The sequence below is a fragment of the Janthinobacterium sp. BJB401 genome, assembly GCF_013372745.1.
Classification (GTDB): domain Bacteria; phylum Pseudomonadota; class Gammaproteobacteria; order Burkholderiales; family Burkholderiaceae_D; genus Janthinobacterium; species Janthinobacterium rivuli.
In genome coordinates this window covers 1-105,695 of sequence record NZ_JABXFH010000019.1, presented here as the reverse complement: position 1 = coordinate 105,695, position 105,695 = coordinate 1, and the positions used below count along the sequence as shown (strand labels likewise).

87 protein-coding genes, 1 tRNA gene and 3 pseudogenes are annotated in these 105,695 nt (G+C 62.8%); 42 read left to right on the top strand and 49 right to left on the bottom strand.

Going from position 1 to position 105,695, the window contains the following annotated elements; genetic code table 11:
- Positions 1-1,779, bottom strand: a 1,779-nt coding sequence (locus HWE17_RS14555; protein ID WP_176389219.1) for a fatty acyl-AMP ligase, incomplete at its 3' end; no start/stop codon positions are given.
- 102 nt (positions 1,780-1,881) lie between these two features.
- On the opposite strand from HWE17_RS14555, the gene HWE17_RS14550 reads away from it, so the two are divergent.
- Together HWE17_RS14550 and HWE17_RS14545 are read left to right on the top strand one after the other, a co-directional pair.
- A complete protein-coding gene (locus HWE17_RS14550; RefSeq protein ID WP_176389218.1) occupies positions 1,882-3,141 on the top strand; it encodes a cytochrome P450 in 1,260 nt (419 codons plus the stop codon).
- 14 nt (positions 3,142-3,155) lie between these two features.
- Positions 3,156-4,073, top strand: a complete 918-nt coding sequence (locus HWE17_RS14545) for a cupin-like domain-containing protein (RefSeq protein WP_176389217.1) — start codon at positions 3,156-3,158, stop codon at positions 4,071-4,073.
- 105 nt (positions 4,074-4,178) lie between these two features.
- On the opposite strand, the pseudogene HWE17_RS28675 reads toward HWE17_RS14545, so the two are convergent.
- The 5 genes and pseudogenes from HWE17_RS28675 to HWE17_RS14525 form a co-directional block, all read right to left on the bottom strand.
- Positions 4,179-4,352 (bottom strand): annotated as a pseudogene (locus HWE17_RS28675) (group II intron reverse transcriptase/maturase); the annotation flags it as partial.
- Positions 4,353-4,455: 103 nt separating this feature from the next.
- On the bottom strand, positions 4,456-6,366 hold the full coding sequence (locus tag HWE17_RS14540) for a serine hydrolase (protein WP_176389216.1): 1,911 nt from the start codon (positions 6,364-6,366) through the stop codon (positions 4,456-4,458).
- Positions 6,363-8,825, bottom strand: a complete 2,463-nt coding sequence (locus HWE17_RS14535; RefSeq protein ID WP_176389215.1) for an FtsX-like permease family protein — start codon at positions 8,823-8,825, stop codon at positions 6,363-6,365. Before HWE17_RS14535 ends, HWE17_RS14540 begins: the two co-directional genes overlap by 4 nt.
- A gap of 13 nt (positions 8,826-8,838) precedes the next feature.
- Positions 8,839-9,525 (bottom strand): ABC transporter ATP-binding protein, encoded by a 687-nt coding sequence (locus HWE17_RS14530; protein ID WP_176389214.1) that lies wholly within the window; start codon positions 9,523-9,525, stop codon positions 8,839-8,841.
- 66 nt (positions 9,526-9,591) lie between these two features.
- Positions 9,592-10,884, bottom strand: coding sequence for an efflux RND transporter periplasmic adaptor subunit (locus HWE17_RS14525; protein WP_255206246.1), 1,293 nt, complete (start codon positions 10,882-10,884; stop codon positions 9,592-9,594).
- A 216-nt stretch (positions 10,885-11,100) separates the two neighbouring features.
- Here HWE17_RS14525 and HWE17_RS14520 point away from each other — a divergent pair, with 216 nt between their 5' ends.
- On the top strand, positions 11,101-11,895 hold the full coding sequence (locus HWE17_RS14520) for a thioesterase II family protein (RefSeq protein WP_176389213.1): 795 nt from the start codon (positions 11,101-11,103) through the stop codon (positions 11,893-11,895).
- Positions 11,896-12,056: 161 nt separating this feature from the next.
- Here HWE17_RS14520 and HWE17_RS14515 read toward each other — a convergent pair.
- Positions 12,057-12,673, bottom strand: a pseudogene (locus HWE17_RS14515) (transposase).
- A gap of 153 nt (positions 12,674-12,826) precedes the next feature.
- Here HWE17_RS14515 and HWE17_RS14510 point away from each other — a divergent pair.
- The 4 genes and pseudogenes from HWE17_RS14510 to HWE17_RS14495 all read left to right on the top strand — a co-directional run bounded on the left by HWE17_RS14510 (position 12,827) and on the right by HWE17_RS14495 (position 15,449).
- Positions 12,827-13,960, top strand: a complete 1,134-nt coding sequence (locus HWE17_RS14510) for an HAF repeat-containing protein (RefSeq protein ID WP_176389212.1) — start codon at positions 12,827-12,829, stop codon at positions 13,958-13,960.
- A 35-nt stretch (positions 13,961-13,995) separates the two neighbouring features.
- Positions 13,996-14,575, top strand: a pseudogene (locus tag HWE17_RS14505) (IS6 family transposase); the annotation flags it as partial.
- A gap of 56 nt (positions 14,576-14,631) precedes the next feature.
- Positions 14,632-14,940 (top strand): helix-turn-helix domain-containing protein, encoded by a 309-nt coding sequence (locus HWE17_RS14500; RefSeq protein WP_176389211.1) that lies wholly within the window; start codon positions 14,632-14,634, stop codon positions 14,938-14,940.
- A gap of 173 nt (positions 14,941-15,113) precedes the next feature.
- Positions 15,114-15,449: a transposase gene (locus HWE17_RS14495; RefSeq protein ID WP_176389210.1), complete on the top strand. Its 336-nt coding sequence runs from the start codon at positions 15,114-15,116 to the stop codon at positions 15,447-15,449.
- A 469-nt stretch (positions 15,450-15,918) separates the two neighbouring features.
- Here the strand turns inward: HWE17_RS14495 and HWE17_RS14490 are convergent.
- The 4 genes from HWE17_RS14490 to HWE17_RS14475 all read right to left on the bottom strand — a co-directional run bounded on the left by HWE17_RS14490 (position 15,919) and on the right by HWE17_RS14475 (position 18,097).
- Positions 15,919-15,993 (bottom strand) — tRNA-Val (locus HWE17_RS14490).
- 81 nt (positions 15,994-16,074) lie between these two features.
- Positions 16,075-16,791 (bottom strand): DNA polymerase III subunit epsilon, encoded by a 717-nt coding sequence (dnaQ, locus tag HWE17_RS14485; RefSeq protein WP_035819444.1) that lies wholly within the window; start codon positions 16,789-16,791, stop codon positions 16,075-16,077.
- Between the two features lie 87 nt (positions 16,792-16,878).
- Positions 16,879-17,328 (bottom strand): ribonuclease HI, encoded by a 450-nt coding sequence (gene rnhA / locus HWE17_RS14480; RefSeq protein ID WP_046682922.1) that lies wholly within the window; start codon positions 17,326-17,328, stop codon positions 16,879-16,881.
- Positions 17,321-18,097 carry a class I SAM-dependent methyltransferase gene (locus HWE17_RS14475; RefSeq protein WP_176389209.1) on the bottom strand — a complete coding sequence of 259 codons (777 nt, stop codon included), beginning with the start codon at positions 18,095-18,097 and terminating at the stop codon, positions 17,321-17,323. Before HWE17_RS14475 ends, rnhA begins: the two co-directional genes overlap by 8 nt.
- Before the next feature lie 19 nt (positions 18,098-18,116).
- Here HWE17_RS14475 and gloB point away from each other — a divergent pair, with 19 nt between their 5' ends.
- Positions 18,117-18,926 carry a hydroxyacylglutathione hydrolase gene (gene gloB / locus HWE17_RS14470; protein WP_176389208.1) on the top strand — a complete coding sequence of 270 codons (810 nt, stop codon included), beginning with the start codon at positions 18,117-18,119 and terminating at the stop codon, positions 18,924-18,926.
- A 79-nt stretch (positions 18,927-19,005) separates the two neighbouring features.
- Here the strand turns inward: gloB and aceB are convergent, their stop codons facing one another.
- On the bottom strand, positions 19,006-20,604 hold the full coding sequence (gene aceB / locus HWE17_RS14465; RefSeq protein ID WP_176389207.1) for a malate synthase A: 1,599 nt from the start codon (positions 20,602-20,604) through the stop codon (positions 19,006-19,008).
- A gap of 216 nt (positions 20,605-20,820) precedes the next feature.
- Here aceB and HWE17_RS14460 point away from each other — a divergent pair, with 216 nt between their 5' ends.
- Positions 20,821-21,732 (top strand): LysR family transcriptional regulator, encoded by a 912-nt coding sequence (locus HWE17_RS14460; protein ID WP_176389206.1) that lies wholly within the window; start codon positions 20,821-20,823, stop codon positions 21,730-21,732.
- A gap of 270 nt (positions 21,733-22,002) precedes the next feature.
- Here HWE17_RS14460 and HWE17_RS14455 read toward each other — a convergent pair whose 3' ends face one another.
- The 4 genes from HWE17_RS14455 to HWE17_RS14440 form a co-directional block, all read right to left on the bottom strand.
- Positions 22,003-22,206 (bottom strand): cold-shock protein, encoded by a 204-nt coding sequence (locus HWE17_RS14455; protein ID WP_010398811.1) that lies wholly within the window; start codon positions 22,204-22,206, stop codon positions 22,003-22,005.
- A 298-nt stretch (positions 22,207-22,504) separates the two neighbouring features.
- Positions 22,505-22,867, bottom strand: coding sequence for an Hpt domain-containing protein (locus HWE17_RS14450; protein WP_099403202.1), 363 nt, complete (start codon positions 22,865-22,867; stop codon positions 22,505-22,507).
- 22 nt (positions 22,868-22,889) lie between these two features.
- Complete coding sequence (gene upp / locus HWE17_RS14445) at positions 22,890-23,540, bottom strand: uracil phosphoribosyltransferase (protein ID WP_176389205.1); 651 nt, start codon at positions 23,538-23,540, stop codon at positions 22,890-22,892.
- A 145-nt stretch (positions 23,541-23,685) separates the two neighbouring features.
- Entirely contained in the window at positions 23,686-25,368 is a 1,683-nt protein-coding gene (locus HWE17_RS14440) for an isovaleryl-CoA dehydrogenase (protein ID WP_176389204.1), read from the bottom strand.
- Between the two features lie 396 nt (positions 25,369-25,764).
- On the opposite strand from HWE17_RS14440, the gene HWE17_RS14435 reads away from it, so the two are divergent.
- The gene (locus HWE17_RS14435) at positions 25,765-27,504 is read left to right on the top strand and encodes a bifunctional diguanylate cyclase/phosphodiesterase (RefSeq protein ID WP_035827482.1); all 1,740 of its coding nucleotides are present in this window, start codon (positions 25,765-25,767) and stop codon (positions 27,502-27,504) included.
- Entirely contained in the window at positions 27,501-28,997 is a 1,497-nt protein-coding gene (locus HWE17_RS14430) for an HDOD domain-containing protein (protein ID WP_035819462.1), read from the top strand. Before HWE17_RS14435 ends, HWE17_RS14430 begins: the two co-directional genes overlap by 4 nt.
- Positions 28,998-29,160: 163 nt before the next feature.
- On the opposite strand, the gene aroC is transcribed toward HWE17_RS14430, so the two are convergent.
- Positions 29,161-30,255, bottom strand: a complete 1,095-nt coding sequence (gene aroC / locus HWE17_RS14425; protein WP_035819465.1) for a chorismate synthase — start codon at positions 30,253-30,255, stop codon at positions 29,161-29,163.
- Between the two features lie 433 nt (positions 30,256-30,688).
- Here aroC and HWE17_RS14420 point away from each other — a divergent pair, with 433 nt between their 5' ends.
- Positions 30,689-32,950 (top strand): bifunctional diguanylate cyclase/phosphodiesterase, encoded by a 2,262-nt coding sequence (locus tag HWE17_RS14420; protein WP_099403198.1) that lies wholly within the window; start codon positions 30,689-30,691, stop codon positions 32,948-32,950.
- 69 nt (positions 32,951-33,019) lie between these two features.
- Here HWE17_RS14420 and HWE17_RS14415 read toward each other — a convergent pair whose 3' ends face one another.
- Positions 33,020-33,466, bottom strand: coding sequence for a CBS domain-containing protein (locus HWE17_RS14415; RefSeq protein ID WP_010398828.1), 447 nt, complete (start codon positions 33,464-33,466; stop codon positions 33,020-33,022).
- A gap of 128 nt (positions 33,467-33,594) precedes the next feature.
- Positions 33,595-34,137 carry a 2OG-Fe(II) oxygenase gene (locus HWE17_RS14410; RefSeq protein WP_255206245.1) on the bottom strand — a complete coding sequence of 181 codons (543 nt, stop codon included), beginning with the start codon at positions 34,135-34,137 and terminating at the stop codon, positions 33,595-33,597.
- 377 nt (positions 34,138-34,514) lie between these two features.
- Here HWE17_RS14410 and HWE17_RS14405 point away from each other — a divergent pair, with 377 nt between their 5' ends.
- Genes HWE17_RS14405 through HWE17_RS14385 form a run of 5 tightly spaced genes read left to right on the top strand, consistent with a single transcriptional unit; the run spans position 34,515 to position 40,446 of the window.
- On the top strand, positions 34,515-35,825 hold the full coding sequence (locus HWE17_RS14405; protein WP_176389203.1) for an O-acetylhomoserine aminocarboxypropyltransferase: 1,311 nt from the start codon (positions 34,515-34,517) through the stop codon (positions 35,823-35,825).
- Position 35,826: 1 nt separating this feature from the next.
- Positions 35,827-36,639 carry an alpha/beta fold hydrolase gene (locus HWE17_RS14400; protein ID WP_176389202.1) on the top strand — a complete coding sequence of 271 codons (813 nt, stop codon included), beginning with the start codon at positions 35,827-35,829 and terminating at the stop codon, positions 36,637-36,639.
- Between the two features lie 34 nt (positions 36,640-36,673).
- Positions 36,674-38,080: a PoNe immunity protein domain-containing protein gene (locus HWE17_RS14395; protein ID WP_176389201.1), complete on the top strand. Its 1,407-nt coding sequence runs from the start codon at positions 36,674-36,676 to the stop codon at positions 38,078-38,080.
- Between the two features lie 29 nt (positions 38,081-38,109).
- On the top strand, positions 38,110-40,110 hold the full coding sequence (locus HWE17_RS14390) for a WG repeat-containing protein (RefSeq protein WP_176389200.1): 2,001 nt from the start codon (positions 38,110-38,112) through the stop codon (positions 40,108-40,110).
- A gap of 21 nt (positions 40,111-40,131) precedes the next feature.
- The gene (locus HWE17_RS14385) at positions 40,132-40,446 is read left to right on the top strand and encodes a hypothetical protein (RefSeq protein ID WP_176389199.1); all 315 of its coding nucleotides are present in this window, start codon (positions 40,132-40,134) and stop codon (positions 40,444-40,446) included.
- A 7-nt stretch (positions 40,447-40,453) separates the two neighbouring features.
- Here HWE17_RS14385 and HWE17_RS14380 read toward each other — a convergent pair whose 3' ends face one another.
- On the bottom strand, positions 40,454-41,830 hold the full coding sequence (locus HWE17_RS14380) for a YihY family inner membrane protein (RefSeq protein WP_176389198.1): 1,377 nt from the start codon (positions 41,828-41,830) through the stop codon (positions 40,454-40,456).
- 67 nt (positions 41,831-41,897) lie between these two features.
- Here HWE17_RS14380 and wrbA point away from each other — a divergent pair, with 67 nt between their 5' ends.
- The 9 genes from wrbA to HWE17_RS14335 are packed head-to-tail and all read left to right on the top strand — an operon-like array spanning position 41,898 to position 52,088.
- Positions 41,898-42,506, top strand: coding sequence for an NAD(P)H:quinone oxidoreductase (gene wrbA / locus HWE17_RS14375; protein WP_176389221.1), 609 nt, complete (start codon positions 41,898-41,900; stop codon positions 42,504-42,506).
- Positions 42,503-42,916, top strand: a complete 414-nt coding sequence (locus HWE17_RS14370; RefSeq protein WP_176389197.1) for a DUF2069 domain-containing protein — start codon at positions 42,503-42,505, stop codon at positions 42,914-42,916. The genes wrbA and HWE17_RS14370 overlap by 4 nt, the downstream gene beginning before the upstream one ends.
- A complete protein-coding gene (locus HWE17_RS14365; RefSeq protein ID WP_176389196.1) occupies positions 42,913-44,328 on the top strand; it encodes an FAD-binding oxidoreductase in 1,416 nt (471 codons plus the stop codon). The genes HWE17_RS14370 and HWE17_RS14365 overlap by 4 nt, the downstream gene beginning before the upstream one ends.
- Positions 44,325-44,753 carry a DUF4124 domain-containing protein gene (locus tag HWE17_RS14360; protein WP_176389195.1) on the top strand — a complete coding sequence of 143 codons (429 nt, stop codon included), beginning with the start codon at positions 44,325-44,327 and terminating at the stop codon, positions 44,751-44,753. The genes HWE17_RS14365 and HWE17_RS14360 overlap by 4 nt, the downstream gene beginning before the upstream one ends.
- Complete coding sequence (locus HWE17_RS14355; protein WP_176389194.1) at positions 44,741-47,332, top strand: FtsX-like permease family protein; 2,592 nt, start codon at positions 44,741-44,743, stop codon at positions 47,330-47,332. The genes HWE17_RS14360 and HWE17_RS14355 overlap by 13 nt, the downstream gene beginning before the upstream one ends.
- Positions 47,332-48,408, top strand: coding sequence for a lipocalin-like domain-containing protein (locus HWE17_RS14350; protein ID WP_176389193.1), 1,077 nt, complete (start codon positions 47,332-47,334; stop codon positions 48,406-48,408). The genes HWE17_RS14355 and HWE17_RS14350 overlap by 1 nt, the downstream gene beginning before the upstream one ends.
- A 39-nt stretch (positions 48,409-48,447) precedes the next feature.
- A complete protein-coding gene (locus HWE17_RS14345) occupies positions 48,448-50,301 on the top strand; it encodes an ABC transporter transmembrane domain-containing protein (RefSeq protein ID WP_176389192.1) in 1,854 nt (617 codons plus the stop codon).
- A gap of 11 nt (positions 50,302-50,312) precedes the next feature.
- A complete protein-coding gene (gene leuE, locus HWE17_RS14340; RefSeq protein ID WP_176389191.1) occupies positions 50,313-50,987 on the top strand; it encodes a leucine efflux protein LeuE in 675 nt (224 codons plus the stop codon).
- Positions 50,988-50,996: 9 nt separating this feature from the next.
- The gene (locus tag HWE17_RS14335; RefSeq protein WP_176389190.1) at positions 50,997-52,088 is read left to right on the top strand and encodes a beta-eliminating lyase-related protein; all 1,092 of its coding nucleotides are present in this window, start codon (positions 50,997-50,999) and stop codon (positions 52,086-52,088) included.
- A 124-nt stretch (positions 52,089-52,212) separates the two neighbouring features.
- Here HWE17_RS14335 and HWE17_RS14330 read toward each other — a convergent pair whose 3' ends face one another.
- Together HWE17_RS14330 and HWE17_RS14325 are read right to left on the bottom strand one after the other, a co-directional pair.
- Positions 52,213-53,655, bottom strand: coding sequence for an OmpP1/FadL family transporter (locus HWE17_RS14330; RefSeq protein ID WP_176389189.1), 1,443 nt, complete (start codon positions 53,653-53,655; stop codon positions 52,213-52,215).
- Between the two features lie 197 nt (positions 53,656-53,852).
- Positions 53,853-56,564 carry an EAL domain-containing protein gene (locus HWE17_RS14325; RefSeq protein ID WP_255206244.1) on the bottom strand — a complete coding sequence of 904 codons (2,712 nt, stop codon included), beginning with the start codon at positions 56,562-56,564 and terminating at the stop codon, positions 53,853-53,855.
- Positions 56,565-56,769: 205 nt separating this feature from the next.
- On the opposite strand from HWE17_RS14325, the gene HWE17_RS14320 reads away from it, so the two are divergent.
- Complete coding sequence (locus HWE17_RS14320; protein ID WP_176389188.1) at positions 56,770-57,744, top strand: thymidylate synthase; 975 nt, start codon at positions 56,770-56,772, stop codon at positions 57,742-57,744.
- Between the two features lie 32 nt (positions 57,745-57,776).
- Here HWE17_RS14320 and HWE17_RS14315 read toward each other — a convergent pair whose 3' ends face one another.
- Complete coding sequence (locus tag HWE17_RS14315) at positions 57,777-58,757, bottom strand: ankyrin repeat domain-containing protein (protein WP_176389187.1); 981 nt, start codon at positions 58,755-58,757, stop codon at positions 57,777-57,779.
- Between the two features lie 149 nt (positions 58,758-58,906).
- Between HWE17_RS14315 and HWE17_RS14310 the strand changes: the two genes are divergently transcribed.
- A complete protein-coding gene (locus HWE17_RS14310) occupies positions 58,907-59,947 on the top strand; it encodes an SMI1/KNR4 family protein (RefSeq protein ID WP_176389186.1) in 1,041 nt (346 codons plus the stop codon).
- On the opposite strand, the gene HWE17_RS14305 is transcribed toward HWE17_RS14310, so the two are convergent.
- From HWE17_RS14305 to HWE17_RS14290, 4 genes are all read right to left on the bottom strand, one after another.
- Positions 59,944-62,202 (bottom strand): outer membrane beta-barrel family protein, encoded by a 2,259-nt coding sequence (locus tag HWE17_RS14305; protein ID WP_176389185.1) that lies wholly within the window; start codon positions 62,200-62,202, stop codon positions 59,944-59,946. The two genes, HWE17_RS14310 and HWE17_RS14305, sit on opposite strands and share 4 nt — an antisense overlap.
- A 181-nt stretch (positions 62,203-62,383) precedes the next feature.
- A complete protein-coding gene (locus HWE17_RS14300; protein WP_176389184.1) occupies positions 62,384-63,727 on the bottom strand; it encodes a VWA domain-containing protein in 1,344 nt (447 codons plus the stop codon).
- 9 nt (positions 63,728-63,736) lie between these two features.
- Positions 63,737-64,996 (bottom strand): TerD family protein, encoded by a 1,260-nt coding sequence (locus tag HWE17_RS14295; protein WP_176389183.1) that lies wholly within the window; start codon positions 64,994-64,996, stop codon positions 63,737-63,739.
- A gap of 211 nt (positions 64,997-65,207) precedes the next feature.
- Positions 65,208-65,783: a TerD family protein gene (locus HWE17_RS14290; RefSeq protein ID WP_034784423.1), complete on the bottom strand. Its 576-nt coding sequence runs from the start codon at positions 65,781-65,783 to the stop codon at positions 65,208-65,210.
- A gap of 238 nt (positions 65,784-66,021) precedes the next feature.
- Between HWE17_RS14290 and HWE17_RS14285 the strand changes: the two genes are divergently transcribed.
- The 5 genes from HWE17_RS14285 (at position 66,022) to HWE17_RS14265 (ending at position 72,530) form a co-directional block, all read left to right on the top strand.
- Entirely contained in the window at positions 66,022-66,807 is a 786-nt protein-coding gene (locus HWE17_RS14285; protein WP_255206243.1) for an alpha/beta fold hydrolase, read from the top strand.
- Entirely contained in the window at positions 66,804-67,289 is a 486-nt protein-coding gene (locus HWE17_RS14280) for a dihydrofolate reductase (protein WP_176389181.1), read from the top strand. Before HWE17_RS14285 ends, HWE17_RS14280 begins: the two co-directional genes overlap by 4 nt.
- Positions 67,290-67,528: 239 nt before the next feature.
- Entirely contained in the window at positions 67,529-69,793 is a 2,265-nt protein-coding gene (locus HWE17_RS14275; RefSeq protein WP_099403173.1) for an arginine/lysine/ornithine decarboxylase, read from the top strand.
- Positions 69,794-69,950: 157 nt separating this feature from the next.
- The gene (locus tag HWE17_RS14270; RefSeq protein ID WP_255206242.1) at positions 69,951-71,324 is read left to right on the top strand and encodes a sigma-54 dependent transcriptional regulator; all 1,374 of its coding nucleotides are present in this window, start codon (positions 69,951-69,953) and stop codon (positions 71,322-71,324) included.
- A gap of 33 nt (positions 71,325-71,357) precedes the next feature.
- Positions 71,358-72,530, top strand: a complete 1,173-nt coding sequence (locus HWE17_RS14265) for an acyltransferase (protein WP_176389179.1) — start codon at positions 71,358-71,360, stop codon at positions 72,528-72,530.
- Here HWE17_RS14265 and HWE17_RS14260 read toward each other — a convergent pair.
- The 8 genes from HWE17_RS14260 to HWE17_RS14225 all read right to left on the bottom strand — a co-directional run bounded on the left by HWE17_RS14260 (position 72,487) and on the right by HWE17_RS14225 (position 80,713).
- Entirely contained in the window at positions 72,487-73,215 is a 729-nt protein-coding gene (locus HWE17_RS14260) for an amidohydrolase family protein (protein WP_176389178.1), read from the bottom strand. The two genes, HWE17_RS14265 and HWE17_RS14260, sit on opposite strands and share 44 nt — an antisense overlap.
- A gap of 9 nt (positions 73,216-73,224) precedes the next feature.
- Complete coding sequence (locus HWE17_RS14255) at positions 73,225-73,875, bottom strand: hypothetical protein (protein WP_176389177.1); 651 nt, start codon at positions 73,873-73,875, stop codon at positions 73,225-73,227.
- Positions 73,876-73,908: 33 nt separating this feature from the next.
- On the bottom strand, positions 73,909-74,790 hold the full coding sequence (locus HWE17_RS14250; RefSeq protein ID WP_176389176.1) for a GIY-YIG nuclease family protein: 882 nt from the start codon (positions 74,788-74,790) through the stop codon (positions 73,909-73,911).
- Positions 74,774-75,802, bottom strand: a complete 1,029-nt coding sequence (locus tag HWE17_RS14245; protein ID WP_099403169.1) for an aminotransferase class I/II-fold pyridoxal phosphate-dependent enzyme — start codon at positions 75,800-75,802, stop codon at positions 74,774-74,776. The genes HWE17_RS14250 and HWE17_RS14245 overlap by 17 nt, the downstream gene beginning before the upstream one ends.
- A gap of 19 nt (positions 75,803-75,821) precedes the next feature.
- Positions 75,822-77,984: a hypothetical protein gene (locus HWE17_RS14240; RefSeq protein WP_176389175.1), complete on the bottom strand. Its 2,163-nt coding sequence runs from the start codon at positions 77,982-77,984 to the stop codon at positions 75,822-75,824.
- A gap of 10 nt (positions 77,985-77,994) precedes the next feature.
- A complete protein-coding gene (locus HWE17_RS14235; RefSeq protein WP_176389174.1) occupies positions 77,995-79,350 on the bottom strand; it encodes a hypothetical protein in 1,356 nt (451 codons plus the stop codon).
- A 4-nt stretch (positions 79,351-79,354) separates the two neighbouring features.
- Positions 79,355-80,083: a hypothetical protein gene (locus tag HWE17_RS14230; RefSeq protein ID WP_176389173.1), complete on the bottom strand. Its 729-nt coding sequence runs from the start codon at positions 80,081-80,083 to the stop codon at positions 79,355-79,357.
- A gap of 63 nt (positions 80,084-80,146) precedes the next feature.
- Positions 80,147-80,713 carry a hypothetical protein gene (locus tag HWE17_RS14225; RefSeq protein ID WP_176389172.1) on the bottom strand — a complete coding sequence of 189 codons (567 nt, stop codon included), beginning with the start codon at positions 80,711-80,713 and terminating at the stop codon, positions 80,147-80,149.
- A gap of 412 nt (positions 80,714-81,125) precedes the next feature.
- Here HWE17_RS14225 and HWE17_RS14220 point away from each other — a divergent pair, with 412 nt between their 5' ends.
- Together HWE17_RS14220 and HWE17_RS14215 are read left to right on the top strand one after the other, a co-directional pair.
- The gene (locus HWE17_RS14220; protein WP_176389171.1) at positions 81,126-82,928 is read left to right on the top strand and encodes a DUF1800 family protein; all 1,803 of its coding nucleotides are present in this window, start codon (positions 81,126-81,128) and stop codon (positions 82,926-82,928) included.
- A 9-nt stretch (positions 82,929-82,937) separates the two neighbouring features.
- Entirely contained in the window at positions 82,938-84,383 is a 1,446-nt protein-coding gene (locus tag HWE17_RS14215) for a DUF1501 domain-containing protein (protein WP_176389170.1), read from the top strand.
- Here the strand turns inward: HWE17_RS14215 and HWE17_RS14210 are convergent.
- Positions 84,380-85,216 (bottom strand): intradiol ring-cleavage dioxygenase, encoded by an 837-nt coding sequence (locus HWE17_RS14210; protein ID WP_176389169.1) that lies wholly within the window; start codon positions 85,214-85,216, stop codon positions 84,380-84,382. The genes HWE17_RS14215 and HWE17_RS14210 overlap by 4 nt on opposite strands.
- Positions 85,217-85,347: 131 nt before the next feature.
- Positions 85,348-85,776 (bottom strand): Spy/CpxP family protein refolding chaperone, encoded by a 429-nt coding sequence (locus HWE17_RS14205; protein WP_051958667.1) that lies wholly within the window; start codon positions 85,774-85,776, stop codon positions 85,348-85,350.
- 193 nt (positions 85,777-85,969) lie between these two features.
- Between HWE17_RS14205 and HWE17_RS14200 the strand changes: the two genes are divergently transcribed.
- Positions 85,970-86,659 (top strand): response regulator transcription factor, encoded by a 690-nt coding sequence (locus HWE17_RS14200; protein WP_176389168.1) that lies wholly within the window; start codon positions 85,970-85,972, stop codon positions 86,657-86,659.
- 2 nt (positions 86,660-86,661) lie between these two features.
- Positions 86,662-88,161 carry an ATP-binding protein gene (locus HWE17_RS14195; protein WP_176389167.1) on the top strand — a complete coding sequence of 500 codons (1,500 nt, stop codon included), beginning with the start codon at positions 86,662-86,664 and terminating at the stop codon, positions 88,159-88,161.
- Positions 88,162-88,202: 41 nt separating this feature from the next.
- Here the strand turns inward: HWE17_RS14195 and HWE17_RS14190 are convergent, their stop codons facing one another.
- The 5 genes from HWE17_RS14190 to HWE17_RS14170 form a co-directional block, all read right to left on the bottom strand.
- Positions 88,203-88,547 carry a FlxA-like family protein gene (locus tag HWE17_RS14190; RefSeq protein WP_176389166.1) on the bottom strand — a complete coding sequence of 115 codons (345 nt, stop codon included), beginning with the start codon at positions 88,545-88,547 and terminating at the stop codon, positions 88,203-88,205.
- A 121-nt stretch (positions 88,548-88,668) separates the two neighbouring features.
- A complete protein-coding gene (gene dcd, locus HWE17_RS14185; RefSeq protein WP_035819543.1) occupies positions 88,669-89,238 on the bottom strand; it encodes a dCTP deaminase in 570 nt (189 codons plus the stop codon).
- A 133-nt stretch (positions 89,239-89,371) separates the two neighbouring features.
- A complete protein-coding gene (locus tag HWE17_RS14180) occupies positions 89,372-90,172 on the bottom strand; it encodes an alpha/beta fold hydrolase (protein ID WP_176389165.1) in 801 nt (266 codons plus the stop codon).
- A 58-nt stretch (positions 90,173-90,230) separates the two neighbouring features.
- Positions 90,231-90,926, bottom strand: a complete 696-nt coding sequence (locus HWE17_RS14175; protein WP_176389164.1) for an HAD family phosphatase — start codon at positions 90,924-90,926, stop codon at positions 90,231-90,233.
- Positions 90,927-90,958: 32 nt separating this feature from the next.
- Complete coding sequence (locus HWE17_RS14170) at positions 90,959-91,720, bottom strand: TSUP family transporter (protein WP_034756294.1); 762 nt, start codon at positions 91,718-91,720, stop codon at positions 90,959-90,961.
- A 150-nt stretch (positions 91,721-91,870) separates the two neighbouring features.
- Between HWE17_RS14170 and HWE17_RS14165 the strand changes: the two genes are divergently transcribed.
- The 3 genes from HWE17_RS14165 to HWE17_RS14155 all read left to right on the top strand — a co-directional run bounded on the left by HWE17_RS14165 (position 91,871) and on the right by HWE17_RS14155 (position 94,865).
- Complete coding sequence (locus HWE17_RS14165) at positions 91,871-92,818, top strand: LysR family transcriptional regulator (RefSeq protein ID WP_176389163.1); 948 nt, start codon at positions 91,871-91,873, stop codon at positions 92,816-92,818.
- A gap of 234 nt (positions 92,819-93,052) precedes the next feature.
- Complete coding sequence (locus HWE17_RS14160) at positions 93,053-93,736, top strand: hypothetical protein (RefSeq protein ID WP_176389162.1); 684 nt, start codon at positions 93,053-93,055, stop codon at positions 93,734-93,736.
- Positions 93,729-94,865, top strand: a complete 1,137-nt coding sequence (locus HWE17_RS14155) for a DUF262 domain-containing protein (protein WP_176389161.1) — start codon at positions 93,729-93,731, stop codon at positions 94,863-94,865. The genes HWE17_RS14160 and HWE17_RS14155 overlap by 8 nt, the downstream gene beginning before the upstream one ends.
- Positions 94,866-95,006: 141 nt before the next feature.
- Here HWE17_RS14155 and HWE17_RS14150 read toward each other — a convergent pair whose 3' ends face one another.
- Positions 95,007-97,442 (bottom strand): DNA internalization-related competence protein ComEC/Rec2, encoded by a 2,436-nt coding sequence (locus HWE17_RS14150; RefSeq protein ID WP_176389160.1) that lies wholly within the window; start codon positions 97,440-97,442, stop codon positions 95,007-95,009.
- Positions 97,443-97,646: 204 nt separating this feature from the next.
- Between HWE17_RS14150 and HWE17_RS14145 the strand changes: the two genes are divergently transcribed.
- Both HWE17_RS14145 and HWE17_RS14140 read left to right on the top strand, forming a co-directional pair.
- On the top strand, positions 97,647-98,480 hold the full coding sequence (locus tag HWE17_RS14145) for a class I SAM-dependent methyltransferase (RefSeq protein ID WP_035819551.1): 834 nt from the start codon (positions 97,647-97,649) through the stop codon (positions 98,478-98,480).
- Between the two features lie 85 nt (positions 98,481-98,565).
- Positions 98,566-100,554: a helicase-related protein gene (locus HWE17_RS14140; protein ID WP_176389159.1), complete on the top strand. Its 1,989-nt coding sequence runs from the start codon at positions 98,566-98,568 to the stop codon at positions 100,552-100,554.
- Between the two features lie 3 nt (positions 100,555-100,557).
- Here the strand turns inward: HWE17_RS14140 and HWE17_RS14135 are convergent, their stop codons facing one another.
- From HWE17_RS14135 to HWE17_RS14110, 6 genes are all read right to left on the bottom strand, one after another.
- A complete protein-coding gene (locus HWE17_RS14135) occupies positions 100,558-101,031 on the bottom strand; it encodes a T6SS effector amidase Tae4 family protein (RefSeq protein ID WP_035819555.1) in 474 nt (157 codons plus the stop codon).
- A 1-nt stretch (position 101,032) separates the two neighbouring features.
- The gene (locus HWE17_RS14130) at positions 101,033-101,419 is read right to left on the bottom strand and encodes a Rap1a/Tai family immunity protein (protein ID WP_176389158.1); all 387 of its coding nucleotides are present in this window, start codon (positions 101,417-101,419) and stop codon (positions 101,033-101,035) included.
- A gap of 198 nt (positions 101,420-101,617) precedes the next feature.
- Positions 101,618-102,850, bottom strand: a complete 1,233-nt coding sequence (locus HWE17_RS14125; RefSeq protein ID WP_176389157.1) for a sorbosone dehydrogenase family protein — start codon at positions 102,848-102,850, stop codon at positions 101,618-101,620.
- A gap of 7 nt (positions 102,851-102,857) precedes the next feature.
- Positions 102,858-103,655 carry a TatD family hydrolase gene (locus tag HWE17_RS14120; protein WP_176389220.1) on the bottom strand — a complete coding sequence of 266 codons (798 nt, stop codon included), beginning with the start codon at positions 103,653-103,655 and terminating at the stop codon, positions 102,858-102,860.
- A 12-nt stretch (positions 103,656-103,667) separates the two neighbouring features.
- The gene (gene lolD, locus HWE17_RS14115; RefSeq protein WP_076571574.1) at positions 103,668-104,393 is read right to left on the bottom strand and encodes a lipoprotein-releasing ABC transporter ATP-binding protein LolD; all 726 of its coding nucleotides are present in this window, start codon (positions 104,391-104,393) and stop codon (positions 103,668-103,670) included.
- 16 nt (positions 104,394-104,409) lie between these two features.
- A complete protein-coding gene (locus tag HWE17_RS14110; protein WP_176389156.1) occupies positions 104,410-105,669 on the bottom strand; it encodes a lipoprotein-releasing ABC transporter permease subunit in 1,260 nt (419 codons plus the stop codon).
- Between the last annotated feature and the right edge of the window lie 26 nt (positions 105,670-105,695).

Genomic DNA, 105,695 nt, shown 5'->3' with positions numbered 1-105,695 from the left:
AGCGAGCGCCTGTTCGGTCGCAGTCCCGCGCACGGCGGGCTGGTCCGGCATGGCATCGGCGACGGCAAGATCGAGCTGGCTGATCTGCAGCGCGGTCAGCTCGCCACGGGCATGCCGCTGCTTCATGGCCGATCGCATCACCTTGCCGCTGGTCGTCTTCATGATGGCGCCGGAAGCCAGGAACACGATTTCGCTGAGCAGCACGCCAAAAGATTCAAAGGTACTGGCACGGATGTCGACCGCGATGTCGTCATACTGCCGGTCCAGGAAACGCGGGCGCACCTCCAGCAGCAGGACGATGTGCTCGGTACCCTCGGCTTCCATGCCGAAGACGGCCGCATCGCCGACGGCATCGGCCGCCAGCTGCGCGCGCGCGCAGGCTTCCAAGTCATACGGGTAGAGATTTCGGCCCTGGACGATCAGCACATCCTTGCTGCGCCCCAGGACGAACAGCTCGCCGTCGCGCACAAAACCCAGATCGCCGGTGCGCAGATAGGGGCCGGCGCCGTCTTTCGTGTAGGCCTTGAACACCTGTTCCGACAGCTCCGGTTTACCCCAGTATCCAGACGAAATGCTTTCGCCCTTAACCCAGATCTCGCCGACGCTGTCTTCTTCGGCCACGGCCGCATCCTGCACGACAATCATGTCGTGCGCCGCCGGCGACGGGCCGCAGCTGACCATTGCCTGCGACTTTTCCAATGCGGTCTCGGGCGGAGACGCCCTGCCCTGCTGCAGCCGACCCAGGCTGACCTGGATCACCCGCGGCGGCTCTGACAATGTGCCAGCACACAAGAACACGGTCGCTTCCGCCATGCCATAGGCTGGCGTCATGGTGGCCTCATGGAAGCCAAGCGCCGAATAGGCGCGCTGAAAATCGGCAATAGTGTCGGCCCGGACCGGTTCCGCGCCATTCAGGGCCATGCGCCAGCTCGACAGATCGACATCCTTCAGCGCATCGGGCGCGAACTTGCGGGCACAGATATCGTAGGCAAAATTGGGTGCGCCGGAAATAGTGCCCCGGTAATGCGAGATGGCCTGCAACCAGAACAGCGGGCTCTTGGCAAACTTCAACGGCGAGAACAGCACCGACCTGGCGCCGGCATAGACCGGCATCAGGACCATCATCACCATACCCATGTCGTGGAACAGCGGCAGCCAGCCGACAAAGGTGTCAGCGGCGCAGGTGCGGGTGGTCGTTTCCAGCACGGCCAGGTTGGCTATCATGCCGCGATGGGAGATCATCACGCCCTTGGGGTTGCCGGTGGAGCCGGAACTGTATTGCAGGAAGGCGATGGCATCGGGTTCCGGTTCAGGCAGTGCAACAGCATGCGGCGGCGCGCCTGTCTGCCCGGCCACGGTATCGGTCACCATATCGGCAAAGCACAGGCAGCAAAGCGCCTGCGCGTGAAGGGCTGCGATCTGCTCCGGTGGCAGCGGATCGGACACGATCGCTAGCCGAGGACCGCAGTCTTCGATGATGTTAAGGATCTTTCCGCTGCGGTCGTTCGACTTGGGCGGATACAGCGGCACCGCGATCATTCCCGCGTACAGGCAGCCCCAGAAGGCGCGCAAAAACGCGGTGCCCGACGGCATCAACAGCAGCACCCGATCCCCGGCAGCGCCGTGCCGCAGCAGCTCGCGGGCAATCGTCTGCGCGGCGGCATCAAGCTCACGGTAGCTCAGATCGGCCGCCGCATGCAGGCTGTCAAGATAGGTATAGCAAACTTCATCAGGCGATACCGACGCGCGGAACCGCAGTCTATCCAATATCGTTTTCACCTTGCTGGTCGTACTTTCTCATGAGGAAAAAAATAGGTAAATCAGCAACTAAAACAGCGTTACGTAGTATACTCGTATTGTCTTTTATGAATCAATGAAATAATGCAAAATTTCAATTTTTTCGACCTTGATCAGTTTGCCCAAGGCACCCCGCACGAGGCCTTCGCGCGCTTCCGCCGGGAGCAGCCGATCTCATGGCATTCCATCCCGCACGCGCCGGCCGGCGAAGGCTTCTGGCTGGTCGCCCGACACAAAGATATTTGCGAGGTGGCGCGCCAGCCGAAGATCTTCTTTTCCCACGGCAGTTCCGTGCTGAGCGATTCGGTCGACATTCCCCACCCGGCCTGGAAGATGATCCGCGACGGCTTGTGCCACCTCGACGCGCCCCAGCACGGCGAACTGCGCCGGATGGTGATGCCGCAGTTCGGCGCCGAGGCCATGTCGGCGCTGCAGACCGTCATCCGAAAACGAGCGGTCGAAGTCCTCGACCGCGCCCAGGAAAAAGGCGAGATCGACCTGGTGAGCGACATCGCTGCACGCTTTCCCGTGCGCGTGGTGTACGGCGACGTGCTCGGCTTCGCCGACGAGGATCTGCCGTCCGCCGCCTTCTGGGGCGACCTGTTCAACCGGGTTCACGCCATCCCGACCGGCGACCGCGAGTTCGCCGACGTCATGCACGCTTCGGGCGTGGCGCTGGACAAGCTGTATCGCTACGGTGTTGCCGCGTATCAGTCCCGGCGCGCGTCGCCGCGCAACGATGTGCTGTCGGTCCTGGCCAATATCGGCTACGACGACGGCAGCGCGATTTCACAGGAAGACTTCCTCAGCTACTTCTGGTCGCTGGCGATCGGCGCCTACGACACGACCGCCAGCACCATCGCCAGCGGCTTTGCCACCCTAGCCGCGCATCCAAAGCAGCAGGAGGCGCTGTACGCCGATCCCTCGCTGATCGAATCGGCGGTGGAAGAGATGCTGCGCTGGGAAACGCCAGTGATTTATTTCCGCCGGACCGCATCGGAAGACTATGTGCTGAACGGCCAGGCGATCCGCAAGGGCCAGCGCGTCGTCATGTGCTTCTCCTCGGGCAACCGCGACGGCGACGTGTTCGAGTCGCCCGAGGTGTTCGACATCCGGCGCCGACACAATCCCCACCTGTCGTTCGGGCACGGCGCCCACTTCTGCCTGGGCGCCCGCCTGGCTCGCATCGAGCTGCGCATGCTGTTCGAGGAAGTCGTCGCGCGGCAGTTGCGCTTCCGGCCGACAGGCCCGACGGCGCGTGCGCGCTCCAACTTCATCAATCGCATTGTCCGCATGCCGGTAGTGCTGGAATCGGCGGATCTCGTTACCATGTCGTTCAACTAGTAGGGGAAATAACCATGCCTGAAACCATCACCAAAGTCATTGATCTGGTCCCCGGCGACGTCCAGTCATTGGCTACCATTGAAGCCGCATCGCTAACCGAACAGGCGTTCTGGGAACAGTATGTCAGCCAGCACGTTCCCGTGCTGATCAAGGGCGCCGCCGCAGCATGGCCGGCGCTGCAGCAATGGCACCGCCCAGGCTACCTGGAAAGCCGCTGCGGCGACGCCGTGGTGTTCGTCGCCCGCACCTTCAATCCCAATCCGTCGCTCGAACACGCGGCGGAACGGCGCCAGCGCCTGGCCGAGTGCATCGCCGACATGCGCGGCGCGGCCGATCACGAGACCTTTTCGATCCCGGCCATGGATGTGCCCCAGCAGTGGATGGACGACCTCGGCGACTACCACTTCCTGCGGCAGCATGAGCGCAAACCGCTCGGCTATCCTGGCAAACGCATCTTCTTCTACAAGAACGCTTCCACCGAATGGCATTATCACCAACTCGACGAGACCTTGACCTGCCAGCTGGCCGGCACCAAGCGCATCTCGTTGTTCAGGCTGACGCCGGCCAACTGGTGGAGTTTCGCCCCGCTGATCAAGGCCAATTACCATCACATGTCCTGCGCCGACCGATTTTTTCCCACCGACAGCGGCCTTACCAAGTACGAAGGTGTCCTTGAGGCGGGCGACGCCGTCTATATCCCGCCGTTCTGGTGGCACGGTATCGACGCGGCCACGAGCGAACCTGGCATCACCCTGGCGCAGTGCTTTCGCTCGCCGGTAAAGCGCTTCGGCGACTGGAAGGAACCGATTACGCGCGAGCTGGTGGGCGACGCGCTCAGGATGAACAAGCTGCGCCTGCTCCCCTTGCTGGCGCTCATTTGGATCAGCTCGATTTCCCGCGCACTGAAGAAGGAAGCCTGGACCAGCGCCTGAGCCCCGGCTCACGGCAATCGGCATAGGGGCGGCCAGTATAACTGGCCGGTCCCTGCCACACCTACCGGCATACGGGTCCGCACCGGGCGGTTCGAGCAGTTGAGGTTATGAGAGTCGCGGCACGCCGAGACGGTCAAAGTAGGCAATCGTCAGCACACTGTTCAGTGCCATGCGACTATTCTGCCACCAGCAATGGCTATTCGCCGCCACCAGTCGCGCCACTTTCGCCGACGCTCCCAAGGCCAGCAGTTCCCGATATATTGTGGTGCCACGTTGCCACCACCAGTTCGGTCATGCTGCGTCCACAGGAGTGCGCTCATGCCGGGTGTACATAAAAAAGCCAACCGCGCGGTTGGCCTTTTTTTGGTGCCGTGTGTGGCCCTTACATTTTCCAGACGGGAATGCCGATCGCCTGCCAGTAAAGCAGATAGAGCGCCACGGTCAGGCAGGCCACCGACACCAGCGCCGAGTGCCAATAAACGAAGCGGCCCGTCGCCGGGCGACGCTGGCGCATCAGGTTGACGACACCCATCACCGACAGAACCAGGAAGGCGATGCCGACGACCAGTGCGGCGATCGACTCGGCCGTTGGTGCGCCCCAACCGCCCCACAGGCCCTGCAGGTTCATGGCGCCGACCAAGGTAAAGCCGATCATGAAGAATAGCACGCTGGCCACCATCGGCAGCAGGCGGATTGAGGTCGCGACGGCGGCCGGCTCCCGCCTGAACAGTTTTTTCACGGCCCAGACCGCACCGGCGATCAGAGAACTGAGCATCAGGAATATGCTAAGCGCACCGACTGCCAGCGGCGCAAGCGCCCGGAAGGTCGACACCTTACGTAGCGTGCCCCATTTCGACTGCATGACGATCTCGCCATCCTGGGCGCGAAACATCGCCACCATCGGCTCTGCCTGGCCCTGCTGCCGGAAGGTCCGGCCAGTCTGGGCGATCCATTCCTCGGCATAGCCGGAAAAGACATTGCGTGCAATCATGCCGTTGTCGGTAAACACCACCTGCATGACGTCGGTGAAATCGTGCACAAAGCGCATGCGCTCCGATGCGGGGCTGTCTTCCAGATAGTAGCCCTGATAATGCTCTCGCAGTTCGGCATCGACGCTGGCCACCGGCGCGGCCGCTGGCCGCGGCACGCCCTGCACCAGATAGGCCTGAAACAGTTCGAGCACGCGGGCACGGGCTAACTCGTTGAGGCTGTTCATCATCAGCACCACGCCCGAGCGCGTCTCCGGCAGATAGAGCACCTCGCTGAGGCCGCCGTTGACGATGCCGAAATGGCCGCGGAAGTGAACGCCGTTTTCGATGGTATTTAACATGCCCGCCCCCGGGGCCACCTTGATCCCCAGCGCCACCATTGCCAGCGTTTCCGGGCGCTCCAGCCGCTCGACCGAGGCCGGCGACACGATCTGGGTGCCGCCGACGCTGCCCCGGTTGACCAGCAGCAGCAGGTACTGCGCCATGTCCTCGGCCGACGCATTGAGCGCGCCGGAAGGACGGTACAGATGATGCCAGTAAGGCAGCGCGGTCACGCCGTCGGCCGCGTACTGTCCGGCAAAGCCGCGGTGCGGCTCGACATAGCTGGCCGACTTCATCCCCATCGGCAGGAAAAAGTGTTGCGTGACGTAGTCCTCGAAGCGCTGGCCGCTGACTTTCTCGATCACGTAGGCCACCAGCGCCGGCCCCACGCTGCTGTGGGCCGCGCGCGAGCCCGGACGCCAGCGCGCCTTGCGCCCGCCGCCGTTGAGCTGGAGCGCCTGCTTCAGCGACACCGGCGGCTCGGCGGTGTGCGCGTACTCCATCAAACTCATGTCGGACAGGCCGGAGGTATGTTCGAGCAAATGCGCCAGGCGTACCGGATCGCTCGCCTCCCAGGGATTGTCTAGGGCCAGCTCGGGCGCCCATTGTTTGAGCGTATCGGTGAGCTTGAGCTTGCCCTGTTCCTGCAGCTTCAGGGCCGCCAGGCCGACGAATCCCTTCGCGATGTCACCGACGCGGAACAGCGTCTGCGCGCTGACTGGCGTCTTGCCGGCCGGGTCGGCCAGGCCTAGGCCGGCCTGCCAAACCAACTGCCCGCTGGCCACCACAGCCAAGCCCATGCCGGGCACCCGTTCCTCGCGCATGATGGTTTCGAGCTGCGCCTTCAGCTCGGCCGGCGTACGGGGCGCCGGTCCTCCGGCGGCGGCCGGGCCGGAGACCAACCACGCCGCTGCCGCCAGCAGCAGTGCGCACAGCGGCCGGGCTTGCTTGATGACGATCGCGTCGATGGTCGTCGCCATCATGTGCGCAGCGCAACAGCCGGCTTGAGCCGCATCGCGATCCAGGCGTGCCGCGCGACGGCGACGGCCGCCGTGACCAGGGTCACAGCCAGCGCAAACACCAGGGTCCAATAAGCGATCGGCACCTGTACCGCGTAGGTTCTCAGGTAGTTGGCGATCAGCAGCGCGGCGAGCGGCAGAGCCACCACCGCGGACAGCGCGATGATGGTGCCGACCTCCTTCGCCACGAGCTTGCCGATGTCGCTGCGGCGCGCGCCGTACAGCTTGCGCAGCGCGATTTCCTGAGTGCGGCGCTGCACCGCATCGGCGGCCAATACGTAGGCGCCAAAGGCGGCGATGGTCATAGCGATGACCGTCGCCACCGCCAGCAGCCTGGCCAGCCTGGCGTCTTCCGCATAGTTTTCCGCGTAGATGTCTTTGGCCGAGCGTGCTTCGAGGATGGAGTTGGGGAAGTATTTCGCCCAGGTGGTGCGTACGGCGCGCTCGGCGTCGGCGACCGATCCGCTGGCGCGGACCGTGAGCGTGGCATTGGCCGCCCACAATTCATACGCCGTCGCGCCCGGGGCTTCGCGCAGCGAATAGAACAGGATTTCCGGCGCGATGCCGACCACCCGCTTGGTGATCAGCGACGATACGCCGTGGTCCAGTCCCCGCAGCAGCAAGGTCTGTCCGAGCGCCTGCTCAGGTGACGCGAAACCGAGCTTGCGCGCGGCGATCGCATTGATCACGATCGGAACGGCGTCGTCTTCCTGGTCGATTTTGGAGTCGAACAGGCGGCCCGCAACGGCCTTGACGCCATATTGCTCGAAGAAGTTGGCGCTGACCGACTTGATGTCGATGGTGGCCGCCTCGCCGCCTTCTCGCTTGATTTCGGTGCTCCACTGGTTCTTCGCGCGGCCTACCGGATCGGTGGAAAACGCGATGCCCGCCACGCCGGGCTGTTGCGACAGCTCGGCCATCAGGCCGCGCGCCTTATCGCTTGTGCGCACCATATGCCCCTCGGGCAGATCGAACACCAGCAGAGGCGCAGGGTCGAAGCCAGGCGAGGCGTCGATGGCGAAGCGGGTTTGCCAGGCGATGGCCATGGCCACGCTGGCCAGTCCCATCGCGACGGCCAGTTGCAGCACGGACAAGGCTTGGCGCAGGCGCTTGCTGCGCCGCGATTCCGTGTCGGGACGGCCGGCCAGGGCCTGCGCCGGTCGCACGCCAAAGGCGATCCAGGCCGGATAGATCACGGTCAGCAGGCCGACCACCAGGCCGATGGCCAGCGCGGCGAGCAGGTTCTCCAGCGACAGGACACTGCCTAGGTCCCGGTTGACCATCTGCGCAAAGACCGGCAGGGCCAGGCAGGCCAGCAGCAGGCCAATGGCCGTCGCCAGCATGGTTACCAGCAGCGATTCTGCGACGAACTGCAGCGCAAGGCGGCCGGCGCTGGCGCCCAGCACCTTGCGCATGCAGATCTCGCGCTGACGGCGGATCACGCGGATGGTCGCCAGGTTGACGTAATTGATGGCGGCCAGGACCAGGATCAGGATGGCGATGACCACCAGGCCGGTGACGACGGTGGCGCTGCCGCGTTCCACCTGCAGCGAGAATGCGTTGGTGGCCACCTCGCGATCGAAATACGCCTCGCGCAGCGGCGCCAGCCGGATGTCCATGATCTTGCGTCCGGCCAGGCGCTCCTTGGCCTCGGGCGGTACATTCTGCACGCTCGGCGCGCTGTCGGCGGCCTGCTGCACGGCCGCGGTGACGGCCGCCAGCGGGGCGCCGGCACGGACCCGCACCAGCAGATTACCCAGCCAGCCTTGCTCGCCGGTGAGCGCCTCGGTACGCATCATCTGCGGCACCAGGCTCAGGTTCAGGCCGTTGAGGGCCTGGAAGGGAATCGTCGTATTGGCCGGCGGATTGCGCAGGATCGCGGCAATGCGCGCGCTGCCACCCTGTTCGTGCACGGTGCTCAGCGTCACCGTCCGCCCCAGCACATCGGTGCTGCCGAACAGCCGGATCGCAGTCTCCTCGGTGATGGCGAAGCTGTCCGGGCGCGACAGCGCCTCGTTCAGGTCGCCCTTAAGCACCTGGAGTCCCATCATCTCGGCAAAGCCGGGCAGCACGGTCAGGCTGCGCAGCTTGCGCAGCTGACCGTCGACCTGCACAGTGAAGGGGAACCAGTTGACGTAGCCACTGACGTTGCTCACGCCGGGGGCGGTCCTGGCCGCCTCGCGCAACAACAGCGGGGCCTGGTCGACCCAGGGTTCCCCCAGGTCGAGGTTGTTACGCTGCTTGACGATATATACGTTGTCGGCATCCGGCACGTGCGCATTGTACTGCCAGGAATAGCGCGCAAAACCGAGCAGCAGCAGGCAGGCCGCCAGCCCTATCCCCAGCCCCAGTATCGCCACCAGCGAATAGGCGGGGTCCTTGACCAGGATGCGCAGTCCGACGCGGAAGTCTTGAAATGTCATCGTCGCTCCGGGATCAGGCAGCGACGGCTGGGACCGGCTCGGCGACCAGCGCACCGTCGAGCAGACGCACGATGCGCGCGGCGCGCGCGGCGTGCGACGGCGAGTGAGTGACCATCACGATGGTGGTACCCTCGCCGTTGATCTGTTCGAGGATGCGCATGACCTCTTCGCCGTGGACGGAATCGAGGTTACCGGTCGGTTCGTCGGCCAGCAGCACGGCAGGCTTGGTGACCAGGGCGCGCGCAATGGCAACGCGCTGCTGCTGGCCGCCCGACAGCTGCGAAGGGCGGTGCTTGGCGCGGTGCGCCACCCCCAGCTTGTCGAGCAATTGCGAGACGCGCTCGCGGCGCTGTCTGGCCGGCACATTGCTGTACTCAAGCGCCAGTCCGACGTTCTCTTCGACCGTCAGTTCTTCGATCAGGTTGAAGCTCTGGAAGATGAAGCCGATCCGGCCGCGCCGCAGTTCGTTCAGTTTCACCTCGCTCCAGCCGGCCACATTCTGGCCGTCGAACCAGTACTCGCCGTCGTCTGGGCTGTCGAGCATGCCGAGGATGGACAGCAGGGTCGATTTGCCGCAGCCGGACGGCCCCGTGATGGCAATGTATTCGCCGGACTTGATCTCCAGGCTGATCCTGCTCAATGCCGTCGTGACGACTTCTCCACCTACAAATTTCTTATTGGTATTTACGAACTTGAGCATGATGCCTCTCTCTATTGATCGGGTTGAGCTTGGGTTGGTGAAAAAAGCGCAGGAAGCAGGAAAAGTCTATTTGGCAAGTTGCAGTGTTTCGGCCTTGCCGTACGGGGCGTAGGATGAGACGATGACGCGCTCGCCGGGCGCTAGGCCAGCCGCCACCTCCACCTGGCTGTTGTTGCGACGGCCGATGCGGATCGCGCGCCGTTCGGCACTCCTGCCATCAGCGGCCAGCACGAACACCCAACTGCCGCCACTGTCGTTCAGGTAGGCATCGTTGGGCAGGATCAGCGCGGGGCTGGTATTGCCCAGCGTGATCCGCGTTTCGACGCTCTGACCGGGGTTCATCACGCCGGGCACCTCGCCGGTGAACACCAGCTCGACCGAGAACCTGCCATCCTTGATCTGCGGGAAGACGCCGCGGATGCGCACCGCGTAGTCGCGGCCGCTGACTTGAACACGTCCCGGTTTGCCGACCGACACGCTGCCCAGGTAATACTCGTCGATCTGGGCCGTGAGCTTGAACTGACTGGGATCGTCGATGCGACCGATGCGCTGGTCGGGCTTGACGATTTCGCCGAGTTGCAGGCGGAAGTCGGTGAGCCGGCCGGTGACCGGCGCGCGCACGGCCAGCGCCTCGATCGACTCGTTCACCACCCGCAGACCGGCGTCGAGCCGACCGATGGCCTGCTCCATTTGCTGGACGCCGTCGCGCTTGATTCGCATCTCGATGGCGACGCGCTGCTTTTCGTCATCGAGGGACTGCTGCTGCAGGGCCAGTTGGTCCCGCGATTCCTCCAGCTTCGAGGCCGAGATGAAGTTTTTTTCGGCAAGCGATTGGTTGCGCGTGTGCAGCCGCTGGGCCTGCGCTAGGGCGAAGTTGATGTCGAGCAGGCGCCGCTGGTGCTCCGTCTGGCTCGCCTCAAGCGCCACGCGCAAATTGGACAGGTTGGAAATTTGCTGGGCGCGGTCCGCCTCGCGCGCGACCAGCTCCAGGCGCCGCTGCGAATTGGACAGGCGGAACAGAAGCTCGCCTTTCTTGACCACGGTGCCGTCGCCGGCCAACACTTCCTCGACGCGGCCCGACTCGGTGGCGTCGAGCATGGTGGTGTGCAGCGGCGCTGCCGTCGCGCGCACTACGATGTCGTTGCGCAGCATACCCTGCTGGGCTGTGGCGGTACGGACGCTGCCTTCGGCCACCTGCAGGCCGCTCGGCGCCAGCCGCCAGATGGCGCCGGCGACGCCGCAGGCCAGCGCCAGCGCGCCGAGCGACAGGACCAGGTATTTTCCACGCCGCTTGGGCAGCGGCTGGTCCATCGCAGCGCCGGTGACGCGCTCCTCGGGAGGCGCGATCTTAAGCGCCATCGGTAGCGGCCGTCAGGGACCGATCGGCCGGCCAGCCGGCCGCACAAGCAAGGCGCATGGCGCGATGCCAGAACGGCTGGGATGTGCCGACGGAAAAACGCATTCGTTTCATCAGACTGGACATAAACATTTGTCAAATGTTATAAAAAGGATAGATTAACTTATAATTCAAGGCGTAGTCAACTTCGTCAACCTCATCCACTTCCTTCAGACCACATGACTTCAATGACCTTGTCTTCCGGCGGCGCCCAGCGCTGGATACTGCGGCGCGCCGGGCCACCGGCTGCGCTGCGCCTGTTCTGCTTTTGCTACGCGGGCGGCAACGCTGCCGTCTACCTGCCCTGGCAGGGCGCACTGGGGCCGGACATCGAGGTGTGCGCCATTCAGCTGCCCGGCAGGGGGGCTCGGTTTTCCGAGCCGCTACTGCAGCACATTGATGAGGCAGTACCGGCCATTGCCCAGGCCATCGCCGCGTTGCCGGATCTGCCGTTCGCCTTCTTTGGCCACAGCCTGGGTGCTTTACTCGCCTATGAAGTGAGTCACTACCTGCGGGAGCGCGGCGGTGCGCTTCCGCGCCAGCTGATCGTGTCCGGCGCCCACGGGCCGCGCGCGCGCAATCCCAAGCGCCAGTTGCACCTGCTCGACGACGCCGCGCTGGTGAGCGAGCTCGAACGCTATGACGGTACCCCGCCCCAAGTGCTGGCCAACCCTGGCCTGCTGGAGTTGTTGCTGCCGATCGTGCGCGCCGACTTCCGTATGGCCAGCGACTACGCCGACACGCCCCGCGCGCCGCTGCCCATGCCCATTACGGTGTTTGCCGGCCGCGACGACGAGTTCGACGACGTGGCCCAGTATGAAGACTGGTTCAGCGACTCCAGCGTCGGCGGCGAACTGGCGTGGTTCGACGGCGGGCACTTTTTCATTAACTCGGCCACCGACCAGTTACTGGCACAGTTACAGATGGTCATCGCACCCAGCCTGCGCAGCGAGCCGCGCTACCGCCATGGCTGAGACCCGCCCGAGCCCACTTTTTGCCGCGGCACGACCATGAGCATGCTCTTTTCCGACAATCCGATCGTCTACCACCTGATCGCCGACCGTTGCGCACCGCCCTGGAGGTCTGTCGCGTTGTTCAGCCCAATACGGATTTTCATGCTGAGCATGACGCCGGTTCACACGGGACTGACTTGCCCTGCCAACGTATAAAACTGGTCAGCGAATGACATGGGCGCCGGATCATCGACGGCGAACTGGCCCTTGCGGATCATGTGCATCAGCTCGATGTCGGCGAGCACGGAGTGGGCAGAGTGAAGCGACTTGAAGTTGAGCATCGACTTGGTCAAGCGCTTGATGGCGTGGAGGCCTTGTTCAACGATGTTGTTGAGGTACTTGACTTGGCGCACCACGATCGGCACGTCGAGGCCGGCGTTGATCGCATCGATGGCTGCTTTGTTGGCGCCACTATTGTCCATCGCGACCTTGTCCAAATCGCCGTTCGCTCCTGACGCCTTAATAAAGAAGCGCTTCGCTGCGGCCATATCGCGCTTGGCCATGTACGTTTCATCCATGCCCAGCTGCCGCCGACCGGGCGCTTGTGTTTGCGGACCATTTTCTCGATCATCGGCAGGAAGCGGATCGCCCATCGATTAATCGACGAATGGTCGACGTACACGCCGCGCTCTTCCATCATTTCTTCCCGGTGCCGGTAGCTCAGCGGGCAGGCCGCATACCAGCGGATATAAACCAGCATCACATCGATCGGAAAGCGCATTCCTTTGACGTTGAGCATGTCGATTCGCACAACGTTCAAACACCGGTGTTTACCTAATCGGCCTGCCGGCGAGCGCTAATGCGACAGAACCGGATGTGAACCGTCCGCGGCTGGACAGGAACATAATGAAATGCTACAGTTGTGGTTATGGTAATTTTATCGAGGATCGCCATGCTGAAAGCCACGCCGCTTCCCTTGACCCCGACCTTGGCGCTGGCCCTCGGCCTGTGCAGCCTAAACGCCGTAGCCCAGGTCCGGCAACTGCCCGGCCTGGCCGGACAGGGCAAGGAGTCCAGTGTCGCGATCGACATCAACGCCTATGGCCAGGTGGCCGGCGACATCGAGGACGAGGACGGCAGGCGGCGCGCGGTGCTGTACGATCGGGGCTTGCTGGAACTGGGCACGCTGGGTGGCCGCGACAGCTACACCAAGGGCATCAACGCCGAAGGTGTGGTGGTCGGCTCGGCGCAGGATGGCGACCGCCGCTGGCGCGCCTTCCTGTACCGCAAGGGCGAAGCGATGCGCGACCTAGGCACCTTGGGCGGCAGGAGCAGCTACGGCACCGACATCAACGACGCCGGCCATGCCGTCGGTTTCGCCGATACCAGCGACGGCTACTTCCACGCGTTCGCGCGTGGAGCCAACGGTAAAATGGCCGACCTGGGCACGCTCGGCGGCAATATCAGCTATGCGGTCGGCATCAACAACCACGGCCATGTGGTGGGCACCGCCGCGCTGCCGGATAATTACCGCCACGCTTTCCTGTACCGTCCCGGCGCCGGCATGACGGATCTGGGTACGCTGGGCGGCCGCTCCAGCGCCGCCAGTGCCATCAACGACGCCGGCCTGGTGGCGGGCACGTCGGAAACGGCGGACCGGCGCTGGCACGCCTTTCTCCATGACGGCCAAAAGATGATCGACCTGGGCACGATGATAGGCTACGGCAACAGCTACGCCACCGGTATCAACGCCGCCGGCCATGTGGTCGGCACCATTCTGATTGGCGACGAGCGTCGCTCCTTCGTCTACCGCGACGGTAAGATGCGGGTGCACCAGGCCGGCAATGGGCTGTATCTGACCAATGGCATCAACGACGATGAGCTGGTGATCGGCGCCACCTACCTGGGCCAGCGCTACGCGGCGGCGATCATGCCATCCAATATGACGCCGGTGGTGCCCAAGCAGGGCCAGAAATTAATCACCATCGTGTCGATCTCCATCGCGACGGCGATCGGCCTGGTGATCCTGCGCCGCCGCTATCGCGGCAGGTTCTGTCGCATTAGCGCTCGCCGGCAGGCCGATTAGGTAAACACCGGTGTTTGAACGTTGTGCGAATCGACATGCTCAACGTCAAAGGAATGCGCTTTCCAATCGATGTGATGCTGGTTTGTATCCGCTGGTATGCGGCCTACCCGCTGAGCTACCGGCACGGGGAAGAAATGATGGAAGAGCGCGGCGTGTACGTCGACCATTCGTCGATCAATCGATGGGCGATCCGCTTCCTGCCGATGATCGAGAAAATGGCCCGCAAACACAAGCGCCCAGTCGGTGGCAGCTGGTGCATGGATGAAACGTACATAAAGGTCAAGGGCGCCTGGAAATACCTCTACCTTGCCGACGACAAGCAGGGCAAAACCGTCGACTTCCTGCTGGCGGCCAAGCGCGATATGGCCCACAGCGAAGCGCTTCTTCATTAAGGCACCAGGAGCAAACGGCGATCTGGACAAGGTCGCGATGGACAATAGTGGCGCCAACAAAGCAGCCATCGATGCGATCAACGCCCGCCTCGACGTGCCGATCGTGGTACGCCAAGTCAAGTACCTCAACAACATCGTTGAACAGGACCACCACGCCATCAAGCGATTGACCAAATCGATGCTCAACTTCAAGTCGTTTCGCTCTGCCCATTCCGTGCTAAGTAATTCGTCAATTTTTGCTGTCAAAGCCTGATAGGCAACGACGCAGGGGTTGATGTGATGAAATTACTGATACTGCAACAGGCTGAACAGCAAACATTGCGCGACATGGGTGTTTTTCATCCGCATCCACGTGTACGCATACGTGCCCAAGCGATAGTTCGATTGAGCCAGGGACTGACTTTGCAGCAAACGGCCAATGAATTCCATGTCCATCTGAACAGCATTGAAGCATGGCGGCAACGCTGGAACAAGCAAGGGCTGATGGGTCTTTATGAAGACCATCATACCGGGCGCAAACGCAAGTGGACAGATCAACAGCAAGAGGCACTACGAGCATTGGCGCAAGCCGATGGGGGGGGGTGGTAGCGCCAACAGCCTGTTACGAACCCTGGCGCAAACGGAAGGTTTGCCAGCCATCAGCAAGGAAACGGCAAGGCGATATCTGCACGAGATGCAGTCCAGCTACAAGCGCTACCGCTACAGTTTAAAAAAAGTATCCGCCGGAAGATTTCGGCAAGGCCGCACGAATAATCGGCGAGTTGGATCAACAGGCACGTGCCGGGCAGTGCGAATTGCTGTTTTATGACGAGTCCGGTTTCAGCCCGAATCCGCCGATTCAGTCGGGTTGGTCGCCGATTGGACAGACGCGTGGTGTGGAGCCGCTGTCGCATGGCGAGCGCGTCAATGTCCTGGGAGCGCTGCGCCATGACCACAAGCTGTACTGGCGAACGCAACGTCGGCCGATAGTACGCGACGACGTGGTCGCTTTCTTCGACGAGCTCGCGGCACAAAAACATCCCGTGCCGCGCATTGTCGTACTGGACAATGCGTCATTTCACAAGGGGCCGCAGATCGAAAAAAGCCGACGGAAATAGATGGCAGAGGGGCTGTTTCTGTATTACTTGCCCCCTTACAGCCCGGAACTGAATCGCATCGAGATTCTGTGAAAACAGGCCAAGTACTTCTGGCGCCGTTTCGCCGGGTTGAAAGGAAGAGAGTTGCTGAGCGAGGTGGAATCCTTGATGAAAGGTTTCGGAACTGCATTCACAATAAATTTCGGCTGACTACTTAGCACCGAAAGGTGATTTTTAGGGTATTTTTTGGCCGCACGGGGAATACCCTTTTCGCTGCCAAGCGATTGACGTCCGGAACCTGAAGGCAACATGTGGGGCGCTCGATGCCCGGATGAAAAGTTTTTCTCTCCAGACTTATGCGGGCGTCGCATTGTCCGTTGTCCGGACTCGTCCAGGCGCGGGTCCGAAGCGGATTTTTCATACTTTTTTCATACCAAACAAAAAAGGCCTACACTAGATCAGTGTAAACCTTTGATATCAAACGAATTCTTGGTGGGAAGTGCAAGTTTCGAACTTGCGACCCCTGCAGTGTGAATGCAGTGCTCTACCCCTGAGCTAACCTCCCGAAGCGAGGCGAATTATCGCATAGGTGTTGCGGCATCTGCAAGGGCTGGCAAGAGGAAATTTACCATACCATCGCTTTTTCTCAGGCGGCCGCTGGAGGTGCCGTGACGGCGGTCCAGATGCACTGGCCTTTGGCTGCCTTGTCGAGGCCGGCGATGGTGGCTTCGTGGGCGGCGAGTTCGTCGGCCGTGGCGCTCTGGAAGATGACTTCGGCCAGTGGCACGATTTCCAGAGCGGCGCCGTCGGCGGCCACTTCCACTTCTTCTTCCATGCTCAGGCTGTTTTGCCCACGCGTCATGGCCAGGTAGACGTCGGCCAGCAACTCGGAGTCGAGCAGCGCGCCATGCAGCTTGCGGTGGGCGTTCGAGACGCCATAGCGGTCGCACAGGGCATCGAGCGAGTTGCGCTTGCCCGGATGCATTTCTTTCGCCTGCACCAGGGTGTCGATCACGCCAACCACTTGCTCGTGCACGGGCGGCAGGTTCAGGCGCTTGAATTCCGCGTTCAGGAAGCCGATATCGAACGGGGCGTTGTGGATGATGAGTTCGGCGCCGGCGATGTAGGCACGGAACTCGTCGGCGATTTCCGCGAATTTTGGCTTGTCGCTAAGGAATTCCGTCGTCAATCCGTGGACGGCCAACGCGCCCTCTTCCGAATCGCGCTCGGGATTGATGTAATGGTGGAAATTATTCCCCGTCAACATGCGGTTGTTCAGCTCGACCGCCCCGATCTCCAGGATGCGGTCGCCCGTACGCGGGTTCAGGCCGGTGGTTTCAGTATCGAGAACAATTTGACGCATGGCGGATTCATTCGTAAAAGCAAAAAGCGAAGGGCACAGTATAGCAAACCTGTGCCCTGCGATTACAACTCCCGAGCTTGGATATGCTTACGCGCGCACGGTTTCCACGCCCAGGTTGGCCAGCTGATCAGCCCGCTCGTTGCCCGGATGGCCATTGTGGCCGCGCACCCAGCGCCATTCCACTTCATGGACGGCCTGGGCCGTATCGAGCGCTTGCCACAGGTCGACGTTTTTCACGGGCGCCTTGGCCGCAGTTTTCCAGCCGCGCGCCTTCCAGCCGTGGATCCATTCGCTGATACCCTTTTGCACGTACTGGCTATCGGTATACAGCACCACCTGGCAAGGACGTTTGAGCGCCGTCAAGGCTTCGATCACTGCCTTCAATTCCATGCGGTTATTCGTCGTATTCAGTTCCCCGCCGTAAATTTCTTTCTTGGCGCCATCGGCCACCATCAGCGCGCCCCAGCCGCCTGTGCCGGGGTTGCCCTTGCATGCGCCATCGGCGTAAATTTCCACCTTGTCTTCAAACTTAGCCATCTTGCTGTTCCCGCCTTTTATTCGTGACCGGTGCGCCTGCGGGCGCCGTCGCCGGTTTTTTGGTCCACGCCGGACCGATCAAACGCATCCCTTTGACACGCTTGATCGCCTGCACTATATACACTGCGCCCAGATATGGCCACCAGCGCGCACCGGCCTTGTCCATGAAAGCGTTGCGGCGCAGCCATTTTTCTGTCTTGCAGGCAGGTGCGTAGCAGCCGAAGTAGCTTTGGCTGACGCCCATGTTCAGCAATTTTAACCAGTCTTTCATGCGCGGCATAGAGATCAGCTCGCCTGCTTGCGGCAGGTAGTGGCGGCCCGTGATCCGCCCCACCCCCTGGCGCATGCCCCACAGGCTGGCCGGATTGAAGCCGCAGACGATCACCCTCCCTTCCGGGATCAGCACGCGCTCGACTTCGCGCAAGACCTGGTGCGGCTCGGCGGCAAATTCGAGTACGTGCGGCAAGACCACCAGGTCCAGGCTTTGCGAATCGAACGGCAGCTCGTCGAAAGCCGATACCAGGGTCGGGCGGCGCTCCTGCGGCGAGCGCGACGGCAGGCGCGCATCGAGCAGCCATTTGTTCGGCATGCGGTTGGCCGCCAGCGCATCGAGCTGGGGCAAGCCGATCTGCACGGCATTAAAACCGAAGATATCGACGGTCAGGCTGTCGAGGCATTGCTGCTCCCAGGCGCGCACGTACAGACCGGCCGGTGTCTGCAGCCAGCCGTCAAGCGCTATAATGGATTTTTCGGATGCCACACTGTCCATTCAGTTTTCTCTTTTGCTCATGACACACTCCCCTGAACACGCTTTATCGGTACTTGCCGTGCCCGCCTTTGCCGACAATTACCTGTGGCTGATCCATGACAGCAGCCACGCCGCCGTGGTCGACCCCGGCGATGCGACACCCATCCTCGATGCGCTGCAAGCCCATCAATTGACCTTGTGCGCCATTTTACTCACGCATCACCACGCCGACCACACGGGTGGCGTGCCTGAATTGTTGCAGCATTTCGCCGTCCCCGTCTTCGGCCCGCGCAATGAGGCTATCACAGCCATCACGGAACCGCTTGCCGAAGGCGATGTCGCCCACGTGCCCGAGCTGGGTTTGCAGATGAGCGTCATCGACGTGCCCGGCCATACCAAGGGACATATCGCCTACGTGCGCCAGCGCGACGAACGCAGCGGCGCACCGTGGCTGTTTTCCGGCGACACCCTGTTTGCGGGCGGCTGCGGCCGCCTGTTCGAAGGCACGCCGGGCCAGATGGCCGATTCCTTGGGCAAGCTGGCCGCCCTGCCCGACGATACCGAGGTATTTTGCGCGCATGAGTACACCTTGTCCAATTTACGCTTTGCCAACGCCGTCGAACCGGGCAATGTAGCCTTGCAGGAACGCATCGCCATCGATACGGAAAAGCGCCAGCAGGGCTTGTCGACCGTGCCGTCGACCATCGCCCTGGAAAAGGCCACGAATCCCTTCCTGCGCTACCGCGAACCGGCGATCCTGACCAGCCTGAAGGTGGAAGGCAAGCTGACGGCAGATGCCTCACCCGTGGAAGCGTTCGCTGCGCTACGAATGTGGAAGAATAATTTTTAAGCAAACTCTTCCACAATAAAAAATCCCGGCAGATGCTTAAGGCATCGCCGGGATTTTTTATGCTGCTATATGATCAGGATCAGATTTCTTCGTACAGTGGCAAGGTCAGGAATTCGGCGAACGATTCCGACGTCGACATTTCCTCGAAAATCTGGCCGGCGCGCACATAGGTCGGGCCGTTGCCGCCTGGCGCATCGCGCTGCACCTTGGCCAGCTCTTCCGGAATCATGGCGCGCACCATCTCGGCCGTCACCTTGCGGCCATCTTCCAGCACGCCCTTGCTGGAACGAATCCACTGCCACACTTGCGAGCGGCTGATCTCGGCCGTGGCCGCGTCTTCCATCAGGTTGTGAATAGGCACGCAACCATTGCCGGCCAGCCAGCTGCCCAGGTAATGGATGCCCACGTTGATGTTGTAGCGCAAGCCCGCTTCCGTGATCGGCGCTTCCGGCTGGAAGTTCAGCAGATCCGACGCTTTCACGTCGATGTCGGGACGCTGTTTCTCGATCTGGTTCGGCTTGTCACCGAGCACTTTCGTGAACTCGCCCATGGCCAGTTCCACCAGGCCCGGATGGGCAACCCAGCCGCCGTCGTAGCCGTCGGTGGCGTCGCGCGCCTTGTCGTTGCGCACGCCGCCCATGGCGATGTCGTTCTTTTCCGGATCGTTCTTGATCGGGATCAAGGCTGCCATGCCGCCAATCGCTGGCGCGCCGCGCTTGTGGCAGGTTTTCAGCAGCAGCAAGGCGTAGGCACGCATGAAGGGCGCCGTCATCGTGACTTTCGCGCGGTCGGCCAGGCAGAAATCTTTGTCCAGCTTGAATTTCTTGATGCACGAAAAGATGTAATCCCAGCGGCCCGCGTTCAGGCCCGAGCTGTGCTCTTTCAGTTCGTACAGGATTTCATCCATCTCGAAGGCCGCCAAGATGGTTTCGATCAGCACGGTCGCCTTGATCGTGCCTTGTGGCAAGCCCAATTCGTTTTGCGTCATGACGAAAATATCGTTCCACAATCGCGCTTCCAGGTGCGATTCCATCTTCGGCAGGTAGAAATACGGACCGGCGCCGCGCGCCAGTTGTTCCTTGGCGTTATGGAACATGAACAGGGCGAAATCGAAGATGCCGCCGGAAATGCGCTTGCCATCGACCAGCACGTGCTTTTCATCAAGGTGCCAGCCGCGCGGGCGCACGACGAGTGTCGCGATCTTGTCGTTCAGCTTGTAGGACTTGCCATTTTGCTCCAGCGAAATCGTCTTGCGCACGGCGTCGAACATATTGATCTGGCCCGTCAGCTGGTTATCCCAGTTCGGCGTGTTCGAATCTTCGAAGTCCGTCATGTAGCTGTCCGCGCCGGAATTGAAGGCGTTGATGACCATCTTGCGTTCGACGGGACCCGTAATTTCCACACGGCGGCATTCCAGCGCCTTCGGGATCGGCGCGATCTTCCAGTCGCCTTCGCGGATGTGCGCGGTTTCTGGCAAGAAATCAGGACGCTCGCCCGCGTCGAGGCGTTTGGCCCGTTCCACGCGCACGGCCAGCAATTCCTGGCGGCGCGGCTCGAAAGCGCGCGTCAGCTTGGCAATCAGATCCAATGCGGCCGGCGTCAAAATCTGTTCATAGCCGGGCTGGATGTCAGCCGTGATTTGCATGCCTTCTGGAAGTGCGATCGTGTTCTGCGTCATGAAGTTCTCCGGTTTTTAGTCAATATAAGAAAAGGTAATCTGGTGATCCAAGTATAAGCCGAACGACTGCGCGGACAAGCTGGACAGAGGCGCAAAAACACTCTGCCGGGCGGCGCGTTTGTTCTATAGTATTGCACTATAAGGCATGGAAACGAGATTAAAAATCACTTCATCTATGCGTTTTTATCACAAGTGATGGCATCGCGGGAGCACGGCATGGGACAGTTCAGACAAATATCGACCTTCGTGGAAGTGGTGGCCAAGGGCAGCCTGTCGGCCGCCGCGCGCGCCGAGGGCATCGCTCCGGCCATGATAGGCCGGCGCCTCGATGCGCTGGAGCAGCGCCTCGGCGTCAAATTGCTGCAGCGCACGACGCGCAAGCTGGCCTTGACGAATGAAGGCGCCGCCTTCCTGGAAGATTGCCAGCGCATCCTCGGTGAACTCGAAGAGGCGGAAGCGGCCGTGGCCGAGCGCAGCGTCAAGGCCAGCGGCCATCTGCTCATTTCCGCACCGGCCGGCTTCGGCCGCCAGCACGTGGCGCCTTTGATCCCCTCTTTTGTCGCCGAGCACCGCGACGTGACGGTGTCGCTGAACCTGAACGACCGCCTCGTCGACCTGATCGGCGAAGGCATCGACGTGGCCATCCGCATCGCCAGCCTGTCCGATTCCTCGCTCGTGAGCGCCAAGCTGGCCGACAACCAGCGCGTGCTCGTCGGTTCGCCCGCCTATTTGAAACGGGCGGGCACGCCCCGTATTCCGGCCGACCTGGCGAAACACAATTGCCTGGCGATCAGCAGCGAAGGCAGCCAGCGGGGCTGGACTTTCCGCGAAAACGGCAAGAATGTGATTTTAAAGGTGGCTGGCAATATGGTCTGCAACGATGGCGAAGTGCTGCATGACTGGGCGCTGGCCGGCAAGGGCCTGGCGTGGCGCTCGATGTGGGAAGTCGGCGCCGAGATCGCCTCGGGCCAACTGGTGACGGTACTGGACCAGTTCGCCGCCCCGGGCAACGACATTTATGCCGTGTTCGCCCAGCGCCGCCACTTGCCGCTGCGCATACGGGCGTTTGTGGATTTTTTGAGGCACAGTTATTCGCAACCAGATTACTGGCGCGAGCGGGCAATCTAGCCACTGCAAGCTATATGGAAGAACGCAGCTGAGCGTAGGTTGGCGTAGGTCGGCTTAGCGCAGCGTAAGCCGACACCAGCCCATACATCTTCCCAACGCCACCCTTGTCGGCTTACGCGCAAGCGCTAAGCCGACCTACCAGTGATGCAAAGCACGCAAAAAGAGCCGCGTAGCCCATAAAACACTCGCAAAACCGATACTTCACGGAAATTTAGACGAAAAAAAATCCTCGGAGACCGAGGATTTCTTTATTTCGTTTGATCCAGCGTATTAGATTGGCTGAATGTTCGAAGCTTGCTTGCCTTTAGGGCCAGCGGTCACTTCAAAAGAAACGCGTTGGTTCTCTTGCAGGGACTTGAAGCCGTTCGACTGGATAGCCGAGAAGTGAGCGAACAGATCTTCGCCGCCTTCGTCAGGGGTAATAAAGCCGAAACCCTTCGAATCATTGAACCATTTTACGATGCCAGTTGCCATTACAATTTCCTATTTCAGTTAAGTTGGGCTTGCGCCCGTTATATCGTTTGAAGCAAGAAAGAAATGACAGACAAACTGCACTACTACCTCGAATCCAACGATGCCCAATTATACCAACAAAACTGAGAAAAACCATTCTTTCGCAAAATAAACTTGCGAACACTACTTTAATAGCCAAATCCCCGTCTTGCGGCGCCCTGTACCAGCGGCATGGAGACACTATATCCTAATCTGCGACGCGAGTGCTTTGCGTTGTATCAAATGAATCATTGCAACCACATTACTATGGCGCGGTCACTTACGCGGTGAAATGGGTGGCGGCCGCGTCGCGTCGCGCCCAGTCCAATAGCGCGACCACCTGCGCCCGCACGGCAGACCATTCCGCCACCGCTTGCGCAGGGGCGTTGAGCATGGCGCGCACCAGTTGTTCGATGCGCCGGCACTCCTGCCCCAGCGCGGCAAAGCCGAAAGTGGCGGCCGAGCCGGCCACCGCGTGCAGCGCGCGGTGCAGCTCCGTCAACGGCTCCAGACGCGGGCCTTCGCTGTCGCAGCGGCCGCTTGCCTGCGCAATCGCCTGCAACAGGGCCGGCACGCCAGCCGCATATTTTTCGTTCAGGGCGCGCAAACGTGCGCGAAAATCCGGGTCGATCAAGGTTGCCATCGCAATACTCGTCTGAGTTCGCTTACTTGGTGCCGAAGATGCGGTCGCCGGCATCGCCCAGGCCTGGCACGATGTAGGCGTGATCATCGAGGTGCGAATCGAGCGAGGCGCAGAACATCTTGACGTTTGGATGCGCGTTCTGGAACACGGTCACGCCTTCCGGTGCGACCACCAGGGCCAGGAAGATGATCTGCTCGTCCGTCACGCCGCGTTTTTTCAGCACGTCGACGGCATACACGGCCGAATTGCCGGTCGCTACCATCGGGTCGCACAAGATAAAGGTGCGCTCGTTCAGGTCGGGCAGGCGCACCAGGTATTCCACGGGCATATGCGTGGCCGGATCGCGGTACACGCCGATGTGGCCCACGCGTGCCGATGGCACCAGGTTCAGCAAGCCATCGCTCATGCCGATGCCGGCGCGCAGGATGGGCACGATGGCCAGCTTCTTGCCAGCAATGACAGGCGCGTCGATGGTGACCAGCGGGGTCTTGATTTCGCGCGTCGTCAGCGGCAGGTCGCGCGTGATTTCATAGCCCATCAGCAAAGTGATTTCCTTGAGCAACTCGCGGAAGGTGCGCGTCGACGTGTCGTGCTCGCGCATGTGGCTCAGTTTGTGCTGGATCAAAGGGTGATCGGTAATGAACAAATTCGGAAAGCGTGGATCTTGTTTCATCTTGTTTTTCTTTCTCTGTAGCTGGCGCGGCGGCAAGCCTGGGCCGCAAGCGCGCTGTGTATCGATAAAATGATGGATTGCAGCATTATCCCAGCCCCCAGCCCGCCTGTGGCCGGAATTTTCGAAATAATCGGATTTATTGAAATCAATACTCGCGCAGCGCGCGCGCCAGGATGGCCTTGCAATCGGTGCCGGCCGGCAAGCGGCCATACGCGCCGCCCGGCGCTTGCACCAGGCGCGACTGCAGGAAGGCTTGCGTCACAAACGGTGGCGCATGGCGCAGCAGCAAGCCGGCTTGCACGGCCAGCACGATGCGTTCGGATAATTGCCGGGCGCCGAATTCATCCGTTTGCGGCCCGTCCAGGTCGGCCAGCAGTCGCGCGCGGTATGCCGCAAAGTCGGCGTGTTCATCGCCGGCCAGCGCCAGCTCGGCCGCCAGGGCGTCGCGCGCGGCCGGCGACTTGCCGAAGGCGCGCAAGACGTCGAGGCACATGACGTTGCCCGAACCTTCCCAGATCGAGTTGACGGGCAGCTCTCTATATAGACGCGCCAGCGGCGCGTCTTCCACATAGCCGGTGCCGCCCAGCACTTCCATCGCTTCGAAGCCGAAGCCGGGCCCCCGCTTGCAGATCCAGTACTTGCCGGCCGGCGTCAGCACGCGCGCCAGCATCGCTTGCTGCGCATCGTCCTTTTCATCGAAACAGCGGGCCAGGCGCAGCGCGAAGGCCGTGGCAGCTTCCGATTCAAGCGCCAGGTCGGCCAGCACGTTCTGCATCAGCGGCTGTTCGGCCAGCGGCTTGCCAAACACGGCCCGCTGGCGCGCGTGGTGCAGCGCCTGCGTCAAGGAGGCGCGCATGATGCCGGTGCTGCCCAGCACGCAATCGAGGCGCGTGTGGCTGGCCATTTCCAGTATCGTGGGAATACCCCGCCCCGGCTGGCCCACCAGCCAGCCGTAGGCATTGGTGAACTCCACTTCCGACGAGGCATTCGAGCGGTTGCCCAGTTTATCTTTCAGGCGCTGCACGCGGATGGCGTTGCGGCTGCCGTCGGGCAGGTAGCGGGGCAGGAAGAAGCACGACAATCCCCCCTCGTCCGCCTGCGCCAGGATCAGATGGGCGTCGCACTGAGGCGCCGAGAAAAACCATTTGTGGCCGACGATGCGCCAGGCGCCAGCGGCCTCGCCGCCGAACAGGGTACGCGCCTCGGCCGGGGGCACGGGCGTGGCGCGCGTGGTATTGCTGCGCACGTCCGAGCCGCCCTGCTTTTCCGTCATGCCCATGCCGACCAGGGCGCCGCGCTTCTGCTCCACGGGCAGCGAGCGGGGATCGTATTCCCGCGAGAGGATTTTCGGCAGCCAGCGCGCAGCGATGTGCGGCAGGTCCATCGCCTGGCGCAGGGCCGGCACCGAGGCATACGTCATCGTCACGGGACACTGCGTGCCGTTTTCCACCTGTCCCACTAATAGATAGGCAGCCGCGCGCGCCACCTGGGCGCCGGGACCGGGCGTGGCCCAGGGTGAAGCGTGTGCGCCAGCGCCCACGAGGATGGCCATCAGCTCATGCCAGGCCGGATGGAACAGCACTTCGTCGATGCGGCGGCCGGCGCGGTCGAACTGCTGCAACTCGGGCGTGTGGATATTCGCCAGGCGCGCCAGCGCATAGGTTTCGGCGCGGCCCAGCTTTTCGCCCAGCGCGTCGAGCTCCTGCAAGGCCGCGCCGCCGCCCTCGCGCAGCAGCGCTTCGATCAGCGCCGGGTCGCAGGCGAACAGATTGACGTTTTCAAAGGGCGTGGCCTGATTAAAAACTTCATGCGTGTCAAAGGCATTCATGGGAGTCTCCCGCGATTTGTTATCATGGCGCCCTTGCCGTCGCTGGCGCACCGTCAACACCGTCTGCCAGCCAGACTAGCGCAAAGCGCATGGCGGGGCAAGCGCGCCAGTGGAAGCAGGCGCAGATAAATGTTTCCATGTGGAATGAAAATGCCCGCATGCCCCGCGCGACATGATTTTTTTCATGGAAGGCAGGAATATTTACAAAACCTGAAGCAATGTTGCTCTATTTCATGTAATCGGGTGCTTTTCAATGATACATTTCGTGTGGATCGCGTTCCGATAGCCGCCCTTTCGGCCCCTATGGCACGCGGCACGCACGACGCAGTCTTTCCGTTGGCGCCCTGCCCTGCAGCGAGCGCCGGCACTGATAACAAAAAGGTAAAAGCCAGCACGATGTTTTCCAGTACCCCATCCGCCGCCCACCGCGAGGCTCGCCACGAGTTGGACAACCTCATGGAAGAGGCAGGCGACGTCGTGTTCCGGCTCGATACGGACGGCCTGATCCTGTTCGCCAGCAAGCGCGCGGCCACCCTGTTTGCCGCACCCTCGGGCATGTCCGGCCATTTGCTTCTGCCGCTGGCCGCCGAAGCGTCGCGCGCGGCGCTGCAAGCGGCGCTGGAAGACGCCCTGGAAGAACCGGGCCGCCTGGAAGTGCGCCTGCAAACGCCGGACCAGGAAATCTGGTTCGAACTGCGCCTGTCTTCTTATATGAACGCGGCCGGCATGGCCGAACTGCTGGTGGTCGGGCGCGACACGTCGGCCCAGCACAATACGGAAGAACGGCTGCGCCACATGGCCACGCACGACGCGCTCACGGGTCTGCCGAACCGCTTGCTGCTGTCGGACCGCATCCGCATGGTGATCGCCCAGGCCGCACGTTCGGGCCAGGGCTTTTCCGTCGCCACCATCGGTCTCGATGGTTTTAAAAAGGTCAACGATGGCCTGGGCCACCCGGTCGGCGACGCCGTGCTGCGCCTGGCCGCGGCGCGCCTGCGCAAGACCCTGCGCGACAGCGACACCCTGGCCCGCGTGGGCGGCGATGAATTCGTCGCCGTGCTGCCCGGCAGCGCCACGGATGCGCAGATCAAACTGGTGACGGGCCGCCTGCTGGCCACCCTGCAGGCGCCGTTCGAGGTCGATGGCCACACGATCTACGTGGGAGCGTCCGTGGGCGTGGCTATCTATCCGCTGCACGCGGAAGATGAAGTGCGCCTGGTGGCACTGGCCGATGCGGCCATGTCGCGCGCCAAGGAAACGGGCAAGGCCCGCTGCCTCGTCTACAGCCCGCGCCTGAATGGCCCGTCGGAACACGATATTTCGCTGGAAGCGGCCATGTTCCAGGCCGTGCGCGAAGGCGAGTTTTTACTCTTTTACCAGCCCATCGTCGACGCGCACACGCGGCAAATCCAGGGTTTCGAAACCCTGATGCGCTGGAAGCACCCGACCCTGGGCCTGGTGCCGCCCGTGCGCTTCATCCCGATTGCCGAAGCCAATGGCCTGATCAACCTGCTGGGCGCCTGGGCGCTGAAAGCGGCCTGCGTGCAGCTCAAGCAGTTCCAGGAAGTGGCCAAGCGGCCGCTGTACATCTCCGTCAACATCAGCCCGCGCCAGTTCCGCAACGACAAATTCCTCGACGTGCTCGATGACGCCATCGCGTTTTCCGGGCTGTCCGGCGAACACCTGGTGCTGGAAATTACGGAAGGCACCCTGATGATCGACCCCGTGCATGCGGAAACCATCCTCGTCAAGATGACGGAGCGCCGCGCGCGCATCGCCATCGACGATTTCGGCACCGGTTACTCCTCGCTCGCGTATCTGAAGCGCTTCCCCATTTCGGTGCTGAAGATCGACCGCACCTTCATCAAGGACTTGCCCGAATCGAGCAAGGATGCGGCCATCTGCAACACCATTCTCGACCTGGCCAAGCATTTGAACCTGTCCGTGGTGGCCGAGGGCGTGGAAACCGAAGAGCAGATGCATTTTATCGAGTCGCGCGGCTGCCAGTATGTGCAAGGCTACCTGACGGGCAAACCGATGCCGGCCCATGCCGCGCTAGCGGCCTTGAGCGACAAAACCTATGCGGCGCTGGTGCCTGCGCCGTCTGCCAATGAACCGCGCGGAGGGGTGCAATGAATCCAGGTCATTTCACGGTGCCGACACAGCTCGGCAAAAACACCCTGGACTTGCTGTGGGCGCGCACGCGCCAGCAGGGCGACATGCCCGGCTTCGCGAAAGCCATCAGCGCCATCCTGGGCGCCATGCGCGGCGAGGACGACCACGAATTCGACATCACGCAAACGGTGCTGTCCGACCCTGTCCTCACGCACAAGGTACTCAGGCTGGCCAACAGCGGCATGTATTCGGCCTTCGGCCAGCGCGTCAACACGGTGTCGAAAGCCGTGCTGGTGCTGGGCATCGACGCCATCGGACACCTGGCGCTGGGCTTGAAGCTGATCGAGGAGCTGTCGCAGGCCTCGCCCGATTCCGTCAGCGCCCACGTGGAAATGGAAAAGGCCGTGCTGGCCGGGATGGTGGCGCAGCAGGTGGCCACCAGCGCCGGCAGCCTGCAGGCGGAGCAAGCCGTCGTCTGCTCGATGCTGCACACCCTGGGCCGCATGATGGTGACGTTCTATATGACGGACTTCTGGGCGCGCATGCAGGCGCACGCCGGTCCCGGCAACGAGGCGGCCGCCGCGCGCGAAATCCTCGGCCTGTCGCTGCCCGAAGTGGGCTATGCCACGGCCGCCCACTGGGGCTTGCCGCAGCACCTGATCAACGGCATGCGTCCGATGGACCCGTCGCCGGACAACTCTCCCGTCAGCGGCGCCGACTGGATGGCGGGCCTGTCGACGATGGCGGCGCGCTGCGCCGACTCGCTGTGGCATGACGATGCGGCCGGCGCGGCGCAAGTGCATGCGCTGATCGACGATTACGCGGGCACTCTGGGCATCACGGCGACGGACCTGGTGGTGGCCGTGGACAAGGCCAAGGCGATGGCGGCGGCCGACCTGTCGATCGCACCCCTGTCGAAGCCGGCCGAACGACGCGCGCGCCAGCTGGCGTCCACGCGCATGCGCGCCGAAGGCAACCGCGTGCTGATCGGCGGCCTGGCCGACCTGCGCGGCGCCATCGGCAGCGCCAGTCCGGGACAGATGGTCTCGATGGCGCTCGAAACGCTGCACCAGGGCTTTGATTTTTCGCGATCGGTGGCGTTCGTGCGCAACCACAGGGATCATTTGTATTCGGCGCGCATCAGCATGGGCGAAGGCATGGCCGACCTGCAGGACCTGATGGTGTTTGGCGACGCGTATGAACCGAACGTGTTCCACGCGGCCCTCAACAGCGACCGCGTGATTTTCATCGACAATGCGCGCGACCCGAAATTTGCCGCCAAGCTGCCGCAATGGTGGAAATCCACCCTCTCGGAAGCGCGCAGCTTCGTCGTGCTGCCCCTGTCGGCCAACGGCCACCCCACGGGATTTTTATATGGCGACTGGGACGACAGCTTCCCGCCGATTCAATTGAATCAGACGGAGTTCAACCTGATCAACGATATCCGTGCGTTGCTGGTGCAGTCGGTGGAGATGCGCCATCAATTGGAATTAGTGGCGAACAAGGTGGCGTGACAGGAAGCGCCAACGATGTTGTCGGATTACGCGGGGCCATGCCCCGCTAATCCGACCTACGCGCGCGCATGGCGTGGGCCGTAGGTCGGGTTAGCCAGAATGGCGTAACCCGACATCACCGCAACGCAGGCCCGTCATCCAACAACATTCAACTTACTTCAACTTACTTCAACTTCGGCGTATTCACGCTGACATCGCCGCATTGCGCGCGGTGCATCAGGGCGTGGTCGATCAGCACCAGCGCCAGCATGGCTTCGGCGATCGGCGTGGCGCGGATGCCCACGCACGGGTCGTGGCGGCCGAAGGTTTCCACCATCACGGGATTGCCTTCCTTATCGATCGAGCGGCGCGGCGTGCGAATCGACGACGTCGGCTTGATGGCGATCGAGACACTGATATCCTGCCCCGTCGAAATGCCACCGAGTACGCCGCCGGCGTTATTGCCGATAAAGCCTTCCGGCGTCAGTTCGTCGCCGTGCTCGGAACCTTTTTGCGCCACCGAATCGAAACCGGCGCCGATTTCCACGCCTTTGACGGCATTGATGCCCATCATGGCGTAGGCGATGTCCGCGTCGAGCTTGTCGTAGATGGGCTGGCCCAGGCCGACAGGCACGTTTTGCGCGATGACGTCGATGCGCGCGCCGATGGAATCGCCGTCGCGGCGCAACTGGTCCATGGCATCTTCCATGCGCGCGATCAGGTCCGCGTCGCCGCTGGCGGCAAAGAACGGGTTCGCATGCACGTGTTCCCACGACTGAAACGGCACGGGAATGTCACCCAGCTGGCTCATGCAGCCCTTGAACGTGGTGCCGTACTGCTGCAGCAGCCATTTCTTGGCGATCGCCGCCGCGCCCACCACGGGCGCCGTCAGGCGCGCCGAGGAGCGCCCGCCGCCGCGCGGATCGCGCACGCCGTATTTATGCCAGTAGGTATAGTCGGCATGGCCGGGGCGGAAGCTTTCCGCGATATTGCCGTAATCCTTGCTGCGCTGGTCTTCATTGCGGATCAGCAGCGCGATGGGCGTACCCGTCGTCACGCCCTGGTACACGCCGGACAGAATCTCCACCGTATCGGATTCCTGGCGCTGCGTCACATGGCGCGACGTGCCCGGCTTGCGGCGGTCCAGCTCGGGCTGGATATCGGCTTCCGACAGGATCAGTCCCGGAGGACAGCCATCGATCACGCAGCCGATGGCCGGGCCATGCGATTCGCCGAAAGTGGTAACAGTAAACAGCTTGCCAAAAGAATTGCCGGACATAGTAGGAAGTGTGAGGACTGAAAAACTCAATTCTACCAGCCTGCGGGGCATGCCATGCCGCAAATGCCACGCCAGGCCCCGATATTGCCCCACCCATCTCGCCATTTTAAAATCCCGCGTATTTTTTCACACAAAAACACCAAATATGAGTTGCAATCATGCAATACAAGAAATATTGCTCCACAGAATAGATTTAAAAAAACATTTTGCTTATTAAATAGCTATATACTTGGACGATGGACCATCAGAAAATGTGCGAGCCTCGGCAGCACCTGAGTGCTACATTTTCGATGCGCCCTGAGTGCATCAGAAATGGTCAGGGCTAGGCGCGGCGCCGAAGACAGTACGCAAGTACGGCGAGGCGCTGCAACAACGCCCTGGACATTTCTGATGTGCTCACATCTCGTTCCGAGTCATCCTGGAGAAGCTATACATGCCCGCACCGATCATCCCCCTTGACGCCAACAAGGACGATCACGACGACCTGGTATTCCTCGATGAACAACCAGCGGCGCCGCTGACGGCCGCACCGCGCAGCGTCTGGCGGGTGATGATCATCGACGACGATGAAGACGTCCACTCCACCACCACTTTCGCCCTCGGCAACCTGGAAATGCAGCACCGCCCGCTGGAATTCGTGCATGCGTATTCGGCCGGCCAGGCGCGCGAACTGCTCAAGCATGAAGACGACATCGCCGTCATCCTGCTCGATGTGGTGATGGAACAGGATGACGCGGGCCTGCACCTGGTGCGCTACATCCGCGAAACCCTGAAAATGACGGACGTACGCATCATCCTGCGCACGGGCCAGCCCGGCTATGCGCCGGAAATCGATGCCATCCGCGATTTCGACATCAACGACTACAAGACCAAGTCCGAACTGACGCGCATCAAGCTGTTTACCACGGTGACGGCCGCCATCCGCTCGTACGAGCAGATCCGTTCGATCAGCAGCAGCCGGCGCGGCCTGGACCGTATCGTCCACGCCAGCACGCAGCTGATGGCCCTGCATGGCGTGCAGAATTTCTCGGCCGGCGTGCTGGCGCAGATCGCCGACCTGCTGGGCATCCGCGCCGACGGCGTGCTGTGCGTGCAGGATTTGCAGGACAATGGCGCACGGGAACTGCTCGTCTCGGCCTGCACCGGCAGCTTTTCCAGCTTGCCGCACAGCGCCCTATGCGGCCTGCAAAACCCGCGCGTGATGGCCGCCATCGAGCACACCCTGGCGCAGCGGCGCAATGTGTACGCGCACGACTACGCCACCCTGTACTTCGCGGGCAAGGCCAGCCGCGACGCGGCCGCCTACCTCGTGCTGCCGCGCCCCCTGTCGGCCATCGACGAAAGCCTGCTGGAAGTCTTCTGCAGCAACGTCGCCGTGGGCCTGGACAACGTCGAGCTGGTGTCGCACCTGCACAATGCCGCCTTCTACGATCAATTGTCGAAGCTGCCCAACCGCACGCGCCTGGTGGAAATCCTCGACGCCACCCTGGCCGGCCCCGCGCGCGACGACGCCACCCTGTCACTGGTGGACCTCGACCATTTTGCCGAGACCAACGACGCGCTGGGACACCAGTTCGGCGACATGCTGCTCGTGGCCGTGGCGGGACGCCTGCAAACCCAGCTGGGCCCCCAGCTGACGGTGGCGCGCCTGGGCGGCGACATCTTTTGCGTGCTGGGCGACTCCTCGCAAGTCAATCCTAACAACATCCTGGCCCTGTTCCAGGCGCCGTTCTGCATCGATGGGCAGGACGTGCAATTGTCCGCCACCCTGGGCCTGGTGCGGCTGGGCGAACATGCGGGCACGGGCGCCGATGCGCTGAAGGATGCCGATATCGCCCTGAAGCGGGCGAAAAGCCAGCAGCGCGCCGGACACTTCTATTTCTCGCGCAGCATGGGCATCGAAATCCGCGAACGAGTCCGCATGATGCACGCGCTGCGCACGGCTTTCAGCCAGGGCCAGCTGTTTGTCGTGTATCAGCCGCAGATCGACCTGACCACGCGCCGCCCCGTGGGCGCCGAAGCGCTGCTGCGCTGGCAGACGCCGGATGGCAAGTTCATCTCGCCCGACCGCTTCATTCCGATTGCCGAATACTCGGGCATCATCATCGACCTGGGCGAGTGGGTGCTGCGCACGGCGTGCCGCGAACTGGTGCTGCTGCGCGAGCAGGGCCACCGCAACTTCGTCATGTCCGTCAACGTGTCGCAAGTGCAGTTCCGCCACCCTCTGTTTTTGGACATGCTGCGCGCGGCGCTGGAAGAGACGCAGGCGCCGCCTGAATTCATCGAGCTGGAAATCACGGAATCGATGGCCATGGAAGAGCCGGACCTGCTGATCAAGATGCTGTGGCAGATCAAGCAAACGGGTGTCAGCATCGCCATCGACGACTTCGGCACGGGTTTTTCCTCTCTATCCTATTTGCAGCGCCTGCAGGTCGACCGCCTGAAGATCGACCGCGCCTTCGTCACCGAGATCACGGGTTCCGCGCGCGGCAGCAGCATCGCCGAAATGGTCATCCAACTGGGCCGCAACCTGGGCCTGGCCGTGATCGCGGAAGGCGTGGAAGACGAGCGGCAGGCGCAAATTTTGCAGGCCCTGGGCTGTCCGATGGCGCAAGGGTTCCTGTTCGCCCGCCCAATGACGGCCACGGCGCTGGGCACCTGGCTAAACAACGAGGCGTTGCAGGGCGCTGCCTAGGCATCACTTTGAATCAACCATGCAAAACGCCGGCAGTTGCCGGCGTTGTTTTTACTCGATCAGCGTCGCTTAATCGGTGGTTTCGGCCGGCCAGTCGCGGATATACGCTTTCAGCATCTGGTTCTCGAAACTTTGCGCTTCGAGCACGGCGCGCGCCACGTCGTAGAAGGAAATGACGCCCAGCAAGGTCTTGGCGTTCATGACGGGCAGGTAGCGCGCGTGTTTTTCCAGCATGATGCGGCGCACTTCGTTGACTTCCGTATCCGGCGTCACGGTGATCGGGTGGTCATCCATGTGCTTGCGCACGGTGCCGCCGCCGATCTGGCCTGCGTTTTCATGCAGCGCGTTGAGCACCTCGCGGAAGGTCAGCATGCCGACCAGGTCGCCAAATTCCATGACCACCAGCGAACCGATGTCTTTTTCAGCCATGGTATTGGCCGCGTCAAGCAGGGGCTGGTCAGGCGTGACCGTGTAGAGGATATTGCCCTTGACTTGGAGAATTTCAGATACTTTCATATTGGCCGTCCTGTCCGCGTGATTGGTATTTTAGTTATTCTAGCCCTTACTGCGACTGTAGCCTATGCCTGCGGAAAAATCCAGCCTTGCGCGCAATCAAATCGAGGGGGATTGCGCGCACCTTTTCGTTACGCTCTACGGCGGAACCAACCTGCTATCGACAAGCGCTCGCGCGCCGTCGGCAGCACTTCGTGCAGCATCTCGCCCGACATGAACATGGCCATGCGGCCCGCTTGCGGCAAGATGTCCACCACGGGCCCACCCTGCGGGTGCAGGCGCAGCGCGCCGCCGTGCTCGGGCAGCCAGTCGTCGTTCAGGTACAGCACGACGGACACGGTGCGCTTGTCGTCGTCGCGGAAACGGTCCAGATGGGCACGGTAAAAGGCGCCCGGCGCGTATAGCGCGAAATGGCTTTCGTACTCTTCCAGCCCCAGGAACAGCTCGCGGTTGAGCAGGCAACGCAGCGCTTCCATGTGCGCCAGGTAGCGGTCGCACGCCTCTGAACGACCCGGTTCCAGCCATTCGATATGGTCGCCGCGGATGTCCGGCTGCAGCAGCGGTGCATGGCCGCTGCCCACGCCAGCGCCCTTCATCTTGCCGCTGAGCATGGATTGCACGCATTCGGCGGCCAGCTGGTGGCTCAGTTCAAGGGAAATGAAATGCTCTTGCATGAGCCAGCCTGCGTGGCAGAGGCCGTCGACTATAGATGGTCCGGGTACGGCAAGGGCGCCGTCGAACGATATTGCGGGCATAAAATCTTTCCTGGTGGACATGCGATGAGAGTTCGCCTGAAGCCCAGGATTTCGCTGGCACGTAGCTGCCTTCCCTGCGGCGCGGCGCACGCGCACAGGTCAAACAGCCCGAATATCGCTGATCCGATATCCTACCACCGCCACACCGCGCCGGTCACTTTTTTTACACCGCAGGTTACACGCCAGCTGAGCCTGACCGTCCGCCAGCACGGCGCCATGCGCCCTGCACGGGAGCCCTTTTGCTCAGAGGTAAATCAGGTTACGATCTTGCCACTATAAAACTTGGCGGAGACACCATGAGCGGCCCGAAATACCCCGGTTTCAATACCTTATCCCTGCATGCGGGCGCCGCGCCCGACCCGGCCACGGGCGCGCGCGCCACGCCCATCCACTTCACGTCTTCGTTTGCCTTCAAGAGCTCGGAACATGCGGCTTCGCTGTTCAATATGGAGCGGGCCGGCCACGTCTACTCGCGCATCTCGAATCCCACCAACGCCGTGCTGGAAGAACGCATCGCCGCGCTTGAAGGGGGTGTGGCCGGCATCGCCACGGCCAGCGGCCAGGCCGCCATGCATCTTGGTTTATCTACCATCGCCGGCGCCGGTTCGCACATCGTTGCCTCGCGCGCCCTGTACGGCGGCTCGCACAACCTGCTGGCCTACACCTTGAAACGCTTCGGCATCGAGACGACGTTTGTCGACCCGCGCGACGTGGACGCCTGGCGCGCCGCCATCCGCCCAACTACAAAAGTGCTGTTTGCCGAAACCCTGGGCAATCCCGGCCTCGACGTGCTGAATATCCCGCAAATTGCCACGCTGGCGCACGAACACCAGTTGCCGCTGATGCTCGATTCGACGTTTACCACGCCATATTTGCTGCGCCCCTTCGAGCATGGCGCCGACCTGGTGTTCCACTCGGCCACCAAGTTTTTATGCGGGCATGGCACGGCCATCGGCGGCTTGCTCGTCGATGGCGGCACCTTCGAATGGCAAACGGCATACGACAAGACGGGGCGTTTCGCCGAACTGTGCGAGCCGTATGACGGCTTTCACGGCATGGTCTTCGCCGAGGAATCGACTGTAGCGCCGTTCGCCCTGCGCGCGCGGCGCGAAGGCTTGCGCGATTTCGGCGCCGTCATGAGCCCGCACAATGCCTTCGCCATCTTGCAGGGCATCGAAACCCTGGGCTTGCGCATGGACCGCCACGTGGCCAATACGCGCAAAATCATCGACTTTTTGCTGGCCAATCCGGCCGTGGAGTCCGTGTCCTACCCCGAACTGCCGTCGCATCCCGATTACGAGCTGGCGAAAAACCTGCTTCCGAAAGGCGCGGGCGGCGTGTTCACCTTCAGGCTGCGCGGCGACCGCGCGGCGGGCCAGCGCTTTGTCGACAGCCTGAAGATCTTCTCGCACCTGGCCAATGTGGGCGACGCCAAGTCACTCGTCATCCACCCCGCCTCCACCACGCATTTCCGCGTGCCCGACGACCAGCTGGCGCAGGCCGGCATCACGCAGGGCACCATGCGTTTGTCCGTCGGCCTGGAAGACGCCGATGACTTGATCGAAGACCTGGCCCGCGGCCTGAAACTGTCGCAGAAAGGCGCCTGAGATGCTGCTCACCATCGACAACACCACGGCTTACTGCTACACGGGTGGCAAACCATTCAACCCGAACCAGCCGACGGCTGTCTTCATCCACGGCGCGCAGAACGACCATTCCGTGTGGGCCCTGCAAACGCGCTATTTTGCCCACCACGGCTGGAACGTGCTGGCCGTCGATTTGCCGGGCCACGGGCGCAGCCTGGGCGCGGCGAAAACCACGGTGGAAGAGCTGGCGCGCTGGATACTGGCCGTGCTGGACGCTGCCGGCGCGGCCAGGGCCATGCTGATCGGCCACAGCATGGGTTCCTTGATCGCGCTGGAAGCGGCATTCCTGGCGCCCGAAAGGATCAGCCACCTGGCCATGCTGGGCTCCACCTACCCGATGAAGGTCTCGCCGGCGCTGCTGGAAACGTCACTCAACGATGAACAGGCGGCCATCGACATGGTCAATATCTGGTCGCACTCGTCGATCGCGCAAAAGCCGTCGTTCCCCGGCCCCGGCTTTTATGCCATGGGCGGCGCGCGGCGCTTGAAACAGCGCATCGCCACCCTCAACCCCGATCATGTGTTTCACACGGATTTTTTTGCCTGCAATGCCTACGCGAACGGCGAAATCGCCGCCGCTTCGGTACACTGTCCGACTTTATTTATTTTCGGCGCGCGCGACATGATGACGCCACCCAAATCGACCCGCCTGCTCACGTCTGCCATCGCGCATGGCACGGTGGTGCAGGTCGACAGCGGGCACGAATTGATGGCCGAGCAGCCCGACGCCGTGCTCGACGCGCTGTTTGCGTTTGCGCAAACAGCAGCGGCATGAGCGCCGGCCATACGGCTTTTTTTAGGATGGATGCATGATGTTATTGAATACCCTGCACGATGAATTGACTGGCCGAGGCAGCGGCACGGAAGCCCAGCGGCACGAACGCTACAACTGGCTGGAACAGCTGCGCTGCACGAACCCGGACGCGGACGAAGGCGGCCCCATGGCGGGCATCCCCGGCCACCACTGGTACCGGCTGCCGCAGGCGCTCGTCGTGGCAGGCCAGCACACGGACCTGCTGGTCGGCACAATGAATGCGCAATACCTGGTGTTCGCGGGCCGCCACGCGGCAGCCTTCGCGGCCGAACTGGGCCTGCAATACGACGCCAACAACCGCATCGACCGCCCCGGTGGCCTCGACGAACTGCTCGATGCCTATGAAGAGCAGGAGGACGGCAGCTGGGCGACCTTGCCGAATGCACCGCCAGCGGCACCGCTGGCCGGCTGGGACGACGTGTACTTCCGCGTGCGCGACCTGAGCGACGGCAGGACCATCCAGAGCGTGACCACCATCGCGTATGAAAGCAGCCGCTTTCCCGGCTATACCATGCTGGGCACAACCCTGGTGGGCGCCGGCGCCATCGCCCACGACGACGAAACGGCGCAATATCTGCAGCAAATCTTCGCCGACTGGGCCATCCAGCGCGAATGCGCCGCCACCTGCCCGGCTTCATCCACGCCCTGGCCCCACGCGCCGCGCCAGGTGCCGCCCGAGACGTTCGGCACTGCGTTCGACTTTAGCCGCAACCTCGCTTACCTCGACGCCCTGCTGGCCGCCTACGGACGCGCGCAGGCGCAGGCGGAAATCGATGGCGGCGACGCGGCCTACTGGGCGTGCGCGGCCGCCAGCACGGCTTACCAGGTCTTCTCGCTGCGCTACACGGCAGGCTTGCCCTTACCGGAAGTAGAAACGGCGCTGGAAGCGGCCGTCGCCGCCTGCGAAACGGCGCGCGCGGCCCTGGCTGCGGCCTACGATGACGATACCTTGCCCGCCTTTGATTTCGAACAATTGACGGATTACGCGCGCACCCTGCAGCTGCTGGGCGCGACCCTGCTGTTCGGCCGCCACGACCTGGCTGCCCGCCTGGCCGCCCTGCAGACGGCCTTCGATGGCGAAGACGGCGTGTACGAGGCGCTGCTGTCGACCATCGATCCCCAGCGTCCCGCCGTCGACGAATGGTATTTCGCAGAACCCTATTCAGCCCTGTTCGAGTGCCTGGATGCGGACGATCCCGCGCAGCAGCTGGAGCACCTGCAACACTACCTGGCCAGCTGGCACACGGCGCTGGTGCGCGAAGACTGGTTCAACGGCCATTTGCGCGCACACGGCCTGGGCGGCTACTACGGCCTGTGGGCCTTCGAGGCGGCCGCCGCGGCCAAACACCTGGGACTGGATCGCGGCGCGCTGGCCCACTGGGTCATGCCGCCAGCACCCTGAATCCCCCGTCCACTTTCAGACAAATATCAATGATCAATACCGCAGCCCTGTTCAGCACCGCCTTCCTGCCCGGCCAAGCCGGCTTCGACACCGAGACGATCACCGGCCTGGCCGAGTGGCGGCTGGACACGCCGATGCTGTTCAAGCTGCTCATCGGCGCCGGCACGCAGACCACCGCCTGGCCCATCTACGGCGATGGCGAGGACTGCCCCTGCGTGCTGGCCGCACCGATGGCGCAGGCGCAGGCCAGCTGGCAAGCATTGTCCGCGCTGATGGACAAACCGCGCGACGCGGCCGCCATCGTCGCGCGCGGCGCCATCAGCGCCCTGCTGGCGAGCGGCCAGCCATGGCTGATCCTCGATGGCGTACAACTGATCCCGCACGATATCGGCACGCCGGACTACGCGGCCGCGCTCGACGCCCTGCGCGCCGAGGCGCAAGCCTTGCACTCTGCCCTGCTGCGCGGCGACCGGGATGCGCTGGCGCCATTGCTGGCCATCGGCGCCGCGTCGCCTGCCACCGGCTACTGGTCGGCCACGGCCGATGCGCAGCTGGCCAATGTCGAGGAACTCGGTACGGACGAACTGCCGTTCCTGCAAGGCCTGGAAGTGGTGGGCTGGGAAGAAGACGCGCTGTGCTATGAAGTGAGCGCCGCCGGCGAACCGGACGTCACCGGCCTGGTCACGCCGTATGGCCGCTGGATCGTGCCGCTGTCGCAGCGCTATGTGGATCTGGGCGTTTATTATGCGGACGATGGCTGGATCACCTTTGCCACGGCGGACGCGCCCGACGCGCACGGCGTGCTGGACCTCAACGGCACGCTGGTGCTGCCGCCCGCCCCCGGCGCCCTGTACGTGATCAGCCCCCATCTGCTGCAGCAGATCGATCCGGACGGCGCCAGCCGCTTGCTGAGCCTGCCCGATGGTGCGCTGCTCATCGACAGGGTGGACAATATGTGCGAGCGTGAAGATGGCTTGATCGACATCGAGCGCCAGACGGACCAGATTGACGATGACGAGAAGCGCAATGTGCACGGCGTGGTCGACAAGACGGGCAAGGTCGTCGTGCCGCTCGTCTACAACTCCGTGCACGATTTCGGCACCAGGAAAAAGATCGCCATCGTCAGCCTTCGCATCGCGAGGCGCTCTCTGTTTGGCCTGATCAATCACCAGGGCGAGCTGCTGGCGCCTTGCCAGTACGAGGCCATCGACTGCGCCACCACCTCGTCGCCGCCCAAATTGCGCAAGAACCAGATCTTCGCCATCGACGCGCAAGGTCTCGCCTGCATGCTGAAGCTGGATGGAAAACAGGCTTTCACGCCCCTGTATCCGCCCGCCCACCATCTGCGCGGCGTGGCCGTGCAAAGCGACTTTTTATATGTCGTCAAGGATGGCATGGCCTGGAGCATGGATTTCACGGGCCAGTTGCTGGAGCAGTTCGACACCGTGGAAAACTTCAAGGCGGCGATCACGGCGCAACTGAGCGAGGCCATGGGGCTGGGCAAGAAGAAAGCGGTGCCGCGCCGCAGCTTCACGCCGGCGCAAATCCTGGCCAAGGCCGACCGCGAGCAATTGCGCGCCATGGCCGCCCTGCTCTTTCTGGGCGATGCAGAACTGGCCGCGCGCTGCGTGGACATCACCCTGGAAGAACTGGCGCAGGACGACCCGGAAGAAGAATACGAAGGAGACACGCCCGCAGCAGCGTGTTTCTTCCTGCTCTGGTCCACGGCCGCCGATGTGCTGGGCCACGGCGCCACCCTGGACTGGAAATCGGTCGATGAAGTGCCGCGCATCGCCCAGCATATCGGCCTGCCCGCGCTGCTGGACTTCCGCTGGAAGGAACGCGAGGATGGCGACGCGATGGTCGAAGGCCTGGCCGCCATTGCCGCCCACCTGGCGCCGCATCAGCTGCGCCTGGTCAACCTGCACGGCGACGAGGACACCTATTATCTGGGCGTGGTGCGCGCGCAGGATGCGGCCGCGTTCCAGGCGGTGGCGCTGCAGGCGGCCTTGCGGCCCGTGCTGCTGTGATTTTTGCAAGACAAGGAATCCATGCACGCGAAAAAATTCATCGATGATGTCGTCGCATCCAATGCGTCGCTGCTGGCGCTATATGCGCAGGGAAGCGATGGGCAGACCCGGCTTGGCGCCCTGCTCGACGAACTGGCACTGGCCGATGGCCAGCGCGAGCAAATCCTGGCCCTGATCAAGCTGGCGATCGATGACGCCACATACCAGCTGGTGTGCGGCATCGAGGGCAGCGCCTCGCTCGGCGACAACCAGCAGGATTACACCCTGCTCGACGAAGAGGGCAATACGCTGACGGGCGCGCTCGATGTCCTGCTGTACGAGCGGCTCAACCCCTGATTGCCCATCAGGCGCAGCGCACGTCCCCGAAATGCTGGGCCAAGGTCAGGCCCAGTCCCTGCTCCACGGCGTTTTCCACCTGCGCCGCCAGCGCGGCCGCTTCTTCGGCCGCCTTGATGTCGCGTTCATTCGTGGAGCCGGCCGGGTAACCGGAGTTCACGCGCATGCCGCCGAAGACAAACAGGCGGTAGACGTCGGCCAGGCTGATACGGTTGACGTTGCCCAGCAAGACCCAGTGGTCGGAACTGTCGGCCACGCGCTTGCCCCACTGGACCCGCACAGCGCCATCCACGTTGACTCGTCCCACCCAGCCCTGCTGCACCATCTTGTCGAGCAGGGTTTCCATCTCTTCGAAACCCAGGCGCGTGCTGCGGCGAATTTCCGCCGCACCGACCAGGGCCGAATCGGCGCAGTGACAGGCCTGGTGCAGCACTTTCAGGATGGCGACGGCGTCGACGAATTCGCTGCCCGGCGCCGCCTCGTACCACCAGCGTTCATATTTCACGACGGGCAAGGCGGCCACCAGCAAGGCGCCCACCAGGGTGATCATCCAGCTCAGGTATATCCACACGAGGAACAGCGGCAAGGCGGCCAGCGCGCCGTAGATGCGCGAATAGGTGGGGAATTCCTGGATGAATTCGCCGAAGCCGCGCTTGGCCACCTCGAACGCCAGCGCCGCCAGCAAGCCGCCCCAGGCCGCGTCGCGCCAGTCCACGTCGCGGTTCGGCACGGCGATGTACAGCAGGGTAAACGCCAGCATGGTCAGGCCGATCGACACCAGGGTATAAAACACGGCGCCGATGAAAGGTACGGCGCCCACCACGCCGCTGGTGGCCATGAAGAGGCGCGACGTCACCGTCAGCGACACGCCCACCAGCAGCGGTCCCAGGGTGACGATGGCCCAGTAAACCAGCAGACGCTTGGTCCAGCGGCGCTCCTGGCGCACTCTCCATATCCGGTTGAAGACGCGCTCGATCAAGCCCATCATGCCCACCGACGTGACGATCAGGGCGCCCGCGCCGATGGCCGACAGGCGCGTGGCCTTCGACGCGAACGTGGTCAGATAATCGAGGATGGTGTTCGATATGCCCTTGGGCATGACGCTTTGCACGAAATAGTCTTCCAGCGCGTGGCGGAAGGTATTGAATAGCGGGAAAGTGGTGAAGATCGCCAGGGCCAGGGTCAGCAGCGGCACCAGCGCAAACACGGTGGCAAACGTCAGGCTGCCGGCCACTTGCGGCAGGCTTTCCTCGCGCACGCGGCGGCGCGCGAACTGCAGCAGGTCGCGCGTTTCGGACCATGTCAGGCCACGCACAATGTCGGCACCGATGTGCAGGGTGCGCCACAGGTATTGAAAGATGGGGATTATATATTTTGAAAACATGTGCAAAATCAGAACGGCGCCATGACAGCAGTCGTATCAGGCTGTAAAGCGCCCTATAATACCAATGATGAAGCCAACCAATCTGATTATTCTCGTATTGTTTTATTCACGCCATGGCGCCACGCGCCAGTTGGCCGAGCTGATAGCCCAGGGAGTGGAAAGCGTGCCTGGCTGCGATGCGCGCCTGCGCACCGTCCCCGCCGTCTCCACCGTGGCCGAGGCGACGGCGCCGGAAGTGCCGCCCGATGGCGCGCCCTATGTGGAACTGGAAGACTTGCAGGAGTGCGCGGGCCTGGCCCTGGGCTCGCCCACCCGCTTCGGCAACATGGCTGCCGCCATGAAGTACTTCTGGGATGGCACGGCCAGCGACTGGCTGGCCGGCAGCCTGTCCGGCAAGCCCGCCTGCGTGTTCACGTCCACTGGCAGCCTGCATGGCGGCCAGGAATCGACCCTGCTGTCGATGATGATTCCCCTCTTCCACCACGGCATGCTGGTCATGGGCCTGCCCTACACGCATCCCGAACTGATGACGACGTCCACGGGCGGCTCGCCGTATGGCGCCACGCACTGGTCGGGCATCGACGGCGACAAGGCCCTGAGCGACGATGAAAAGCGATTGGCCACCGCCCTGGGCCGGCGCCTGGCGGAAAACGCCGCGAAACTGGCAGGCGCATGATGCACGGCACACTGCACAAGTATTTTCACTGGGGCGCCATCGCCAGCCTCGTCACCCTGATCGTCTGGTGCGTGCTGTGGGAAACCGTCGTCGCGCCGCTGCAGCCGGGCGGCTCCTGGGTCGTGCTGAAAGCGGCGCCCCTGCTCATCCCACTGTACGGCGTCATCAAGCGCGACGTCTACACCCTGCAATGGTCGTCGATGGTGATCCTGCTGTATTTTACGGAAGGCGTGGTGCGCGGCTACAGCGACACGAACCCCACCTCGGCCCTGATGGCCTGGGGCGAAGCGGCCATCGTCTGCATCTATTTTGTCTGCGCCGTGCTGTACCTGCGTCCTTACAAAAAGGCCGCCAAGCGCATGGCCAAAGAGCTGCTGGAAAAAGTGACTAAAGTGAGTATCAAGAAATGACTGAAAAAGCCGATTTTCTCGCCGCCTGCCGCGAACTGCTGGGCGAAGCCTACGTACTCACCAACGACGCCGACACGGCGCCCTTCCTCACCGACTGGCGCGACCGGTTCACGGGCAAGGCCCTGGCCGTGCTGCGCCCCGCCACGGTGGAACAGGTAGCAGGCGTGCTGCGCGCCTGCACGCAATGGCAGGTGCCCGTCGTGCCGCAAGGCGGCAACACGGGCCTGGTCCTGGGCAGCATCCCGGACGCCGCTGGCACGGCCGTCGTGCTGTCGCTGGCGCGTTTGAACAGCATCCGCGCGCTCGACCCCGTCAACCGCACCATCACGGTGGACGCGGGCTGCATTTTGCAAACCATCCAGGAAGCGGCCAGTGCCGCCGGCTGTTTGTTCCCCCTGTCGCTGGCGGCCGAAGGCAGTTGCACCATCGGCGGCAACCTGGCCACCAACGCGGGCGGCACGGCCGTGCTGCGTTACGGGAACACGCGCGAGCTGTGCCTGGGCCTGGAAGTGGTCACGCCGCAGGGCGAAATCTGGAGCGGCTTGCGCGGCCTGCGCAAGGATAATACGGGCTACGATTTGCGCGACCTGTACATCGGCGCCGAAGGCACCCTGGGCGTCATCACGGGCGCGGTGATGAAACTGTACCCGCAGCCAAAAGCGTGCATCACGGCGCTGGCCGCCATGCCTACGCCCGCCCACGCCCTGCGTTTATTAAGCCTGATGCAGGACCATTGCGGCGCCAGCCTGACGGGTTTTGAACTGATGTCGCAATACTGTTTGCAACTGGTGGCGGAGCAGTTTCCACAGCTGCCGCGGCCTTTCGCGGAAGCCCACGGACAGTACGTGCTGCTGGAATTATCCAGCAGCCAGTCCGAGGCGCACGCCGTGGAATTGCTGGAAGCGAGCATCGGCGCGGCCCTGGAAGATGAGTTGATAGCCGACGCCGTCGTCGCCAGTTCCGTGGCGCAGTCCGAGGGACTGTGGCAGCTGCGCGAGCACATTCCGCTGGCGCAGGCGCAGGCGGGCAAGAACATCAAGCACGATATCTCGCTGCCGATTTCCTGCATCGCCGATTTCATCAGCGTCACGGATGCGGCCCTGGCAACGGCCTTCCCCGGCTGCCAGCTCGTGTGCTTCGGCCACCTGGGCGACGGCAACCTGCACTACAACGTGGCGCCGCCCGCCGGCATGACGGACCGCGACTTCCTGGCCAACCAGGATGCCATCAACCGCATCGTGCATGACCAGGTCCATGGCTTTGGCGGCTCCATTTCGGCCGAACACGGCATCGGCGCCCTGAAAAAGGACGACCTGGCCCGCTACAAGTCGCCGCTGGAACTGCAGTTGATGCGCGCTGTCAAACAGGCGCTGGACCCGCAGAACATCATGAATCCGGGGAAGATATTGTGAGATCGCCGTCCCTCCTGCTCTGTGCCATGGCCTTGCTGGCCGGTTCCGCCAGCGCGCAGGACGTCTACAAATGCGTGCAGGATGGCCAGACCAGCTATAGCGCCACGCCCTGCACGGCCGGCCAGCTGCAAATCCTGGAGGTGCCCGCACCGCCGCCGGCCGTCGACAAGGGCGCGGCCACGCGCCAGGAACGGGTGGCCAGCCAGCTGGAAGCGGCGCGCCAGCAGCAGGAAAAACTGGTAGACCAGGCCCGAGAACGGGGCGCCAAACAGAAGGAAACGCGCGACAAGCACTGCGCCCAGCTGCGCCTGGAACAGAAATGGGCGGCGCAGGACGCCGTCGGCGCCGGCGACAAGAATCGCGACGCGGCGCAATTGAAAGCGCGGCGCGCCGGCGAACGCATGGCCGTCGAATGCTTGAATTGAGTGCGCCGGCAGCAAATCCCGCGGGCACGCGCCTGCTGTCGCGCTGGCTGCTGCTGGGCGAATGGCGCGCGCATCCCGTGCGCGCCTTCGTCGCCATCCTCGCCATCGCCATCGGCGTGTCGCTGGGCTTTGCCATCCACCTGATCAACGCGGCCGCCTTCAATGAATTTTCCACGGCCGTCAAAAGCCTGTCCGGCCAGGCCGACGTGCAGGTGGCCGGGCGCGAAGCGCTGTTCGACGAAGCCGTCTACCCGTGGCTGGCGCAGCGCGACGGCGTGGCCGTCGCTTCGCCCGTGCTGGAACTGCAAGCCGGCGTGGCCGGCAAGCAGGATGGCGGCCCGCTGCACATCCTGGCACTCGACGTTTTCCGTGCCGGCTTCATCTCGCCCGACCTGATCGGCGCGCCTGCCGAAGGCCAGCCTTTCGATACCCTGGCCGACGACGCCGTCTTTCTGTCGCCCGCCGCCTTGCGCTGGCTGGCTGTGGCCGAAGGCGGCCAGGTCACCCTGCAATCGGGCACGGGCACGGTGGCGCTGCGCGTGGCAGGTTCGCTGCAGCGGGCGCGCGCTGGCCAGCGTATCGCCGTCATGGATATCGGCGCGGCGCAATGGCGCTTCAACAAGGTGGGCAAGCTGTCGCGCATCGACTTGAAACTGCGCCAGGGCGTCAACCGCGACGCCTTCCAGGCGGACCTGGCGCGCACACTGGAAGCGCAGTATCCGGGGCGTTTCCAGGTGGGCCAGCCCAACGACGAAAACCAGAATAGCCGCAACAATAACCTCAGCCGTGCCTACCGGGTCAACCTGACGGTGCTGGCCCTCGTCGCCCTGTTTACGGGCGCCTTTTTGGTCTTTTCCACGCAGGCGCTGTCCGTCATCCGCCGCCGCGGCCAGTTCGCGCTGCTGCGCGTGCTGGGCATGGAACGGGGCCAGTTGCTGCGCCAGGTGCTGCTCGAAGGCGCCAGCCTCGGCGTGGTCGGCGCGGCGCTGGGCATCGCTGGCGGTTACGCCATGGCCGCCGTGGCCCTGCGCTTCTTCGGCGGCGACCTGGGCGCCGGCTATTTCGCGGGCGTGCAGCCGCAGGTGCAGTTCACGCCCGTCGCCGCCTTCGTGTATTTCGCCCTGGGCCTCGGTGTCGCCTTGCTGGGCTGCGCCGCGCCCGCGCTGGAAGCGGCCCGCGCGGCCCCCGCCATCGCCCTGAAATCGGGCAGCGAAGAAGTCGTGACGACGCGCCTGGCGAAAACCTGGCCTGCGCTGGCTTGTTTGCTGCTGGCCGGCGCATTGACATTCCTGCCGCCCGTGTTCGAACTGCCGCTGTTCGGCTATCTGTCCATCGCGCTGCTGCTGATCGGCGCCATCGCCCTGATGCCGCAGCTGGCCGCCGTCGTCTTCCGCTTCCTGCAGCGCGCCTGGCTGCGCACGGAAACGAGCAAACATGCGCCCGTGCGCAGCCTGACCCTGGCCCGCCTGGCCAACGCCTCGGGCCAGGCCGGCATCGCCCTCGGCGGCGTGCTGTCGAGCTTTAGCCTGATGGTGGCGATGGCCATCATGGTGTCGAGTTTCCGCGTCTCCGTCGACGACTGGCTGCTGCAGATCTTGCCGGCCGACGTGTATGCGCGCACGGCGGCCAGCGGCGGGACGGCAGGCCTGAACCCGCGCGAACAGGCCAGCATCACCGCCCTGCCCGAGGTGGCCAGGGTGGATTTCCAGCGCGTGCGCTCGCTGTCGCTGGCGCCCGACCGCCCGAATGTGGCGCTGCTGGCGCGCCCCATCAATTTGCCAGACCCGGGCAAGAGCATGGTGCTGGTGGGCGACACGCTGCCCGTGCCAGCGGGCGCAAAACCTGTCTGGCTATCCGAAGCGGCGGCCGACCTGTACAACGTCAAACCGGGCCAGCAGATCGCCCTGCCGCTGGCGGGCGGGCTGCACACCTTCTTTGTCGCCGGCATCTGGCGCGACTACGCGCGCTCGTCCGGCGCCATCCAGATGCCGCTGGACGACTACCGCACCCTGACCGGCGACAATGACGTGAGCGACGCGGCCCTGTGGCTGGCCAAGGACGCCACGGGCGACGAACTGCAGCAGCGTCTGAAAAGCCTGCCGTTTGGCGCCAGCCTGGAAGTATCAAACCCGTCGGCCATCCGCGCCCTGAGCCTGCAAATTTTCGACCGCAGCTTCGCCGTCACGTATCTGCTGGAAGCCATCGCCATCGTCATCGGCCTGTTCGGCGTGGCCGCCACGTTTTCGGCCCAGACCCTGGCGCGCGCGCGCGAATTCGGCATGCTGCGCCACGTGGGCGTGACGCGCGGGCAGATCTTGTCCATCCTGGCGATCGAAGGCGGCGCACTGACGGCGCTGGGCATCGCCACCGGCTTTGTCCTGGGACTGTTGATCAGCTTTGTGCTGGTCTTCATCGTCAACCCGCAATCGTTCCACTGGACCATGCAGCTGCACCTGCCGTGGCCATTGATCGCCACCGTGGCCGGCGCCCTGCTGACGGCAGCCGCCGCCACGGCGCTGATCGCGGGCAGGCAAGCCCTGTCCGCTGGCCCCATCCGCGCCGTCAGGGAGGACTGGTAATGCGCCGTGTTTTTATGTTGTTGTTGACGCTGGCCTTGCCTGCCCTGGCCGCGCCGCCCGCCTTCGCCCCCGTCACGCCGCTGCCGGCTGGCCAGACCTTGCGCCTGCCGCACGACTTCGGCGCCCATCCCGCCTATAAAACGGAATGGTGGTACGCCACGGGCTGGGTCAAAACCGCAGGCGGCGAGCAACTGGGCTACCAGGTGACCTTCTTTCGCAGCGCCACGGCTACCGATACGCTGAACCCCAGTGCGTTCGCGCCGAAACAGCTGATCATCGGCCATGCGGCCCTGTCGGACCCGAAGGTGGGCAAGCTGCTGCACGACGAGAAAAGCGCGCGCGAGGGCTTCGGCCTGGCTTACGCCAAGGTGGGCGACACGGACGTCAAACTCGACGACTGGCGCATGCAGCGGCACAAGGACGGCAGCTACCGGGTCAGCCTGGCCGCGCGCGAATTCAACTTGCAGCTGACCCTCGCGCCCACCCAGCCCGTGCTGCTGCAGGGCCAAGGCGGCTATTCGCGCAAGGGCGCGCGTCCCGCGCAATCGAGCTACTACTACAGCGAACCGCAGCTGCGAACCACGGGCACGATCGCGCGCGCGGGCGGCAAGGCCGAAGCCGTGACGGGCACCACCTGGCTCGATCACGAGTGGTCCAGCCAGGTGCTCGATGCGGACGCCAGTGGCTGGAACTGGATAGGCGCCAACCTCGATGACGGCGGCGCCCTGATGGCCTTCCAGATCCGCAGCAAGACAGGTGCTAAACTATGGGCGCACGCGACATGGCGCGATGCCTCCGGCAAGATGACGCAGTTCGCGCCCGGCGACGTCGATTTCACGCCCACGCAGCTGTGGCGCTCACCCCGCACGCAGGCCGAATACCCGGTCGCCACGGAGATCCGCACGGGCCCCACGCGCTGGCGGATCAAGCCGCTGCAGCCAGACCAGGAGCTTGATTCGCGCCGTTCGACGGGGGCCGTGTACTGGGAAGGCGCCGTGACCGTGGAGCGCGATGGCCAGCCGGTCGGCCGCGCCTACCTGGAAATGACGGGCTATGTCCAGCCGATGAAGTTATAAACAGTACCGCAAGCAAAAAGTAAATCAAAGCGAAAAACAATGACAACCAGCACAGAAACAGGCAACACGAGCACCACCGCAACCACACTGTCCCCCGACACCGGCACCAGCCGCGAGCTGAAAAAAGGCAGCCTGGCCGCCTTCAAGGGCTTGATGCCCTTTTTGACGCCGTACCGCAAGCAGTTCTTCCTGGCCGGTATCGCGCTGGTGGTGGCCGCCGCCTCGACCCTGGCCATTCCTGCCGCCTTCAAGCAGATGATCGACCTCGGTTTCGGCGGCGCGGCCGGTTCCAAGAGCATCCAGCACGTGGATCTGGTCTTCCTCGCCCTGTTCGGCGTGGCGTCCATCCTGGCGCTGGCCACGGCGGCGCGCTTCTATACGGTGTCATGGCTGGGCGAGCGGGTCACGGCCGACATCCGCAGCGCCGTGTACCGCCACGTCGTCACGCAAAGCCCCGCCTTCTTTGAAACCACGCAGACGGGTGAAGTCCTGTCGCGCATCACCACCGACACGACATTGATACAGGCCGTCGTCGGCACCAGCATCTCGATGGCGCTGCGCAATGTGCTGCTGTTCCTGGGCGGCCTGGTGATGCTGTTCGTCACCAGCGCCAAGCTGGCCGGCATCATCATCGGCCTGTTGATCCTGGTGGTAGTGCCCATCATCGTGTTTGGCCGCAAGGTGCGCAAGCTGTCGCGCGACTCGCAAGACCGTATCGCCGACGCGTCGGCCATGGCTGGCGAAATCTTCAACGCCATGCCCACCGTGCAGGCATTCACGCACGAGAAAATCGAATCGAAACGCTTCGGCGACTCCGTCGAAGGCGCTTTCATGACGGCCATGCGCCGCATCCGCGCCCGCGCCCTGCTGACCATGATCGCGATTTTGCTGGTCTTCGGCACCATCGTCTTCGTGCTGTGGCTGGGCGCGCGCGCCGTGCTGGAAGGCTCGATGACGGGCGGAGATCTGGGCCAGTTCATCCTCTACGCCTCCATCGTGGCTGGCGCCATCGGCGCCCTGTCTGAAGTCATGGGCGAAGCGCAGCGCGCCGCCGGCGCCACCGAACGCCTGCTGGAACTGATGGCCCTCAAATCGGACATCGAGTCGCCTGCCACGCCGCTGCCGCTGCCCGCCCGCGCAGCAAGCGGCGCCGCGCTGTCGCTCGACGATGTCCTGTTCTCGTACCCGTCACGCCCAGATACCGCGGCGCTCGATCACGTCAGCCTCGACATCCGCGCCGGCGAAACGGTGGCCGTCGTCGGTGCGTCGGGCGCCGGCAAGACCACCCTGTTCCAGCTGTTCCTGCGTTTTTATGACCCGCAAAGCGGCAGCATCCGCCTCGATGGCGTGGATATCAAACAGCTCGACCTGCACACCCTGCGCGACGCCATCGGCATCGTGCCGCAAGACACCGTGATCTTCTCGGCCGACGCCATGGAAAACATCCGCTACGGCCGCGCCGGCGCCAGCGATGAAGAAGTGATCGCGGCCGCGAAAATGGCGGCCGCCCACGAATTCATCGAGCGCCTGCCGAACGGTTACAAATCCTTCCTCGGCGAACGCGGCGTGCGCCTGTCCGGCGGCCAGCGCCAGCGCATCGCCATCGCCCGCGCCCTGCTGAAAAACCCGCCGCTGCTGCTGCTCGATGAAGCGACGAGCGCACTGGACGCGGAATCGGAACGCCTGGTGCAAAAAGCGCTGGAAGCGGCCATGGTGGGCCGCACCACCGTCATCATTGCGCACCGCCTGGCGACAGTACAACGGGCCGACCGCATCATCGTCATGGAAGACAGCAAGATCGTCGAGACAGGCACGCACGCGTCGCTGGTGGCAATGAAAGGCATCTATGCCAACCTGGCGGCCCTGCAATTCCATCACGCACAAATCAATTAAACAGAACCATCATGAATGCACTTTTCCACGCCAACCTGGGCATCACCGATTTCTGGACCTTTTTATTGGGGACCATCTTCATCGTCATCCTGCCCGGCCCCAATTCCATGTACGTGCTGTCGGTCGCCGCGCAACGGGGCGTTCGGCCCGCCTACCAGGGCGCCTTCGGCATCTTCGCCGGCGACCTGATTCTGATGGTGCTGTCGGCTTGCGGCGTAGCCTCGCTGCTGAAAGCCAGCCCGGCCCTGTTCTACGTCGTGAAATACATCGGCGCGGCCTACCTGGGCTGGATCGGCCTGCAAATGCTGATCGGCTGCTGGCGCAAGCTGCGCGCGCCCGCGCCGGCCGATGGTGAAGCCCCTGCCGCGCCAGCGTCCTTCAAGGAAAGCGATCCATTCCGCAAGGCGCTGATCATCAGCCTGATGAACCCGAAAGCCATCCTGTTCTTCATCTCGTTTTTCATCCAGTTCGTCGACCCGGCCTTCCCGAACCCGGTGCTGTCCTTCGTCGGCCTGGGCCTGATTTGCCAGGTGATCAGTTTTACCTATCTGACGGCCATCATCTTTGTCGGCGCGCGCCTGGCCGACACCTTCCGCCGCCGTCGCCGCCTGTCAGCCGGCATGGGCGGCGGCGTGGGCGCCATGTTCATCGGCTTCGGCGCGAAACTGGCCACGGCCACCCTGTAAGGAATTACCGTGACCGAGCTCGAACTGCGCCAGCGCTGCCACACCGTCCTGCCGGGCCACCGCCAACCGACGCCAGCAGCCACCTTTGCCGCCATGGCCGCCTGGTGCGAGGCCAACGACATCGCGCACGACACCTATGGTGAAGGCGCGCTGATCGAACAGTTCGAGCACAAGATCGCCGGCCTCCTCGGCTTCGAAGCGGCCGTGTTCTGCATCACGGGCACCATGACGCAGGTCACCGCCCTGCGCCTGGCATGCCAGGACCGGGGCTCGCCCCTGGTGGCGCTGCACCCGACTTCGCACATCCTGCGCCACGAACGGGGCAACCATGAATTGCTCGATCACTTCAAGGGTTTGACGATCGGCGACCCGCACCGTCCGTGGACGGTGGACGATTTGCGCGCCGTGCCCGATGCGCTGGGCGCCGTGCAGCTTGAACTGCCGATGCGCGAAATCGGCGGCCAGTGCCCGTCGTGGGACGAATTGAACGACATCAAGCGGCACTGCCGCGAGCACAACATCCATCTGCACATGGATGGCGCGCGTCTGTGGGAGGCGCAAGCAGGTTTCCAGCAATCCCTGCCCGCCATCTGCGACGGTTTTGATTCCGTGTACGTGTCGCTGTACAAGGGTATCGGCGGCCTCGGTGGCGCCATGCTGGCCGGCAGCCGCCCCTTTGTCGAACGGGCGCGCGAGTGGTTCCGCCGCCAGGGCGGCAATATCGTGCACCGCACGCCCTACGTGGTGGCCGCCGCCATGCAGTTCGACGCGCGCCTGGACGCCATGCCGCGGTATTTCGCACGCACGCAGTGGCTGTACGCGCTGCTGCACGATTTTCCATCGATTGCCGTCAATCCCGCCCAGCCGCAAGCCAACATGCTGCACCTGCATTTGCCCGTCTCGCGCGAGCGGGCCATCGCCATCCGCAACCAGGTGGCCGCCGACCACGGCATCTGGCTGTTCGGCCGCGCCAGCCACGCGGCGCTGCCCGGGCACAGCGTGGTGGAATGGTATGTGGGAGATAACTTGCTGGAACTGCCGGACGACAGCGTGCGGCTGGCCTTGACCTTGCTGGATCAGGCCATGCGTATCAAAGCCTGAGCGTAGGTCGGGTTAGCGCGCAGCGCGTAAGCCGACAACTTCCGAAAATCCATGCACCCAAAAAAAAAGCGCCCGAAGGCGCTTTTTTCATTTCATGGCGGCCGGGTCGGCCGCCACTACCTGCTTAGAACTTGTAGTTGTAAGCGAGACCGATCAACTGCATGCGGGTCTTGAACAGGCCCTTGGTGGTTTCACCGTTGCCGGTGCAGCCAGTCTTGACAGGCGAGCAGTCGTTTGTGTAATTGACAGCAGCATCCTTGAAGTCGATATAGCTGTAGGCCAGGTCGATCGAGGAATTGGCGTTCAGCTTCCAGTTCGCGCCGATCGAGTACTGCATGCGGTCGCTGTCCGGCAAGGCCGGGTGGCGCAGCTCGGCGCTGCGCACTGGCGCCTGGTCATGCGCGATACCGGCGCGCAGCAACAGGTTTTCGCTGTATTTGTAGTTGGTGCCCAGCGACACGCGGTAAGTGTCTTTCCAGTTCTGGCGAATGCGCTCGGCGCCTTCGGCCGTCGGCGGGAACTGGATGTCCAGGTTTTCCAGGCGCGAAGTGCGGGTCCAGGTGACGTCACCCATCAGGGCCCAACGATCATCCATCTGGTGGAAGGCGTTGACCGACAGGGTTTCCGGCGTGCGCAATTCCACCAGCGCCTTGGAATTGACCTTGTTCGAGGCCTTGGCGATGAAGGCGTTCACGGCCGGGTTGCTCGTCACTTGCGAGAAGTCCCAGATGGTGCTGCCTTTCAGCTGGTGCGAAATAGACGAGCGGTAAGCGATACCGAAACGCGTGCCTTCGTTCAGCTGGTACAGATAGCCGAGGTTGAAGCCAAAGCCCCAGTCATGGCCATCCATCGACGCGTGGCCGTCATTGATCTGTCCCTGCAGCGCAGTTCTCGCGGAGACAAACGCTGCCATGCCCTGCGTTTTCAGGATATTGCCCAGGAAGGCCGTCGATGCGGCTGGCGCTTTCTCGCCCAGGAAAGCAACCGTGCCCGGCACGTCCACGCCCTGGCCCAGTTCCGCCTTCATGTATTCGGCCGTGACGCCAAAACCGAACGAGTGATGCTGGTCCAGCTTGAACGACACGGAAGGATTCAGAGCGATGGCTTCAAGCTTGATATTGGTGATCGCATAACGGCCATGCCAGTCATTGCCATAGTCGAGCTTGGCGCCATACGGCACGAACAGGCCGGCACCGACAGTCCATTGATCATTGATCTTTTTGCTGGCATACAAGGCAGGCGCGACCACCGCGTCCGGGGCGTAATCCTTGGTGGCCGTGAACGGCGTGCGTTTACCCTGCCAGAACTGCTGCGAGCCCGTATCCTGGTAGGTCGAATGCGGCACGACGATGGTGCCGCCACCGACGAACTGCGTGCCTTCCAGGCGCGACAGGCCGGCCGGGTTGTAGAAAATGGTCGAGGCGTCGCCCGCTTCGGCGCCGCTGGCGTCGGCGGTGCCTTGAGCGGAAACGCTTTGCGAGCCGAAACGGTAGCCCGATGCTTGTGCTGTGGAGGAAATGCCGGCGAACGCGGCAACGATCAGGAGGGGCAGATATTTATGTTTCAAGTTGGTCTCTCTTTATTATATGAAGGTCTTCGGCACACTATCGCGGGCATCCCAAACTGCCCCGTCTTGCACTTTTCTTGCCGCCGTGAACTCCAATTCACTGACGGCATGAGCGAAGCATATAATATTTTTTAGAAAAAAGCGAACGTTCGCTCTTTTATTGAAACGGCGTTGTTTTTCTTGCCCATCGCGCCGTTCTACAGTGCCAGCGCCGGGGCTGGAAGCGGTATCAGAAAGCGCTGATGCATCAGCGACAGCATCTGTTCGGCAGGCACGGGACGCGAAATGAAATAGCCCTGCACCTCGTTGCATTGCAGCGCGCGCAGGATGTCGAGCTGCTCGCGCGTCTCCACCCCTTCGGCCACCACGCTCATGCCCAGCGCATGCGCCATCGACAGGATGGCGCGCACGAACACCTCGCCCTGCTCCGAGCGGCCCAGCTCCATGGTGAAGGCGCGGTCGATCTTCAAGCCATCCATGGCGAACTTCTGCAGCTGCGACAGCGACGAGTATCCGGTGCCGAAATCGTCGACCAGCAAGCGCACGCCCAGCGCGCGGATGGCAGACAGCTGCTCCACGGCGCGGTTCTGTTCATCCATCATGGCCGATTCCGTGATTTCCACCTCGATCAGGCGCGCATCGATGCGGTGGCGCGTCAGGGCGGACGCCAGCACCTGGTGCACGTCGCCGCGGCCGAACTGGCGCGCCGAGACGTTGATGGAGACGGGCACCAGTTCCAGCCCGCTGGCCTGCCAGCGCGCCATCTGCAGGCACACCTTTTCGATGACGACTTCGCCCAGCTGCGAAATCAGGCCGCTGCTCTCGGCCACGGGGATGAATTCCAGCGGCGGCACCATGCCGTGCTGCGGATGTTGCCAGCGCACGAGCGCCTCCATGCTGCACAGCTGCCCGCTCATGGCGTCGACGCGCGGCTGGTAGACGACAAGAAACTGATCCTGCTCCAGCGCCGCCACCAGGCTTTGCTCGAGTTCGCGGCGGTTGCGGATGGTTTCGAACAGTTCCGGCTGGAAAAAGCGATGATGGCCCTTGCCCGCCACTTTCACGGCATACATGGCGATGTCGGCGTTCTTCAGCAGCACATCCGTCTCGGCGCCATCGCGCGGATACAGGCTGATGCCGATCGAGGCGCCCATCTTGTGGCGTTCGCTGCCCAGGTAAAACGGTTCGTCGAAGGCGATGGCGATGCGCTGCGCCACCTGCTCGGCGCGGCTGTCGTCTTCCACCGGGTCGAGCACGACGACGAATTCATCGCCGCCCAGGCGCACCACGTGGTCGCCCGGCCGCAGCACGGCCTTCAGGCGCAAGGACGCGGCGCGCAGCACTTTATCGCCCTCGGCGTGGCCCTGCGTATCGTTGATATCCTTGAAGCCGTCCAGGTCGATGAACAGCAGCGCCAGCATATGCCGCGCGATGGCGGCGCGCCCCAGGGCGCCGGGCAGGAATTGCTGCAGCCAATAGCGGTTGGGCAAGCCTGTCAAGCCATCCTCATTGGCCAGGCGGCGCAAGTCACGCTCGTGCTCCTTGGCCGTGCTGATGTCTTGCAGGGTGACGGCCAGGCGGTCGCCGCTGCGCACCACGCGCCGGCGTATCCAGCGCAGCTTGAAGGGATTGCCTTCCGGCAGTTCGATCTCTTCCTCGGAAAAACCGGAAACCATGGCGGCCCGGTAATTATGGATCAGGTCGCGGAAATACGGCTCGTGGGCGCGCGACTGCAGGCGCATGCCCAGCAATTGTTCGCGGCGCACGCCAAAGTAGCCGGCGCCCGGCTCGTTGCAGTCGACCATCTCGAAATCGAGGATGCTGCCATCCGCGCCGCGCAAGGCGGCAATGATATAAAAGCCGTCGCTCGTGCCTTCGGTGGCCATGCGGTAGGCATTGCGCACGCCTTCGGACTGGTGGTGGCGCCACGCCAGACGCAGCGACAGCATGGTGGCAACGGCGGTAAAGGCCAGCAGAAGCACGGTGACTGCGAAGGCGATGCCGAGATAAATCGTGCGCGTTTCCTCGTAGGGATGCAGCATTTCGCCGTCCGACAGTCCGACCACGGCCGTAAACGGATAGGCTTTCAGCGCCTGCCAGCCCACATAGCGATTTTGCTTGTCAGAAAAAGCGATCCTGCCGCCGGAATGCATGGCGCCGCTCTCCGTTTCCAGAAAGCTGGTATCGAGGAATGGCGTGCCCTGGCCGCGCCGGGTCGGCAGCACGCGCGAGCCCAGGCGCGTGCTGAACAGCTCGCCCTCCTCGCCCACCATGGCCGACATGCCGAACTTGCCAAAACTGACGCTATTGTAGAATTCGGAAAAATAGCTGGAATGAATGGAAATGAGCAGCACGCCGTCGAAATTGCCATCCTCGTCTTCCAGCCGGCGCGTGAAATGCACGAGGCTTGCGTCGGCGTCGGGCGCCGCCGCGCTGCCTGCATTGACGGCGCTGGCCCGCCCCAGCGCGATGCGCAGCGCGCTGGAATTGCTGCGCCAGTGGCGCAACAAAAAATCGCTGCGCTCGTTGACGCGCAGGCGCTGCAGCGGCGCCGTGGCCGTCACCGGGTGGCCCTTGCGGTCGAGGATGGCGACGATGGCAAATTGCGGCAAGGCATACATGCCCTGCATCTTCAATTGGTCGAGACGCAAGTGGCCGCGCGAGTTTTCCCACTCATACTTGAGCTGCAAGGTCAGCTGGTCCATCTGCTCCAGGGTGCGCAACAGATACTGGCCATATGCTTTCGACAACGAAGACACGCCGTCGAGCGCCTGCTGCTGTGCCACCTTCTTTTCCGCCTCCAGCTGCAGCAAGGTGGCCGTCCACAGCACGGCGCACAAGACCAGCCCCAGCAAGGGCCAGGCCAGGATCAGGCGCAGGTTGGCCTTGAGAAAATCGGCCCTGCTCATCTCCACCACGGCGGCGTTATTATTATTTACAAATTGTCGCAAGAACATGGTGCAGCATCTGCCGTTTCTGTGTATTTCTTTAAGGACACACAAATTACCACAGAGTCATGTTTGCAGGTAAGACAGCAGCGTAATTATGTGCGTGGGCCGCGGCCCGCCTGTCGCGCCTGCGTTACAATCACCATCCTTACCGTTGGAGAAATACATGCAGCAATATCAAGATTTGATCAAGACCGTGCTCGAAACGGGCAGCTGGCAAGACAACCGCACGGGCATCCGCACCCTGAGCGTGCCGGGCGCCATGATGCGTTTCGACTTGGCCAATGGCAATTTCCCTGCCGTGACAACCAAGAAACTGGCTTTCAAATCCGTGATCGGCGAATTGTGCGCCTTCCTGCGCGCCTCGCGCAACGCGGCCGAGTTCCGCGCGCTGGGCTGCAAAGTGTGGGACCAGAACGCCAATGAAAACGCGCAATGGCTGGCCAACCCCTACCGCGAAGGCGAGGATGACCTGGGCCCCGTGTACGGCGTGCAATGGCGCCAATGGCCCGCATATAAACTGCTGGCCACCGACCAGCCGGCACAGATCGCCGACGCGCAAGCGAATGGTTTTACCTTGATCGCTCCCATCGCCGAGGACGGCGTGCAAAAAGTGCTGCTGTACAAGGCCGTCGACCAGTTGCGCGAATGCCTGGACACCATCATGCACAACCCGGGCAGCCGCCGCATCCTGTTCCACGGCTGGAACCCTGCCGTGCTCGATGCCGTCGCCCTGCCCGCCTGCCATTTGCTGTACCAGTTCATCCCGAACGCCAGCACGCGCGAAATCTCGCTGTGCTTATATGTGCGCAGCAACGATATTGGCCTGGGCACGCCGTTCAACATCGCCGAAGGCGCCGCCCTGCTGCACCTGGTGGCGCGCCTGACGGGCTACACGCCACGCTGGTTCACCTACTTCATCGGCGACGCGCACATCTATGAGAACCACCTCGACATGGTGGAAGAGCAACTCAAACGCACGCCCTTCCCGGCGCCCAGGTTTGTCATTTCCGAGCGCGTGCCCGACTATGCGAAAACGGGCAAGTACGAGCCGGAATGGCTGGAAAAGATCGAGCCATCGGATTTCTCGCTGGAAGGCTATGAACACCACGCGCCCATCAAGGCCGCGATGGCCGTCTGAGCCGGGTAGCGTAACGCGCGGATCCGTTCATATTATTGAACCGCGCTTTTCAACTCACTCGCCTTCTTTGCGCCGGCCTTCAAAAGTTCCTGAACAATAGCCTGGTCCTTTTTATCGATGGCTTCGTCCAGGGCGGTTGTATGCCAGTTCCCGTCAACGTAATTGGGGTCGACTTTTTGGGCAACTAAAAACTTGACGTGATCGAGGTTCCCGAAGCGGGCCGAATACCAGAGCACATATCCGGTATTGCTGCCCCTGAAGTCGGCGTCGTGGCGTACCAGGAGATCAAAGACTTTCCTGGTGCTCGGATTATTGATATCCTTGAACGCATTTGAAAAATTCTCAATCGAGAAAAACGCATGCCTGGACTGTTTCAGGGAGAATTCAAAAGATTCTGCCCTGGAAAACAACCATTCCAGCACCTTCAGACGTTGTTCCGGTGACAGCGTTTCGCTGTAAACAGCCGCGTACACCACGTCAGTCCAGTCCTGCTCGTGACCGGCCTCCGCGACAGGAAAACCTTTTATCTCCAGTGCTTCAAGCAGATCGATCCTGCCTGCCTTGGCCAAGTCTGCCATCAGGTCACGCACATAGCGCCACGTTTTTTCCCGGTCCGGGATCTGATCGAAATAGCTGAAAAACTCGGCAGGCGTCCCTGAACTGATCGCTTTGAAAGTTTTGGTGGTCGCACTGGAATTGTATCGATAATCGGACAGCTGCCTTTTGGCGATGGATCTGATTTCATGCGATGACAATAAAAGCGCACTTGCAGCCAGCATGCCCAATGCGATCCTGGTGCCATTCTTATTATTCCTGTATAGAAAAATCGCCAGAATGAAAGTATGGACATGCAGTATGCATGCGATAACGAAGATGAAAAAGGCAATTAACGCATCGCCATTGGGCCCACTGCCATCACTGGCCATGGGGAAGGTCTTGCGCATCAAGAACAAATAGACGATAGCCAGCAGACAGCATAAAAATACACTGGTCTTGAAATACAATTTCATCATTTGATCGAACCTGCCATCATGGAAGCAGGCAACATATTACAATAAAAATATTATTTGACCTGTCCGGCATTCTCCAGAATTTCTACTGGCGGCCGTCAGGGACAGTATCCATTCAACCGAAGTCAGCAGACAAATTAATCAGGAAGACGATGGCGATCACACCACTGGCAGCACTGCACCGCAAACTGTTCGACGAAACCGACGGCGTCAAGTTCGCCACGCTCAAGGATAGGCTGATCAAGAAACACGGCGAGACCGACCGGCTGGCCGTGCTTGACATATTGAGCGCTTACGCGCGCGACGGCCAGCTGCTGCACTGGCGCACCTCATTGGTACACACCATGGCGGACCTGATACAAGCGCAGGAATTGCAGGAATTTTTCAGCTGGGCCGTGACCATGCCGCAACTGGCCTACTGGGGCATCGACGGCTTGCTGAAAAGCCAGGGCAAGGATGCTTACGAGACCGTGGTGGCGCTGGCTCTCTCGGACTCGCAACCGCTACAAGTCAGGGCCAAGGCCGTGAAAAGCCTGGCCGTGCTGAGCCGCCAGCCATTTGACGCCGGCTTGTCGGCCGTTCCCGACTACTGGAAAGCCGAGAGCCTGCCACTCGACGATGTGCTGGCCTGGCAGCGCGATGGCTATCCGGACGGTGCGGGTTTTGCGCCACCGGCCACGCATGCGTCTTTGGAAGACCCTCGCTCCCCAATGGAAAAAGCGGCAGCGAAACTGGAAAAAAAACTGGCGGCCGAGCGCAAGAAGGACCAGGACCTGGCGCGCCCGTCGAACTGGCTGGTCATTGCGGATAATGCCGACCTGGCCGCCATCGACCAGCGCTGGGCCTTGCCGGAACAGTACCGGCGCTTCCTGGCCCGCTACTCTCCGCTGCGCGTGTATATCGACAGCAAGCGCTACTTCCAGGGCTTGAACCTGTACGGCGCGGCAGAGCTGCTCAAGGCACAGCACGGCTACTCGTACAATCCGGTTGACCAGGAAGTCATCGCCGGTTGGCCGGCCCACTACGTGGTGATTGCTGATGCCGGCGCCGATCCGTATTGCCTGGATTTATCAGCCATCGTTGACGGCGACGCGCCCGTCTACACGGCCGAGCACGGCGCAGGCGCATGGCATTTTGAACGCCACGCGGACAGCTTTGTCGACTTCCTCAAGGAAATTGCCAAAGCTGCTTAGCCCGGTCCGGGACCGCCGGGCCCGCCTGACCCGCGTCCGCCTGGCGGGCCGAAGCGCGGTTCGCGCTCGCCCTCTTTCGCCGCCGACGTGGCGCCGCCGAGGCGGTACGACAGTCCCACATAAATCATGCGTCCGTCGAAGCGCCGCGTGCTCGTCTCGCGCAAGGAAGCGCTGTTGATGACGGTTTCCATCTTGTTGCTGCTGAATACATCGGTCACATTCATGACCAGGCTCAGCTGCGGCGTCACCGTGTGGCGCCAGCTCACATTCAAGGTGTTGTTCGGCGAGCGGTAGCCCTGTCCGGACAGCGTCTTGCCTTGCATTTGCAGGGCCAGCTGCACCTGGTTGGCAGTATTGACCTGGTAATTGAGGCGCGCGCGGCCGCTCAGGGCATTCGCCGTGCGCGTGCTGCGGTTGCCCAGATCGTCCGAGCTCGTTTGCTGGCTGCGCGCCAGATTGCCGCTCGTGTTCAGGGTCAGCGACGGCGTCAGCTTGCCGCTGACGCTGAACTCCAGGCCGCTCGAATGGCTGCCTTCGCCGTTTTCCCGCGTGGTCAAGAGCACATTGTCGCTGATAAAGTAGCGGTAATCGACGATGGCGTCCGTGTCGCGCCGGTGGTAGGCGCGCAAGCTGCTTTCCAGGCCAGCGATCTTCGTTTCATAGCCGATTTCAAACGAATCCGTCTGCGTGGGTTTCAGCTTCGGATTGCCGGCCGACACATTGAACTCGTCGCGGTAGACCACGTAAGGGTTCAGGTCGCCCGCATTCGGACGGCGGATGCGGTGCGCATAGCTGAAGCGCAAGTTGCTCTCGTCGCTGACCTTGTAGGTGGCAAACAGGCTGGGAATATAGTTGACGTAATTGTTGCTGGCCTCGCTGCCGCTGGTGATCTGGCGCACGTTCAAGTCCGTGTATTCGGCGCGCAAGCCAGCCAGCGCGCCCCAGCGCTCGCTCAGGCGCATCTGGTAGGAGCCGTACAGCGCGATGGTGCGCTCGTCGAGCTCGAAACGGTTGCTGCGCATGGGGTTGACGGTCTCCATCAGGCTGCCCGGATTGATGTCCGTATATAAGGTGTCGAAACTGCTCTTGTTGTCGGCCACCTTGTAGCCCAGCTTGGCCGTTCCGCCCGCCAGCGGACGCTCATAGTCGCCGCTGAAATCGACGATGCGGTTGCCCGTCTCGCTGTGCTGGCGCGCGCGGCTGTCGAAGGCATAGGCCGGGGCCAGCGCGTAGGTATTGGCGTAATCGCTGTCGCTCTCGTTGGTCGACGAGGACACGCGCAAGTCGATTTTGAGGGTTTCACCGGGCAACTCGCCCTTATGGTCGTAGCGCGCGCCCCAGCTGGTGTTGCGGCTGTCGCCATTGCGCACGGTACTGCGCACATAGTCGCCGATGGTGCTGCCCGTGCTGTCACCATTGATGTAGCGGTCGAGCGAACGCTGGTCATTGCTGCGCCCGTTATACGACACGCTGGCGGCCAGGGTGTCGTTGGCGTTCAGGTTGTAATTGACGGTGCCGTGCAAGCCCAGCGAGTCATTCAAGCCATTGTTGCTGGACTGCTGGCTGCTGGGGGCGAAAGCTCCTGTGCCGCGCTCCAGGCGTTCGCGGCTGACCTCGCCCACGGAATTGCGGCCGTCATGGCGCACATTGATGCCGCCCTGGTAGCCCCACGGTCCTTCATTGTAGGTGCCGGACACGGCGCTGTTGTAGCGCCCCGCGATGCCCGCATTCGCGTTGACGGTGGCAAAGCCGCCCGGCTTGCGGTTGCGCCGCATCACCAGGTTCAGGATGGGGCCGCCACCGGCCTCGTTGCCGAACTGGGCGCCGGGATTGTTGATCACTTCCACGGACTCGATATCGTCGGCCGCCATGGCGTTCAGGGTGGCGCCGCGCGAATCCCCCTGCAGCATGGCCGACGGCTTGCCATCGATCAATATCTGCACATTGCTGCTGCCGCGCAAGGAGACGGAACCATCGGGATCGACGGCCACCGACGGCACATTGTTCAAGGCATCGGCCGCCGTGCCGTTGCTGCTGCCCACGTCGGACTTGACGTCGTAGACTTGCCGGTCGATGCGGCCCGTGGGGCGTTCGGCCGTCACGCTGACGGAAGGCGTAGACGCGGCGGCGGGCGCCTTGGCTGGTGCGGGCTTGACGACGGTGTCGCCGCTGGTAGTCGTGGTTTGGGCCTGGACAGCGGCGCCGGAGACGAGCAGGCTGCCGCCCGCCAGACAGTGAAAGAGGATTTTATGCATTTGCTTAAAAAATAATGGAGACGCTACGGATGAGGCACTGCGCCGTGGCGTGAGGACACAGGCATGGGCACAGTTCCAGCATGCCACGACTTCATTGCGCAAAGCAAATGCGAACCATTGTTATTTACTTCAATTTACAAATCTCTTGCACTTGTGGTCATACAGCCTCATCCGATGACCACTACCTCAGCAAGCCATTGCCGCGCGCCAGTTTCAGCCAGCCCGGATATTCCGTCATCAACAAATCATACAGTTCCGCATCGCTGTGCTCGTCGGGCGAGCTGACGGAAAAGTAATTGGCATTGTCGACCAGGCGGCCCTGCAATTCGTCGAGCTTTTCCAGAAACGGGAAATCGGAATCGGCAAAGGCGGAAAGAAACTTGCTTTTCGACTTGCGTCCCTTGCCGATGCCCATGAATTGCCAGAAGATGGGCTCATTGCTGGCCCAGCGCAATTGCTTTTCAGTCGTTGCCTGGTCGCTCGTACCGCCATCGGTCACAAACATGACGTACACGGGCAACTCGGCCGCGACGGGGCGCGTGCGCTCGCCGCCGGCAGCGTCGGGGAAGTAAAACGCGCGTATCGCCTGCATGGCGGCGCCGTAGCGCGTGTCGCCTTCCAGCGGATGGCGCTGTATCGCCTGGCCCACGTAGGTATTGCAGTTGCTCAAGGCCATGGGCGCCGGATGGTGGACGTTTTTGCCGAAGAGGAAAACGTCGATCTCGCCATCGTCGTCGAACTTGCAGCCCAGGGCCAGGATGCGTTCGGCAAAGCGCTGCACCAGCCCCTCCTTATACAGCCGCCCCATGGAGCCGGAAATGTCGAGGCACAGACACACCTTGGCGCGGTGGTCCGACAGTCCCACTTTTTGCAGCGACACGCCGGCCTGCTTGACCAGGCTGACCAGTTGCGGCGCTTCCCGTTCCACGCGCTTTTCCAGGTTGATCTTCGCCTGCTGGATTGCCGACGCCGCGGCAGGGGTGGCAGCAGCGGCTGGCGCGGCCTGATCGACTTCGCCGCCGAAGTGGCGCACCAGCGCATCGAGTCCGCCATTAAAACCTTGCCCGACGGCCATGCAGCGCCAGCCGCCATCCTTGCGGTAGAGTTCAAGCAGCATGACGGCTTTTTCCTGTGCGAAATCCGAACCGGCAAACGCAAAGCGTGCCAGCTCGCGTCCTCCCGCCTGCAGGCGCACGTGGCCAGCCTGCAGCTGCGACATCACGCCGCTGCCATCGATGGACGCCGTCACGACGAGGCGGTCTACGCTGGCCGGCAAGCGCGCCAGTTGCAAGGCAAACTCGGCCATGTCACCGGCGCTGCCCGCGCGCGCTTCCACGCCGCCGCACGGCGTGCGCGGCTGGTTGAAAAAGGTCATGTAGCGCTCGTCGGATAGTTTGCCGCTGGCATCGAGGCCGAAGCAGGCCACGTCGAGCGCCAGGCCCTGCGCGGCCACGCCGACCTGCAATACGCCATCGGGAACGAGATTGGCCAGCGGCAAGCGCTGTCCCTTGGACAAGGTTTCCATCAGTGCCTCCTAGGCGATATAGCGGCGTGGATTGTCCGCATTGCAATCATCTTCATCTTCCTTGTCCTCGCCCTTGAAAACGACGGGACCGTTGAAGGCCAGTTGCAGGTTCTCGCCCTGCCAGCTCAGCCATGGCGTCGCTTCGCTGCCCGGCTCGGACGTCTTGCCCGACGGTTCCAGAATGATGCTGTCGGGCGTGATGCGCGCCATGCCGATCACATAGGTGTAGACGGTATCGTCGTCGGCCGCCTTGGACAAACGGAAATCGAACGCGCATTCGACGATCTGCTCGCCATATTGCATGACCATCTTCGGCCGCATGGACGCGACGGAGACGGCGCCGTTGGCCACCGCCGAATACACGCTGAAGACGAGGCCCACCGTACCGCCGTAATGCTGCGCCAGCGCGGGATTGACTTCCACCGTTTCCGTAGCCGGCTCCTTGCCGGATGCGCCCGCCACGTCGCCCAGGTGGCGCACGAAGGGCATGGCGCCAAAATTGCCGGGCGTATCGGGCGCCTGGATGAAGCGCATCTGGCCGTTCGGCAAGAGGATGCCGACCCGCAAATCAAGGTCGTCGTTATCGTCGTCGCCATCGCCGTTATCGACCCAGCTGGCCTTGACGGTGAGCTTGCCCGGCGCACCCGCGCCCTTTTCCAGCGACACCTTGTGCGTCTGGCCCGCCTTGGTCAGCGAAATTTTCGACAGGGAAATCTTGGGCGGCGGCGCCGGTTCAGGTTCAGCAACCGCCTGCGCCACTACACCGCCAAAATGGGCGACCAGGGCATCGAGGCCGCCATTGAAACCCTGGCCCACGGCCATGAAGCGCCAGCTCCCATCCTTGCGGTAGAACTCGCCCAGCATGACGGCTTTTTCTTGCGCAAAATCAGCGCCCGCATATGTGTAGCGGGCCAGCTCGCGCCCGCCGTCGAGCAGGCGCAGATGGCCGCTGCCCAGCTGCGCCATGGTGGCGTCGCCATCGATGGCGGCCGTGACGACCAGGCGCTCGATGGAGGTGGGCAAACGCTCCAGCTGATAGCTGAAACCGGCCGCATCGCCGGACGGCGCCGCGGTTTCCACGCCGCCACACGGCGTGCGCGGCTGGTTAAAGAAAGTCATGTAGCGGTCGTCGGACAGCTTGCCGGCGGCATCGAGGCCAAAACAGGCAAAATCCAGCGCCACGCCGGCGCTGGCGAGGCCCAGTTGCACGACATTGCCCGTGACGAGGCCGGACAGCGCCAGGCGCTGCCCCTTGATCAGGTTTTCCATGGGACTATTTATTCAGATGTGAGAGCTTCGGACAACGGCTCAGGGCAAGGCGCGTCGTCCGAAGACAGTACGAATGTACATATGCGTTGAAACGCCTGACAAAACCGTAGCGAGCGGCAACGAGTTGTGGCCGAGACGCGGAGCTGTGCTTTAGCACAGTGAGCATCGGAGGCCGCAAATCGCGACGCGCAGTAGGTTTTGACAGGTGTTTTTATGCGTTGATACCAAAAGAGCGGGCCAGAGGGCCCAGGCCGCCTTTGAAGCCTTGGCCGATCGCCTTGAATTTCCATTCGCTGCCGGCGCGGTAGATTTCGCCGAAGATCATGGCCGCTTCCGTCGAGCCGTCTTCCGACAGGTCGTAGCGGGCGATTTCCGCGCCGTTGTCGCCGTTCAGGCAGCGGATATAGGCCTTGCCGACCATGCCGAAGTTCTGCTTGCGGTTTTCCGCGTCGTGGATGGTGACGGCCACGGCGATCTTGTCGATATCAGCCGGCACGTTGGCCAGGTCGACGGCAACTTTCTCGTCGTCGCCATCGCCGCCGCCCGTGGTGTTGTCGCCCGCGTGGACGATGGAGCCGTCAGCCGACTTCAGGTTGTTATAAAAAATGAAATCGGCATCGGAACGGGCCTTGCCATCCGTTTTCAGCAGGAAGGCGCTGCCGTCCAGGTCGAATGCGGCGCCATCGGTGGCGCGCGGGTCCCAGCCCAGGCCAATCACGATTTTCTTCAAGCCAGGAGCTTCCTTGCTCAGGTTGACATTGCCGCCTTTTTGCAAACTGATCGCCATGGTGTTTCCTCTTTATTTAATAAGGTTGGTTGCTAAGGGTTGCATTCGGTGTTTCAGGTCACGTCGCCGGCACCCCGGCTTGATGAGCCATGAGCCTACCATAAAGTGCCGGCTTGCCAGCCGCGCACTATTGAAAATAATGCCATGAGGAAAATACCGGGCCGCTGCCTTGAGGCGAAAAATGGCGGATAATGCCACTCGACAAAAAATTTCACCCTCCTTGAACCCAGGCTTGTCCTTGAACAATACCAAGTTGAACAATACCAAGACACGGCTCGACTGCATTCCTGGCACCCTGTGCGACGCGCGCCTGTGGTCGCGCCTGGCGCCTGCCCTGGGCGACGCCTTCGATCTGCGGCACGTGCCTCTGCACCAGGCGCGCACGCGCACGCAAATGCAGCAGATGATCGCCAGCCACAGCGCTCCACACGCCCATCTGGTGGGCTTTTCGCTGGGTGCCTACCTGGCGCTCGAACACGCGCTGGCGCACCCGCGGCGCGTGAAATCCCTTACTTTGATCGCCAATTCGGCCCAAGGTTTGCTGCCGGCGGAAGTCGACGCGCGCCAGCGTATCGTCGCCATGCTCGAGCGCAATGCCTATACGGGCATCACGCGCCAGCGCCTGCGCGAACTGCTGCACCCGTCACACCTGGACGATGCCGCCATCACGGGCCTGATCCAGCAGATGGGGCTGGACCTGGGCAAGGACGTGCTGCTGGCGCAATTCATCACCACCATAGACCGCCCCGACTTGATGGCGCGCTTGCCGGAACTCGATTTTCCCGTGCTGATCGTGGGCGCCGAAGACGACAAGCTCGTCCGTCCCGACGACCTGCGCGCCATGGCGGAGCACCTGCCGCAAGCCACATTGCACATCCTGAAAGACGATACCGGCCACATGATTCCCTTGGAAGCACCGGGGCAACTGGCCGACGCCATGCGTGCGCATCTGGAGGCCGCCGGCAATTTCAACGATAATGACGGGCATCGGGCTACGCCCCCACCTTTTTCACAGAACCAATGAGCCATTTGACCATCATCGTCGCCACCGACCAGCAAGGCGGCATCGGCATCGACAACACCCTGCCGTGGAAATTGCCGGAAGACCTCGCGCATTTCAAGCGTCTGACGACGGGCCACCCCATCCTCATGGGCCGCAAGACCTTCGATTCCATCGGCCGCCCGCTGCCGAACCGCCGCAACATCGTCATTACGCGCAATCCGGACTGGCGTCACGAGGGTGTGGAAGCGGTGTCGTCGGTGGAAGCGGCCATCGCCCTGCTGGACGGCGCCGAAGGGTATGTCATCGGCGGCGCGGAGATATACAAGCAGGCATTGCCCCTGACACAGCGTTTGATCATCACGGAAATCGGCCAGGCCTTCGACTGCGACGCTTTTTTCCCTGCCGTGGACTATGCCGTGTGGCAAGAAACCGCGCGCGAGGCGCACATGTCGGAGAAATCCGGCCTGCCTTACGCCTTTGTCACGCTGGAACGCAAAGCCTGATAAGGTTGAAAGTGATTAGCAGAATGTTGCTGTAATACCCCTGTCACACCCATGCGTCACGCTAGCGCAAGCTTGTGACGCTGAGGGGTGATATTTTTTTCCCGCAGAGGCCGCATTTCTGCGAGAATCCCGTTCTTATTTTTTTTCTGCGGCTGCCCGGTTGCGTTACCGCCTGGCTGTCGCGCCCTAGTCCGCCCCTCCACATAAGTCAGGGGCGGCTTGCTTTTTTGGAGACATGCATGAAATTTCGTTTCCCTATCGTCATCATTGACGAGGATTTCCGTTCTGAAAATACGTCCGGCCTGGGCATTCGCGCCCTTGCCGCCGCAATGGAAAAAGAAGGCATGGAAGTGCTGGGCGTGACCAGCTACGGCGATTTGTCGCAATTTGCCCAGCAACAATCGCGCGCGTCAGCCTTCGTGCTGTCGATCGACGATGAAGAATTCGGCGGCGGTTCCATCGAGGAAACCGACCACGCCTTGAAGTCCTTGCGCGCCTTTGTCGAGGAAATCCGCTACAAGAACGCCGACATCCCTATTTATCTGTACGGCGAAACGCGCACCTCGCGCCATATTCCCAACGATATCCTGCGCGAACTGCATGGTTTCATCCACATGTTCGAAGATACGCCGGAATTCGTCGCCCGCCACATCATCCGCGAAGCGAAATCGTATCTGGACGGCTTGTCGCCGCCATTTTTCCGCGCGCTGGTGCACTACGCCAATGACGGCTCCTACTCGTGGCATTGCCCCGGCCACTCGGGCGGCGTGGCTTTCCTCAAATCGCCGATCGGCCAGATGTTCCACCAGTTCTTCGGTGAAAACATGCTGCGCGCCGACGTCTGCAACGCCGTCGAAGAACTGGGCCAGCTGCTCGACCATACGGGTCCTGTCGCCGCCTCGGAACGCAATGCGGCGCGCATCTTCAATGCCGATCATTGCTATTTCGTTACCAACGGCACCTCGACCTCGAACAAGATGGTGTGGCACTCGACAGTGGCGCCAGGCGACATCGTCGTCGTCGACCGCAACTGCCACAAGTCGATCTTGCACTCGATCATCATGTGCGGCGCCATTCCCGTGTTCCTAATGCCGACGCGCAATCACCTGGGCATCATCGGTCCTATCCCGCTGCATGAATTCACGCCAGAAAGCATTGCCCGCAAGATCGAGGCAAATCCGTTCGCGCGCGAAGCGAAGAACAAGAAGCCGCGCATCCTGACAATCACGCAATCGACCTACGATGGCGTGATCTACAACGTGGAAACCCTGCGCGAAATGCTGGACGGCAAGATCGACACCCTGCACTTCGATGAAGCGTGGCTGCCGCACGCCACCTTCCACGATTTCTACAAGAATATGCACGCCATCGGCAAGGACCGTCCGCGCGCCAAGGAATCGATGATCTTCTCGACCCAGTCCACGCACAAATTGCTGGCCGGCCTGTCGCAGGCCTCGCAAATCCTCGTGCGCGAATCGGATACAGTCAAGCTGGACCAGGACGCCTTCAACGAGGCTTACCTGATGCACACCTCGACGTCGCCGCAGTATTCCATCATCGCCTCGTGCGACGTGGCCGCGGCCATGATGGAAGCGCCGGGCGGCACGGCCCTGGTGGAAGAATCGATCATGGAAGCGCTCGATTTCCGCCGCGCCATGAAGAAGATCGACCAGGAGTGGGGCCAGGACTGGTGGTTCCAGGTCTGGGGTCCGGCCAGCTTCAACGACGAAGGCATGGGCCAGCAGGAAGACTGGATGATACGCGCCGAGGATGACTGGCACGGCTTTGGCGACCTGGCTCCCGGCTTCAACATGCTCGACCCGATCAAGGCGACCATCGTCAACCCGGGCCTGTCGCTGGACGGCCAGTTCGGCGACACGGGCATCCCCGCGTCCATCGTCACCAAGTACCTGGCCGAGCACGGCGTCATCATTGAAAAATGCGGCCTGTACTCGTTCTTCATCATGTTTACCATCGGCATCACCAAGGGCCGCTGGAATACCCTGTTGACGGCCTTGCAGCAATTCAAGGACGACTACGACAAGAACCAGCCGATGTGGCGCATCCTGCCGGAATTTGCGGCGGCCAACCCACGCTACGAAAAAATGGGCTTGCGCGACCTCTGCCAGCAAATCCACGATTTCTACAAGGCCTACGATGTGGCGCGTTTGACGACGGAAATGTATTTGTCGGACATGATCCCGGCCATGAAGCCGTCGGACGCCTTCGCCAAGATGGCGCACCGCGAAATCGAGCGCGTGGCCATCGACGAACTGGAAGGCCGCATCACGTCCATCCTGCTGACGCCGTATCCACCGGGCATCCCGCTCTTGATCCCGGGCGAACGCTTCAACAAGACCATCGTCGACTACCTGCGCTTCGCGCGCGACTTCAACGAGCGCTTCCCCGGCTTCGAGACGGATGTGCACGGTCTGGTGAAACGCGAAGTCGATGGCAAGCGTGGCTACTTCGTTGACTGCGTCAAACTGGACGAGAACGTCTAAAGACGTTGACGTTCGTTGAACTTCATTAATGGCGCCGCCTGATGCAAATCAGGCGGCGTTTTTCATTACGGGCTACCGCGCACGCTTGCGCCAGATCAAACGGCTGGGGTGTCGGGCTTCTAAGATGGGCCACTCGTGCCCTCGTGATGGCTGGCATATGGCGCTCAAGGTCTGGCTGGAAATTATGCAGCAGGCGGCGGCTGGTAGTGGCGCCTTGCTGATAACGGCCTTGAAGCAGGCTCAGGTAACTGTAGCCCGGCGGCACGATGGCGGCGAGGACGGTGCGGGCATCGTGCTGTTTGCCGAGGCCGATAGCGCGCTGCTGCAGGCGCTGCCGGCGCTGTGCGGCCATGCCCGCGTGCTGGCCATTGCCGCCTGCGGCCATCCCCCGAGCTGCGCGCAGCAGCGCGCCCTGATGGCCGCTGGCGCCCTCGATGTGCTGCTGTGGCCTGGCGGTGCCATCGATACGGGCCAGGTGCTGGCGCGCCTGCAGCGCTGGCAAGCCGTGGCGCAGTTGCTGGCGTCCGGCGCCGTGCGCCAGCAGCTGGTGGGCGACAGCGCGGCCTGGACCGCCTTGCTGCACCAGGTGGTGGAAATGGCCGCCTTCAGCCAGGCACCGATGCTGATCACGGGCGAAACGGGCACGGGCAAGGATTTACTGGCGCAACTGGTTCACCGTCTCGGCAACTGCAGGGGCGACTTCACTATTCTCGACTGCACCACCCTGTCGCCGGAACTGGCCGGCAGCGAACTGTTCGGCCACGAACGGGGTGCGTTTACGGGCGCGGCGGCGGCGCGCGACGGTGCGTTTGCCCTGGCCGACGGCGGCGTGCTGTTCCTCGACGAAGTGGGCGAACTGCAACTGCCGCTACAGGCGCAGCTGCTGCGCGCCATCCAGGAGCGCAAATACAAGCGCGTGGGCGGCAATACCTGGCAACCGACGCAATTTCGGCTCGTCTGCGCCACCAACCGCGAACTGGAAGACGAGGTGGCGCGCGGCGCCTTCCGTGCCGACCTGTATTACCGCATCGCCGGCTGGCGCTGCCAGACGCCGCCCCTGCGCGAGCGCCAGGACGACATCCTGCCGCTGGCCCGGCATTTCCTCGCCGAACTGGCGCAACGGCCGCCGCCCGCGCTGGACGCCGCCGTGAAGGAATACCTGCTGCTGCGCGACTATCCGGGCAATGTGCGCGAACTGCGCCAGACCGTCACGCGCATCTGGCACCGCCATTGCGGCCCCGGCCCCATCACCATCGGCGCCCTGCCGCCCGAAGAACGGCTGCTGACGCCGCCCTGGCCCGACCAGCACTTCGAGACGGCCGTGCGGCGGGCCTTGGCGCAGGGCTGCAAGCTGTCGCACATCACGCGCTGCGCCACCGACGTGGCCATCCGCCTCGTGCTGGCCGAGGAAGGCGGCAACAACCAGCGCGCCGCCGCCCGCCTGGGCGTGAGCGACCGCGCGCTGCAGATACGCCGCAAGGCGGCCAGCTGCGCAGCGCAGCTGGCGCCGCCTGATGTTGTGCCGCCATAAGACCAGCAACAGCCAGACGGCTATAGTCGGCCCATGTCCAGCCCAGCCTGCCATCGCCTGTCCGCCTGCTTCGAACTGTCGCGCCCCGGCGCTGCGCCGCAGCTGCGCGCCATGGAAGGCTTGCGCGGCCTGGCCGTGCTGCTGGTGTTTCTCGTCCACTATGTCAGCCTGGAAGCGCCATGGCGCGGCGACGGCGGCGCCGTCACGCCGCTGGCGACAGCCCTGCACAGCATGGGCAATGCGGGGGTCGACCTGTTTTTTGTGCTCAGCGGCTATCTGATCTATGGCTCGCTGATGTCCCGCCAACAAGCGCTGCTGCCCTACCTGCGCCGCCGCGCGCGCCGCATCTACCCCGTCTACAGCTGCGTCTTCGTCCTGTACCTGCTGCTGTCGTGCGCCCTGCCGTCGGAAAGCAGGATACCGGCGGCATGGCCGCAGGCAGTCGCTTACCTGACCAGCAATTTTCTGTTGCTCAGCGGTTTCACGGCGGCGCCACCATTCATCAGCGTGGCCTGGTCGCTCAGCTACGAAATGCTGTATTACCTGCTGATCCCCCTGCTCATCCTGGTCTTCGATTTGCGCCGGCGCAGCCGCAGCTGGCGCGGCGGCTTCTTCGCCGTGCTGACCTTGCTGGCAGGCGGCCTCTTCGCCATCTTCGGCGGCCCCGCCCGTTTGCTGCTGTTTATCGCCGGCATCCTTGTCCATGAAGCGCTGGCGGCGCCCGCCTGGCGCGCGCCGCCACCCGCACTGGCCGCCTGCGCCGTGCCGTGCGCGCTGGGTTGTTTGTTGCTGCCGCTGGCACTGCTGCTGAAACTGGCATTGCTGGCGTGTGCCTTTTTCCTGCTTTGCCTGTGCTGCTTCCAGGCGCGCGCCAACTGGCTGGCGCGCCTGTTTTGCTGGACGCCCTTGCGCTGGCTCGGCAATATCAGCTATTCCTACTATCTGATCCACGGCCTGGCGCTGAAGGGCGCCTTCCTGGCACTGGCGCTGCTCCATCCGCCGCAGGCGCATGGTCTGGCCTTCTTTTTACTGTTGATGCCGCTCATGCTGGCTCTCAGCCTGCCACCGGCAATGACACTGTTCCTGCTCGTCGAGCGGCCGCTGTCATTGTCGCCATTGCAGGCGTCCGTGCCTGCGATGGCGACAGCGCCTGCTGCGGTGTCTAGCCCTGCCTTGCCAGCCGCAGGAAATTCTCCCCCAGGATGAGCGCGGCATCGGCTGGCGGCAAGCCCAGCAGTTCAATCTTGTGCAATTCCAGCCCCGGATGCAGCCAGGGGCCGTCCGAGCCGAACAGGACCTTGTGCGGCCCCGCGCGGCGCACGGCCTGCCGCAGCAAGTCGAAGCGGCGCACGCCCGAGCTGTCCGTATGGATGTTAGGGTGGCGCACCAGATGGTCGATCAGCGCCAGCTGCGCGGCCCAGTCGTCGCCAAAGCTGCCTAGGTGCGGCAGGATGAAATTAACGTCGGGATACTGCTGCGCCAGCAATTCCGCCACGGCCACCTCGCCGGCCGGGTCGTACAGCACGGGCAAGCCGAAGAAGCGCGCCGCCTCGCACACTTCGCCGCTGATGCGCGCGTCAAGCCGGTGCGCCTTGATGCCGACAAAGCCGTAGCGCTCGACGGCCGTGCGCACCAGGTCCATGATGCGGCCCCGGTCGCGCCGCGCATGCACGAAGGCAAAGCCGTAAAAACGCTGCGGATCGGACGCGACCAGGCGCGCCACGCCATGGTTGGCGATGGCGTAGTCGGAGTGGAAGGCGGCGAACAGCACGCTGCGGGCGATGCCGGCCTCCCGGGCGCGGCGCAGGTAGGCTGGCAGTGGCGCATCGCTGTCCCACGGCCCGCTCAAGCCGTCGCCCGGTCCCGCATGGCAGTGGCAATCGATGATCATCGTGCCACGCTATTGCCAGTCGCCCATGACGACGATGCGGTTGCCGCGCCGGCGCCAGCGTCCGCTTTCATCTTCCTGCTGCGGCGCAGGCGAGCGGAAGTGCGGCAATTGCTGGTGCAGGGCCCGCGTCAGCGCACTTTCGACGGCGCGCGCGCTGCCGTCGCCGTCGGCCGCCAGACGCGCCGCCTGCCCCGCGATGCGCACGAAGCGGCGCGCCAGTTCCAGTTCGCGGTCGGCCGGCGCCTCGGCTTCCATTTCGAGTTCCAGCGCATTGCTGGCCGCGCGCCCCAGGGCCGACCCGAGCGCCGTGCCGACGCCCGGTATCGGTATCATCGAGCCGAGGGCGCCACCGACAAAGGGCAAGGCCGTCTTGGCCACGGCCTTCAAGGCGCCGCCCAAAGGCTTGGCCACCTTGGCAATGGTCGCGCCCACCTTCTTGACGCCCTTCCACACGCTCTTGAAGACATTGCCGAGAAACTGTTCCAGTTCCTCTTCGCTGGACACTTCCAGCAACTCCATGGCCAGTTGCAATTCTTCCTCTTCGCTCAAGACGGCCGGCGCGCGGCCCTTGCCGGGCCAGTCCCGGCCGAATTCCAGCACTTCAAACGCGGCGCCGGCCCGCTGCCGGCATTGCGCGCATGCGCATTCGAGTTGGTGCATGATGTTCTCCTTCGCAGTCATCAAGTGCTGGTGTCAACCCCACATTTCACCGAGCACGGCCATTTCCAGTTCGCGCCGCTGGTTGGTCAGCACGCCGCGCCGGTGGGTAAACATGTCGCTGTGAATATCCTTTTCCATGCTGCGCCGCTGCGCGGCCGAGGATAGCGGCGCCACGTAGACGTCGTGCGCGCTCATGTCCATGCCCATCATCTTGCCGCACAGGTGGTGCTGTTTCAGGCGCCGCCGCAAATCATCGGTCTGGCCGCTGTAGGCGCGTCGGCCATCTTTGGTGTCGAACTCGATCACATACAGGCCCGGCCCCGTGGCCTTCGCATCGTTGACGGCCTGCGGAATCGCGCCCACAGCCTGGTAGCGCAAGGCGGCCGCGCCCGGCACACGGCCCAGGGTGGACGCCAGGATGGGCGGCACTTCGCCCTGCATCTGGCCGCCGTCCTGGTCCTGGTCCTGGGCATGGTCCTGATCCTGCCCCTGATCTTGCCCTTGATTCTGATCGTGATACTGGCCCATGTCCTGATACGGCGCCGGATAAATGGTGGGATAAAAGGCGCCATAGCCGCCCCAGCCCCGGTAGCGCGGCGGATACGGCAAGGGTGGCGGCGGATAGCGTGGCGGCCGGCGCCCCTGGCCCTGGTAACGTGGCGGCGCGGGACGGCGCGGCCCCCGCAGCGGTGGCCTTGCGCGCAGGCCGCCACCGCGCATGGGCATGGCACCGCGTCCGCCGCCCGGGCGCGCACGCTCGCCTTCCCATTCACGCTCCCACTCACTCTCCCATTCACCTTCCCACTCGCCCTCTTCCTCCCCTTGCCACTCCTGCGACCACTCTTGCGACCATTCCTGCTCGCCGGCCGCTCCCGATTGTCCCGCAAAGGGCAGCATTTCAAACGCTTCGTGCATATCGCCTCCTGATGTGATGTTCAAGCAAGTTCATCGCCTGTTCCAGTTGCCGCGGCGTCTGGTCCGCCCGCAGCAAAAAAGTCAGCGCGCCGGGACCGTCGCCCGCTTGCGCCAGCGCCAGCACGCCCGCTGCGCGCAAGGCTGGCTGCAGATGGGCGCGCCCGGGCAGGCGCTGCACGGGGAAGCTGCCACCGCGGCAAACGATGCCGGCCGCCGCCATTCCCGTCCGCCATTGCGCCACCCTGTCCGCCAGCCTGGCGCGCAGGGCGTCGCCATGGCGCGCATTGAGCGCCAGCGCGCGCCGCGCCGCCGCCAGCACGGCGGCCGAGGGCGGACTGGCGTGCACGCGCGTCTGGCTATGCGCCGCGAAGCGCCGCAGCAGCTTGCGGCTGCCGGCCAGCACGGCCAGCGGCACGCCAAATCCCTTGGCCAGCGAGGCGCCGATGATCAGCGACTCCCCTTGCAAGCCATGCAGCCGCGCCGAGCCGCCACCCTGTGTACCCATCACGCCCAGCACCTGCGTGTCGTCCAGCAACAGATAACCGCCGCCCTGCTGCGCCAGGGCCGCATAGCCGGCCAGCGGCAAGAGCTGTTCGCTGCCCGGCACATAGCCATCGGCCAGGATCAGGGGGCGCCGCCCTTGCCGGCCCCAGGTTTCCACCAGCCGCCGCAAAGCCGCCATCTCGCCGCTGGGAAACAATCGCAGCGGCAAGCCCAGCGCCTGCGCCCGCTCGGCGCCCCAGCGCGCGATGGCGTAGCTGCCGCCATCGACGAGGATCACCAGCCGCTCGGCAGCCAGCATGCCGAACAGGTCCCAGAACAAATGCAGGGTCGACGGCAGCACGCAGGCCGCTTCGCAGCCTTGCAGCGCAGCCAGGTCCATGGCCAGGGCCTGCGCGCCGGGCGGTTCCTGCAGCGCGGCCGGCTGGCCCAGGCTCAAGCTGCTCCAAGGCGCCAGCGAGGCTGCCGGATGGCGCATGCCCAGGTACAGGGCACTGGTAAAGTCGAGCATGCACGCGTCCCCTCCCGCCCTAGACGCTGCGCAGCTGCTGGCTCAGGCGCTGGCGCAGCAGCACCGAGGGCATCGTCGATTCGACCACCGGGTCGCTGCTGTCGACGGACAAATCGACCCCGGTGGCGGCGCGGTAACCGTGGATATAGCCCTGCACCTGCGGGCGCCAGAAGCGCGCCCAGTTGAAGGCTTGCGTCGGTTCATAAATGTCGCTCCAGTTGCCATAGCGCACGGAGAGCAGCAATTGCTCGCCAAAGATGGCCAGGTTACGGAAGTGCATTACGCTCGTATCCGTCCAGCCCTGCAGTTTCTTCATGGCATCGACCCTGTCCATCCACGGTTCCGGATACGCCACCATCACGCGCGTCGGTAAAAATTCGCGGAACTCGGGCCGCGCCAGCATCCATTGCTGCATCAGCATCTCGATGCGCGCCGTCGACGGCAAGTCGCCGAACTGGTTGTGCGCGCCCTGCGACAGGATCAGGTGGATTTCTTTCAAGGCATTGAGCACGGGGAAGGCGTCCGCCTTCACGGTGGTGTCGTCATCCTGCTTGTAGAACGAGGTCAGCAGGCGCAGCAAGTGGTGGAACGCTTCCAGGAATTTGGAGCGGCTATCGGCTGGCCGGAAGTGCTGCACTGCCTTGCCGTCCAGGCGCACACCGTAGTGATGGTCATACTCATAGTTCCGGCGCATCACGGTCAGCCGATGCTGTTCATCCTGCGTGTATCCCCACAGCAAATTATTCAGCGGACGCAACATGTCGATTTCCGTGTTCGACAGGGGGTCGAGGCTGTTGCCCGGCGCGCGCAGATTCTGGAAGCGCTGCGCGATGGCATTCATGGTTTGCACCAGCATGCCCTCTTCATGCCAGTAGGACCAGATCAGTTCCAGCAGGCAAGGATTGGCCAGCTTTTCCTGGATGATGCCAAAGCACAGATCGACTTCGCCTTCTTGGCCGCGCGGGATGCTGATGGGAATGTCGGGCAGCTTGCGGCGGATCACGGCCAGGTAGGGCAAGGTCTGGAAGCCGTCGATGTTTTCCAAGTAATCGTTGCGCAGCACGGTTTCCAGGTCGCGTCCCTGGGGTATGTCGCGCCGGTCCAGGTAGGCGTTGTCCTCGGCCGGATTGAAGGCCAGCGGCTGGTTCAGCACGCCGCAATTGACCATCACGAACGCTTCCGTCGCCACTTTCAGCACGCGGTAAGAATCGGCATCGGAAAACGGCAGCGCGCGGCGTTGCTTGAGCTGCTGGAACACCTCGGCCTTTTTGACGAAGCGTTCCTGCTCGAAACCGCGCACATTGGCCAGGTCGCCGCAAAACAGGCTGTCCATGAAATGCAGGTAGTTGGTAAACGACATCGCCTCGGTGCTGTTGCGTATCAAGGTCCACAGCGGCAAGTCTTCCGTCGGCTCCGTTTCCGTGCGCGTCAGCGACACGCCCACATTGCCCGAGATCGGTTGCGGCTGGCGCTCTTCCGTCTCGTATTCCGCATCCACGGCCAGCATGGCGTTCGGGCTCAGCCCTTCCGGCACGGGCAAGGCGCTGCGCAATTCGGGCCGCTGCGACAGCATCATCTGCCCCATGAAACGGTGCATGCCGGCGCGCCGCACGGGGGTGGAAAAGGTATTCGCCGCGCCGCGCATGGGCACCCATGGCGCGGCGGCCAGCACCTGCACCTGGTCGCGCCCATCGGCGCTTTGATCGCCGTCAAAGGAAACGGTGGCCACGGCGCGGTCGCCCACCCTGCCGAAATGGCAGTCGCTGGGCTGGCAATCGGCTGTCTCGAACACCAGTCCCACCTGGGGATTGAGCTGGGGCGTGAAGCACAGCACGGCGCTGCAGCCCGACTGCACCGTCACGCACTGGGGCGCCGTGGCGGGGAAATTGCCATACACCCCCACGTAGCTGCCCGTCGCCAAGTCGGCAAACACGGTGCGGCCGGTGTCGTCGGTCCAGCGCACGCCCACCAGCATGGCGGGATCGGCTACCCAGGTGGCGGCATTGAACAGATGGCAGTCCGCCTCGGCTCCCCGGTACAGGCTGATGGCGGCATTGACGACCCTCACGCCGCTGTCCTGTTCGTGTACGGTGACAGCGATGCTGCCGCCGTGGTGTTTCGGACCGGCCTGGCCCGCCCCCCTGCTCTTGCCACCCATATTGCTGCTTATCTTGCTGCTCATGTCATTCTCCTCAATGGATAATCAAACGCGACGCCAGGGGCGGCAGCGGCCTGCCGGACTGGCGGCCATGCCGCACGACATCGGCGCACAGCTCCGACGTGTCCAGCGTGCTGCGCAGGGCCCAGTGGGTCAGCAAACGTCCCAGCAGCTCGCTTTCGTCTTCCGGGCTCAAGGTGCCGCTGGCGCGCGCCTGGCCCAGCACGGCGAACACCTGGGTCGGCGTCGCCTGGTACATCTGCGCCGGCGCCAGGGTCCAGCTGCGAAACAGCTGCGCCAGCATGGCCGGCTGGCGTGTGTGCACGGCCATGGCCTCGACCAGCGAGCCGCCGCGCAAGGCTGGCGGCCGGTGCTGCACCAGCAAGCCCACGAGGGCCGCCATGCTGGCCTGCAACTGTTCCAGCAGCCGTTGCCGGGCTGGCGGCAGACCCGTCAACGGGTAGTACGACAGCCACAGCTGCTCCAGCCGGTCCCACTGCGAGTGCGGATACAGGGCCCGCCCCATGGCGCAGCTCAGGCGCACCCGCAGCCATGGCACCGGGTGGGGATCGTCGATATTGAGGCGGAAGACAAACACGCGCGGCAGGCTGACCACGCCGATCAGTCCCAGGGTGGCGGCCACGCCGACCCGCGCCAGCGACCAGAAATCGGCCACGATTTCGGATATCCACCGTTCCCACAGCTGCCAGACGTGCACGGCACCGCTGCCGCCGTGCTGCATCGCTTGCAGCACGGGCCGCAAGGACGCCACCAGATCCAGCAGCGCCGCGCCCTGGTGGCCCACCTCGTGCACCAGCGACGAGGCGATGCTGCTGCCGATCATGCGTTCGCGCGGCAGGCGGATGATGGCGACGGGATTGTCGCCGCCGCCCGGCAGGCGCGTGCGTGCGCGGCGGATGGCCGCGCCCGGTCCCCGGTCCAGGTAGCAGATCACGGGCGGCGCCTGGTACACATTGCCGGGCAGCGCCAGCGCATCGGCGGCAACGATGTCCAGGCCAGCCAGCCACACGCCCGTCTTGTGCTCGCTGCGCTGCGTGATGACTTCGTTGAACAGGTCGAACTGGGTCAGCGCGGCATTGAACTTCAGGCGCAGGAAGGTAAAGCGGCGCTGCGCCTCGGCGGCCGTGGCCATGCTGGCGCCGTCGGCGTGCTCGCGCCGCAACCACCACTGGAACTGAGCCACCATGCGCCGCAGTTCGCGCCGGCCCTGCACCAGCTGGCTTTCGATGGCCGACTGGGCGCTGGGCATCAGGGCGGCCGCCAGCACCGTCGGCTCGATCAGCGCGAACGGCTCCAGCCGCGCCAGCCGCGTCAGCAGCGAGCGTGCCTCCTGCGCCAGCATCCAGGCAGCGTAAGCGCCGATGGCCATGATGTCAGACGCCGTACAGGACGATTTTGTGGCCCTGGCGCGCCCAGCGTCCGCTGGACTGGCGCATGCCACCCTGACCGCGTCCGCCGCCCTGCGACATGCCGCCGCCCGCACCGGCGCCGCTACCGTTCTGCGTGGCGACCTGGCCGCCGGGGCGTCCCAGCAGGCCGGGCGCGAACTGGCGCGCCGCCGCGCTGGCGGCCGCCTGGGCGATGGCGCGCGGGTCGCCCGCACCGCGCGCCTGCGCGGCACGGTTGACGGTATCGGCGGCCAGGCGCACGAACTGTTTGGCGCCTTCGAATTCGCGGTCCTCGTTTGACGACGCTTCCGCCTCCAGCCCCAGCGCGCCGCCGGCGGCCGAGGCCAGGCCGCTGCCGATCTTGGCGCCCAGCGGGCCGCCGAAATAGCCGCCGATGGCGCCGCCGGCCAGGGGAATTGCCTTCTTCGCCACCCCCTTGAGCACGCCGCCGATGGCTTGTCCCACGGGCGACTTGATGATGCCGCCCGCCACCGACGCGGCCTTGCGCAGGAAATTGCCGAGAAACTGCTCCAGTTCGGCTTCATTGCTGACCGACAACAGTTCATTCGCCAGTTCCATCTCCTCGGTCTCGGAAAACATGGCGTTCGTGCCGCCCTCGCCGCTCCACTCGCCCTGGCCAAACTCGAACTGTTCCGCTTCAAAGCCGGACATCTCCTGTCCGTATTCCAGGGTCGTACGATCCAAGTCATGCATGATCAGCTCCTCAAAGTGATTACCTCGGTTGGGACTACCTTGCCGGGCAGACTGGCCGTCCGGCTAACAATCGAGCACGACGATGTGCCCGCCCTCGCGGCGCCAGCGGCCAGCGTCCCGCCCCGGCGTTTGCGCCGCCTGCCTGAGCAAGCCTGGCGCCTCGCTGCGTGCCACTTGCAGCAAGGCCGTTTCCACCCGTGCCCCGGGCGCGCGCGTGCCCATGCCGCCGTCCTGCGCCAGCGCCGTGTTGACGGCATCGATCAGATGCACGACCTGGCGCGCCAGTTCGAATTCCTTGTCTTCCGGGCTGAGTCCTTCCAGTTCCATGCCGAAGATGCGGGCAGCGCGCCGCTTGAGCGCCTGCGGCGAACCGCCATGCAGGGGCAGCAAGGGCGCCACCACCTTGCCCAGCAACTGGCGCAGCGGCCCTTCCAGCGGCGTGCCGCGCACTTGCTGTCCCGCCGCCGTGGCGTCCAGCTGGCGCTTCAGGAAAGCATCAAACTGGGCAGGCGCCTGCAATTCCAGCAAATGCGCCGCCAGTGCCAGTTCATCTTCCTGCTGCAAAGGCAGCATGCCCGGCGCTTCAGGCAATTCCATTTCGGGACGATAGGCGAGCAGGCGGCTGGTCATGACAGGCTCCGGTGAAAGATGGGCGGGTAAGCCATGCCTCTTTGTTGCAAGGGCCATGCCAGTCAGGCGCAGGGGAAAAAAGAGACAGGACGGCGAACGGCGTTTCGCCGATAGCGTAAAAACCATGGTTTCCGGCGAAGCAGGTTTCGTTGTCAAGATGAGCTTTTGAACAAGCTTAATTGGCAGGAATGGTTACGTCGCCTATCCGCCACAGTGCTTGTTCTAGACAAAAAATATTTTTCATTTTCAAAAAACAAACTTCGCGCTACATCTTCAAACACACCTTCATTGCCACGCCAAATGGTCGCAAAAATAAACGTGGCCAACACGTAAATAGTTAATTGGAAACAGGATTTTAGTAGCCAAGCCCTACAATTAACGGGCCAGAATTTGATTGCTTGAAAGAAACTAAATGATAGACCCTACTTTGCGCCGTTTATTGGCCATCACCCTACTTAGCCTGCTAGCCGCCTGCGGCGGTGGCGGCGACAGCAAGACCGGCGCCACCCAGAACCCGGACATATCGGTCGTGCCACCGGGGACCACCGCTCCCGGCGATCCGGCAGCCCCCGGCACCAAGCCCGGCGAGACCATTCCGCCGCCGCCCCTGACCACGCCACCGGCCGGCCAGACGGCCACGTTCACGCGCCCGGCAGCGTCGCGCTTCCTGGGCCGCGCCACGTTCGGGCCGGACATGGCGGCCATCGATGCCCTGGCCGCCAGCGACAGCGACGCCTGGTTCCGCGCGCAGTTTTCCAAGCCGCAAACCTTGCACCGTAAATATATCGACGCCAAGTATCCCGTCGCGGGCGCGGCGGCCACCCAGGCCGTGCCGAACGACTTTTATGAATCGTTCTGGCAGCAAGCCGTGCGCGGCGACGATCAGTTGCGCCAGCGCGTGACCTTTGCCCTGTCGGAAATATTTGTCATCTCAACGCAAAACGAGGCCGTGTGGCCGCAAACGCGGGGCGTCGCCAGCTATTACGATATGCTGGGGCAACATGCGTTCGGCAACTTTCGCACCCTGCTGCAGGGCGTGGCCACGCATCCGATGATGGGGCTGTACCTGTCGCACCTGCGCAACCAGAAGGAATCTGCCACGCGCACGCCCGACGAAAATTTCGCCCGCGAAGTGATGCAGTTATTTACCATCGGCCTGTACCAGCTGAATGCCGATGGTTCATTGAAAATGTCCGGCGGCAAACCCATCGACACCTACACGCGCGACGATGTGAGCGGCCTGGCGAAAGTGTTTACGGGCTGGAGCTGGGCCGGGCCGGACCAGGGCGCGAACCGCTTCTTTGGCAGCGTGGCCGATCCGGACCGCGACTGGAAGCCGATGCAGAACTATGCGGCGTACCACTCGACCAGCGAAAAACGCTTTCTGGGCGTCAGCGCGGCGGGCGCCGCCGGCGGCGAAGCGGACATGGCCCTGGCCCTCGACACCCTGTTCAACCATCCGAATGCGGGTCCCTTCTTTGGCCGCCAGCTGATCCAGCGCTTAGTGACCAGCAACCCCAGCCCGGCCTATGTGGGCAGGGTCGCGGCCGCCTTCGCCAACAATGGTTCTGGCGTGCGCGGCGACATGCAGGCCGTGATCCGCGCCGTGCTGCTCGATCCCGACGCGCTGGCGCCAGCCGGCAGCAGCCTGCGCACGGGCAAGCTGCGCGAACCGCTGGTGCGTCTGGGCAACTGGATGCGCGCATTCCACGCCAAGGATGCCGCCTTGCAGTACCGCATCTATTACCTCAGCGATCCGCTGTCGGGACTGGGCCAGAATCCCATGAACGCGCCCTCCGTCTTCAATTATTTCCGTCCGTCCTACGTGCCGCCCAATTCGGCGCTGGCGACGGCGGGCCTGGTGGCGCCGGAAATGCAGATCACGTCGGAGCCGTCTGTCACCGGCTACCTGAACTTCATGCAGGACGCCATCAGCGGCGGCGTGGCGGAAAACAGCGCCGTTAAGGGCGACTACTCGGCCGAACTGGCGCTGGCCGAGCAGCCGGCCGCCTTGCTGGACCGGGTCAACTTGCTATTAATGTCCGGCAATATGTCATCCCGGCTGCGCACCAGGATCCTGTCGGCCGTCACGAGCATCGCGATTCCCGCCGCCAACGGCAGCAATGCCGCGCAAGTGACGAAGGCGAAATCCAACCGCGTGTACCTGGCCATTTTCCTGGCCATGGCCTCGCCTGAATACCTGGTTCAAAAATAAGGAAGCTGCATGACTACCCCTACTCACTTCTCGCGCCGCCGCTTCCTCGGCTCCATGCTGGGCCTGGCAGGCAGCACGGCCGCGCCCTTCGCCCTCAACCTGGCCGCCATGGGGCAGGCTGCGGCCCAGTCCGCCGACGACTACAAGGCCCTCGTCTGCCTGTTCATGAACGGCGGCAACGATACCTTCAACACGGTGCTGGCCACCGACACGCCTTCATGGAGTGAATATGTGCGCCTGCGCAACACGGGCAGCAACGATTCGATCCATTTGCCCGGCGTCGGCGAAACGGGCGGCGTGCTGCCGATCACACCCGCCACGGCGCAGGCAGGCCGCAGCTTTGCCCTGCATCCCGCCCTCGCTCCCGTGAAAGACCTGTTCGACGGCGGCCGCGCCGCCATCGTGGCCAATGTCGGCACCCTGATCCAGCCCCTGACCCTGGCCCAATACAAGGCGGGCAATGTGGCGCTGCCGCCGAAACTGTTTTCGCATAACGACCAGCAATCGACGTGGCAATCGGGCTTGCCGGAAGGCGCCAGCATCGGCTGGGGCGGACGCCTGGGCGACCTGCTCGGCGCCGGCAACGCGAATGCGACGTTTACCGCCATCTCGGCCGCGTCGAACGCGCTCTTCCTCAGCGGGCGCCAGGTGCGCCAGTTCCAGGTGGGCCGGGCGGGCGCCGTGCCGATCCGCAATATCGGCGGCGGCTACCTGTTCGACACCACCGAGGGTGAAACCGCCTTGCGCGACATCATCAGCACGGCGGGCGACGACATGATGGAGCAGGAACACGTGGCCACGGTGCAGCGCGCCATTTCCAGCCAGAGCGTGCTGAGCGGCGCCATGCTGGCGGCCGGCGCGGGCGGCGTGCCCAATCCGCCGCCCTATATCAACCCGAACACGGGCGCGTCCAGCGTCAACCAGCTGGCCGTGCAATTACAGACGGTGGCGCGCATCATCGGCGGACGCGGCCCCCTGGGAGCGAAACGGCAAGTGTTTTATGTGACACTGGGCAGTTTCGACACGCATGACCGCCAGAAGGAGCTGCATGGCGACCTGATGGCGCGCCTGGCGCACGCGCTCGCGTATTTCGACGCGACCCTGGCGGCCCTGCAAGGTGCCGACGTGCGGCGCCAGGTGACGACCTTTACGGCCTCGGATTTCGGCCGCACCTTCAGCAGCAACGGCGACGGCACGGATCACGGCTGGGGCGCGCACCACTTTGTCGTGGGCGGCGCCGTAAAGGGCCGCGACATCTACGGCACCTTCCCCACCACGGGCCTGGGCCATGCGCTGGACGTCGGCTCCGGTGCCCTGCTGCCGACCACATCCGTTGACCAGTATGGCGCCACCCTGGCCAAATGGTTCGGCGTGGCCGACAGCCAGCTGGCCGAAGTGTTCCCGAACATCGGCAACTTCAGCCGGCGCGACCTGGGATTCATGACGGCAGGCTAGCCGTTCACGGCGATGGTCAGGGTGGCCACATAGCCATCCGTGGCGTTGCCCGTTACCGTGGCCATCTGCAGGCTGGTGCCGTCGCCAAAGACATTGTCGCTGGCATAGCTGATCTGCGCCAGGTTGCGCACGCTGGCCGTGTAGCCGCTGGCCGTGTAGGCCTCGTTCAAGGTTGCCATCGAGAAAGTGAACTGCGACGTCTTGATGCGGTTCGAGGCAGAGGCCGCCTTGGCCAGGCTGGGATAGACCTCAAAGTGCACGTGCGGCATGCGCCCGGCGTAGCAGCCGGGAAAGATGGTCGTAAAGCTGACGTTGCCAGTAATGTCCGTTTCCTGCACGCCGCGCAAGTAATTTTGCGCCGTCACGCCGCTCGAATACAGCGAATACAGGCCCTCGCGGTCGCAATGCCACAGATAGACGGCGTAGCCAGCCAGGCTGGCGCAGCCGCCGCTGGCGTTGAGCAACTGCAAATGAATGGTCAAGGGCACGCCTGCCGCCACGCCCGTGGCGCCATTGAAACTGGCGCGGATATCGCTGCGTACGACGCCCGTCTGGTTCAGCACATTGATGATGCTGCCGCCATGCGTGTTCGTGCCATCGGCAGGATACGGCCCGCCCGTCTCCTCGGGTATCACCGTGCAGGCGCCCGTGGCCGCTACTGTGACGGTGCCGCTGCTGGCCGCCGTGGCGCCGGCGTCCGAACCGCCGCCACAGCCGATCAAAGGCAAGGTGGCGGCGCCGGCCAGCAGCCAGCGCAGCACTTGCCGCCGCTCAGCCGCCTGTCGCCGCATCATTTCGAGGTCGAATGCCAGACCGTGATCATGTAATTCCATATATATTCCATCAAGTGGGGCAAGCCCGCCTGGGCGGGGTTCAGGCTCGCGCACAGGTACAGCGCCTGCGTGGCCCGTCGCGAGAGCGCCTGGATGCGCATGTTGGCTCTCCCTGTGGTCGCGCCGGCCGCTTACTCGGGGCGCTCTAGCCGACGCGGGCCCTGGCGGCCGTCGCTCCGCTGCTGCGCCTGCTGGCGCTGTTCCGGCGTCAGCACGGCCAGCAATTGCTGCTCGAGGCGCGCCTGCTGCAAGCTGATCTGCGCCATGGCTTGCGCCGCCGTGCTGGCCAGCGCACTGGCCTTCGCATCGTCGTAGGCGCTGGACCCGGCCAGCGCACGCAACTGTTCATGGGCCTTGAAGGCGATCTTTTCCTGTTCCCGCAGCAAGGGCGCCTGAGCGTAGGTGGCGGCGAAAATCTTGTCCTGCTGCGCTTCGTTCAGCTCGATGCCATGCAGAAACGGCGGCAAGACTGGCGGCGGCCCAGACTGGGCCAGAGCCAGCAGCGGCATGCTGCAAGCGGACAGCAGCAACAAAGAGACGACGATACTCAGATATTTCATCGGGATTTCCTTTCGTGGCGATCAGCCCTGATTGTCGCCGTCTGGCGTGTAAAGCAACGTCAAGGCGGCGTAAAAGCGGGTAAAGGAAGGTGCGCAAATGTAAGCGGACGTATGTAAAAGCGGGTAAAACCGCCGTGAACGGCCCCCTTTGGCTGCTATCATCGGGCGATATTCACCCGAAAAAAGCACAGGCATGAGCAAGGTTTTGTTAATCGATGACGACGTGGAACTGGTCGGCATGTTCCAGGAATACCTGACGCAGGAAGGTTTTGATGCGCGCGCCGTGCATGACGGCGAAAGCGGCGCGGCCGAAGCGCTGACGGGCCTGTATGCCATCGCCATCCTCGACGTCATGATGCCGCGCATGAATGGCCTGGAAACCCTGCGCCGCATCCGTGCCGGCAGCAACCTGCCCATCTTGATGCTGACGGCGCGCGGCGACGATACGGACCGCATCGTGGGCCTGGAGCTGGGTGCCGACGATTACGTCACCAAACCGTGCACGCCGCGCGAGCTGACGGCGCGCATCCGCGCCATCCTGCGCCGTTCGCAAGCCGTGCCGCACGATGCGTCCGGCCTGGCGCCGCTGACCGTGGGGCAACTGACGATGTGGCCCGAACAGCGCCGCGTTGCCTGGGCCGGCGGGCACCTGGAACTGACGAGCACGGAATTCAACCTGCTGGAAGTGCTGGTACGCCATGCGGGCAAGCCCGTGAGCAAGAATCAATTGTCGGAACTGGGCCTGGGGCGGCCCATGGCCCGCTTCGACCGCAATATCGACGTGCACTTGAGCAGCCTGCGCCGCAAGCTCGGCAGCCTGGCCGATGGCCGTTCCTGCCTGCAAACCGTGTACCGTCTCGGCTACCAGCTGATCAAGGAGTAAGCGTGGGCCGTCTGTTCTGGAAGTTTTTTCTGTGCATCATGCTGGCGCAAGTGACGGCCACCATCGGCATCGGCGGCACCTTCTGGCTGAAAAACCGGGCAGCGCAGCAGGAACGGGCCCTCGACATCGATACCAGTCCGCCCGCGCAAATGATCATCGAGGCCGCCAGCGCCACCGTGGAAGCGGGCGGCAGCCAGGCCTTGCGGCAATTCCTGGGCAAGCTCGAACGCATGCGCGTGTTTGCCGTCGATGCCAAAGGACAAGAATTGATGGGCCGCACGGTGCATCCCGCCATGCTGGCCAAGGCGCACACCATGCTGGAGCAGGGCCAGGCCCATCCCGTCGTGCGCGAAGCGTCTGGCAGCGACGGCAAGCGCTACCTGCTGTTCCTGCCCTCGTCCGAACGTTTCCGCCATGCCGAGGCGGGCGCCGCGCGCGACACGCTCAACGCCGTCGCCATGAGCGGCCCGCGCGCCATGGGAGCCGGTCCACGACCGCAAGAAGCGGGCGCGCCGCCGCCACGCGGCGAATTCGGCCGCGGCATGCCGCCGCGCATGGACACGCCCTACCGCAACTTCATCCCCCTGGCCGCCGCCATCGCCGCCAGTTTGCTGTTCGCCTTTTTGCTGGCCTGGTATTTTGCGCGCCCCATCCGCGACTTGCGGCAGGCGTTCGAAGCCGCCTCGCACGGCAACCTGGCGCCGCGCTTTCACGCCAGCGGCAAGCGCGGCGATGAATTGACGGACCTGGGCCGCGATTTCGACCGCATGACGGGCCGCTTGCGCAGCCTGATGGATAGCCAGACGCGCTTGCTGCATGATGTGTCGCACGAGCTGCGCTCGCCACTGGCGCGCTTGCAGGCCGCCATCGGCCTGGCGCACCAGCAACCGGAAAAGATGGCCGCCTCGATGCAGCGCATCGAACGCGAAAGCGAGCGCATGGATAAACTGATCGGTGAACTGCTGACCCTGTCACGGCTGGAGGCCGGCGCCGCGCAAGCGGGTGCCGGGCACACGCACAGCGAAGACGTCAGCATCGCCGATCTCGTGCACGACATCGTGGACGACGCCCGCTATGAAGCCCGGGCGCGCCTGCTGGGCATAGCCCTGGCGGGCGACGCGGCCATGGCCGACGCCAGCGTCACGGGCCAGCCGGAACTGCTGGCCCGCGCCGTGGAAAACGTCGTGCGCAATGCCATCAAGCACAGCCCCGATGGCGGCACGGTGCACGTGGAGCTGTCGCGCCTGCATGATGACAAGCAGGAATGGCTGCGCATCGCCGTGCTGGACCGTGGTCCCGGCGTGGCCAGCGCCGACCTGGCCCGCATTTTTGAACCGTTCTTCCGCGCCAGCAATACCCAGCACAGCACGGATGGCCACGGCCTGGGCCTGGCCATCGCCCGGCACGTCATCAGCGCCCATGGCGGCCGCATCAGTGCCAGCTTGCGCAGCGGTGGCGGACTGTGCGTGGAAATGTTGTTGCCCGTCAAAACGCCAGGCTGACCTGTCGGCGAGCCTGGCGTTTTATCCGTGCGTATCTGCTGTTAGGCCTGCGTATCGATGATGCTGCCCAAGGTCGACGAGGTCGATTGGGCCGGACTCGTCGCCGTATCGGCGCTGCTGGCCGGCTGAGCGCCTTGCTGCGCCTGCGCGGCGGCAGCTTGCAACTGGGCAATTTGCGCCTGCAAGGCCTGTATTTGCTGCGCCAGCTGCTGCTGCAGCTTTTGCGACGCCTCCGTCTGCTCGCCCTTCTGCGACTCCGTCAACTGCTTTTGCGCCGCCGTGATCTGCTTTTGCAGCGCCGCGATCTGCGAACCGCTGCCCGCACTGGCGCTACTGGCCGCGCCGACTGCGCCGACTGCGCCGCCTGAACCGATTGCCGCTACCATGCTTCCTCCTCAGTGTTTCAATACCAAGGTTAACGGCAGGCATGAGGGGCGGATATAGGGCGGCGGGTGTAAAGGCAGGTAAAGACGGCTAAACCGGCTGGCGCCCCGCCCTTCGCTGCGATCAGGTCTTCGGCAATGTCACGCCGACCTGGCCCTGGTATTTGCCGCCGCGATCCTTGTACGACGTTTCGCACACTTCATCGGATTCAAAGAACAGCACTTGCGCCACGCCTTCGTTGGCGTAGATTTTCGCCGGCAACGGTGTCGTGTTGGAAAACTCCAGGGTCACAAAACCTTCCCATTCCGGTTCGAACGGGGTGACGTTGACGATGATGCCGCAACGCGCATAGGTGCTCTTGCCCAGGCAAATCGTCAGCACATTGCGGGGAATGCGGAAATATTCCACGGTACGGGCCAGCGCGAACGAGTTCGGCGGGATGATGCAATAACCCTTGCCCGATACGTCGACGAAGTTATTAGCGTCAAAATCCTTGGGGTCGACGATGGTCGTGTTGATATTGGTAAACAACTTGAACTCGTCGGCACAACGGATGTCATAGCCATAGCTGGACGTGCCATAGGACACGATACGGTTGCCGTCGCGTTCCTTGACCTGGCCCGGTTCGAACGGCTCGATCATGCCCGTTGTTTCCGCCATGCGGCGTATCCATTTATCGCTTTTAATCGTCATCGCAGGGGTATCTTTCTAGAATATCGGAATGGCTGGGGCCGCACGCCTGCTGCAGGCGCGGCCCGGATGGCAGGATTTTACGCGAAAATCCGCCGCCGTTGGCCCCCATCGCCTGAAAATCCCTGGCAATATTCTATTGCTTCGCCAGCAATGCCGTGATCATCTCGCGCACCACTTGCGCCGTCAGTTCCGGGTTTTCCATGGGAAACAGATGGCCGCCCGGCACCTGGCGGAAAAACTTGCCGACCAGCTTGCGCGTGGCCGTCAAGCCCGCTTGCCGGCATTCCACCGATTCCGTGCCGCCGATAAAACCGATGGGCACTGGCAAGCCATCCTTGACGAGGCCGCCAATATGGTGCGGCAAGCTGCGGTAGACATCCGTTTCCACTTCGCGCGTAAAGCGCAGCTGCACCCCTTCCGGATGGGGCACCAGGCCGCTGTCGATGTAGTCGCGCAAGACCTGCGGCGCCCAGATGGCGAACATGTCCTTGGCGGCAAAATGCTCATACGCCGCTTGCGCATCGGGCCACAGCTTGCGCCGCCGGGCGGAAAAACGTGACGGCGAGAACCGCTCGCCCAGCGCCGTGTTCCGCGCCAGGCGCACCAGCAAGGCGCGCCAGCCCGCCACCACAGGCGAATCGAGCAAGACCACGCAGCGCACCAGATCGGGCCGCTGCTTGGCCACCATCACGCTGAGCATGCCGCCCAGCGAATGGCCGACGAGGATCACGGGCGCGCTGTAGCGCCGTTCCAGCTCGTCGATATACTCGCGCACCAGCTCGGGCCAACCCGTGCTGACGGGATAGTTCGGGTCGTGCGCGTGCATGTCGAGCGCCTGCACGGTGTAGTGCTGGCCCAGCAAGCCAAACAGCTTGCGGTAGGTGCCGGCAGGATAACTGTTGGCGTGGGCAAAGTGCAGTTGCGGGAGGGTCATCGTGGGACGGTGCCGGTGAATGCGATAAACAATTGTAATGGCATGCCGGCAAGACGGATCAGAGGAAGGCCTCTAATTGTCCCTGCGAGCGCGTCATGCCGGGCACGAACGAAGCCAGTACCTCGCCCAGCTCGGCGTTTGAATCCACCACGCAAAAAGCGTCGTCAAACGCGTGGTGACGGTTCATCTGATTGCGCACGACGATGCATTCCATCCCCGCCGCATTCGCGGCGCGCAAGCCGCGCGGCGAATCTTCCACGGCCACGCAGTCGGCGGCGGCCAGGCCCAGGCGCTGCAAGCCAAGCTGGTAGCCGTCGGGCGCCGGCTTGCTGTCGCCATACATTTCACGCGTCAGCACGAAGTCGAAATGTTGCAACAAGTCCGTGGCCGCATGGCTGATCCGGAAATGCTGTTCGTAGGCACTGGTGACCACGCCCATGGCCACGTGCGGGCGCAGCGCCGCCAGTACTTGCTTGACGCCGGGCATGGCCAGCTGCCGCGCTTGGCGCAGGCGTTGCGCAAACAGCACGGTGCGTTCGGCCCGCAGGCGCTCGACCAGTTCGATGTCATGCCCCTGCCCCAGCAGCACATGCCAGGCGCCGTAGTTATTGTCCAGGAACCAGTCAAAAAATTGCTTCGGCGTCAGGTCTATGCCGTAGGGCAAGAGCAAGTCGCGGTTGCTTTCGTAAAACAGCTGCTCGGTGTTGACCAGCACACCATCGTTGTCCCACAGCACGCCCTGGATGGTTTTCATGGCTTGTTGTCGCTCTTGTTATCTATCAAAACTTACTTGAAGAAGATGTCGTAGGACAATTTCACGATCAGCAACACCAGCAGCACGAGGAAGAGGATGCGCACGAAGGCGGCACCGCGGCGCACGGCGATCCAGGTGCCCGTCAAGGCGCCCAGGATATTGCACACAGCCATCGGTGCAGCCACGGCATACACCACGTGACCGGCGGGAATGAAGAAGGCCAGCGCAGCCACGTTGGTGGCGATATTCACCAGTTTCGAACAGGCCGAGGCGAGGATGAAATCGAAGCCGAAGACGCGGATGAACAGGAAAATCAGGAAACTGCCCGTGCCAGGTCCGAACAGGCCGTCATAAAAGCCGATGGCGCCGCCGATGACGATGGCGAGAATGCGTTCGCGCGGACCGATGGGACGCGCTTCGCGCGTCGTGCCGAAATCCTTCTTGATGAAGGTATAGATGGCCATGATAATGATCAACACCAGCACCATGGGGCGCACCACCTGTTGCGGCACATACGACACGGCGGCCGCGCCGATGAAGGACATGACGAAGGCGCTGGCCACGGCCGGCAGCACCAGCAGCCAGGGGATATGCACCTTGCCGACAAACGAGCGGGCGGCAAACGTGGTGCCGCAGGCGGACGCCAGTTTATTCGTGCCCAGCAACGACGTCGAGGCCATGTTCGGCATCAGGTTGAACAGGGCCGGCAGTTGTATCAACCCGCCCCCGCCCACGGCGGCATCGATCAGGCCGGCAAAAAAGGCAAATAAACACAGCAGCGAGATGGTCAGCATGATAGGCAATAAGGAATGATCGACAGCGGCAGTATAGGCGCCGTGGATTTTTCCGGATGCAACTTCAAATTGCGGAAAACGCAATCAGGCGTAACGCTTGACGGAATGCGCCCCGTGCGGTCTACTGGTCTCTTTTGCCAGGAGTCACCGATGTCGATGAAACTGATGTGGGAGATCCGCGCCTTCTGCACCGTGGTCGAAAAGCGCAGCTTCATCCACGCGGCACGCATGCTGGGACGCTCGCCGTCGGCCGTCACGCGCGCCATCCAGTTCCTCGAAGACGCCATCGGCGCCGAGCTGATCCTGCGCACGCAAAAACAGTTCACCCTGACAACGGCCGGCGAAACGTATTACGCGTCGGCCAAGCACTTGCTGGAAACACAGGCCGAGGCGGAAGACCAACTGGCGGAATTGAGCAACTCGCCGCAAGGCTGGGTGCGCCTGTCGGCGCCGGAAATCCTGTCCCTGGGATTCTTGCCAAAAGTGGTGGCCCAGTTTTCGCGCGACTACCCGAACGTGTCCGTTGACATCCATTTCTCGGACAAATCGATCGATCCCATCCAGGAAAAGCTGGACTTTGCCATTCGCGGCGCCTTCCCCCAGTCGAGCGAGCTGATCGGCTACCCACTGTGGAATTACCGCCGTTATATGTACGCCTCGCCCGACTACATCGAGCGCATGGGCGCGCCCGAGGAACCGGAAGAGCTGGCCGGCCACGACATCATCATGCACTCGGCCCCGCGCATCCTGCGCGACTGGCATTTCGTTTCCAGCGAACGCAACGTGCGCTACCAGGTACAGCCGCGCTTCCGCTTCACTTCCGGTATCGCCACCTTCCAGGCGGCCCTCGAAGGCGCCGGTATCGTGCGCCTGGCCAGCTGGCTGGCCGAGCCCGCCGTGGCCGCCGGCACCCTGCGCCGGGTCTGCACGGCGTACCGGCTGACGTCGTCAAAAGAGCTCGATCCCAGCATCCATGCCGTGTATGGCACGTCGCGCATGGCCAAGGGGGCAAGGCTATTTCTGGAATATGTAAAGAAAAAGGGGGTGGAGATACCGGATGAGCGGGTTGGCCCGAACTACTCGCCCCCAAACAGATAAGTATGCCTTCAAAGGATAACAGTATGGATAACTCTTTTCGTAGAGCGCACTTCCACCTCGGAAATGTAGTACATACAAAAGAAAACCGCTTACCGGCGAGTCCAGGTAAGTGCGTGCATTTTTATGTTAGCATATGTGTCATAATAAAATATTCCGGCCGGGTGGTCGATTAAAGTCGACCTTAACGAATCTTGCTTTTAAATAAAGGCAAATAATCTATTGGTGATTAATAGTATGACGTCAGCAAATGGCATTGCATTGGATTTAGCATCCGATATGGATATTGAGCAGCTTTTTCAAAAATACGTCGTTGACGGCACTAGTTATTTTTTTAGAGACTTTTTAAAAGATGTAGATCAGGAATACCAACTGCGACATGATTTAGCTGCAGCTCTTAAAATAAGCATTAATGATGTAGTTATTGTCGGATCTGCCAAACTCGGATTCTCCATAAAAAATCACAATTTTTCTAAATTTGATGAGCGATATCAAAAAAACCCTGTCAACAAAAATAAATCAGATGTCGATATAGCAATAGTTAGCAAAAAAATATTTGACCAACAAACAGAATTAATTTTTGAAACTTCACGACATTTCTCGCCTGAATGGATTGAGGAAAAATGGATTGACAACATATACTATCCTTCTGATCGAGAAAGAAGAATGAAGGGCTTAGATCCAATCTTTCAAAATTACACAAAATATATTTCTAGAGGTTGGCTTAGACCTGATTTCACTCCCAATATTTATATAAATCAGAGTCCTTGGAAAACTTCCGTAGATAATTGGTACGGCCGACTTCAGCGTAAAATCTCCATTGGATTGTACTCTGAATGGTATTATCTAAAACACTATCAAATGGATAATTTAATAAGTTTGCGAATTAAAACGAAACAAATGGAGATTTCACATGGCTGAACTAAACGATTCACATGGTCTGGAAGCAAGCATCCCTGCGAACAATTCAAAAATTATAGAAATATATAACAAGCTTCGAAATAAACAAATCTCAGTAAATAAATCGTATCAGAGAAAATTAGTATGGAAAGATGCTCATAAATTAAATTTTATTGACACAATATTACGAAATTACCCTTTTCCAGAAGTTTATCTCGCACCTGGTAGCCTCGATCAAGTAAAACTTATTCTAATTGATGAAATTGTAGATGGCCAGCAAAGACTGACGACGATTCAAGATTATATTGAGGGCACTGATGTATTCGCTCGGCCAAAAATTTCCATCAAACGTTTTTCCGAACTCTCATCGGAAGAAAAAAATACATTTTTAAATTACGAAATTTCCGTAAGATATTTAAAAAATGTAACGCCAGATCAAGTAAAAGAAATATTCCAGAGAATCAACAAAACGGACTATGCACTTAACGCTGCCGAAAGATTAAATGCACAATGGGGTGACAGCGAATTTGTCTGTTTTGCAAAACAAATTGTCGATGCGGAATTCGATGATGAAAGCTTAGTTTTTATCATTGAGCCTAAAACCAGAAAAACACTAGCCGATTTCTTCCATGGAAAAGGTGATGATGAAGAAGGGGTTTTTTCAGACAATGACAAGTCACGCATGTTGGCATATCAATACATAATGACATTGATTGCAACTTTGGATCAAGGCGAATACTTTAATAGAAATGAAAAAATCTCTCAGTACATTGAAGCATATAACGACGCCTTCCCAAAGGCGGCGGAGTTACTAACTCGCCTATTGAAAATAGTTAATTTCATTTCAACTCTGAAGATTAATAGAAATTCTCGATGGTACAAAAAAGCCAACTTATTTACCCTCATAGTTGAGTTAGATAAAATAGATATAAAAAATATCGACTCCGAAAAATTTTCGGAAAAATTATCAAGCTTGGATCATCGATCGGCGTTAATTGAACTGGGCTTTAACTCCGAGCCAGAAGATAGACTTACACCAGAAGAAGAAAAATATCTTGGTTTTGCGAGAGAAGCAGTAAATCAAAAGAATGCGCGTGAATATCGTGGAGATTTTATAAATAAATTAATAATCGACTCAATAAAGGCATAAATTTTTCATGTCATAAAAAAATTCACACTAATAAAAATTAACTAAAAATTATAATTATTGCAAAGAAGGTCTCTAAATATTTTGAGACCTTTTTTTGCTATAAGAAGCCATTTTCGCTGATTTCAAGCGAATGAAGACTACTTACTCTTCATTCCAATATCGTCGATGATACTTACGATATTGCATCACCCTTACTTGCATCCCAAACTCCAGCACCACCGCCCCTTCCACATCCGTGCGCAGCCGGGCAATCCCCATCTCGCCATAGCGCGCATACACCTGCGCTTTCGGATGTTTATAGCGATTCCTGTGTCCCACCTGGAAAATCGCCAGACCGGGACGGACCGCGTTCAAAAATGCCTGCGTGGACGACGTCCCACTGCCGTGATGCGGCGCCAGCAGCACGTCGGCGGCCAGTTCGCCGTCCATCGAGCGCGCCAGCAATTGCGCCTCCTGTGCCGCTTCGATATCGCCGGCCAGCAGGATCGAGTGCTTGCCAGCCGTGATTTTCACGGTGCAACTGCGGGCGTTCGGCTTCAGGGCAATGTCCATGTGGCTGGCGGGCAATGGGTGCAACATGGCGAAGTGCACGCCTTCCCAGGTCCAGCTCTGGCCTGCCATGCAGTGCAGATAGGGCTGGTGTAACTCCCGCCGCGCCTCGACGGCCGGGTGGCCTTCGAACAGCGACGAGGCCAGCCAGCCCACTTGCACGTTTTCCAGCAGGGACATCGCGCCGCCCGCGTGATCGAGGTCGCTGTGGGAAATGATCACGCCGTCGAGCTTGCCTATGCCGCGTGCGCGCAGGTAAGGCACGATGACCCGGCTGGCGCCATCGGAGTCGAGACTGTAGGCGGGCCCCGTGTCGTACAGCAGCCGGTGTCCATGCGTTTCCACCAGCACGGCCATGCCTTGTCCCACGTCAAAGGCCGTGATCCACATCTGGCCAGGTGGCGGGCTGGACGGTAAGGCCGTCAGCAGCGGCAGCCAGCCCAGCATGCCCGCCCAGCGATGCGGCCATCCCCGTGGCGCCAGCAGCCATGCCGTGCCAAGCAATGCCCAGCAAAAACTCCACATTGGCGGCGCGGGCGCCGTCCACACGGCAAAGCGGCGCGCGCCCAGCCACTCGAGCACCTGCGCCAGCATCTGCACGATGGCATGCGCCAGCAGCAGCAATCCATCGGACAGGGGCGTCGGCAGCAGGCTGCCAGCCAGGGACAAGGGAGTTACCACAAGGCTGATGATGGGGATAGCCAGCGCATTGGCGACGGGGCTGACCAGCGAGACTTGCGAGAACAGCAGCATCGTCAACGGCACCAGCCCCACCGTCACCACATACTGCGTATGGGCGCCCAGCGCTACGGCCGCGCGCAGACGGCGCCAGCGTCCGGCCTGCAGCGGCATCGGCGCCGTGGTGCGCCCTGCCGTCGCGTACAGCATGGTGGCGACCGCGCCGAACGACAGCCAGAAACCGGGCCACAGCACGGCCCACGGGTCGAGCAGCACGACCACGCCCAGCGCCAGACACAGGATATGGCCTATGCTGGTGATGCGTCCCAGCCACAAGGCCAGCGCGACCACCAGCAACATATACAAGGTGCGCTGCGCGGGCACGCCAAAGCCGGCCAGCAGCACATACACAAATGCCGCCAGCGCGCCGGCCAGCGCCGCCACCTTTTGCGCCGGCAAGCGCAAGGGCAGTTGCCAATCGGTAAAAAACGAGCGCCGCCACAGGGCGCCCGCGCCCAGGGCGAAGAGTCCCGCGATCATGGTGATGTGCAAGCCTGAAATCGAAATCAAATGGCTCACGCCCGTGCGGTTGAACACTTGCCAGTCCGACTGGGGTATGGCGCGCTGGTCGCCCACCACCAGCGCCACGATCACGCCCGCATACTGCTTGCCTTCCAGGCTGCGCAAAATCCGCGCGCGCAAGGCCGCGCGGCTGGCCTCCACCATATTGCCAAAGCCGGGCACGAAGGCAGCCAGGCGCACGTTCGGAGTGTCTGCGCGCGGCTGCGGCCGTACATAGCCCGTGGCGCGCACGCCCTGCTCCAGCAGCCACGCTTCGTAGTCAAAACCCATCGGGTTCGCATTGCCGTGCGGACGCTGCAGCCGCACCGTCAGGCGCCAGCGCTCGCCCGGCTGCACGTCGCCCACGACGTTCGTCACTTCGTCACGAAACCCCGCGTACCAGGACAGCGCGATCAAAGGCGGCACCTTCGCCCCAACTGCCTTCTCCACAGCAAAATTGAAGCGCACGCCCTGCTCGAAGCGGTACGGCAGACTGACCACAGTGCCCGTGACAACAATATCCTGTCCTTCATCGGCCAGCGCCAGTTGCGGCGCCATGGCGGCCTGGGCCAGCCAGGCCGCCCAGTAAAAACCCAGTCCCACGCCAGCGGCAAGCGCAACAATGGAACGCCAGCCGAAGCGCCAGCGCACGTGACTGCGCAGCAGCAGACTAGCCGTCAACCCTATGCCAGCGATCACCCACAACAGCACGCCCGCGTACGGCGGCAAACTTGCCTGCGTCTGCAACCAGGCAGCGCCAGCGGCAAAGCCGAGTATCAGGGTGCGCATAAGAAGGCAGAATCAAGGCAGAATCAGCTCGCGGCGAAAAGGGTTCAGGTACTGTGAGCGTTTTCTACTGTTTGCCCTCTGATCTGGCGCAATGGCGCCCTGAATAAGAAAGCTCAGCACGCCATCCGGTACCACCGCTGGTGAAATTTTCTCCATGCTAAGATGGCCATCCGGCGCCAGGCGCGACGACTTTGCGGACCTTGCATGACCCTACTGACAGCGGCCGAAACTTATTTGCAGGACTTTCATCAAAGGCAAGTCGGCGCGACCAGCGCCGCGTTTGCTCATCTGCCGGCCAGTTCCCCCGCTGGTAGCTGGATCTCGTCCTACCATGTGCTGACCAGCCTGGTCCCGGAAGTGGACACGCCATTGACCGTGCTCGACCTGGCCTGCGGCGACGGCCATCTGCTGGGTTTGCTGGCAGCCAGGCGGCAAGCCCGGCTGCAACTGCTCGGCATCGACATGAGCCAGGCTGAACTGGCCGTCGCGCGCGCCGCCCTGCCCCCGTCCGTGCATCTGCTGCCAGGGCGCGGCCAGGCGCTCGACCTGCCATCGGCCAGCGTCGACTATCTCGTTTCGCACATGGCGCTGATGCTGATGAACGACATCGAACAAGTCGTGCGTGAAATCCGCCGCGTGCTGCGCCCCGCTGGCCAGTTCGCCGCCATTGTCGGCAGGACGTTCTTGCTGGGCGAAGTGAACGACGTTTTCATGCGCGTGTTCAAACCGATCGCCAGCACCGAGCTGCCGCCTCTGCGCTTGGGCGACCGCCGCACGGGGTCGGAAGCCGGCTGGAGGGAACTGCTCGATGGCAGTTTTGCAGACGTTGAATTTGACGACATCGACGTCCCATGGACGCCCACGCCGGGCGAACTGTGGGCCGCCCTGCTGGACACCTACGATATCGACCGCCTGGACGACGGCGGCAGGCAGCGCCTGCGCGGCGCGTTCCTGGATGTCGTGGCATATCTGCAAGGAAGCGACGGCAAGATCGCCACGGGCTGGGGCCTGCGCCTGGTGCACGCGCGTGCCGCCTGAACATGCAAGCACCAGGCCTGGCCACCACCGCCCACCGCCATCGACGGTATAATCGGCCTCGCTTACTTCAACACCCAGGCACGACATGACTTCCTCCGCACTTCCTCCCGACATTTCCACCGACATTTCCGACAGCAGCGAAGACAATAACGACGCTACCCTGGTCGCGGAACTGGGGGAACTGGCCGAGCATATCCGCCTGGTGAAAATGGAAGGCCGCGTCTTCGTGCGCTTTTCCGGCGTGGTCAAGGCTGGCCACCTGGTGGTGCCGTATGCGCTGGTACCAAGCCAAGGCGTGCTGGCGCGGCCGGCCAAGTGGCGCAAGATGGACCGCGAGACCAAGCTGGCCCTCGTGCGCGAACGGGCCAGCGCGGCCGTGTTCGAGGAACTGCGCCAGCACGTGATGGATTTCGTCGCCGATATCGCGGGCTTGAGCGAGGACGTGGACACGGATCCGATGGTTTTCCTGCATACGCTGGCCGACTTGCAGACGTCCGAGCCGGCCGGCATGGTGTTCGACCGCATCCGCCAGCGCTTCCATCACGCCATCGAGCGCCAGCAGGAAGAACAGCATGCGGCGCGCACGCGCCAGAGCATCAACCTGGCCGAGTATCCGGCCTCGTTCGAGATGGCGCGCCGCCTGCCGCGCCGCTTCATCGCCCTCTTGGGCCCCACCAATTCCGGCAAGACGCACCGCGCGATGGAAGCGCTGGTCAAGGCAAAAAACGGCATCTACCTTGCGCCCTTGCGCCTGCTGGCCCTGGAAAACTACGAGCGCCTGCAGGAAGCCGCGCCGCATGGCAAACCGCTGGCCGTGAGCCTGATCACGGGCGAGGAGCGCAGGGTCGTTGATGGCGCCACGCACGTGGCCAGCACGGTGGAAATGCTGGACACGAAAACCGTCGTCGAAGTGGCCGTCATTGATGAAATCCAGATGCTGGCCGACCCGGACCGGGGCGCCGCGTGGACGGCGGCCGTCTGCGGCGCGCCCGCCCACACCGTGTATCTGGTAGGAGCCCCCGAAGCGCGGCGCGCCATCGAGGCGCTGGCCGAACGCCTCGACTGCCCGCTGGAAGTGCATGTACTCAAGCGCATGGCACCCCTGTCGATGGAGCCGACCGCCGTGCGCAAGGTGCGCAACCTGCGCCGCGGCGACGCCGTCATCGCCTTTTCGCGCCGCGAAGTGCTGATGTGGCGCGACATGATCACGGAAACGGGGCTGTCGGTGGCCACCGTCTACGGCAACCTGTCGCCCGAAGTGCGGCGCGCGCAGGCGCAGCGCTTCCGCGATGGCACGGCCGATATCGTCGTCGGCACGGATGCGCTGGCGATGGGCCTGAACATGCCGATCGCGCGCATCGTCATGACCACCTGCGTCAAATACAATGGCCGCGAAGAGGAAGAGATTTCAGCCGCGCTGGCGCGCCAGATCGCCGGGCGCGCGGGCCGCTACGGCGTGCATGAAGAAGGACTCGTGGCCGGCTACGACAACGAGACGCATGAAGTGATGCGCGCCCTGCTGAAGGAAAAGCTGCACCCGCTGAACACCAGCGGCTTTGCCGTGGCGCCCTCGCTTGAACACCTGCACCGCATTTCGTCGGTGACGGGCGAACTGTCGCTGTCCAAACTGCTGCGCCGCTTCATCCACAATATCGACGTGCCGGACGGCTTTTTCTTCCCCCGCATCACGGAAGACCAGAAGGAGCGCGCCGTCTGGCTCGACACCCTGCCGCTGTCCGTGGCCGACAAGTTCACCCTGTCGCTGGTGCCGATATCGAGCAAGGTGCCGTCCTTGCAGACGGCATGGGAACACTGGGCGAAGAATCTGTCGCAGGGAAAAACCAGCACCTTGCGCCAGCACGCGTATGGCGGCGGTACGCAGAATTTGCAGCAGGTGGAAGACACTTGCCGCTACTATTCCGCGTATGCGTGGCTCAGCTACCGCCTGCCCGAATTCTTCCCCGATATCGCCGTGGCGCAAAACCTGTCGCGCGACGCGTCGGAGCGGGTCGACTCCATCCTGCGCGCGCATAACGCGGCTTCGCGCGGACGCTCCAGCAAGAAGTTCAAATAGGCGTCAACGGATTTCCCAGAACCACACTTCCGCGCAATCCCAGTAGCACTCGGAACCGCACACCTTCACGCCGATGGATGGCAAGAGGATGTCGATATGCCCGCCCGCGCCACCCAGGTAACCGGGAATGCGGAAAAAGGCGACGAGGCCCTTGCGCTGGCCGATGCCGGCGATGGCGGCGTCGCGTGCGAATTTCTCGGGCGGGCCAAACATCGAGGGGCTGGCCAGCATGTGCGCCAGCTTGGCCTGTCCCGGTTCGATCAGCGCGCCCTTGAACGGCCCCTTGCGGATGGCCATGCGGCCCTTGACCTTGACGCCGGCCTTGATCAGGGCCAGGCTGACGCGGATGGCGCAGGTATTGGCAAAGCTGTCCTTGCCGATCAAGTCTTCCCAGCCGATTTCGCCGAACAGGGCCGCCTGGTCGACGGCGGCCACGCTCGGATAATTCTCGCGCAGCTTGATGAATGCAGGTTTCACGTCAGCCTCCTGGTGGTGGAGTGGAACAGGGAAAACGCCGCGCCAGAATGGCGACGATCAGGGTGGACGCTTCGCCCAGACGCGCGCGCGCGGGCAGCTTTTTCAGTTCGGCGACGATGTGCGCGTCGATTTCCACCGTTTTCAGCCGGCCCGTATCGCACCACAGCCGCCCCTGCGCCGCATCGGCCACGCCGGCCAGGTAGCCTTGGGCGTAGCGCTGATCGAGCAGGAAGACAGCATCGGCCATCACTCCCTTGGCCGGCCCTTCCTGGTAATACGCGATCAGCTGGTCGGCGCTCAGGCGCGGCGCCGGAGCATAGGCTGCGCCCTGCCCGTGTGCGCTGGGCAGGCACAGGCTCAATACAATGAAAAGGAAAGGGACATGCATGGCCAGCCATGGTCAGTGAGGGAGGTCTGGCTGATTGTAGAAGGATGCGCCAGCCCCGCACTGAGCGAGGTCAAGCGTAGGTCGGGTAGGTCGGGTTAGGCCAAAGGCCGTAACCCGACAACACCAGCCAACAATGATGTCGGATTACGCGCGGCGTTGCCCCGCAAATCCGACCTACACGTACGAAACCGGTGAAAGTTACGGTTTGCCCGGCGCCGCATAATGCAGCTTCAGCACCAGCCCATTATGATCATCGGCCATATAGATATCGCCATCCTGCCCCTGCTTCACGTCGACGGGCGCGCCTCTGCCCTGCTTGCCCTTGCGTTCCCAGTTGCTGATCAAGTCGACGGACTTGCCCAGCGGCGCGCCGGCCTTGTCGGGCAGCAGGGCCACCAGGCGGTGGCCGTTGCTGCGGTAGCCGTGGTAGCCGATGATCAGGCTATTCTTGTACAGCGCCGGGAAGCGGCTGGCCGTATAAAAGGTCATGCCCAGCGGTGCGGCATGGCCGGGCAGCAGGCGCTCCGGCGCCGCGTATTGGGCGTCGCACGCCGTCTTCGGATATTCGGGACTGGCGACGTTGTCGTCGTAGCAGTACGGCCAGCCGTAGTGCCGGTCGGTCTTGATCAGATTCAGTTCCTCGTGCGGCAGGTTCTCGTCGCTTTTCAGTTGCGGCATGGCGGCCTGGATGGCGTCGCGCGAGTTTTCCGCCTGCCACAGCTCGCCCGTCGCAGGGTGGAAGGCCAGCGCCATCGAATTGCGCAAGCCGCGCGCATGCGTGCGCCAGCTCGTCACCGTGCCGGCCGGCCAGGCCATCGTGTATTCGCGGATGGCGCCCAGCGCTTCCAGGCCTTCCGCCGAAGGACATGCCTTGGCCGGGTCGGGCGCCTTGCCATCGTTCTCGCAATGGTCGGTGCTCGAGCCCACGTTCACGTACAGGTCACCCTTGGGGCTGAAGCGCATGTTTGTCAGCAGGTGCAAACCGAGGCCCGGCAGGCGCGGCGTCTTGGCCTTGCCGCCGATCACGTCAGTGACGGTGCGCGTGGTGTCGCGCAAGTCGAAGCGGAAGATGCGTCCCACCTCGCCCACGTAGACCATGCCATCCGGTCCCTGCACGATGCCGTTCGGGCGATCGAGCTTGTCGAGCAGCAGCTTGCGCTCGTAGCCGCCACCGGCCGCCTTGGGCTGCAACAGCCACAATTTACCCTGCTTCGGCGCCCATCCCGTCATGTCCGTGACGAGGATGTCGCCATTCGTCAGCGGCAGCACGCCACGGGGGAATTTCAGGCCGTCGGCCAGCACGGCCACGCAAAAGCCGGCCGGCGTGGTGACGTCGAGGCGCGGCAAGCCGTCGCACTGGGCGCTGGTCGCAGCCATAACGGGAGCGAAGGCACCGGACAGGCAAGCGGCCAGGATGATCTTGTTGTTCATTGTGGTCTCATTCCATCAAGGGTAATCGGGGCAGTACGGCGCGCGCATTGGCGCTGGTGGCAACGGCCACGTCGGCCAATGCCAGGCCGCGCAACTCGGCCAGCACGGCGCCGATGCGCGGCAATTCTTCGGGGCTGTTGCGGCCCGGGTGTATCCAGCTGGGGGAAATATCGGGCGCGTCCGTCTCCAGCACGATGGCATCCAGGGGCAACTCCGTGGCCATGCGGCGTATCTGCAGCGCGCGGGTAAAGGTCATGGCGCCGCCAAACCCCAGCTTGAAACCGAGGTCGATATAGCCTTGCGCCTGCTGGAAGCTGCCGTTGAACGCATGCGCGATGCCACCGTTCGGGCGGATCTGGCGCGCGTGCTTGAGGACGATGTCCTGCGAGCGGCGCACGTGGGTCAGCACGGGCAGGTCGAAGTCGCGGGCGATTTTCAGTTGCTCGCGCAGGAAGTGTTCCTGCCTGGCGCGCATGGCCGGTTCGCACAGCATGGGGATAAAGAAATCGAGTCCGATTTCGCCGATGGCGACAAAGCGCGGGTCATTCATCGCCAGCGCCACGGCTTCGCGCAGGGCGAGCAAATCGTCCTCGGTGGCGTGCGGCACGTAGATCGGGTGGATGCCGAGCGCATAGCAGGCGTTGGGCGCCGCTGCCGCCAGGTCGCGCACGATGCTGAAATTGGCCCGTTCGACGGCGGGAATGACGATCATGTCCACGCCTTGCTGCTGCGCGCGCGCCGCCACCTGCAGCGATTCATCGCCGAATTCATGCGCGTCGAGGTGGCAGTGCGTGTCGATCCACAGCATGGCGGTTCCTTAATATTGGTACGGCTGCAGCCCTTCGTCCGTCAGGCGCAGCACGCGGTCGCAGCGCCTGGCCAGTTCGATATCGTGCGTGACGATGACGAAGGCCGTGCCCAGGGTGCGCGACAGTTCCAGCATCAGGTCGAAAATCTGTTCGGCCGTGGCGTGATCGAGGTTGCCCGTCGGTTCATCGGCCAGCACGCAGGCCGGCTGCGTGACGAGGGCGCGGGCCAGGGCCACGCGCTGGCGCTCGCCGCCTGACAATTCACCGGGCGTGTGCGTGACCCGCTTGGCCAGGTTCACGCGCGTGAGGATTTGCTGCGCCAGCTCGGTGGCCGGCGCGCGCTTCATGCGCCGTATCATCAAGGGCATGGCGACGTTGTCGAGCGCGGAAAACTCGGGCAGCAAGTGGTGGAACTGGTAGACGAAGCCCAGCGAGGCGTTGCGCAAGTCGCCGCGCGCCTTTTCGCTGAGGGTGGCGAAGTCCTTGCCCAGCAGGGTCACCTTGCCGCTGGTGGGCGTATCGAGGCCGCCCAGCAGGTGCAGCAGGGTCGATTTGCCGGAACCGGAGGCGCCGACGATGGCGACGCGTTCGCCACGGTGAACGTCGATGTCGATGCCAGCCAGCACCTGCACCTTGTAGCTGCCCTGCGTGAAAGTCTTGCCCAGGCCGCGGCAGGAAAGGACGGCGGAATCGGCGGAAGCGCCGTTGGAGGCAGGTTTATTCAGATCGGTCATGGTAGTCGTCAGTGGTTTATTCATAGCGCAGGGCTTCCGCAGGTTTCACGCGGGCAGCCCACCAGCTTGGGTACAGGGTCGCCAAAAAGGCGAGGATCACGGCCAGCACGCCGATCTTGGTGACGTCGGGCCAGCGCAGGTCGGACGGCACGGTGCTGATGAAATAGATGTCCTTGGAGAGGAACTGCACGCCCAGCAAATGCTCGATGAAGGGCACGATGACGTCGATGTTCATCGCCACCAGCACGCCGCCGCCGACTCCCAAAATCGTGCCCAGGATACCCACCAGCGCGCCCTGGATCATGAATATCTTCATGATGGAGCGAGGGGAAGCACCCAGGGTGCGCAAAATCGCGATATCGGCCTGCTTGTCCGTCACCGTCATCACCAGGGTCGACACGAGGTTGAAGGCGGCCACGGCGATGATCAGGGTCAGGATGATGAACATCATGCGTTTTTCAGTCTGCACGGCGGCGAACCAGTTGGCGTTCAGCTTCGACCAGTCGCGCAGCCACAGGTCGCCAGGCATGGTCTTTTTCAGCTCCGCCGCCACTTGCGGCGCCCGGTTCATGTCGGCCAGGCGTAAACGCAGGCCGGATGGACCGTCGAGGCGCAGCAGGCGCTGGCCGTCTTCGATGTTGATGAAGGCCAGGCCGGCGTCGAATTCATTGTGGCCCGCCTGGAAGATGCCGCTGACGGTAAAACTGCGCATGCGCGGCAGCACGCCGGCCGGCGTGACCTGGCCCTGCGCCAGCATCAGGGTGACTTTTTCGCCGAGGTTGACGCGCAAGGCGCGCGCCAGCTCGATGCCCAGCACGATATTGAAGGTGCCCGGCTGCAGCGCCTTGAAGCTGCCCATGCGCGTCTGGCCTGCCACGTCGGAGACGTTCGGCTCTTCCTCGGGCAGCACGCCGCGCACGATGGCCGGACGCAGCGCATCGTCGCGCAGCAGCATGCCCTGCGTTTCCACGAACGGCGCGGCGCCTTTCACAGCAGGATTCTTGAAGGCCTGCGCCGCTTCGGCGCGCCAGTCCGGCATGCTGCCGCTGTTGTCGAACACTTCCACGTGGGCCAGCACGGACAGCATGCGGTCCGTCACTTCCTTCTGGAAGCCGTTCATCACGGACAGCACGACGATCAGCGCCGCCACACCCAGGCCGATGCCGGCCATGGAAATGAGCGAAATAAAAGAGATAAAACTGTTGCGGCCACTGCGCTTGCCGGCCCGCGTGTAGCGCAAGCCGACCAGCCATTCGAAAGGAAGATTTTTTAACATGCTTGTGAAGTGATTGATTCTTGTGT

Excerpts from the sequence above, each read along its gene's own strand:
- HWE17_RS14510 (WP_176389212.1), top strand. The coding sequence starts at position 12,827 with ATGCTGAAAGCCACGCCGCTTCCCTTGACCCCGACCTTGGCGCTGGCC.
- leuE (WP_176389191.1), top strand. The coding sequence starts at position 50,313 with ATGAATGCACTTTTCCACGCCAACCTGGGCATCACCGATTTCTGGACC.
- wrbA (WP_176389221.1), top strand. The coding sequence starts at position 41,898 with ATGAAGCCAACCAATCTGATTATTCTCGTATTGTTTTATTCACGCCAT.
- HWE17_RS14550 (WP_176389218.1), top strand. The coding sequence starts at position 1,882 with ATGCAAAATTTCAATTTTTTCGACCTTGATCAGTTTGCCCAAGGCACC.
- aroC (WP_035819465.1), bottom strand. The coding sequence starts at position 30,255 with ATGTCCGGCAATTCTTTTGGCAAGCTGTTTACTGTTACCACTTTCGGC.
- HWE17_RS14310 (WP_176389186.1), top strand. The coding sequence starts at position 58,907 with ATGGCGATCACACCACTGGCAGCACTGCACCGCAAACTGTTCGACGAA.
- lolD (WP_076571574.1), bottom strand. The coding sequence starts at position 104,393 with ATGACCGATCTGAATAAACCTGCCTCCAACGGCGCTTCCGCCGATTCC.
- HWE17_RS14450 (WP_099403202.1), bottom strand. The coding sequence starts at position 22,867 with ATGGCAACCTTGATCGACCCGGATTTTCGCGCACGTTTGCGCGCCCTG.
- HWE17_RS14260 (WP_176389178.1), bottom strand. The coding sequence starts at position 73,215 with ATGATCATCGATTGCCACTGCCATGCGGGACCGGGCGACGGCTTGAGC.
- HWE17_RS14460 (WP_176389206.1), top strand. The coding sequence starts at position 20,821 with ATGGGACAGTTCAGACAAATATCGACCTTCGTGGAAGTGGTGGCCAAG.
- HWE17_RS14265 (WP_176389179.1), top strand. The coding sequence starts at position 71,358 with ATGTCCAGCCCAGCCTGCCATCGCCTGTCCGCCTGCTTCGAACTGTCG.
- HWE17_RS14365 (WP_176389196.1), top strand. The coding sequence starts at position 42,913 with ATGACTGAAAAAGCCGATTTTCTCGCCGCCTGCCGCGAACTGCTGGGC.
- HWE17_RS14300 (WP_176389184.1), bottom strand. The coding sequence starts at position 63,727 with ATGGAAACCTTGTCCAAGGGACAGCGCTTGCCGCTGGCCAATCTCGTT.
- upp (WP_176389205.1), bottom strand. The coding sequence starts at position 23,540 with ATGAAACAAGATCCACGCTTTCCGAATTTGTTCATTACCGATCACCCT.
- dcd (WP_035819543.1), bottom strand. The coding sequence starts at position 89,238 with ATGACGATTAAAAGCGATAAATGGATACGCCGCATGGCGGAAACAACG.
- HWE17_RS14410 (WP_255206245.1), bottom strand. The coding sequence starts at position 34,137 with ATGCAAGAGCATTTCATTTCCCTTGAACTGAGCCACCAGCTGGCCGCC.
- gloB (WP_176389208.1), top strand. The coding sequence starts at position 18,117 with ATGACACACTCCCCTGAACACGCTTTATCGGTACTTGCCGTGCCCGCC.
- HWE17_RS14520 (WP_176389213.1), top strand. The coding sequence starts at position 11,101 with ATGACTTCAATGACCTTGTCTTCCGGCGGCGCCCAGCGCTGGATACTG.
- HWE17_RS14395 (WP_176389201.1), top strand. The coding sequence starts at position 36,674 with ATGATGTTATTGAATACCCTGCACGATGAATTGACTGGCCGAGGCAGC.
- dnaQ (WP_035819444.1), bottom strand. The coding sequence starts at position 16,791 with ATGCGTCAAATTGTTCTCGATACTGAAACCACCGGCCTGAACCCGCGT.
- HWE17_RS14325 (WP_255206244.1), bottom strand. The coding sequence starts at position 56,564 with ATGAGCAGGGCCGATTTTCTCAAGGCCAACCTGCGCCTGATCCTGGCC.
- HWE17_RS14170 (WP_034756294.1), bottom strand. The coding sequence starts at position 91,720 with ATGCTGACCATCTCGCTGCTGTGTTTATTTGCCTTTTTTGCCGGCCTG.
- HWE17_RS14535 (WP_176389215.1), bottom strand. The coding sequence starts at position 8,825 with ATGACATTTCAAGACTTCCGCGTCGGACTGCGCATCCTGGTCAAGGAC.
- HWE17_RS14345 (WP_176389192.1), top strand. The coding sequence starts at position 48,448 with ATGACAACCAGCACAGAAACAGGCAACACGAGCACCACCGCAACCACA.
- HWE17_RS14150 (WP_176389160.1), bottom strand. The coding sequence starts at position 97,442 with ATGCGCACCCTGATACTCGGCTTTGCCGCTGGCGCTGCCTGGTTGCAG.
- HWE17_RS14210 (WP_176389169.1), bottom strand. The coding sequence starts at position 85,216 with ATGGAATTACATGATCACGGTCTGGCATTCGACCTCGAAATGATGCGG.
- HWE17_RS14295 (WP_176389183.1), bottom strand. The coding sequence starts at position 64,996 with ATGGAAAACCTGATCAAGGGGCAGCGCCTGGCGCTGTCCGGCCTCGTC.
- HWE17_RS14220 (WP_176389171.1), top strand. The coding sequence starts at position 81,126 with ATGATAGACCCTACTTTGCGCCGTTTATTGGCCATCACCCTACTTAGC.
- HWE17_RS14110 (WP_176389156.1), bottom strand. The coding sequence starts at position 105,669 with ATGTTAAAAAATCTTCCTTTCGAATGGCTGGTCGGCTTGCGCTACACG.
- HWE17_RS14385 (WP_176389199.1), top strand. The coding sequence starts at position 40,132 with ATGCACGCGAAAAAATTCATCGATGATGTCGTCGCATCCAATGCGTCG.
- HWE17_RS14230 (WP_176389173.1), bottom strand. The coding sequence starts at position 80,083 with ATGCATGACTTGGATCGTACGACCCTGGAATACGGACAGGAGATGTCC.
- HWE17_RS14305 (WP_176389185.1), bottom strand. The coding sequence starts at position 62,202 with ATGCATAAAATCCTCTTTCACTGTCTGGCGGGCGGCAGCCTGCTCGTC.
- HWE17_RS14315 (WP_176389187.1), bottom strand. The coding sequence starts at position 58,757 with ATGATGAAATTGTATTTCAAGACCAGTGTATTTTTATGCTGTCTGCTG.
- HWE17_RS14290 (WP_034784423.1), bottom strand. The coding sequence starts at position 65,783 with ATGGCGATCAGTTTGCAAAAAGGCGGCAATGTCAACCTGAGCAAGGAA.
- HWE17_RS14380 (WP_176389198.1), bottom strand. The coding sequence starts at position 41,830 with ATGTTTTCAAAATATATAATCCCCATCTTTCAATACCTGTGGCGCACC.
- HWE17_RS14200 (WP_176389168.1), top strand. The coding sequence starts at position 85,970 with ATGAGCAAGGTTTTGTTAATCGATGACGACGTGGAACTGGTCGGCATG.
- HWE17_RS14370 (WP_176389197.1), top strand. The coding sequence starts at position 42,503 with ATGATGCACGGCACACTGCACAAGTATTTTCACTGGGGCGCCATCGCC.
- HWE17_RS14180 (WP_176389165.1), bottom strand. The coding sequence starts at position 90,172 with ATGACCCTCCCGCAACTGCACTTTGCCCACGCCAACAGTTATCCTGCC.
- HWE17_RS14275 (WP_099403173.1), top strand. The coding sequence starts at position 67,529 with ATGAAATTTCGTTTCCCTATCGTCATCATTGACGAGGATTTCCGTTCT.
- HWE17_RS14440 (WP_176389204.1), bottom strand. The coding sequence starts at position 25,368 with ATGAATGCCTTTGACACGCATGAAGTTTTTAATCAGGCCACGCCCTTT.
- HWE17_RS14175 (WP_176389164.1), bottom strand. The coding sequence starts at position 90,926 with ATGAAAACCATCCAGGGCGTGCTGTGGGACAACGATGGTGTGCTGGTC.
- HWE17_RS14475 (WP_176389209.1), bottom strand. The coding sequence starts at position 18,097 with ATGGACAGTGTGGCATCCGAAAAATCCATTATAGCGCTTGACGGCTGG.
- HWE17_RS14215 (WP_176389170.1), top strand. The coding sequence starts at position 82,938 with ATGACTACCCCTACTCACTTCTCGCGCCGCCGCTTCCTCGGCTCCATG.
- HWE17_RS14320 (WP_176389188.1), top strand. The coding sequence starts at position 56,770 with ATGCAGCAATATCAAGATTTGATCAAGACCGTGCTCGAAACGGGCAGC.
- HWE17_RS14545 (WP_176389217.1), top strand. The coding sequence starts at position 3,156 with ATGCCTGAAACCATCACCAAAGTCATTGATCTGGTCCCCGGCGACGTC.
- HWE17_RS14390 (WP_176389200.1), top strand. The coding sequence starts at position 38,110 with ATGATCAATACCGCAGCCCTGTTCAGCACCGCCTTCCTGCCCGGCCAA.
- HWE17_RS14140 (WP_176389159.1), top strand. The coding sequence starts at position 98,566 with ATGACTTCCTCCGCACTTCCTCCCGACATTTCCACCGACATTTCCGAC.
- HWE17_RS14235 (WP_176389174.1), bottom strand. The coding sequence starts at position 79,350 with ATGGCCATCGGCGCTTACGCTGCCTGGATGCTGGCGCAGGAGGCACGC.
- aceB (WP_176389207.1), bottom strand. The coding sequence starts at position 20,604 with ATGACGCAGAACACGATCGCACTTCCAGAAGGCATGCAAATCACGGCT.
- HWE17_RS14270 (WP_255206242.1), top strand. The coding sequence starts at position 69,951 with ATGGCGCTCAAGGTCTGGCTGGAAATTATGCAGCAGGCGGCGGCTGGT.
- HWE17_RS14355 (WP_176389194.1), top strand. The coding sequence starts at position 44,741 with ATGCTTGAATTGAGTGCGCCGGCAGCAAATCCCGCGGGCACGCGCCTG.
- HWE17_RS14160 (WP_176389162.1), top strand. The coding sequence starts at position 93,053 with ATGACGTCAGCAAATGGCATTGCATTGGATTTAGCATCCGATATGGAT.
- HWE17_RS14190 (WP_176389166.1), bottom strand. The coding sequence starts at position 88,547 with ATGGTAGCGGCAATCGGTTCAGGCGGCGCAGTCGGCGCAGTCGGCGCG.
- HWE17_RS14165 (WP_176389163.1), top strand. The coding sequence starts at position 91,871 with ATGTCGATGAAACTGATGTGGGAGATCCGCGCCTTCTGCACCGTGGTC.
- HWE17_RS14400 (WP_176389202.1), top strand. The coding sequence starts at position 35,827 with ATGCTGCTCACCATCGACAACACCACGGCTTACTGCTACACGGGTGGC.
- HWE17_RS14350 (WP_176389193.1), top strand. The coding sequence starts at position 47,332 with ATGCGCCGTGTTTTTATGTTGTTGTTGACGCTGGCCTTGCCTGCCCTG.
- HWE17_RS14500 (WP_176389211.1), top strand. The coding sequence starts at position 14,632 with ATGAAATTACTGATACTGCAACAGGCTGAACAGCAAACATTGCGCGAC.
- HWE17_RS14405 (WP_176389203.1), top strand. The coding sequence starts at position 34,515 with ATGAGCGGCCCGAAATACCCCGGTTTCAATACCTTATCCCTGCATGCG.
- HWE17_RS14130 (WP_176389158.1), bottom strand. The coding sequence starts at position 101,419 with ATGCATGTCCCTTTCCTTTTCATTGTATTGAGCCTGTGCCTGCCCAGC.
- HWE17_RS14430 (WP_035819462.1), top strand. The coding sequence starts at position 27,501 with ATGAATCCAGGTCATTTCACGGTGCCGACACAGCTCGGCAAAAACACC.
- HWE17_RS14225 (WP_176389172.1), bottom strand. The coding sequence starts at position 80,713 with ATGACCAGCCGCCTGCTCGCCTATCGTCCCGAAATGGAATTGCCTGAA.
- HWE17_RS14525 (WP_255206246.1), bottom strand. The coding sequence starts at position 10,884 with ATGGCGCTTAAGATCGCGCCTCCCGAGGAGCGCGTCACCGGCGCTGCG.
- HWE17_RS14530 (WP_176389214.1), bottom strand. The coding sequence starts at position 9,525 with ATGCTCAAGTTCGTAAATACCAATAAGAAATTTGTAGGTGGAGAAGTC.
- HWE17_RS14155 (WP_176389161.1), top strand. The coding sequence starts at position 93,729 with ATGGCTGAACTAAACGATTCACATGGTCTGGAAGCAAGCATCCCTGCG.
- HWE17_RS14455 (WP_010398811.1), bottom strand. The coding sequence starts at position 22,206 with ATGGCAACTGGCATCGTAAAATGGTTCAATGATTCGAAGGGTTTCGGC.
- HWE17_RS14145 (WP_035819551.1), top strand. The coding sequence starts at position 97,647 with ATGACCCTACTGACAGCGGCCGAAACTTATTTGCAGGACTTTCATCAA.
- HWE17_RS14255 (WP_176389177.1), bottom strand. The coding sequence starts at position 73,875 with ATGCACCAACTCGAATGCGCATGCGCGCAATGCCGGCAGCGGGCCGGC.
- HWE17_RS14205 (WP_051958667.1), bottom strand. The coding sequence starts at position 85,776 with ATGAAATATCTGAGTATCGTCGTCTCTTTGTTGCTGCTGTCCGCTTGC.
- HWE17_RS14540 (WP_176389216.1), bottom strand. The coding sequence starts at position 6,366 with ATGATGGCGACGACCATCGACGCGATCGTCATCAAGCAAGCCCGGCCG.
- HWE17_RS14250 (WP_176389176.1), bottom strand. The coding sequence starts at position 74,790 with ATGCACGAAGCGTTTGAAATGCTGCCCTTTGCGGGACAATCGGGAGCG.
- HWE17_RS14280 (WP_176389181.1), top strand. The coding sequence starts at position 66,804 with ATGAGCCATTTGACCATCATCGTCGCCACCGACCAGCAAGGCGGCATC.
- HWE17_RS14435 (WP_035827482.1), top strand. The coding sequence starts at position 25,765 with ATGTTTTCCAGTACCCCATCCGCCGCCCACCGCGAGGCTCGCCACGAG.
- HWE17_RS14420 (WP_099403198.1), top strand. The coding sequence starts at position 30,689 with ATGCCCGCACCGATCATCCCCCTTGACGCCAACAAGGACGATCACGAC.
- HWE17_RS14125 (WP_176389157.1), bottom strand. The coding sequence starts at position 102,850 with ATGAACAACAAGATCATCCTGGCCGCTTGCCTGTCCGGTGCCTTCGCT.
- HWE17_RS14245 (WP_099403169.1), bottom strand. The coding sequence starts at position 75,802 with ATGCTCGACTTTACCAGTGCCCTGTACCTGGGCATGCGCCATCCGGCA.
- rnhA (WP_046682922.1), bottom strand. The coding sequence starts at position 17,328 with ATGGCTAAGTTTGAAGACAAGGTGGAAATTTACGCCGATGGCGCATGC.
- HWE17_RS14240 (WP_176389175.1), bottom strand. The coding sequence starts at position 77,984 with ATGAGCAGCAAGATAAGCAGCAATATGGGTGGCAAGAGCAGGGGGGCG.
- HWE17_RS14415 (WP_010398828.1), bottom strand. The coding sequence starts at position 33,466 with ATGAAAGTATCTGAAATTCTCCAAGTCAAGGGCAATATCCTCTACACG.